Below are 115,343 nucleotides of genomic sequence, written 5' to 3'. Positions count from 1 at the left end.
GGTCACTCCGTGAAGCGGGAGGGGCAGTCGATCGCGCTGACCCCGCTGGAGTTCGACCTGCTGGTCGCGCTCGCCCGTAAGCCGTGGCAGGTCTTCACCCGTGAGGTGTTGCTCGAACAGGTGTGGGGTTATCGCCATGCCGCCGACACCCGGCTGGTGAACGTGCACGTCCAGCGGTTGCGTTCCAAGGTCGAGAAGGACCCGGAGCGGCCGGAGATCGTGGTGACCGTCCGTGGTGTCGGTTACAAGGCCGGACCGAGCTGACATGTCCCAGGGCAGCACTGCTCCGAAGCCCGGGGAGCCGGGAGTCCGTGCGGGGCGGGCTGCCGGCCCGGGGAACGGCTGGGCCCGGACGAGCCACTACCTGCGGAGCGGGCGGCTGTTCCGGGACCGGGCACCCGGCGGCCCCGTACCGCGCCTGCTGATGCGGTGGGTCCGGCGTCCACTGCTGCCCGCGATACGGCTGTGGCGGCGCAACCTCCAGCTGAGGGTCGTCGCGGGCACGTTGCTGATGTCCCTCGGCGTGGTGCTGCTCCTGGGCTTCGTCGTGATCGGCCAGGTCCGTAACGGCCTGCTCGACGCGAAGGGGAAGGCCGCCCAGACCCAGGCCGCCGGAGGGTTCGCGGCGGCCCAGGAGAAGGCGAACGCGCCCGTCGCCCCCGGTGGGCAGGACGGCGACGGCACGGACGGCATGACCGGTAACAACTCCTGGCGGACCGAGCTCGTCGACCAGCTCGCCAGCGGCGGCAAGAACGCCTTCAACGTGGTGGCGCTCAGCGCCGACTCGCCCGACCAGGGGGCGCCGAGCCGGGCGCCGCGCGGCTCGGGCAGCGTGGAGGCGAGCAGCGTCCCGCAGAGTCTGCGGGAGTCCGTGGGCAAGGGACCCGGGGCATTCCAGACGTACTCCCTGATCCGGTACGCGGACGGGCAGGAACAGCAGCCCGGACTGGTCGTGGGCAAGCGTCTGTACGACATCGACCACAACCCGTACGAGCTGTACTACCTCTTCCCGCTGGCGCAGGAGGAGAAGTCGCTGGCGCTGGTCAAGACGACGCTGGCGACCGCGGGACTGTTCGTGGTGGTGCTGCTGGGGGCCATCGCCTGGTTCGTGGTGCGGCAGGTCGTCACGCCCGTCCGGATGGCGGCGGGGATCGCCGAACGGCTCTCGGCCGGGCGGCTCCAGGAACGGATGAAGGTCACCGGTGAGGACGACATCGCCCGGCTCGGTGAGGCGTTCAACAAGATGGCGCAGAACCTTCAGCTGAAGATCCAGCAGTTGGAGGAACTCTCCCGGATGCAGCGCCGTTTCGTCTCGGACGTCTCGCACGAGCTGCGGACACCGCTGACGACCGTACGGATGGCCGCCGACGTCATCCACGAGGCGCGCGGCGACTTCGACCCCGTCACGGCCCGCTCCGCCGAGTTGCTGGGGGACCAGCTCGACCGGTTCGAGTCGCTGCTCGCCGATCTGCTGGAGATCAGCCGGTTCGACGCCGGCGCCGCAGCGCTGGAGGCGGAGCCGATAGATCTCCGGGAGGTCGTACGGCGGGTGATCGGCGGCGCCGACCCGCTCGCCGAACGCAAGGGCACCCGTATCCGGGTCGTCGGTGACGAACAGCCGGTGGTCGCCGAGGCCGACGCCCGCCGGGTCGAGCGGGTGCTGCGCAACCTCGTGGTCAACGCCGTCGAACACGGCGAGGGCCGGGACGTGGTGGTGCGGATGGGTGTGGCCGGTGGCGCCGTCGCGGTCGCCGTCCGCGACTACGGAGTGGGACTCAAGCCCGGCGAGGCGACACGGGTGTTCAACCGGTTCTGGCGGGCCGACCCGGCGCGGGCGAGGACGACCGGTGGCACCGGGCTCGGGCTGTCGATCGCCGTCGAGGACGCCCGTCTGCACGGCGGGTGGCTCCAGGCGTGGGGCGAGCCGGGCGGTGGGTCGCAGTTCCGGCTGACCCTGCCGCGGACGGCGGACGAGCCGCTGCGCGGTTCGCCGATACCCCTGGAGCCCGAGGACTCACGGCGGAACCGGGAGGACAGGGAACGGGGCGGGGACGGGCCCGCCCCGGGAAGTGAGCACCGGCTGGCATCGGTGCCGACGCAGCCCGGGGGCACGGAGCGGCCGCCGCTGCCGAGGTCCTCGCACGCCCCGGCGGTTCCCCGGACGGCCCCGGCCTCCGTGCATCCGGCGGCCCTGCCGGGCAGCGGGGCACGCGTGGTGGCGCGCCCCGCGGGGGAACGGCCGGGCGGCGACCCGCACAGACAGGACCCGCGACCGCGGGACTCGGACCGGGAGGGCACGACTCGTGGGCACTGACCGTCGTCGGAGCGGTCGCGGGGGGACGGTGCGGGCGACCGCGCTGCTCGCCTGCGGCGCCGTGCTGCTGATCGCGTGCGGATCGATGCCGACCACCGGCGACGTGAAGGCCGTCGACCCCTTGCAGCCCGGGGACTCACAGGTCCAGGTGTACGCGGTGCCGCCCCGGGACGGCGCCTCCCCCACCGAGGTGGTCTACGGCTTCCTGGAGTCGATGACGAGTGACGACCCCGGCTTCCGTACGACGCGGCAGTACCTGACGAAAGAGGCGGGCCGCGCCTGGAAACCGGGCGGCGGCACCACGGTGCTCGCCCAGGCGCCGAACTGGAACCAGCGGCCGCTCGACAGCGGCGACCGCGACGGCGCCGAGGTCAGCTACGTCCTGACCGGTGAGAAGGTGGCCACGGTCGACGCGCAGAGCGCGTACCAGCCGTTCAGGGCCACCGACTACAGCCAGACCCTCCACCTCGTGAAACAGGGCGGCCGGGACGGCAAGGAGTGGCGCATCGACCGGGTACCGGACGGTCTGGTGCTCGGACAGTCGGACTTCAAACGGCTCTACCGTTCCGTCAACAGGTACTACTTCGCGACCGGGCGCGGGAACGCGCGGCCGACGCTGGTCGCCGATCCCGTCTACGTCCGCAACCGGACGGACCCCGCCACCCGGATGGACACGCTGACCCAGACGATCCGCAGCCTGCTGGCGGGGCCGACGAACTGGCTGCGGCCGGTGGTGGACTCGCGGTTCCCGGCCGGGACGGCCCTCGCCGGCGATGTCCTCTCGCTGGTGCCCGACGACCGGAACGTCCTGAGGGTGCAGCTCAACGCGAAGGTGGACGACGTCGGGCAGCGGGCCTGCCGGATGATGGCCGCCCAGGTGCTCTACACCCTGCGCGATCTGACGTCCGCGCGGGTCGACCGGGTCGAGCTGCAACGGTCCGAGAAGTCCACGTTGTGCGGTCTGGGTTCGGACCAGGCCGAGGAGTTCGCCCCGGCCGGTTCGTCCGGCGGGCCCGACAGCCAGTACTTCATCGACGCCAAGGGCCATGTGCAGCGGATTCCGGGGAGCAGCCACGGCAGTGGTACGCCGGAGCCGGTGACCGGGCCTCTCGGGAACGGCCCGGTGCGGATGAAGAAGGTCGGGGTCGCCCGCGACGAGCAGCAGGCCGCGGCGGTGTCACAGGACCAGCGCTATCTGTACGTGGCGTCCACGGTCCTGGAGGAGGAGCTGGCCGCGCCCGCCGTGACCAGTACGGCGGGCAAGCCGGAGGACCGGCTGTCGGCGCCGAGCTGGGACGGTCTCGGGGACCTGTGGGTGGCCGACCGGGACCCGGCGAGGTCACGGCTGCTGAGGCTGGTCGGCGGAGCCGGGAAGCCACAGGAGGTCACCGTCCCCAGCCTGAACGGCGCCCGCATCGAGGCGCTGCGGATGTCGGCCGACGGCGTACGGATAGCACTGCTGCTCTCGAAGGACGGGAACCGCACGCTGAAGATCGGCCGGGTCGAGCGCCATGGGGACGGGGACGGGCAGAAGGTCTCCATCATGGATCTGCGGCAGGCCGCGCCGCAGCTGGCCGACGTGACCGCGATGTCGTGGTCGGGCCGCAGCCGCCTCGTGGTGGTCGGCAAGGAGGCGGGCGGTGTGCAGCAGGTGCGGTACGTGCAGGCGGACGGATCGACCTCTGCGTCGGGCATTCTGCCCGGGGTGAACCAGGTGAGGGCCGTAGCGGCGGCGGACGACGAACAGCTTCCTCTGATGGCGGACACCGAGGCCGACGGGATAGTGAAGCTGTCGCCGGGTGACAACTGGCAGACGGTGTTCAAGGAGGGCTCCGCGCTGGTCTACCCCGGCTGAGGGACCGGTGCGTGCCGCTTGATGAGTCGGCTCGTCCCTGCTGGGGGACCGGTCGGCCCAGCCTTTTGTGACCGGCCGGTCGGTTCCGCCCTGGGGGTCACGGTGGTGTGCGGGGCGGTGGCCGCTCGTCCACCGGGTGCTTGTCCACAGGGGTGGCGCGGCTGTGCCGGTACCGGCATGGTGGGCGCATGCGGGGGTGGTGGCGAGAGCTGGCCGGACTGGTCCTGCCGGTGGCCTGCGTGGGCTGTGGCAGACCGCGCGTCGAATGGTGCGACGCGTGCGGGTACGAGCTGTGCGGGGACCCTCCGCGCCGTGTGAGGCCGTCGCCGGAGCCGTCCGGGCTGCCGGTGGTGCACGCCGCCGCCCCCTACGAGAGCGCCGTGCGCGCGGCGCTGCTTGCGCACAAGGAGCGGGGCGGGCTGGGACTGGCCGGAGCGCTCGGCGCGGCTCTCGCGAGCGCGGTGCGGGTCGTTGCCGGGTCCAGCGGACCGGACGGGGCGAGGGCTCCCGGTGGCGGTACGGGGCCGGGGCCTCTGCTGCTGGTGCCCGTGCCGTCTGCCCGGCGGGCCGTGGCGGCGCGTGGACACGACCCGGGACGCCGGATCGCCCTGGCCGCGGCCCGGGAGCTGCGCCGCACGGGGACACCGGCCCGGGTGGTTCCGGTGCTGCGGCAGGGGCGTGCGGTGGCCGATCAGTCGGGACTGGGGGCCCGGCAGCGGCGGGCGAACCTCTCAGGTGCGCTGGAGGTGGTGGCCGGCGGCGACAGGCTGTTGGCGGGCGGCCGGGTGGTGCTGGTGGACGACCTCATGACGACCGGGGCCTCGCTGGCCGAGGCGGCCCGGGCGATCGGCGCACAGGGGGTGGTTGCGGGCGGGGACGCCGACGGCCAGAGCGGCGGCCCGAGGAAAATCACCGGCCCGGGAACGCGGTGGGCGGCCGTCGTCTCAGCCTCTCCGTCCGCCTTCGGAATAAACCCGGAACTCCTCGCGAGCGCGCGTCGTTACAGGTGATGAGTGGGCGAAAGGGCATGAACAGAGGTGCGTGCGAGCAGCGGGTGCCGATATCCGCCCCAGCAGGCTATGTTCGGTTGTGAGGAATGGTGAATGCCAGACCTCGGCGAAAGCACCACATGTAGCGCCACCATGTTTCGGACAGATCCCTCAGCAGCGGTCCGGAATGTGGAGAAGTCGGTGGGACTGAGTCGCCGCCGACGGGGGAGGAGGAGGTGAAAGCCACCGAGTCCGAGGCTCCGGCGATCACCGGAGCCTGGTGCGAAAGGGAGGCGTCCCGCCGTCGAAGCGGGGCGATCCGGGAACGGAGTTCTGCGTGGACATCGTCGTCAAGGGCCGCAAGACCGAGGTACCCGAGCGGTTCCGCAAGCACGTGGCCGAGAAGCTGAAGCTGGACAAGATCCAGAAGTTCGACGGCAAGGTGATGAGCCTGGACGTCGAGGTGTCCAAGGAGCCCAACCCCCGTCAGGCCGACCGCTCCGACCGGGTGGAGATCACACTCCGCTCGCGAGGTCCCGTCATCAGGGCGGAGGCGGCGGCGGACAATCCGTACGCCGCGCTCGACCTGGCCACCGGCAAGCTGGAGGCACGGCTGCGCAAGCAGCACGACAAGCGCAACAGCCGCCGTGGCGCAGGCCGGCTGTCCGCGGCCGAGGTCGGCGAGACCGTGCCGGACGCCGCGTCGTTCAACGCGGACGGGCAGCTCGTGTCCCAGGAGCCCGAGGAGTCCGTACCGACCACCAGGGTCGGTCCGCTGGAGGTCCAGGGCGAGGGACCGCTGGTGATGCGTGAGAAGACGCATGTCGCGGCGCCGATGTCGCTCGACCAGGCGCTCTACGAGATGGAGCTGGTCGGGCACGACTTCTACCTGTTCGTCGATTCCGAGACGAAGGAGCCCAGTGTCGTCTACCGGCGCCACGCCTACGACTACGGCGTCATTCATCTGAAGACCGACCCGATGGCCGCCGACGAGGCGGGTGGCGCGGGCGGCGCCCTCGGCGGCTGACGCCTTCCGGCCGGCACCATCCGGTGGTGGTGTGCCCCTGGAGCGCTTTCGCGCCCCCAGGGGCACCCGCGTACGCCCACACGATCACTCGCGCACGGCACAGGATCACCGCTCTGACGTCCAGGCATGAAATCATGACGACCAGGCCAACCGGTGCTCCGCGCACTGGGGTTGGCGGACAGCTGTGAACTTCAGGCCGTGGCCTTCAGGGGGAGGAACGATGGCGGACACCTTCGGGCCCGTGCGCGATGCGAATGACACCGACGACAGCGTCGGCGCCCGTACCGGCGTGGACGGGGGCGGTGGTTCGGGGAAAGAGCCGATCCGCGTCCTGGTCGTCGACGACCACGCGCTCTTCCGCCGGGGTCTGGAGATCGTCCTCGCCCAGGAGGAGGACATCCAGGTCATCGGGGAGGCGGGGGACGGGGCGGAGGCCGTGGACAAGGCGGCGGACCTGCTGCCGGACATCGTCCTGATGGACGTGCGGATGCCCAAGCGTGGTGGGATCGAAGCCTGTACCTCCATCAAGGAGGTGGCACCCAGTGCCAAGATCATCATGCTGACGATCAGCGACGAGGAAGCCGATCTCTACGACGCGATCAAGGCGGGGGCCACCGGATATCTCCTGAAGGAGATCTCCACCGACGAGGTGGCCACCGCGATCCGAGCGGTGGCCGACGGACAGTCCCAGATCAGCCCTTCCATGGCGTCCAAGCTCCTCACCGAGTTCAAGTCGATGATCCAGCGGACCGACGAGCGCCGGCTGGTGCCCGCGCCACGGCTCACCGAACGCGAGTTGGAAGTCCTCAAACTCGTCGCCACGGGAATGAACAACCGCGATATCGCGAAAGAGCTTTTCATTTCCGAGAACACCGTGAAGAACCACGTCCGGAACATTCTGGAGAAGCTGCAACTCCACTCCCGGATGGAGGCAGTGGTCTACGCCATGCGGGAAAAGATCCTGGAGATCCGCTGAAAGCCGGCGCACCGGACCGGTGATCCGAGGCCGCTACGGGCGGTCGACCGCCCGTAGGGGAAAGAATCCCGGGCGACGGTAGGGTGGTTCACGCGAGCGTGCGCGCTATTTCCGCGGTGAGCGGTTCGCGCAGCTCGGGCGCGTCCACCCGTTCCAGCCGGATGTCCGTACAGCCGACCCAGGACGCCGCCCGCACCAGTGCCTCGGCCATGGGCACCACGGCCTTCCGTCCGTCCAACGACACCTGCCTGGCGACCAGTGTGGTGCCCTCACGGGCCGGATCGACCCGCCCCCGCAGCCGCCCGCCCGCCAGCAGCGGCATCGCGAAGTAGCCGTGGAGCCGCTTGGGCTTCGGGACGTACGCCTCCAGACGGTGGGCGAACCCGAAGATCCGCTCGGTGCGCGCCCGCTCCCAGATCAGTGAGTCGAACGGCGACAGCAAGGTCGTGCGGTGCCGGCCCCGGGGCTCGGAGAGCAGCGCCTCCGGGTCCGCCCAGGCGGGCTTCGCCCAGCCCTCGACCGCCACCGGCACCAGCCCCGAGTCCGCCACCACCGCGTCGAACTGCTCGCCCTTCAGCCGGTGGTAGTCCGCGATGTCCGCACGTGTGCCCACACCCAGCGACCGGCCCGCGAGCGCCACCAGACGACGAAGGCACTCCGTGTCATCCAGGTCGTCATGCAGGATCGCGTCCGGGATCGCCCGCTCCGCCAGGTCGTAGATCCGCTTCCAGCCGCGCCGCTCGGTGCACACGACCTCCCCGTACATCAGGGCCCGCTCGACGGCGATCTTCGACTCCGACCAGTCCCACCACTCGCCGCCGTTCTTCGCGCCGCCCAGCTCCGTCGCCGTCAACGGACCCTCGGCGCGCAACTGGTCGATCACCGTGGAGTACGCCGCGTCCGACAGGTCGTGGGACCACTGCGGGCGGGTGCGGTAGGCGCGGCGGCGGAACGCGAAGTGCGGCCACTCCTCGACCGGCAGGACGCACGCCGCGTGGGACCAGTACTCGAACGTGCGCCCTCCCGACCAGTACGCCTCCTCCACCGCGCGCCGCCCCACGGCGCCGAGGCGGGCGTACGGAATGAGCTCGTGCGACCTGGCCAGGACCGAGATCGTGTCGAGCTGCACGGCGCCGAGCTGCCGCAGCACGCCGGGCACTCCGGCCCTGCGGTCCGGTGCGCCGAGGAAGCCCTGGGCGCGGAGCGCGATCCTGCGAGCCTGGTCGGCGGAGAGTTCGACGGTCGGGAGCGGCAAGGGCGGCGTCATGCCATGGACCCTAGGCGACGGCACTGACAACATCACCGCCTCGGTGGGCGTCGTCATCACCGCCCCGGTGGACGTCGTCGCGGGAGGGGACCGCGTCGCGCCGGCATCGGGTCGGGGCGGAGGGATACGCGAGCCCGGTGAGTGCGGTGAGCCCGTCGGGAACGGCCTCCCGCCCGTCCGGAAGGGCAAGGTACCGGTCCCGTTCGGGAGGGCACGGCACCGGTCCCGTCCGGAAGGGCAAGGTACCGGTCCCGTCCAGGAGGGCACGGCACCGGTCCCGTCCGGAAGGGCAAGGCACCGGTCCCGTCCAGGAGGGGCACACCACCGGGCCCGGCGGCTCAGGTGCCGGCCGGCAGATACGGGTGGGTGCCGGGCAGTCCGATGTCGGAGGGGAGCAGCGCGGCGTTCCAGGTGTCCCGTCGTACCCCCTTGTTGAGCAGCCCCGAGCGCTGCTCGCCCTCCATGCGGAAGCCCGCCCGCCGGGCCACCGCCCGTGAGCCGACGTTGCCGACCTCGGCGCGCCACTCCAGCCGGTCCCCGCCGAGCGCGGTGAACGTCCAGCGCGCCGACTCCACCACCGCCTCCGTGGTGTAGCCGTGGCCGCGGTGCTCCCGGACGGTCCAGTACCCCACCTCGTACGTTCCGGGGAGAATGCTCCGGTGGATGCCGAGCGCTCCGACGAGGGTGTCGGTGCCGCCCCGGACCACCGCGAAGTTGTACGCGGAATCGTTCCGCCAGCCGTCCGGGCTGATCGTTCCGGTGAAGAGTTCGGCGTCGCCGCGGCCGTACGGGGAGGGCACGGGCGTCCAGCGCCGGATGTCCGGGTCCTGGCAGGCCGCGTGCACCGCGTCCGTGTCGGTCGTGCCGAAGGGGCGCAGCAGCAGGCGTTCGGTGATGAGGGTGATCGGCTCCATGTACGGATTCTGCGGAGACCGCGGGTCCGAAGCGAGTACTTTTCGGGCTTCCCGGCACCTTCCGTGTGCTCCGGCCGTTGATCCGGCAGGGCGCGGCGGGACAACGCGGCGGCAGCCCTCCCGGCGCGGCGGGGTCCTCGCTTACGATGGCCGTTGCGGTGGGGCCCACCTGCCGTGCCCGCGCCAGAGTCCATAACACGACCCAGTGCCAGGCCCGACCGGCAAGGAGACCAGCCTCAGTGTCCGTCTTCAACAAGCTCATGCGTGCAGGCGAAGGCAAGATCCTGCGCAAACTGCACCGCATCGCGGACCAGGTCAGCTCCATCGAAGAGGACTTCGTCAACCTCTCCGACGCCGAGCTGCGGGCGCTCACCGACGAGTACAAGGAACGGTACGCGGACGGCGAGAGCCTGGACGACCTGCTCCCCGAGGCATTCGCGACCGTCCGGGAGGCCTCGAAGCGGGTCCTCGGACAGCGCCACTACGACGTACAGATGATGGGCGGCGCCGCGCTGCACCTCGGCTTCGTCGCCGAGATGAAGACCGGTGAGGGCAAGACCCTCGTCGGCACCCTGCCCGCGTATCTCAACGCGCTCTCCGGCAAGGGCGTGCACCTGATCACGGTCAACGACTACCTGGCCGAGCGTGACTCCGAGCTGACGGGCCGGGTGCACAGGTTCCTGGGTCTCCAGGTCGGCTGCATCATCGCCAACATGACGCCGGCCCAGCGCCGTGAGCAGTACGCCTGTGACATCACGTACGGCACGAACAACGAGTTCGGCTTCGACTACCTCCGCGACAACATGGCGTGGTCGCAGGAGGAGCTGGTCCAGCGCGGTCACAACTTCGCCATCGTCGACGAGGTGGACTCGATCCTCGTCGACGAGGCCCGTACGCCGCTGATCATCTCCGGCCCGGCCGACCAGGCCACCAAGTGGTACGGCGACTTCGCCAAGCTGGTCACCCGTCTCACCAAGGGCGAGGCGGGCAACCCGCTCAAGGGCATCGAGGAGACCGGCGACTACGAGGTCGACGAGAAGAAGCGGACCGTCGCCATCCACGAGCCCGGTGTCTCGAAGGTCGAGGACTGGCTCGGCATCGACAACCTCTACGAGTCGGTGAACACGCCTCTCGTCGGGTACCTCAACAACGCCATCAAGGCCAAGGAACTCTTCAAGAAGGACAAGGACTACGTCGTCATCGACGGCGAAGTCATGATCGTCGACGAGCACACCGGCCGTATCCTCGCCGGCCGCCGCTACAACGAGGGCATGCACCAGGCCATCGAGGCGAAGGAAGGGGTGGACATCAAGGACGAGAACCAGACACTCGCCACGATCACCCTGCAGAACTTCTTCCGCCTGTACGACAAGCTCTCGGGCATGACCGGTACGGCGATGACCGAGGCCGCCGAGTTCCACCAGATCTACAAGCTCGGTGTGGTGCCGATCCCGACGAACCGGCCGATGGTCCGCGCCGACCAGTCGGACCTGATCTACCGCACCGAGGTCGCGAAGTTCGCCGCGGTCGTCGACGACATCGCGGAGAAGCACGAGAAGGGGCAGCCGATCCTGGTCGGCACCACCTCGGTCGAGAAGTCCGAGTACCTCTCGCAGCAGCTCTCCAAGCGGGGCGTCCAGCACGAGGTCCTCAACGCCAAGCAGCACGACCGTGAGGCGACGATCGTCGCCCAGGCCGGGCGCAAGGGCGCGGTCACGGTCGCCACGAACATGGCCGGCCGAGGCACGGACATCAAGCTCGGCGGCAATCCGGACGACCTCGCCGAGGCGGAGCTGCGGCAGCGCGGTCTCGACCCGGTCGAGCACGTCGAGGAGTGGGCGGCGGCGCTGCCCGCCGCGCTGGAGAAGGCCGAGCAGGCCGTCAAGGCGGAGTTCGAAGAGGTCAAGGCGCTCGGCGGGCTGTACGTGCTGGGCACGGAGCGGCACGAGTCGCGCCGTATCGACAACCAGCTGCGCGGCCGTTCGGGCCGTCAGGGTGACCCGGGCGAGTCCCGTTTCTACCTGTCGCTGGGTGACGACCTGATGCGGCTGTTCAAGGCCCAGATGGTCGAGCGCGTGATGTCGATGGCGAACGTCCCCGACGACGTGCCGATCGAGAACAAGATGGTGACGCGTGCGATCGCGTCCGCGCAGTCGCAGGTCGAGCAGCAGAACTTCGAGACGCGCAAGAACGTCCTGAAGTACGACGAAGTGCTCAACCGGCAGCGTGAGGTCATCTACGGCGAGCGTCGGCGCGTCCTCCAGGGCGAGGACCTGCAGGACCAGATCCGCCACTTCATGGACGACACGATCGACGACTACATCCGCCAGGAGACCGCCGACGGCTTCGCCGAGGAGTGGGACCTGGACCGGCTGTGGGGTGCGTTCAAGCAGCTCTACCCGGTGAAGGTCACCGTCGAGGAGCTGGAGGAGGCGGCCGGCGACCGTGCCGGGATCACCGCCGAGTTCATCGAGGAGTCCATCAAGGAGGACATCCACGAGCAGTACCAGGAGCGCGAGAAGACGCTCGGCTCGGACATCATGCGTGAGCTGGAGCGGCGCGTGGTGCTGTCCGTCCTGGACCGCAAGTGGCGTGAGCACCTCTACGAGATGGACTACCTCCAGGAGGGCATCGGCCTCCGGGCGATGGCGCAGAAGGACCCGCTGGTCGAGTACCAGCGTGAGGGCTTCGACATGTTCAACGCCATGATGGAGGGCATCAAGGAGGAGTCCGTCGGCTACCTGTTCAACCTGGAGGTCCAGGTCGAGCAGCAGGTCGAGGAGGTGCCGGTGCAGGACGAGGCCGAGCGGACCTCGCTCACCAAGGAGGACGCGGTGCCCGCGGGCGCGCGTCCGGAGATCCGCGCCAAGGGTCTGGACGCCCCGCAGCGCCCCGACCGGCTGCACTTCTCCGCGCCGACGGTGGACGGCGAGGGCGGTGTCGTCGAGGGCGACTTCGCCAACGACGACGGCGAGTCCCGGTCGTCGTCGGACGGGATGACCCGCGCCGAGCGCCGCAAGGCGCAGAAGAACGGTGGCGGCGGTGGCCGCCGTCGCAAGAAGTAGTGCCGTACGGGGCAGGCCGCGCCGGTCACGACGACGGTAGTACGTGCGGAGCGGTCGCCCCCGACGGGTGAGCGCCCGTTCCGCGGCCGGCCCGGCGCGTGCGCGGGGCGCTGATGCCGAAGGCCGGGGCCGGACACCGAGGTGGTGTCCGGCCCCGGCCGTCGCGTTTCCCACGGTGGTCAGGAGCCGGTGGCCGACGGCACCCGTTCGCCGCCCAGCTCCACCGCGGCGCAGCGCCAGCGCAGATCGCGGCCCTGCTCCAGACGGAACGCCATGGCGCGGACCTGTTCCCCCGCCGCGATGCTCGCGAACGCCTCGACGACGCCCGGGGCGGGCTGGGCACCCCGGCATCTGCGCACCACCGGGCGCGCGCCCCTGGACGCCCGCAGCGGGGTGCCGGGGGCGAGGTCGGCCAGCTGGTCGTAGGCGGGCCCGATCGTGTGGCCGAGCATCCAGTGGACCGGGCGCTGGCCACTGAGGACCGCGACGAGGCGCTCCGCGAACCACTGGTGCGGCCGAACGGACCGCGGTGTGCGCAGCGGGGTCCGTTGCGGCGGCAGGGTGCCGGGCCTGCGCCCGTCGCGGCGCCCGCCGGGCCTGGTCCTGTCCACGCTCATCGTTCATCGCCCCCGTGCTCGGGACCCGGTCAGTACCGGGAAGTAACTTCTGTTGTGGATCTTCTACGGGGCCGTTCGTGCCCTCGCAAGCACCGCCACGACCGGGGCGCGGGCGTCGGACGGATCACCTATCCGGGTGGTGGGCCGGGCGCGGCGGGCGGTCCGCCGCGGTCCGCGGTGGTCGGCGGGCGGGGGTTCCCGGAAGCCGCCCGACACCCCGATGGGGGACGTCGCACGTATCCTGAGGGCGTTCTCCGACTACGAAAGCGGCCTGCCATGCGCGTGTACGTCCCCCTGCCCCTCTCCGGTCTCGCAGCGGCGCACCGGGCGGACGAGATCGGCCCCGGCCCGTTGACCGCGTACGCGGTGACGCCGGGACTGCGCGAGTGGTACGTCTCGGACGACATCGAGGAACTGGAGTACGCGGCGCTCAACCGGGCCGCGTCCGCCTCGCTGCGCCTGATCGCCGGGCACCCGGACGCGGCCCGTCGCCGGGTCGTGGTGGCGGTCGACGTGCCGGACGGGGCGGCGGTCGCGGACCCGGACCACGGTCTGGACGCCTCGTCGCTCGGCGAGGTGCGGATCGACTCGGCGGTGGCCCTGGCGAAGGCCGCCGCGGTGCACATCGACGCGGACGAGGCGGAGAAGGACGTGACGGCCGCCGCCGCGGCGCTCGGGGCGGCCGACCTCGGTGACGACGACGCCCAGTTCACGGTGGACGGCGCCGACGACCACGAGCTGCTGTGGTTCGGCGTTCAGGAGATCCCGAACCTGATCGGCTGACGAGCCGACAAGCTGACGAGCCGACAAGTTCGCGAACCCACGAACCGACGAGCGGACAAGCCCACGAGCCCACAAGCCCACGAGCCCACGAACTGATGGTTCGGACACGTCGGCCAATCCGATGATCCGGCGGTCCGGTGACCCGATGGTTCGGTGATCCGATGGCTCGGTGATCCGGCGGCCGGACGGGCCGGATGATTCGGGCGGGCGGGTGAGTCGCCGGAAAGCGACGGCCGGGGCGGAGCCGGGCTGCGCGCTGTCAGACCCCGAAGGTATTTTCGAGGGCATGGGGACATCGGGGAATCAGCGCGTACATCTGGTCTGGGACTGGAACGGCACACTGCTCGACGACATAGACGCGGTCATCGCCGCGACCAATGCCGCGTTCACCGAGATCGGCCTGTCGGCGATCACGTTGGAGCAGTACCGCGAGACGTACTGCGTGCCGATACCCCGCTTCTACGAGCGGCTGCTCGGCAGGCTGCCCACCGACGCCGAGTGGGAGCGGATGGACGGCGTCTTCCAGGACCGCTACGCCGAGCACCGTGTCGTCTGCGGCCTCACCGCGGGCGCCGAGGAACTGCTGGCGCGGTGGCGGCTCGCGGGCCGCAGCCAGTCCCTGCTGAGCATGCACGGGCACGAACAGCTGCTCCCGCTTGTCCGGGGGTACGGCATCGACCGGCACTTCATACGGGTCGAGGGGCGCACCGGCCCGTCGGGCGGCAGCAAGGCCGAGCACATGGTGCGCCACCTCGCCGCGCTGGACGGGGTGTCCCCGGAGCGCACGGTGGTCATCGGCGACGCGGTGGACGACGCGGTGGCCGCCGCGTACGTGGGGGCGCGGGCGGTGCTGTACACCGGGGGTTCGCACAGCCGGACGAGTCTGGAGACGGCCGGGGTGCCCGTCGTCGACAGCCTGGCCGAGGCGGCGGCGCTGGCCGAACGGATGACGGCCTGAGGGCTCCGCGGAGTCGTGGTCCGGCCCGTCCGGGAAGGAACGGCGACGCACCCGAGGACTCTCACGGTCCTCCCCGAGAACTCCCACGGTCCTGCCCGGGAGAGGGAACGGGATCGCGACGTTCTGCGGCTCCGCTCGCTGATCCACTGCGATCCACTCACCGCCGGGGGAAAGATCGTAGGCGATTTTCCGGCACGCGATGTCCGGAGTGTCAAACTTCGGGGTGTTCTTTTGTACACATCCGGCTCATGACGCTTCCCGGCCCCGGCGGGATAGCCTGGACCTCGTGATCAGCGCGATACGCCTCGGAGGCAGCGAAGCCTCCGAACCGAGCCCGGTGTGCCACAGTGCCCGGGCCCTCTCTGATCTTCGCGGACCGGTCCGACCGCCGAAAATGGCCCGTTCGGTCCCGGCCGTCTCTCATGGCGGCATAGCGTCGACCCCGACCGGACATTCCGTGTCGCGGCGGTACGCCGTCTTTTTCACCTACGTCTCGCAACGGCGCGTGACAGGAGCCAGAGGACATGCAGACCAAGCTGGACGAAGCCAAGGCCGAGCTGCTCGTACGGGCCGCCAAGGTAGCTGACAACGGTTCGGGCGGTGGTGTCGACGGGCCGGGGGGTGCCCCCCGGGTGCGTGTCGCCGGGGCCCAGGACGGCACCGGCGCCGACGCCGGCAAGGAGCCGCGGCACGAGCGTCCGGCCCAGGACATGCTGGTCACCTATCTCCAGCGTTACTATCTGCACACCGCCCCGGAGGATCTGAACGGCCGCGACCCGGTCGACGTCTTCGGCGCCGCGGCCTCCCACTACCGGCTCGCCGAGAACCGTCCGCAGGGCACCGCCAACGTCCGGGTGCACACCCCGACCGTCGAGGAGAACGGGTGGACGTGCAGCCACACGGTCATCGAGGTCGTCACCGACGACATGCCGTTCCTGGTCGACTCCGTCACCAATGAGCTGTCCCGGCAGGGGCGCGGCATCCACGTCGTGATCCATCCGCAGGTCGTGGTCCGACGCGATCTCACCGGCAAGCTGATCGAGGTCCTGACCGAGGGCAACGGCGTCCCGAAGCCCACGAAGAGCCGTAAGAACAGCAAGGGCGTCGCGGCCGAGCTGCCGCACGACGCGCTCGTCGAGTCCTGGATTCACGTCGAGATCGACCGCGAGACCGACCGCGCCGACCTCAAGCAGATCTCCACCGATCTGCTCCGCGTCCTGTCCGACGTACGGGAGACCGTCGAGGACTGGGACAAGATGCGCGACTCCGCGCTGCGCATCGCCGACGAGCTGCCCGGCGAGCCGACCGACGACCTCGCCGACGAAGAGGTGAACGAAGCCAGGGAGCTGCTGCGCTGGCTCGCCGCCGACCACTTCACCTTCCTCGGCTACCGCGAGTACGAGCTGCGGGACAGTGACGCGCTGGCCGCCGTCCCCGGCACCGGCCTCGGCATCCTCCGCTCCGACCCGCACCACACCGCGAACGAGGCGCACCCGGTCAGCCCGTCCTTCGACCGGCTGCCCGCCGACGCACGCGCCAAGGCCCGTGAGCACAAGCTGCTCGTGCTGACCAAGGCCAACAGCCGCGCCACCGTGCACCGCCCCAGCTACCTTGACTACGTCGGCGTGAAGAAGTTCGACGCCGAGGGCAACGTCATCGGGGAGCGCCGCTTCCTCGGACTGTTCTCCTCGTCCGCGTACACCGAGTCCGTCCGCCGGGTGCCCGTCGTGCGCCGCAAGGTCGCCGAGGTGCTGGAGGGCGCCGGCTTCACCCCGCACAGCCACGACGGCCGCGACCTGCTCCAGATCCTGGAGACGTACCCGCGCGACGAACTGTTCCAGACACCCGTCGACCAGCTCCGCTCCATCGTCACCTCGGTGCTCTACCTCCAGGAACGCCGCCGACTGCGGCTGTACCTGCGCCAGGACGAGTACGGGCGCTACTACTCCGCGCTCGTCTATCTGCCGCGTGACCGCTACACCACGGGTGTACGGGTCCGGCTGATCGACATCCTCAAGGAGGAACTGGGCGGCACCAGCGTCGACTTCACCGCCTGGAACACCGAGTCGATCCTCTCCCGGCTGCACTTCGTCGTCCGCGTCCCGCCGGGCAGCGCGCTCCAGCACCTCACCGACGCCGACGTCGACCGCATCGAGGGCAGGCTCGTCGAGGCCGCCCGCTCCTGGGCCGACGGGTTCGCCGAGGCGCTGAACGCCGAGTGCGGCGAGGAGCGCGCCGCCGAACTGCTGCGCCGCTACGCCCACGCCTTCCCCGAGGGGTACAAGGCCGACCACTCGCCGCGCGCGGCCGTCGCCGATCTCGTCCACCTCGAAAACCTCGAACGCCACGAGACGGACTTCTCGCTCAGCCTGTACGAGCCGGTCGGCGCCGCCCCCGGCGAGCGCAGGTTCAAGATCTACCGGACCGGCGAGCAGGTCTCCCTCTCCGCCGTCCTCCCCGTGCTCCAGCGGCTCGGCGTCGAGGTCGTCGACGAGCGCCCGTACGAGCTGCGTTGCGCGGACTGCACCCATGCGTGGATCTACGACTTCGGGCTGCGGATGCCGCAGACCTCGGGCAGCGGTGACTACCTCGCCGACGACGCCCGCGAACGCTTCCAGGAAGCGTTCGCCGCCGTGTGGACCGGCGAGGCCGAGAACGACGGCTTCAACTCCCTCGTGCTGCGCGCCGGTCTGAGCTGGCGGCAGGCGATGGTGCTGCGCGCCTACGCGAAGTACCTGCGCCAGGCGGGTGCCACCTTCAGCCAGGACTACATGGAGGACACCCTCCGCGACAACGTCCACACCACCCGGCTGCTGGTCTCCCTGTTCGAGGCGCGGATGTCACCCGGCCGGCAGCGCGCCGGCACGGAGCTGACGGACGGGCTGCTCGAAGAGCTGGACGGGGCCCTGGACCAGGTCGCCTCGCTCGACGAGGACCGCATCCTGCGGTCGTTCCTCACCGTCATCAAGGCGACCCTGCGGACGAACTTCTTCCAGCAGGCGGACAGCGGCAAGCCGCACGCGTACGTCTCCATGAAGTTCGACCCGCAGGCCATCCCCGATCTCCCCGCGCCCCGCCCGGCGTTCGAGATCTGGGTGTACTCGCCGCGCGTCGAGGGCGTCCACCTGCGGTTCGGCAAGGTCGCCCGAGGCGGTCTGCGCTGGTCGGACCGGCGTGAGGACTTCCGTACCGAGATCCTCGGCCTGGTCAAGGCGCAGATGGTCAAGAACACCGTCATCGTGCCGGTGGGCGCCAAGGGCGGCTTCGTCGCCAAGCAGCTCCCGGACCCGGCCGTCGACCGGGACGCCTGGATGGCCGAGGGCGTCGCCTCGTACAAGACGTTCATCTCGGCGCTCCTCGACATCACCGACAACATGGTGGCCGGCGAGGTCGTGCCGCCCGTCGACGTCGTCCGGCACGACGAGGACGACACCTATCTCGTCGTCGCCGCCGACAAGGGCACCGCGAAGTTCTCCGACATCGCCAACGACGTCGCCATCGCGTACGGCTTCTGGCTCGGCGACGCCTTCGCGTCCGGCGGCTCCGCCGGATACGACCACAAGGGCATGGGCATCACCGCCCGCGGCGCCTGGGAGTCCGTCAAGCGGCACTTCCGCGAGCTGGGTCACAACACCCAGACCGAGGACTTCACGGTCGTCGGCGTCGGTGACATGTCCGGTGACGTGTTCGGCAACGGGATGCTGCTGTCCGAGCACATCCGGCTGGTCGCCGCCTTCGACCACCGGCACATCTTCCTCGACCCGACACCGGACGCCGCCACCTCGTACGCCGAGCGGCGCCGCCTCTTCGACCTGCCGCGCAGTTCCTGGGCCGACTACAGCAAGGAGCTGCTGTCCGCGGGCGGTGGCATCCACCCGCGTACCGCCAAGTCGATCCCGGTCAACGCGCACGTCCGTGAGGCGCTGGGCATCGAGCCCGGCGTCACCAAGATGACGCCCGCGGACCTGATGCAGACCATCCTCAAGGCCCCCGTCGACCTGGTGTGGAACGGCGGCATCGGCACGTACATCAAGTCGTCCGCCGAATCGAACGCCGACGTCGGCGACAAGGGCAACGACGCGATCCGCGTCAACGGCGAGGACCTGCGGGCCAAGGTGGTCGGCGAGGGCGGCAACCTCGGCGCCACCCAGCTCGGCCGCATCGAGTTCGCCCGTACCGGCGGCCGGATCAACACCGACGCGATCGACAACAGCGCCGGCGTGGACACCTCCGACCACGAGGTGAACATCAAGATCCTGCTCAACGGCATGGTCAGGGACGGCGACATGACCGTCAAGCAGCGCAACAAGCTGCTCGCCGAGATGACCGACGAGATCGGCCGGCTGGTGCTGCGCAACAACTACGCGCAGAACACGGCGCTCGCCAACTCCAGCGCTCAGGCCCCGTCCCTGCTCCACGCCCAGCAGCGCTTCATGCGACGGCTGGTCCGGGACGGACACCTCAACCGCTCGCTGGAGTTCCTGCCCACCGACCGGCAGATCCGGGAACTGCTGAGCGCCGGCAAGGGCCTCAGCCAGCCCGAACTGGCGGTGCTGCTGGCCTACACCAAGATCACCGCGGCCGACGAGCTGATCAGGACGAGTCTTCCGGACGACCCGCACCTCCAGAAGCTGGTCCACGCCTACTTCCCGACGCAGCTCGGCGAGCGGTTCCCGGAGGCGATCGACGCTCACGCCCTGCGCCGCGAGATCATCACGACGGTGCTGGTCAACGACACCGTGAACACCGGTGGTTCGACCTTCCTGCACCGGCTGCGCGAGGAGACCGGGGCGTCGATCGAGGAGATCGTACGGGCGCAGGCCGCGGCCCGTGAGATCTTCGGTCTGGCCCAGGTGTGGGACTCCGTGGAGGCGCTGGACAACCAGGTCCCCGCGGACGTGCAGACCCGTATCCGGCTGCACTCACGGCGGTTGGTGGAGCGCGGCTCGCGCTGGCTGCTCGGCAACCGGCCGCAGCCGCTGGAGATCGCCAGGACCATCGAGTTCTTCAAGGACGGGGTGAACGAGGTCTGGGGCCAGCTGCCCAAGCTGCTCAGGGGCGGCGACCTCGACTGGTACCGGTCGATCCTGGACGAGTTCACCGACGCGGGGGTCCCGGAAGAGCTGGCGCTGCGCGTCGCCGGATTCTCCTCCGTCTTCCCGGCGCTGGACATCGTGGCGATCGCGGACCGGACGGACAAGGAACCGCTGGCCGTCGCCGAGATCTACTACGACCTCGCCGACCGGCTGGGGATCACCCAGCTGATGGACCGGATCATCGAGCTGCCGAGGTCCGACCGCTGGCAGTCGATGGCCCGTGCCTCCATCCGCGAGGACCTGTACGCCGCGCACGCGGCCCTCACGTCCGACGTGCTCGGCGCGGGCGACGAGAAGGCGTCGCCCGACGAGCGGTTCGAGGCGTGGGAGGAGAAGAACGCGGCGATCCTGGCGCGTTCGCGCTCCACCCTGGAGGAGATCCAGGGGTCGGACGCGTTCGACCTGGCCAACCTGTCGGTGGCGATGCGGACGATGCGGACGCTGCTGCGGACGCACGTCTGACCGGTACCTCCGGCACATGTGAGGGCGCCCCGGACCGTACGGTCCGGGGCGCCCTCACATGACGCGGTCCGCTACTTCTTCCCGGAGGCGGAGAACGCCTCGTACGCGGCGACGACCTCCTCGGCCGGGCCGTCCATCCGCATGGCGCCCGCCTCCAGCCAGATCGCCCGGTCGCAGGTCTCGGTGATCGCCGAGTTGCTGTGACTGACCAGGAACACCGTGCCCGCCTCCTCGCGCAGCTCGATGATCCGTTCCGTGCTGCGCCGGCGGAACTTGGCGTCGCCCGTGGACAGTGCCTCGTCGATCAGCAGGACGTCGTGCGACTTGGCGGCGGCGATGGAGAAGCGCAGCCTGGCGCCCATGCCGGAGGAGTACGTACGCATCGGGAGGGTGATGAAGTCACCCTTCTCGTTGATCCCGGAGAAGTCGACGATGTCCTGGTAGCGGGCGCGGATCTCCTCGCGCGTCATGCCCATCGCGAGGCCGCCGAGGATGACGTTGCGCTCGCCGGTCAGATCGCTCATCAGCGCGGCGTTCACCCCGAGCAGCGAGGGCTGGCCCTGCGTGTGGACATGGCCCCTGGTCGGGGGCAGCAGGCCCGCGATCGTCTTCAGCAGGGTCGACTTACCGGACCCGTTGGACCCGATCAGCCCGATGGCCTCGCCCTTGTACGCGGCGAAGCTGACGCCCTTGACGGCGTGCACCTCGCGCACTCCGGGGGTCTGCCGCCGCGACACGATCCGGCTCAGGGCCGTGGTGGCGCTGCCCTTTCCGGAGCCGGCGCCATGGACCTTGTACGTCACGTGGACGGCGTCGACGACGACGGTCGGCTCCCGGGTGTCCGTACCGCTGCCCGGGATGATGGTTGTGTCAGCCACGTCCGTACCGCTCCTCCGCCTGCCAGAAGTAAAGGAATCCGCCCACCCCGCACACCAGCGCCCAGCCCGCCGCGGCGGCCCAGACGTGCGGCGGGAGATGGTCGGCGCTGAAGCTGTCGATGAGCGCGTACCGCATCAGGTCGATGTAGAGGGCCGCCGGATTGTACTGGAGGGCCGCCAGCACCAAGTGCGGCACCCGGTCCCCCTTGAGGAGGGTGTCGAGGCTCCACATGACGCCCGAGGCGTACATCCAGGTCCGCAGGATGAACGGCATCAGCTGGGCGATGTCCGGGGTACGGGCGGTCAGCCGGGCGACGACCATCGAGACGCCGGTGTTGAACACCGCCTGGAGGGCCAGCGCGGGCACGGCCAGCAGCCAGGACAGCTGCGGGTACTGCCCGAAGACGGCCAGGATCACGGCGAGCGCGCCCAACGAGAACATCAGCTGCTGGAGCTGCTGGAGGGCGAGCGCGATCGGCAGTGAGGCGCGGGGGAAGTGCAGGGCCCTGACGAGACCGAGGTTGCCGCTGATCGCCCGGGTGCCCGCGGTGATCGAGCTGTTGGTGAAGGTCCAGATGAAGACGCCCGTGACGAGGAACGGCACGAAGTCCGCCACGCCCCGTTTCGTGTCCATCAGGATGCCGAAGATGAAGTAGTAGACCGCCGCGTTCAGCAGCGGGGTCATGATCTGCCAGATCTGACCGAGCTTCGCCTGGCTGTACTGCGCGGTGAGCTTGGCGGTGGCGAAGGCCGCGATGAAGTGCCGACGCCCCCACATCTGCCGGACGTACACCGGGACCGTCGGGCGGGCCCCGCTGATGGTCAGTTCGTGGCGGGCGGCCAGCGCGGCGAGTTCGCCCGGTTCGTACACGCGGAAGGGCTGGGCGGCCGCAGGGGGCGGCGGAGCTGCGGTCGGCGGGGGTGCTGTCTGGCTCACCACGATCGCTTTCGACGGAGGCGAAATCCCCGGGGGGGGACGAGGAAGGTTCTAAGGACGGGACGGGACCGTATCGTCGCAACGCCGAGGGTAGGACGCCACGACGCCGGAACGCAACCGTTTCGTCGTACCGGACTATCATTCGGGCCATGACGACCGACCCGGGAACCCGACGCCGTGCCCCCGCGGGAGCCGCCGTGCTCCGCGAGGACGTGACCGATGCGATCCGCAGCGCCGTCTTCGAGGAACTGGCCGCGGTGGGCTTCGCCCGGATGTCCATCGAGGGCATCGCCCGGCGTGCGGGGGTCGGCAAGACAGCCGTGTACCGCCGCTGGAAGTCCAAGCTGCACCTGGTGCTCGACCTGGTCTCGGCGGTGGCTTCCCAGGGACTGCCCGCCCCCGCGACCGGTTCGCTGTACGGGGATGTGCGGGCGGTCCTCGAACTAGCCTCGTACGCCCTGAGGCACCCCCTCGCCTCGCAGGTCATCCCCGATCTGCTGGTGGAGGCGGCCCGCAACCCGGAGATCTCCGACGCGATCAAGGCGGCGCTGCTCGACCAGCAGCAGGGGATAGCCGCGGTGGTGGTGCGGGAAGCGGTCGAGCGGGGCGAGCTGCCCGAGGGGAGCGACCCGGACCGCGCCCTGGACCTGATCGTCGGCCCGCTGTACTGGCGGCTCGCCGTGGTGCGCGGCGGCCTCCCCAAGGGATACCTGGACGACCTGGCCGAGTCGGCGGTCGCCGCCCTCAAGAAGTGACGTACGCGAGCGGTCAGCCCGGAGGGACGCCGGGGAGCCGGGCCAGCACCTCTCCGGTACGCGTGCTGTACGCCACCACCACCGCGTTCCTCGGCAGCCGTTCGTCACGGGTGAGCAGCAGCCAGCGCACCCCGTAACGCGCCGCGATCCGCTCCCGCCGCGCCTCGGTCGCCGACGGGTCGAGATAGGCCCGCACGGCCCGGACCCGGCGCTGCCGCTCGCTCTCCGCCAGCGCGGCGTCGGGCCAGGGCGGGGCGACGAGATACGGGCCGTACCCGGCGAGTGAACGCGTCGCCCGATAGCTGTCCGTCAACACCACATCGCCCGCAGGGATGTGCGCAGCGGCCCAGTCGTACGTCTCCCAGCGCATCGGCCGGTCCATCCCCAACGGGTCCAGCGCGCGCGGCACCACCGCCCCGCCCTGCGCGGTGACGAACCCCAGACCGGCCGCCACGGCGGCCAACGGCGCCAGCACCCGCCGGGGCACCGGCCACGGCCGGGGAGCCGCCAACTCGACGGCGAGCGCGAACTGGGCCGGTACGAGCGTGAGCCCCAGCAGCCGCCCGTACGTGTAGTGGCCGCTGAACCAGCCGTACGTCACCGCCGCCGCGTCCAGGACGAACATCAGCACCAGCGGATCGCGGCGGTCCGCGCGCCACCGCAGCCAGAGCGCGGGCAGCGCGGGCAGCACCAGCCAGTAGTGGGGGACCAGGTCCTCGTAGAGCACCCGGTGGATGCGGTCGACAGCGCTGTCGCCGACCAGCGCGAAGGCGTCGAAGTACGGCCAGGTCCCGGCCACCACGACGGCCACCGCACCGGTCAGCGCCCAGCGCGCCACCACCCGGCGGGTCCAGTCGCGCTGCCACCCGACGACCAGGGCGACCACCCCGACGACCGCGCCCACCGAGGAGATGGGGTGGATCAGCAGGACCAGCCCGAGGAGCACCCCGATCCCGGCGTGATCCACCCACCCGGTCGCGATCCCGCCGCCCGGGGAGGACAGGCGCGCCGCGTGCCCCGTCCAGGCCCAGACGTGGAAGGCGAGCCCGATCGCGAAGGTGCTGGGGTACGGCAGATTGCCGGTCATCGACATCAGCCCCAGCGACCCGCTCCACCACATCCGCTCGGTCCCCCACAGCAGCACCATGGCGGCCAGCGCGAGGACCGGCGCCCAGCGGCTCGGGCTCAGCAGCCGGGTGAAGCGCCCGATCCCGGTGAGCAGCACGATCAGGTTGACCGGGCCGGACAACAGGACGACGGACCGTCCGGCCAGCCCGGTGGCCCGTGCGACCAGCCCCTGGAACACCGCGTACGGCGAGTAGTACGGCGATCCGTCCCCCGGCAGATCGGCCATCGGGTGCGACGGATGCAACAGATCGGCGCTCAGCCGCTCCACCACGGCCGCGTGCTGCCCGAAGTCGCAGCACATCGGCACCCGCCAGGCCGCCGCCGACATCACAGCCCAGAACAGCCCGCCGAGCAGGAAGTAGGGACTGGGCAGCCAGAGCGCGGGCGGACGGTCGGTCGCCGGGGCGGACGTGACGGAGGAGTGCACATCCCATCGGTTCCGTACGACGCCACCCGCCACCCACCCGTCACCCGAAAGGCGGCGCCCCGACACCACCCCACCCACACCCCCACACACCCACCCCCTACCCGCCGCTCCCCGCCAGCAGCCGGTCGACGACCCGCCCGGCCGCGCCGCCGTCGTCCAGATCGCAGAAGTCCCGCCGGAAGCTCTCGTACACACCGGACGACGCCTCCTCCGCACCACCAACCGGCCCGCGGGCGCGGGACGGCCGGGTGGGGGCGTGCAGGCGGGTCCCCGCAGGAGCGGGCGCAGGACCCGGGTTCGCATCCGGTGCGGGGTGCCGCGCCCGCTCCGAGGAGACACGCCGGAGGGCCCCCGCCCCCACCCACCCGTGCGGCGCACCCCGCTCCGCCGGTGCGTCGCGGCCACACAACGCGGCGACGATCTCGTCCGTCCCGGGAAGCAGCGGCCCGGGGGCCCGGCTCTCGAAGTCGAGGCAGAAGCCGCGCACGGTGTCGCGGTAGTGCTCCAGGTCGTACGTGTGGAAGAGCATCGGCCGGCCGGTGTGCGCGAAGTCGAACACCAGGCCCGCGTAGTCCGTCACCAGCACATCGGCGATCAGCAGCAGCTCGGCCGCGGACGGATGGCCGGACACGTCGAGCACCCCGGACCCGACCGGTACGCCCCCGGCCACCCGGGGATGCCTGCGGACCAGCACGGTGTGGGTGCCACCGAGCGCCCGGCCCAGGGCGGCCAGGTCGAGAGCGGGGTCCCAGCGGTAGCGGGGGTCGGGACTGGGGGAGTGGCACAGCTGGTCGCGGTAGGTCGGCGCGTACAGCACGACCCGCCGGCCGTCCGGGACACCGACCTGCCGGCGTACCCGCTCGGCCGTCTTCTCCCGGTCCGGTGAGAACAGCAGGTCGTTGGCGGGCGACCCGGCCTCGACGACCTCCCCCCGGTAGGACAGCGCCCGGCGCAGCACCGGGGTGGCGAAGGTGCTGGGGGAGACCAGGAACGACCACTGGGCCGAGCGGTGCGCCAGGGACGCGAGGTGGTGGTGGTCGGCGTACAGCGTGTCCATGAGGTCGATGCCGAAGCGGCCCAGCGGGGTGCCGTGCCAGGTCTGGACGACGGTCTGCCCCGGCCGCCGTTCGAACCACTCGGGCAACTGGTCGGCGGTGACGATCCGGCGGACCCGCGCCAGCGCCTCGTACCAGGCGGCGCTGTGTTCGACGACGGGGGTCGCGGTGGGCGGTACGTGCCCCGGCGCGCACCGCTCGTCGACGACCCACAGGTGCTCCACGTCCGTGCCCCGGCGCACCAGCTCCGCGTGCACGGCGCGCGGGGAGTCGCCCCCGGTGTAGAGTACGGCGTCGCGCAACGGGCGTGCGCGCTGCGCCGGGTGGTGCGCGGAGCGCAGGGCGGCCTGACGGTACGCGCCCCGCTCGGCGACCGCGAGGGCAGGCCCGGCGTGCACGGTCAGCCGGTCGCCGTACCGCCGGTCGAGTGTGAACGGGCGTGTAAGGCCGGGGAGTTGCAGCGGCAGCCGGGCGGTGAGCGAGGTCCGCACCCGGACCGGGAGGCCGCCCTGGTACGCGTCCCAGCGGCCCGCGCGGAGTGTGTGGGCGAGCAGCGCGGGAGAAAGAACGGCGGTGAACCGACCGAGGGTGTCACCACCGCCCGCCTCCGCACCCGCACCCGCCACGGGCCCGACCCCCGCCACCGGCTCGGTCACCACCCCCGGCACCACTCCCGGTACCCGCACGGGCCCCGGCACCGGCACGGTCACCGCCTCCGCCCCCGCCCCAGCCCCGTGCCCGGGCCCCGCCCCCGCCCCTGTCGCCCCCACGGGCCCCGTCCCCGGCGCCCCCACGGGCCCCGCCCCAGCCCCGGGCCCCGCCCCTGTCGTCCCCACGGGCCCCGCCCCCGGCACGGTCACCACCACCGGCACGGTCACCGTCTCGCGCAGGGTGTCGTGCCGTAGCACCAGATCGTCCGCAGTCCCCGTGCCCTCGACGCGCAGCCCGCCGTCCGGCGTCCACTCCGCCCGGTCCACCGTCGCGGACCCGCTCAGATCGATCACCAACTCGCCCGCCGCGTCGGCGACCGCCGGGAGTCCCAGTCCCGGGGCGGCGGCGAGCGGCGGTTGCGTACCGTCGACCAGGACCAGACGGGCCCGCCACCGTCCCGTGTCCTCCGGTTCGACCTCCGCCGGCGTGAGGCGCTGGGACGGGGACACCGGTACGGTGGCGAGGTCCGCGAGCGGGACCCGTACCGTGAAGCGTTCGTCGGCGCCGCACTCCACGGGAAAGACCGGCCCCGCGCCGGCCGGACCGGTCGCAGCGTCCGCCGCGCCGGTCGCCGCGCCGGTCGCCGTACTGGTCGCCGTACTGGTCACCGGGCCGCTCGCCCCGCCCTCCGGGACGAACCGTACGGCCGTCGGCCGGGCACCGCCGTAGAGCCGTCCCGTCAGGGTGAGTTCGGCGCCGCCCTGGTGGGCGTCGACCACGGCGAGCGGGCGGGAGACGGTCAGTTCGAGCCGCCCGTCCCGGTAGCCGAGCACCGCGCGCAGCCCCTCGCCCAGGTCGTGGACGGACGGCTGGAGGGCCGCGGCCTCCGTCGAGCGCACCGCCACCCGCCGCACCACGCCGTGGCCCGCCACCACCAGACCCACCAGCCGGCTGCCGGGGCGCAGTTTCCGCGGGTCGACGACCAGTTCGAAGCCCGCGTGGTCGTAACAGTGCAGCTCCTGCCCGGAGTCCGCGGTGGCCACGGGTGCCGGGACGGTCCGCACCGGCACCATCCGCGGTCGTCCGCCCCCGGCCGCGCGCAGCATGGCCGCCTTCAGCGAGTGGTGTGGCGCGGTCGCGGGAAGGTTCCGGATGTACGCGTACCCGCGCAGCCGCAGTTTCCCGTCGTCGCCCCAGTGCGCCCCGGTCAGCCGTGCCACCGCGGGGAGGTCGCCGCGTGACAGCCGGACCGAGCAGTCGGGGATTCCCGGGTACGAGGCGCGGCGGCGTCCCGGCGGTCCGGTCACGGCGAACGTCCCGGCCCCGTTGGTCCGCCGGAAGGCCAGCGCGGTCAGCAGATCGTCGAGCCGTCGCTCCCGCACCAGCCGCCAGTCGAGCCGCAGTTGGGCCGGGAGCCCGGACGCCCGGTCGAGGACGGCCGGGTCGGCGGCGGTCATCCGGTCGATGAACGCGCCCGCGTCCGTCATGAACGCGGTCCGGTACGCGTCGCCGCCCAGCGGCAGCCCCTCCAGGAAGTATCCGAAGTCGTCGCGCAGGCACGACAGGTCGTAGCGCCGCCGCTGTCCGTCCTCCCGGTCCGCCAGGAACGCGCTGACCTGCTCGCACGCCGCGATCCTGTCCCGTACGCCCCGGACGTCGGTACGCCGCCGGGTGATCGACCCCTCCCGCACCCGCCAGTAGTAGACGTGCTCGCGCAGCACATCCACCGAACCGGCCAGGAAGTGCGCCGGGATCATCACCGGTGTGTCCTCGTACAGCTTCCCCTCGGGGAAGGCGAAGGCGTGCCGGTCCCAGAAGGCGCGGCGGAACACCTTGTTCCAGGCGACCCGGTCCGCGAGCAGCCGTGGGTCGCGGGTGATGTGGGTGCGCGCCTGTGAGGTGGTCAGCCAGCGGTACTGCCAGGCCTGGCGGCGGCCCTGCTCGTCCAGCCGCCAGACATTGCCGGTCGCGAGGTCCGAGCCGGTCGATTCCAGGCAGGCCAGCATCCGTTCGTACGCGTCGTGGACGACGAGGTCGTCGCTGTCGACGAACGCCAGGTAGGGGACGTCGGGCGTGGTGTGGCGCACGCCGGTGTTGCGGGCGGCGCTGAGCCCGGCGTTCGGCTGCCGGACGTAGCGGAAGCGGGTGTCACGGCGGGCGAAGTCCCGCGCGATGGCACCGCTGCCGTCCGTCGAACCGTCGTCGACGAGCACCACCTCGATGTCGTCGACGGATTGCGCGGCCACCGACCGCAGGCACTCCTCCAGGTGCTCCTCGACGTTGTAGACGGGCACGACGACGCTGAGGCGAGGCTTCATGGTCAGGACAACCCTGAGCGGGCCGCCGAGTCACCGCCGCTCGTCCGAACGGGTGAAGCGGCGGCTCGGCGCCGGGCGTCCCCGATTACGCTCGGCTGCCATGCTCCTCAGTGTCGTTGTGCCCGTCCACCGTGTTCAGGGATATCTGCGGGCGACCCTGGAATCCGTGGTCGGCCAGTCCTTCCGCGCGTGGGAACTGATCGTCGTGGACGACCGGTCGCCGGACGGCAGCGCGGCCATCGCGGCGGAGTTCGCGGCGCGCGATCCCCGGGTGCGGGTCCTCACCCTGCCGGAACACCGGGGGGCGGGCGAGGCCCGCAACGCGGGCGCGGCCGAGGCGCGCGGCGAGTGGCTGCTCTTCCTGGGGGGCGACGATCTGCTGCTGCCGGGCGCGTTGGAGGCAGTCGCGCGACGGCTCGCGGGGGGCGTGCACGCGGGGAGCGCGGCGGGTGCGGAGACCGGGAGCACGGGGACCGGGAGCACGGGGACCAGGAGCACGAGGCCCGGAGATGCGGCCGGGCGCGTGGCGGGCCAGGACGGGAACGCCGAACGCACCCCCGGGGAGGTCCTGGCCGATCCGGGCGCGGCCCGGATCGTCCCCAACGCCGACGCGGTCGTCACCGACGCCGCCCCAGCCGATCCCGGCGGGGCCCCAGTCCCCCCCGGCGCCGACCCGGCCACCCCCGACGCCGATGCGATCGAACCCGACACCAACCCGACCGACCCCGACACCGACCGTGTAGATGTGCTGCTCCTCGGGCACGACCGGCTCGACTGGTGGGGCGACGTCTCGCCCGGTGACCCCCTCCCCGCCGCCCGGCCCCGGGTCTTCCGGCGTGCCTTCTGGACCGCCCGGCGGCTGCGCTTCACCGACGGGCCGTACGCGGACGTCCTCCCCGTCCACCGGGCGACCCTCCTCGCCACCGACTCCGGCACCCTCGCCGCCCTCGACAGGATCTGTGTGCGTCACCGGATTCGCCGCTCCGGGACCTTCGCCACCACGCCGGGCCGCCACCACTTCGCGCTCCTCGACGCGTACGACCGGCTGCTCGCCGAGACCGGTGACGATCCCCGCGCACGCGCCGCGCGCACCGCGCACGCGCTGGCCGTCCTGGACGACCCCGGCCGCATCCGGCCGCAGGACCGGGCCGCCTTCTTCCGCGCCGCCGGACTGCCCGGACGGTACGCCGCACACCGCGCCCGGCAGGCCGCCCGCGCCCGCCGCCGGCGCACCCTGGCCACGCTGCGCCAGGGGAGGAAGACCCTGCGGCGCCAGGTCATGCGGGCCGCCTACCGCACCGATCTGCACAGGCCGCTCGACCCCACGCTCGCGGTGTACGGGGCCTACTGGAACCGTGGCGTCGCCTGCAACCCGGCCGCCATCCACGCCAAGGCCCGCGAACTCGCCCCGCACATCCGAGGTGTCTGGGTGGTCTCCTCCCGCCACCGCGACCGGATGCCCCCCGGTGTCCCGTACGTCATCGAGGGCTCCCGCGCCTACTGGCGGGCCATGGCGACCGCCACGTACCTCGTCAACAACTCCAGCTTCCCCGGCGGCTTCACCAAACGCCCCGGTCAGATCTACCTCCAGACCCATCACGGCACCCCGCTCAAGACGATGGGCCTCGACCAGCGGGCCTACCCGGCGCTCACCGGTTCGGTCAGCTTCGAGAGGATCGTCGCCCACACCGACCAGTGGGACTTCAGCCTCTCCGCCAACCCGCACACCACCGAGGTCTGGGACCGGGTCTACCCGGCCTCGTACGAGCATCTGAACCTCGGCTACCCGCGCAACGACGTCTTCTTCACCGACACCGCCGAACGGACCGCCGCCGCACGCGACCGGCTCTCCATCGAGCCCGGCCGGACCGCCCTGCTGTACGCGCCCACCCACCGCGACTACCGCAAGGGCTTCGTCCCGCACCTCGACCTGGAGCACCTGGCCCGCCAACTCGGCGCCAAATACGTGCTGTTGGTGCGGGCCCACTACTTCTACGGGCGGTCGGCACTCCTCGACGCCGGACGCGTCATCGACGTCACCGGCCACCCCTCCGTCGAAGAACTCTGCCTGGCCGCCGACGGGTTGATCACCGACTACTCCTCGCTGATGTTCGACTACGCCTGCCTGGACCGGCCGATCATCAGCTACGCCCCCGACTGGCCCGCCTACCGGGCCTCGCGCGGCACCTACTTCGATCTGCTCTCCGGCCGTCCGGGCGACACCCCGGGAGCCGTCGCCACCACGGAGGACGAGCTGCTGGAGCTGGTGCGCGGGGGGGAGTGGCGGTCGGAGCGGACGGCCGCGCTGCGCACCGCGTTCCGGGAGCGGTTCTGCCCGTACGACGACGGGCACGCGGCCGAGCGGGTGGTGCGGCGGCTCTTCCTGAGCTGAGGGGTGTCCGGTGGCTGCGCCACTCGGGTGATCCGGCGACGGGTCGCGTAGCCGGTGCGGGCGGCGAATCGTTGCTCCATCCGAGTGGCCCCGACGCGGTCGCCGGAATCGACTGGAGCGGTTGTGACCAGCCCCGATGTGACGCCCAGCCCCGATGTGACGCCCAGTCCGGATGCGACGCTCAGTCCGGAGACGGCATCCGGTCCCGGGACGACGCCCGTGCCCGACGATCCGTCCGTCCCCGATGTGACGGTCGTCGTCGCCGTGTACAACACCATGCCGTACCTCACCTCGTGTCTGACCTCGCTGGTCGAGCAGACCATCGGACTCGACCGGATGGAGGTCATCGCCGTCGACGACGGTTCGACCGACGGCAGCCGCAAGGAGATCGAGCGGTTCGCCGAGCTGTACCCGGGCCTCTTCACCGTCCTCGGCAGGCCCAACTCCGGTGGTCCGGCCGCTCCGAGCAACATGGCCCTGGACCGGGCCACCGGTCGGTACGTGTTCTTCGTCGGCGCCGACGACACGCTCGGGCCCGAGGCGCTGGACCGGCTCGTGTCGGCGGCCGACCGGCTCGGGTCGGACGTGGTCCTGGGAAGGATGGTCGGCGTGAACGGGCGCAAGGTGCCCCGCGCCGTCTTCGCCGAGAGCAAGGACACCATCACCTTCGAGAACTCCGCGCTGGCCTGGTCGCTCTCCAACACCAAGCTGTTCCGGCGGCAGTTGATCGAGCGCCATCAGTTGCGCTTCCTGGAGGACATGCCGGTCCTCAGCGACCAGCCGTTCACGCTCGAAGCCTGTCTGCGGGCCCGGCGGATCTCCGTACTCGCCGACTACGACTACTACTTCGCCGTGCGCCGCGAGGACGGCGGCAACGTCACATACACCCACAAGCGCAGACGCGCGATGCGGCTGCGTGCCACCAAGTCGATCATGGACATCACCGAGCGGCTGGCTCCTTCCGTCAAGGCCAGGGACGCCATCCACCGCAGACACACCACCTGGGAGCTGGCCCCGCTGCTCGACGCCGGGTTCCCCGAACTCCCCCGGGCCGAGCAGGAGTACCTGTGCCGGGGCATCGGTGAACTGGCCGCCCGGCACTGCAACGACACCAGCATGAACAAGCTGTCCGTCACCCGACGGCTCTGTCTGCGGCTCGCCGAGCGCGGCGAGCTGGACGCCCTCCTCGCCGTCCTGCGCTGCGACACCGAGCACGGCGGATCACCACCGCTGCTGCGGGACGGCAACCGGGTGTACGCCGAGTACCCGGGCTTCCGCGACCGCGAACTGGGGCTGCCCGACGCCTGGTTCGACGTCACGGCACGCATCGCGGCCGACTTCCGGGAGCAGCGGATCGAGGTCCGCCGGCTCACCGTGGACCGGGCACGCCTGCTGACGTTCGAGGTGCACAGCGCCCTGCCGATCCACGGCGGGGTGCGGGCGGTGGCCGTACCGGAGCGGGGGACGGCCGAGGAACGGTACGAGGCGGAGGCGGTCCCGCGCTCCGGTGGGGGCGCGCCGAACGCGGACACGGGTGCGGACGGTGAAGACACCGGCGCAGGCCCGACCGTCACCACGAGCGCGGGCGCGACGACGGGCACCGGAGGCGACACCGTGGTCCTGGTCTGCCGGATTCCGCTGCGGCGGCTGGTCACCGACGAGACGGGAGTGGCCAGGCGGTGGACCGTCCGGGTCGAGGCCGCCGTCGCCGGGGCGACCCGCCACCTCCCGGTGTCGCCCACCGCCGACTGCCCGGCCCCGCTGCGGATCTGGCACCGGGGCCGCCCGTACCGGGTGATGCCGGTGGTGGACGCCCGGGGCCGGGTCCGGATCACCGTCACCCGCATCAGGGCCGGCCGGGTGCTCACCGCTCCTGTCCGGCGGCTGCGCGTCCTGCGGACCCTGCCAGGAGTTCCGGCCCGCCTTCGAACACCGGACCGACCCGGGTCGAAAAGCACTCCGTAGGACCGACTGTCACCCGTATGGGGCAGCGGCAGGTGACCCGCGGGCCCGCACACGGTTGAGCCGACGGACACCCAGGCCCTCAAGAACGGACGTGCTCAACCATGCCGCCACGGCTCAGCGTCGTCGTCCCCGTCCACAACGTGGAGCTCTATCTGACGGACTGCCTCACGTCCCTCGCCGAGCAGACCATGGCCGACCTGGAGGTGGTGATGGTCGACGACGGGTCCACGGACGACAGCGCCGGGCTGGCGGCGCGGTTCGCCGAGCGCGACGGCCGGTTCCGGCTCGTACGGCAGCCGAACGGCGGACTCGGGCACGCCCGTAACACCGGGGTCGCCAACCGCGATCCGGGCTCGCGCTACCTCGCGTTCGTCGACAGCGACGACGTGGTGCCGCCGCACGCCTACGAGTCGCTGGTCGGCGCGCTCGAAGAGACCGGATCGGACATCGCGTCCGGCAACGTGCTCAGGCTCCGGGCCGGTGGCCGGCTCCAGCAGTCACCCAACTTCCGGCAGGCGATGGCGACCACCCGGCTGCGCACCCACATCTCCCGGGACTGGGACCTGGCCGCCGACCGGATCGCCTGCAACAAGGTCTTCCGCACCTCCTTCTGGGACGAGCACTCCTTCGCGTTCCCCGTCGGCTGCCTCTACGAGGACATCCCGCTGGTGCTGCCCGCGCACTTCCTGGCCCGTACCGTCGACGTGCTCAAGGACCCCGTCTACCACTGGCGGGACCGGGCCGGGTCCATCACCACCCGGCGCGCCGTCGTCCGCGGCATCCGCGACCGGGCGTCCCACGTCCTGGGCGTCGCCACGTTCCTGGAGGAGCACCGGGGCGCCACCGACAAGGGCCGCTACGAGGCACACGTACTCGCCCACGACCTCCGGTACTTCATGGACGCGCTGCCGGACGGCGACGACGAGTACCGCCGGGCGTTCCTGACGTACGCCAACGAGTTCACCGACCAGGTCGACCCCGCCGTGCTCGACGGACTGCCGCTCAGGCTGCGGGTGATGTGGCACCTGACGCGTGAGCGGCGGATGGACGAACTGCTCGCGCTGCTCGCCCACGACCGCAGCGAACCCGGCGCGTTCACCGTCCGGGGCGTACCCCGCCGCGCCTCCTACCCGGCACTCGCCGGGCCCGTGCCGCGCTCCGTGCTGCGGGTCACCGACCAGGACCTGCCGCTCACCGCCCGGCTGCGCGAGGCGTACTGGCGGGACGGCAGACTGCACCTCAAGGGGTACGCCTACATCCGCAACCTCCCCTCCGCGGGCCGGCGCGGCGCGCTGCGGGCCGGCTGGCTGCGGGCCGGGCGCGGGAACGTCGTACCGCTGCGGCTGCGCCGCGTCGAGGAGCCCGAGGCCACCGCCCGCTCCCGGCAGAGCCTGCACGACTACGACCTGACCGGCTTCGAGACGTCCGTCGACCCCGGCAGGCTCGCCCCCGGCACCGACCGGCTCACCTGGCGTCCGGAGATCGGCTTCGCGGGCCCCGGACTGCTCCGCCGCTCCGCCGTCTCCACCGTCGAGGCCCCCGCCGCACCGCCCGTGCACCGGCCCGACGGCGACCACCGGATCGTGCCCGCCTTCGAGGGCGGCACGCTGGTGGTGCACGCCGAGCGGATCGACGCCCGGTTCGAGACGCACCGGGCGGGCGACGACCGCACCGTCCTGCTCGACGGCATGATCCGCGAACGCCTCGGCGAGGGCCCGCTGCGGCTGTGCCTCACCCACCAGCACACCGGCGCCGCGCTCGACTGCCCGGTGACCGTGCGGCCCCCCGTGACGGCGGGCTGGCGGCGCTTCACCGCCGAGGTGCCCCTCGACGCGTTCGCCGGCACCCGCTCCGTGCCCGCCCGCGCCACCGACCCGTACAGCCTCCACCTGGTCGCGGCGGACGGGCGGCGGATCACCCTCGACGCCCCCGGACCGGTCCCGCCCGGCCGCTACCCGGTCGGCCAGGAGGGCCGCGAACTCGGACTCGGCGTCAGCTCCCGGGGCAATCTCCTGATCAGCGACCGGATCACACAGCCCGTCGTCGAACGCGCCGAGTGGACGGCGGACGGCCGACTGCTCCTGGAGGGCGACCACCCGCACGACCCCGACCGCCCCGTCGAGCTGATCGCCCAGCACAGCGGCCACCGCGAGGAGGCCGTGTTCCCGGTCACCCCGGTGGGACCGCCCGAGGAGGGACGGTTCCGGGCCGTCGTGGCACCGGACGCCGTCGAGGGCCCCGGCGGCCCGCTGCCGCTCGGCGAGGGCCACTGGTACCTCTTCCTCCGCGAGCGCGGTACGACCGACGACGGCCGGGACGCCGCCCTGCGCCTCCCGGCCGCCGCCCACCGCACCGTGCCCGCCGCCCGCACCCTCGCCGGACGCGTGTACACCGTCGAACGCCGCTTCCACGACCAACTGCTGATCAACAGCGGCTCCGTCCTCACCGCCCGCGAGCGCGGCGCCCGCGGCGAACGCGCGCTGCGCGAGGCGTACCTGGTCCAGCGCGTCGCGGCCCTGCGCGACGCCGTCCTGTACAGCAGCTTCGACGGCCGCCAGTACTCCGACTCACCGCGCGCGGTCCACGAGGAACTCGCCGCCCGCACGGTCGACCTCGAACACCTCTGGGTCGTCCACGACCAGCAGGCCCGCGTCCCGGCGGGCGCCACCTCCGTTGTCCATGGGAGCGCGGCCTGGCACGAGGCACTGGCCCGCTGCCGCCACATCGTCACCAACACCCAGCTGCCCGACTGGTTCGTCAGGCGCGAGGGCCAGACCGTCGTCCAGACCTGGCACGGCACCCCCCTCAAACGCATCGGTCTCGACCTCGCGGGCACCCCGCAGGCCAACGCCGCGTACATCGCCACCATCGAGCGGCGTGCCCGCCAGTGGTCGGTGCTGGTCTCCCCGAACACCTTCTCCACCCCCGTGCTGCGCCGCGCGTTCGGCTATCAGGGCGAGGTCATGGAGTGCGGCTATCCGCGCAACGACCTCTTCCACGGCCCGGACCCGGTGAAGGCCGCCGCGACGGTACGGGAACGACTGGGGCTGCCGGACGGCAAACGGATCGTCCTGTACGCCCCGACCTGGCGCGAGGACCGCACCGGGGGCGGCGGCGGATACGCCCTCGACCTGCGGCTCGACCTGGCCGCCGCGGAACGCGAACTCGCCGCCGACACCGTGTTGCTGGTACGCCGTCACTACCTCGTCACCGACCGGCTCCCGGACACCGGCAGCGGCTTCGTCCGGGACGTCTCGCGCTACCCGGACGTCGGCGAACTCATGCTGGTCAGCGACGTGCTGGTCACCGACTACTCCTCGCTGATGTTCGACTTCGCGCAGACCGGGCGGCCGATGCTCTTCCACACGTACGACCTGGAGCACTACCGCGACACCCTGCGCGGCTTCTGCTTCGACTTCGAGAGCCGGGCCCCCGGACCGCTGATCCGGGACTCCGCCGGTCTCGTCGCCGCGCTCCGCGACCCCGAACGCGCCACCCGCGACCACGCGGAGGCGTACGCGGCGTTCCGCCGGGACTTCTGCGACCTCGACGACGGGCACGCGGCGGCCAGGGTCGCGGACCGGCTGCTGCGCCCCGCCACCACGCCCGGGGGGAGCGGACCGTGCGCGAGCTGAGCATCGAAGGCGCCTGGGTGTCCGAGCCCCGGCTGTTCCACGACAGCCGGGGCAGTTTCCACGAGTGGTTCACGGAGGACGGCTTCGGGGCCGCCGCCGGGCATCCCCTGACCCTCGCGCAGGCCAACTGCTCGGTCTCCGCCCGGGGGACGCTGCGCGGCGTCCACTTCGCCGATGTGCCGCCCGGCCAGGCGAAGTACGTGAAGTGCGTGCGCGGGGCCGTGCTGGACGTGGTCGTCGACCTCAGGACCGGGTCGCCCACCTACCGGCGCTGGGAGGCCGTCCGGCTCGACGACACCGACCACCGGTCCGTGCACCTCTCCGAAGGGCTGGGCCACGCCTTCATGGCGCTCACCGACGAGGCGACGGTGGTCTACCTCTGCTCCACCGGGTACGCCCCGGCCAGCGAGCACGGCATCCACCCGCTCGACCCGGAGCTGGGCATCGCCTGGCCGCCCGGCCGGACGCCCGTACTGTCCGAGAAGGACGCGCGGGCCCCCACCCTCGCCGAGGCCGAACGCGCGGGGCTGCTGCCGTCGTACGAGGCGTGCGCGGCCTGGCGCGCGGGGCTGCGGAGGCGGTCGGCGCCGCCCGGCGCCCGGCCCGGCCTCCAGACAGGTCCCCGGTCCGGCTCCCGGTCCGAGTCCGAACCCGACTCCCAGTCCCAGTCCGAGTCCGAGGCCGGCTCCCGGCCCGGTCCTCGGCTCGACCCCCGCCCCGGCCGTCCGGTCGGACACCGTGAGCCGCTGCCCGCGCCACGCTGAGGGCGTGGCCGGGCGGTGCGCCGACCTCCCGGCCACCTCCGCCCGGCCGCGCGCCCATGTCCGTTTGCCTGCCTATGTCCGTCCGGCCACCTCCGCCCGGCCGCGCCTGCCCATGTCCGTCCGGCTACGTCTGCCCGGCCACGTCCGCCTGCCCACGTCTGTCCGGCCACGTCCGCCCGGCCGCGCGCGCTCGCCCACGTCCGTCCGGCCACGCCCACGTCCGTCCGGCCACGCCCACGCCCGCCCGCGCCAGTCCCGCCCGCTCAGCTCCCCGTTTTCGCCTCCACCTCCGCCCCCGCCCTCGCTCCCGCTCCCGCTGTCACCCGGGGGCCCGCCGCCGCGCGCAGGGCCGGAAGCGCCTGCGCGAGCGCGGCCCGCCAGTCCCGGATCGGATCGAGGCCCGCCGCGCGCCAACGGGCGTGGCCCAGGACGCTGTACGCGGGTCTCGGCGCGGGTCTGGGCGCCGTCGTCGTCCCCGCCGAGGCCCGTGCGAGCGCCGCCCCCGTGGTCGCCCGCACCCGCGCCGGGTCCGCGCCGAGCAGCCGGAACGTCTCCCGCGCCAGATCGCACCAGCTGCCCTCGCCACCGCTGGTGCCGTGGTAGATCCCGGGCGGTGCCAGACCGGCCACGGCCGCGCAGCCGAGCTGCGCCAGCCGGTGCGCGAGGTCGGCGCTCCAGGTCGGCTGGCCGCGCTGGTCGTCGACCACGTCCAGGGTGTCGCGGGTGGCCTCCAGACGGATCATCGTGCGGACGAAGTTCGCCCCGCCCTCCCCGTACAGCCAGGCCGTGCGCACGACGTACCCGGTGGTCGGCAGCAGATCGAGCACCGCCCGCTCGCCCGCGAGTTTGGTCCTGCCGTACGCGGTCCTCGGGGCCGGGACCGCGGTCTCCGGGTAGGGGGTGGTCGCGTCGCCGCCGAAGACGTAGTCCGTCGACACGTGCAGCAGGACCACGCCCCGCGCCGCGCAGGCCGCCGCGAGGTTGCGTACCCCGTCGCCGTTGATCCGCAGGGCGTCGGGTTCCCGGCTCTCCGCGTCGTCCACGGCGGTCCAGGCCGCGCAGTTGACGACGACGGCGGGCCGGTGCGCGGCGAGGGCGGACCCGACCGCGGCCGGGTCCGTGAGGTCCAGGGCCCGCCGGTCCAGCGCGACGGGCGCACGCCCCTCGCGGGCCAGCCGGGCGGTCATGGCCCGGCCGAGCATCCCGCCCGCCCCGGTGACCAGCCAGCGGCTCACAGCGCGGCCCGCGCGGTCAGCGGCCGCCACCACGAGCGGTGCTCGCGGTACCAGTCGACGGTCTCGGCGAGGCCGGTCGCGAAGTCCTTGCCTGGGCGGTATCCCAGCTCGTCGCGGATCTTGGCGCAGTCCACCGAGTAGCGGCGGTCGTGGCCCTTGCGGTCCTCGACCCGGTCGACCCGGTCCCAGTCGGCGCCGCAGGCGGTCAGCAGCAGTGAGGTCAGTTCCCGGTTGGTGAGTTCGGTGCCGCCGCCGATGTTGTAGACCTCGCCGGGGCGCCCCGCGGTGCGGACCCGTTCGATGCCCTGGACGTGGTCGTCGATGTGCAGCCAGTCGCGGACGTTGAGCCCGTCCCCGTACAGCGGCACCCGTCCGCCGTCCAGCAGCCGGGTGATGAACAGCGGGACGATCTTCTCGGGGAACTGGTGGTGGCCGTAGTTGTTGGAGCAGCGGGTGACCCGGACGTCCAGTCCGTGCGTGCGGTGGTGGGCGAGCGCCAGCAGGTCGGCGGACGCCTTGGTCGCCGCGTAGGGGGAGTTGGGCGAGACGGGGGCGGTCTCGGGCCAGGAACCCTCGTCGACCGATCCGTACACCTCGTCCGTGGAGACGTGGACGAACGTGCCGAGCCGGTGCCTCAGCGCCGCGTCCAGCAGCACCTGGGTGCCGAGCACATTGGTGTCCACGAAGGCGCCGGCGCCCTGGATCGAGCGGTCGACGTGCGACTCGGCGGCGAAGTGCACCACCTGGTCGTGCTCGGAGACGGCCTTGCCGACGAGCGCCGGATCGCGGATGTCGCCGTGCACGAAGGCGAACCGGGGGTGGGAGCGGACCGGGTCGAGGTTGGCCGGGTTGCCCGCGTAGCTGAGCCGGTCGAGGACGGTGACCGCCACCCCGGCGACGGCCGCCGGGCCCTCGGCGCCCAGCAGGGTACGGACGTAGTGCGAGCCGATGAACCCGGCGCCGCCGGTCACCAGGATGCGAAGAGGGGGCGTCATGCGGAGATCTGCACCTTGCTGTGGTCGCCGAGCACGAGGCGGTGCGCGGCGGGGATGGGCGGGGCGGGGGTGATTTCGACGTGGCGGCCGATCAGTGACGCCTCGATCCGGCCCACGCCACGCACCGACGAGCCGCACAGGACGATGGAGTACTCGATCTCGCTGTCGGTGATCCGGCAGTTCTCGGCGATCGAGGTGGACGGGCCGATGTACGAGCGCTCCACGACGGTTCCGGCGCCGATGACGACCGGGCCCACGATCCGGGAGGCGCGGACCGTGGCGTCCGCGGCGATGCTGACCCGGCCGATGATCTCGGTGGCCGCGTCGACATCGCCCTCGCGGACCGGTTCGAGGAGTTCCAGGACGGACCGGTTCACCTCCAGCATGTCGGAGACGTTCCCGGTGTCCTTCCAGTAGCCGGAGACCACCGTCGAGCGGACCGTGCGGCGCTCGTCGATGAGCCACTGGAGGGCGTGCGTGATCTCCAGTTCGCCCCGGTCGGACGGTTTGACGGCCCGCACCGCCTCGTGGACGGCCGGGGTGAACAGGTACACCCCGACCAGCGCCAGATCGCTGCGGGGCCGCTCGGGTTTCTCCTCCAGCCCCACGACCTGCCCCTCGGCGTCCAGCTCGGCGACCCCGAAGGCGCGCGGATCGGGCACCCGGGTCAGCAGGATCTGCGCGTCCGGTCTGCTCGTACGGAAGGCCCGGACCAGGTCGGTGATGCCGCCGACCACGAAGTTGTCCCCCAGGTACATCACGAAGTCCTCGTCCCCGAGGAAGTCGCGGGCGATCAGCACCGCGTGGGCGAGGCCCAGCGGCGCGTGCTGCGGGATGTAGGTGACGCCCAGTCCGAAGCGGGAGCCGTCACCGACCGACGACATGATCTCGTCCGCGGTGTCGCCGACGATGATGCCGACCTCGGTGATGCCGGCCCGCGCGATCGACTCCAGTCCGTAGAAGAGCACCGGCTTGTTGGCGACCGGTACGAGCTGTTTGGCGGAGGTGTGGGTGATCGGCCGCAGCCGGGTGCCGGCGCCGCCGGCGAGTACGAGAGCTTTCACTGGGTTCCGACCCGTCGAGGACTGAGTGAAGGACGGGTGGTTAACGAGAGTTGACGTCCCTCGATTACGGGTGGCGTGGGCCGCACGGGTGATTCGGTGAATTACGGGTTTACGGATATCCCGGTGTCGTGAACCCCCATACGAATTAAGTGTGTTCATCGGTACGCAACACGGGCCCCGTGGGTTGCTACGTTCTGTTTTCATGGGTATTCGAATGCGGTGGGACGCGTTGACCGTACGGCGGGCGAGAGCCGCCGTCCTGGTCGCCGCTGCCATCGGTATGGTCACCAGAATGATGATCGCCGTGAACACCCCGGGTCCGGCGGACGTCAGATACTTCCAGGGATTCGCCAAGGCCCTCACGGTCTACGGTCCGATCCGCATCTATGAACAACCACTGCCGGGTCTGCCGCTCTACAATCATCCGCCGCTGGCCGGCTGGCTGCTTCTCGGACTGCATGAACTGTCCGGAGCCGGAATTCCGTTCGCCACCCTGATGCGCGTCCCGGCATCACTCGCCGACTTCCTCTGCGCGCTGCTCGTGTTCGAGGCCGTCCGGCGGCGCGGCTCGATCCGCACGGCGGCCGTCTGCGGGGCCGGCGTGGCGCTGAGCCCGCTGCTGACCGCCACCTCCGGCTATCACGGGAACACCGACTCGGTCGCCATCGCCCTCGTGCTCGCCGCCGCGTTCCTGCTCGCCGACCGGAAGTCGCCGCTGGCCGCCGGGGTGGCCGCCGCGCTCGGGATCAGCGTGAAGTTCGTCCCGGTGGTGGCCGTCCCCGCGCTGTTCGTCGTCGCGCTGCGCGGCGGGCGCTCCACACTCACCCGCTTCACCTGCGGATTCGCCGGGGTGATCGCGCTCCTGTGGGGGCCGGTGCTGGCGACGGTGCCCGAGCAGCTGAAGGAGAACGTCCTGGAGTACGGGGGCGGCGGCCACCGCCTCTGGGGACTGGTGCGGTTCGCCGACCAGCTGGGGCTGCCCGACTCGTTCGTGGTGTTCCTCCGTGGCGACGGACACTTCCTGCCCGTACTGATCTGCGTGGCGGCGGGCGTCTGGCTGGCGTGGCTGAGGCCCGCGCGGCTCACCGCGGCCGTCTCCGTCACGCTCGGTCTGCTGCTGCTGCTCTCCACCGCGTCCGCGCTCCAGTACCTGACCTGGGCCGCCGCAGCGATGTTCGTCCTCGGACCGTGGGAGGGCGTCGCCTGCAACGCCGTGCTCGGTCTGCTGGCCTCCCTCGCCTACCACGGGCGTTCGGCGGTCCGCTGGAGCGAACCCCTGCTGTACCTGGGCGAGTTCGGCTGGCTCGTGCTCGCGGTCTCCCTCGCCACCGGGGTCCGGTCCCTGCTCGGCGCCCGGCCGGACACGGACGGGGGTACGGGACCGGCCACGGGCGCGGGCACGGATGCGGTCACGGGAACGGCCACGGACGCGGCTACGACTACGGCCACGGACGCGGCTACGACTACGGCCACGGACGCGGCTACGACTACGGCCACGGACGCGGCCAAGGGCGCGGCTACGGCCACGGGCTCGGGAACGGCCACCGTCACCCCGCCCCGCACCGCGGAACCCGCCCCGGCGGCGGACCGCACCGGCCCCGCCGCTACCGCCGCCCCCGCCGATGCCGACGTTCCCACCACTCCCGCAGGCCCCGCCCCGGCCCCCGACCGGCCGGGACCCGCCGACCGTGCCGAACCGTCCGTCAACTGATCACGCGCTCGCCCGCCCCCTCGGCGGCCCCGGCCGCCCCTCGTGGGCCCCGCACCCGAGCCCGACTGGAGAGAAGTCCCGTGAAGGAAAACCCGAGCCCCGGAATCGGCATCCTGGTGGTCGCGTACAACGCCGAGACGACGCTGGAGAAGACCCTCGACCGCATTCCGGAGGATTTCCGGCCGCGCGTCACCGACATCCTCATCCTGGACGACGCGAGCCACGACGCGACGTTCACCGCGGGCTGCCGCTGGTCGCAGGGGGAGGGAATGCCCCGTACCGTCGTGATGCGCCACACCAAGAACCTCGGATACGGCGGAAACCAGAAAGCCGGATACGCGCTGGCCGCCGAACGCGGGCTCGACATCGTCGTACTCCTGCACGGCGACGGACAGTACGCCCCCGAACTCCTGCCCGACATGGTCGCGCCCATCGAACGCGGCGAATGCGAAGCGGTGTTCGGCTCTCGGATGATGACGTCCGGAACGGCGCTCAAGGGCGGAATGCCGCTCTACAAATGGCTCGGCAACCGGGTCCTCACCCGTTTCGAGAACGGGCTGCTCGGCTCGCGGCTGACCGAATTCCACTCCGGGTACCGCGCCTACAGCGTCGAGGCGCTGAAGAAGCTCCCGATCGACCGGAACACCGACGCGTTCGACTTCGACACCCAGATCATCGTCCAGCTGCTGGACGCGGGGATGCGGATCAAGGAGATCCCCGTACCCACCTACTACGGCGACGAGATCTGCTACGTCAACGGAATGAAGTACGCCAAGGACGTGCTCAAGGACGTCATCGAATACCGCCTCGCCGTCAAGGGCTTCGGGACCTGCCCCTGGATTCCCAAGCCCGTCGAGTACGCCTTCAAGGAGGGCGACGGCTCCTCCCACGCCGTCATCCTGGAGAAGATGCGCGCCCTGCCGCCCGGCCGGGTCCTTGACCTCGGCTGCTCCGGCGGCCTGTTCGCCCGGCGGCTGGAGGCGCTGGGTCACGAGGTGACCGGCGTCGACCACGTCGAGGTCCCCGGCGTCCGCGCGAACTGCACCCGCTTCCACCTCGCCGACCTGGAGAAGGGCCTGCCCGAGGAGATCGGCACCGGCTACGACTACGTGGTCGCCGGGGACGTCATCGAGCACCTGTCCCGCCCCGGGCGGGTGCTCACCGACATCGCCGCCGTCCTGCGCCCCGGCGGCCGGGTGCTGCTGTCCGTGCCGAACTTCAGCCACTGGTACGCCCGGCTGCGCGTCGCGCTCGGCGCCTTCGACTACGACCGGCGCGGCATCCTCGACGAAACGCATCTGCGCTTCTTCACCCGGGCCAGCCTGCGCCGCACGGTCCGGAGCGCCGGTTACGACATCCTCGACCTGACCTCGACCGGGGCGCCCTTCTGGGCCGTGCTCGGCGGACGCGGACCCGTCACCGCGGTCCTCGGCGGGCTCTCGAAGCTGCTCACCCGGCTGCGCCCGACCCTGTTCGGCTATCAGCACGTCGCCCTGCTCACCCCGCACGCGGCGGAAACGATCATCGCTGGAGAGCACGTCGATGTACAGGACATCCTCGACCACCGGTACGTCCCCGCGGACTCCGTCGTCCCGGGCGCCCGAGCCGCCGCCCCGGCCGACGCCCGCGCCTGAGCCCCCGTCGGCCCCCGCCCCCGAACTCCCCACGGCGCCCCGGCCGGGGCCGCCGCTCCCTTCACCGCCCGAGCCGGGACCGTCCGCCAGGAGGAATCCGTTGACCCTCGCCAGCCTGTCGCTGCTGCTGTTCGCCGTGTTCGCGTCGGCGGGCGGTCAGATCATGCTCAAGCACGGGATGCGGGGCGCGGCGGCGGCCGTCGACCGGGACGGCGGGTCCGTCGCGATGCGGGCCGCCACCAGTCCCTGGGTCGTCGCCGGGCTGCTCGTCTTCGCGGTGTCCGCGCTCGCCTGGATGTCCACCCTGGCCCGGGTGCCGCTGAGCATCGCCTATCCGTTCAACGCCCTCGGCTATCTGCTGATCGTGCTCGCCGGATCGACCGTGCTGCACGAGCGGACCTCGATGTGGACCTGGGGCGGATCGGTGCTCGTGGTGGTCGGCCTCGCCGCGGTGATGGCCGGTCAGCGGCGCTGAGACGGCCGCCGCGCCGGCCTCCCCCCGCGGGAGACCGGCGCGGCGCCCCGCGGGTCCGGGTCAGGCGTCGGCCGTACGGGACGCCTCGCCGCGTCCCTGCTCCGGCAGCCGCACCCGGCCCCGCTCCCAGGACATCGCCACGGACAGCGGCTCCGGCTCGCCCAGCAGGACCCGGCGCACCACCCGTTCGGCGGCCCGCCCGTCGTCGTACGGGCAGAACCTCGCCCGGAACGCGGACCGCAGCGCCGTGTTCTCCGGGCTCCGCCAGCTGCCGTCCAGGAAGATCCGGGCCAGCTCCTCCGTGCTCGTGGAGACCGCGCCCGGGGTGTCGCCCGGCTTCCCCGAGAGCAGGTCGAAACAGACGCCCCGGACCGTGCGGTACGTCTCCCAGTCCGGCGCGTGCACCACGATCGGCCGGTCCAGATTGGCGTAGTCGAACATCACCGACGAGTAGTCCGTCACCAGGGCGTCGGCCGCGAGGCACAGCTCCTCGACCCTCGGGTGGGCGCTGACGTCGATCAGGGACGGATGGGCGGGCGGTTCGGCGTCCCCGTAGAAGTAGTGCGCCCTGACCAGCACGACGGTGTCCGGGCCGACCAGCTCGCAGAACCGGACCAGGTCGAGCCTGCCGCGGTACGACGCCTCGTAGTCCCGGTGCGTCGGCGCGTACAGCACGGCGCGCTGCTCCGGCCGGATGCCGAGCCCCTCCCGGATCGTCCGGATGTCCTCGCTGGTGGCCGTGGTGTAGACGTCGTTGCGCGGGTAGCCCGATTCGAGGGCGCGGGCGGTGCCGGGATAGGCGCGCGCCCAGACCTCCGTGGAGTGCGGGTTGGCGCTGACGCTCCAGTCCCACCGGTCGACGCGGCGCAGCAGCCGGCCGAAGTCGAGCCCCTTCGCGGCGACCGGGTACTCCTGCTGGTCCAGGCCCATGATCTTCAGCGGGGTGCCGTGGTGGGTCATCACATGGATCTGGCCGGGGCGTTTGACCAGGTGGTCGGGGAAGTTGACGTTGTTGACGAAGTACGTGGCGCGGGCGAGCAGCGACCAGTAGCGCCGGGTCCCCGGCACGACGTGGTCGACGCCCTCGGGGACCGAGCCCACCGCGTCCTTCGACACCACCCACACACCGTGGATGTGCGGGGCCAGTTCGCGGGCTTTGCGGAAGACGGCCTCCGGGTTGCAGCTGACGCCCCGGTTCCAGTACGCGGAGTAGACGGCGAGCCGTGGGTTCAGCGGCAGTCGGCGCTGCCACCGGTAGTAGCGGCCGGGCAGGGAGCGCCGGGCGCGGGCCCGCAGCGCGCCGGGCACGGCCCGAAGTGCCGTGCGCACGGCGAGCGTCCGGGTCAGTGCGGAGAGTGCGGCGGACCGGCCGCCGCCCAGCAGCCGTAGCCGCAGCCCCTTCACGCCGGGCGGGAAGCGGTGGCCCTCGGGCCGGTGCGCGCGGTGGAACTCCGCCACGGAGCGTACGTACCGTCGGCGCCGACGCCGTACCGACCGGTGGGCGGTGAGGAGTTCGCGCTCCGCCCGCCCGAAGAGCAGGGCGTGCGTGGCCGGGTCCTGGCGGACGGACGACAGCAGTTCGCCGTACGCGGTGACGAGGGCGGCCGGGGCGTCCTCGGGGGCGGGGGTCCCGTCGAGGGAGGGCAGCGGGCGCCGGCCCCGGTGCTCGACGCAGGCGGTGGGCAGCACGGCCACCGAACCGGCCACGGCCAGGGTCCGGAGCGCGTACATCCGCTCGCCGTGCGGTCCCGCCGCGAAGTGGGGTGTACGGGCCTTGTGGAAGGTGCGGCGGACGGTCCGGTTCCAGGAGACCTGGGCGACGTCGAGGAGCCGGGGGTGGGCGGCGAGCGTGAGCGGCGTGGTGGACGGTCCGTCCGTGGCCGCCAGTTCGCGCAGCACCTCCAGCGATCCGGCGGGCCGTGACCTGCCCCGGAACGGCTTCCTGCGGTGGCCGAACAGCAGCACGTCCGGGTCACCGGCCTCGGTCAGCCGGTCGGCGATGGTCTCCAGCGCCCCGGGCAGCAGCACGAAGTGCCCTTCGAGGAACAGCAGGTGGTCCCCGGTCGCCGCCCACGCCCCGGCGTCCCGCCGTCCGTGGTCCCCGGCGCCGGAGGGCAGCCGCATCGCCCGCACCCGGCCGTCACGTTCGGCGAACTCGTCGAAGAGCAGCCCGGAGCCGTCCGGTGCCCCGTCGTCGACCCCGATCACCTCGATGTCCGTGAACGACTGGGAGAGCACCGACTCCAGACAGGCCCGCAGCTCCCCCCGGGCGCGGTGGACGGGGACGACGACACTCAGCCGGGGCATGGCAGCTCTCTCTCGGACAGGCTTCTGAGGGGACGGGGGAGGGGACACAGGTGACACGGGACGGAGGGAGGAAGAGGAGGGGAAGGGCGGTCAGGTCCGGTCGGCGGGCTGGAGACGTCGGCGTGCCGGGTCGGTGGCCGGTGCGGTCCCGGGCCCGGGGGGTACGGGAGTGGGAGGTACGGGGGTGGGCACCGGTCCGTGCTCCGGGCCGGTGGCGTCGGACGTGGTCATCGCCGTGACCATGTCCGTGCCGGCCGCCGCGGGCGCGGGTGTGGGCGGCCGTACCGTCGTGTCGTCCAGGAACACCCGCCGCACCACGCGTTCGGCCGCGTCCCCGTCGTCGTACGGGCAGAACCGCGTCCGGAACGCCGCCCGCAGCCGGGCCGACCTGGCCCCGCGCCAGAGGCCGGTGACGAACAGGTCGATCAGCTCTTCCTCGCTGTGCGCGATCGGGCCCGGCGGGCAGGAGCGCAGGTCGAAGTAGGTGCCCCGGGCCGCCTCGTACGCCTCGCGGTCGGTGCTGTGGACGACGATCGGGCGGTCCAGATTGGCGTAGTCGAACATCAGCGACGAGTAGTCCGTGATGAGGGCGTCGGAGGCGAGGGCGAGCGATTCGACCGATGGATGGCCGCTGACGTCGATGACCCGTGGATGCGGGACGTGGATCAGCGGGGCCTCGTACGAGTAGTGCGCACGGGCCAGGATCACGAAGTCGGGGCCCAGCTCGCGCAGCAGCCGTTCCGGGTCGAGCAGGGGTCGCTGGGTGCGGTGGTAGTCGCGGTGGGTGGGCGCGTACAGCAGGGCGGTGCTGCCCTCGGGGATGCCGATCGTCTCCCGCAGCCGCGCCACATCGGCGTCGGTGGCCCGTCGCAGGACGTCGTTGCGCGGGTAGCCGTAGTCGAGCGTGGTGTAGCCGGAGGGGTACGCCCTCTCCCACACCAGGGTGGAGTGCCGGTTGGCGGAGAGGGAGAAGTCCCACTTGTCGACGTTGGCGAGGAGCACGTCGAAGTCCATCGCGCGGGCCGCCGCGGGCCGGTCCAGGAGGTCCAGGCCCATGGTCTTCAGCGGGGTCCCGTGATGGGTCTGGAGCAGCACCTGGCCGGGCCGCTTCACCAGCCGGCGGTCGAAGTTGACGTTGTTGACGAGGTACTTGGCACGGGCGAGCGCCGTCCAGTAGCCGAACGTCCCCGGGGTCAGCCGCCGGGTCCCGCACGGCACGGTGTGCGCGTGCTCGGGCCGGCAGATCCAGGCGGTGCGCAGTCCGGGCACCAGCTCCCGGGCCTTCGTCTCGATCGCGGCCGGGTTGCAGGCGTACCCGCGGTGCCAGTACGCCGCGAACACCGCGAGGTCGGCGCGGACCGGCAGCCGCAGCTGCGTCCGGTAGTGCGCCTGGAGCACGGCGCCGCGCAGCGCCCGGAGCGCCGCCGTCCGGACGCGGCGCAGCCGCCCGCGCAGGGTCCGGGCCGTCCACAGCGCCCGGTACACGCGGTGGGCGCCGATCCGGAACAGCCCGTGGCGCAGCCGGGCGCGGCGCGGGACGGTCACGCCCGTGGCGCGGTAGCGGCGGCAGTGGGCGCGGGCCCGGCGGAAGAACGCGGCGCGGCTGCCGCGCGGCAGCCGGTCGGGCGCGGTGAAGACGGTGGAGAAGTGGTCGAGCATCCGGCGGAAGATCACCGGCCGCCAGACGGCGAGCCGGGGGTGGGCGTCGATGAACGCGAAGACCCGGTCGTACTGGTCGAAGACGTCGAAGTGCCGGTGGCTGGTGGTGGAGAGGATGTTCCCCCGCCGCCGCTGCCGGTAGTCGACGCAGACCCGGTCGAGCACGGCGATCGAACGGGCCGCCATCAGCGTCGGATAGGTCCAGGGCGTGTCCTCGTAGTAGCCCGGCGGGAAGCTGAAGCCGTGCTCCTCGACGAAGTCGCGGCGGTACGCCTTGTTCCAGACCACCATCAGGACCTTCAGCAGCCCGGGGCGGTCGGCGAGGGTGAAGGCGGCGGGTCCGGTCTCGGTGAGCCGGTCCGCGAACATGTTGCGGACGCGCTCGCCGGACCAGTACGTACGGGCGTAGTCGTAGACCAGTACGTCGGGGTCCCCGGCCGCGTCGATCCGGTCGGCGACGGCCCGCAGCGCGCCGGGGGTGAGGGTGTCGTCGCTGTCCAGGAAGAGCAGGTAGTCCCCGGTGGCCTCGGCGATACCGGCGTTGCGGGCCCGGCCGAGGCCGACGTTCTCCGGCAGGTGGAGGGCGCGTACGCGGGGGTCGCGGGCGGCGTACTCGTCGATGACGGCGCCGCAGGCGTCGGGTGAGCAGTCGTCGACCGCGATGAGCTCGAAGTCGTCGAAGGACTGGGTGAGCACGGAGTCCAGGCTGTCGTGCAGATACGCCTGGACCCGGTACGCGGGCACGATGACACTGAACCGGGGCACAACACATCCATGGGTCGGTCGCTGGCGCGGGCAGATGGCCCGCCAACGGCCGATGGAGTGACCTGGTTACGCCGGACGTGGCATATGGGGGAAGCGGGGGGACGCGGACGGCCCCCGGACGGGTGCCGGGGGCCGCTTCGGACCGACGCCGGGCGTCATTTCACCGCGCCCGCCATCACCCCCGAGACGAACTGCCGCTGGAACGCGAAGAACACCGCGAGCGGGATCACCATCGACACGAAGGCGCCGGGTGCCAGGACGTCGATGTTGTTGCCGAACTGCCGCACCTGTTGTTGCAGCGCCACGGTGATCGGCGGTGAGCCGGAGTCCGCGAAGATCAGCGCGACGAGCATGTCGTTCCACACCCAGAGGAACTGGAAGATGCCGAGCGACGCGATCGCCGGACCGCCCAGCGGCAGTACGACCCGGGTGAACAGCCGGATCTCACCGGCGCCGTCCAGCCTGGCCGCCTCAAGGAGTTCGCGCGGGATCTCCGCGAAGAAGTTCCGCAGCAGGAAGATGGCGAACGGCAGCCCGAACGCCGTGTGGAACATGATCACGCCGAAGGTCGTCTCGAAGACGCCGATCGCGCCGAACAGCTTCGAGACCGGGATCAGCGCCACCTGCACCGGCACCACCAGCAGCCCCACGACCACCAGGAACAGCCAGTCGCGTCCCGGGAACTCCATCCAGGCGAAGACGTATCCGGCGAACGAGCCGATCACCACGACCAGGAGCGTCGCCGGGACGGTGATCAGCACCGTGCTGAGGAGGGAGTGCGTGATGGTCGGGTTGTCCAGCAGCCGGGAGTAGTTGTCGAAGGTCAGCTCGGTCGGGGCCGTGAAGACCTTCCACCATCCGGTCGCCGCGATGTCGGAGGGGCCGCGCAGCGACGACAGCAGCAGGCCGATCGTCGGCATCAGCCAGAACAGGGCCACCAGGACCAGGAGGACCCGCATCACCCCGCCCCCGGCGCGGGCCGCGAGCCGGGCACCGAGCGACCGCCCGGACTTCGCCCCGTCGGTGAGGGTCATCGGCGCCCCTCCTTCCGTATCCGCCGGACGTTGAACAGCATCACCGGTATCACCAGGAGCAGCAGGAGCACCGCGATGGCGCTGCCGATCCCGAGGTCCGCGTCGGTGCCGAACGAGGACCGGTACAACTGGAGCGCCAGCACGTTCGCGTCGTCCTGGGACGAGCCGGGCGCGATGATGAAGACCAGGTCGAAGACCTTCAGTACGTTGATCATCAGCGTGACCAGCACCACCGCGAGGACCGGTGCGAGCAGCGGGACCGTGATCCGGCGGAAGACCTGCCACTCGTTGGCGCCGTCCACCCGGGCCGCTTCGAGGAGTTCGCGCGGCAGCCCGGCCAGTCCCGCGGCGATCAGGACCATGGCGAAACCCGCCCACATCCAGACGTAGCTGCCGATGATCGCGGGGGTCACCAGGGAGGGGCCGAGCCAGTCGACGCCGTTGTACGCCTCCTCGAAGTTGGCGGCCGGAAGGCGGAGCCGGGCGCCGTCCGCCGACGCGGGCAGGGTGAACGTGCCGTCCGCCCCCGCCGTCGCCGACGCGACCACCCTGCCGTCCTTGACGGCCTCGACCTTGATGCCCTTGAGGCCGAGTTCCCGGGCGTCGACGACGTTCGGCCTGCCGCCGCCGCCCTTGGTGAAGTCCAGCCAGGCGGTGCCGGTGATCTTTCCGGGCTCGGCGGCGGGGGTCTTCGCGGGCCGCGCGTCGCCCGGCATCTTCGCGGGCGCCACACCGACCAGCGGCAGCAGGACCGGGTGCCCGGTCCGTACCGGGGCCTTGGTGACGAACGACCCGCCGCCGCCCGCCGTCAGCGGGTGCACGGGCAGCGGGTGCGCCTTCGGGAAGCCGGACGACTCGGCGAACGTGTCGTGCACGCCCACCCAGACCGCGTTGGCGACCCCGCGCTCCGGCGCCTGGTCGTACACCAGCCGGAAGATGATGCCCGCGGCGAGCATGGAGATCGCCATCGGCATGAAGACGATCAGCTTGAACGCCGTGCCCCACCGGATGCGTTCGGTCAGTACCGCGAAGATCAGCCCGAGCACGGTGGAGACGGTCGGCGCCAGCACGATCCAGATCGCGTTGTTCTTGACCGCCGTACGGATGGTGGCGTCCGTGAACAGCGCCCTGTAGTTGTCGAGGCCGACGAAGCCCGTGCCCGCCTGGTCGAGGAACGACCGGTAGACGGAGTACACGATCGGATAGACCACGAGCGCGCCGAGCAGCACCAGGGTCGGCAGCAGGAAGACCGCCGCGACGAGCCGCCGGGTGCCGGTCACGCTCTTGCGTGTGCGCTCAGGGGGACGCCTGTCGGCGGGAGGCGCGGCGCCGGCGCCTCCCGCTGTCGTGGTGGACACGGCGTCAGCTCTTGTACACCTTGGCCGCGTCGGACTCCAGTCGCTGCTGGGTCCCCGCGATGTCCTTCGGGTTCTTCAGGAAGTCCTGGAGGGTCTTCCACTCGCCCTTGCCCGGGGTGCCGCCGAACGACTGCGGGGCCTGGTCGGACATGTCGAACCTGACGTCGTCACCGGCCGCGACCAGGGCCTGGGCCATGGTGCGCTGCACGTCGTTCGGATACGCCGACGCGTCCAGGGACTTGTTCGGCGAGATGAACCCGCCCGCCCGGGCCCAGATCTTCGCCGCGTCGGCCGACGCCAGCCAGGTCAGCAGCGCCTGGGCGCCCTTGGTGTCCTTCAGGGCCACCGCGGCGTCGCCACCGGTGACCACGGGGGAGTCCGCGCCCACCGCGGGGAACGGGAACACCTTGGCGTCCGTTCCGATCCTGGCCTCGGTCTGCGCGATGTTGACGCCGACGAAGTCGCCCTCGAAGACCATCGCGCCCTTCGGCTGGTCGCCCCCGGTGAACGTCTGGGTGACCGACGCCGGGAACTCCGTCTGGAGCGCCCCGTCCGCGCCGCCCGTGATCAGGGCCGGCTTGCCGAACAGCTGGGCGAGCGTGGTCAGCGCGTCCTTGACGGACGGATCGGTCCACTTGATCCTGTGCTGCGCCAGCTGGTCGTACTTCTCCGGACCCGCCTGCGACAGATAGACGTTCTCGAACCAGTCGGTCAGGGTCCAGCCGTCCGCGCCGCCGACCGAGACCGGTGTGACACCGGAGGCCGAGATCGTCTCCGCCGTCGACAGGAAGTCCTTCCAGGTCTTCGGCTCGCTCGCCCCGGCGTTCTCGAACGCCTTGGCGTTGTACCAGATCAGCGACTTGTTGGCGGCCTTGAAGTAGACGCCGTACTGGGTGCCGTCCACCGCGCCGAGGTCCTGCCAGACCTTCGAGTAGTTCTTCGTCAGCTCGGCCTTGGCCGCCGCGCCCACCGGCTTGGCCCACTTCTTCGCCACGGCCTGCTGGACGGCGCCGACCTGCGGGATCATCGCCACGTCCGGCGGCTGACCGCCCGCGATCTTCGTACCGAGGAAGTTGACGATCGGGTCCTGCGCGGGGACGAAGGTGACCGTCGCGCCCGTGCGCTTCTCGAACTCCTTCAGCACCTTGCCGAAGTTCTCCTGCTCGGGACCGGTCCAGACCGCGGCGACCGATATCCTCTCGCCCTTCAGTTGGGGTAACGCGACGCCCGTCGGGCTCTTCCCGCCACCGCTCCCGCCCGTCGTGTCCTTGCCGCTGTCGCCGCCGTCGTCACCACAGCCGGTGAGGGCCAGTGCTCCGATGGCGGTGAACACCATGGCGGCCCTGCGAATCCGTAGCGTTGTGCGCATTCCTGCCCCGTCTCTCCTGTGCGCGTGCGTACGAGGAGGCGCCGTGGGTCGAGCAGCGGCGTCCCTCGGGTGTCACGTCCTCCGTGCGCACAGTCCTACGCCCGGCACACCGGGGCCGCAATACCGTGGCCGGTGCGGACCCGGTGATCGTGATGGCCTCGTGACGTGGCGTCAGGGCGTATGTCCCGCCCCGACGTGACGTGGTGAGGGGCGGCCGTCGTGCGGCGTGGAGCGGGGAGGGAGCACGTGCCTGACGTGGTGTCAGGACGGGGCGGGTGCGAGCGGGGGCACCGGCTCGGCGTTCACCGAACGGGCGGCCCGCTCCAGCGCGCTGGCCAGCAGCGCGAGATCGGTCGGCCCGTTGCCCAGCTCACGGACCGGGCGCCGGGCGGGTGGATCGCCCATCCGCTCCCACTCCAGCGGCACGACGGTCGGACGCAGGGTCGCCGTACGCGGGATGCGGCCCGTGACCCGGCCGCCCTGGAACGGCGTGACGCGCCCGTCCGGATGACCCAGCCTGCCGCGGCCCGGGGCCGGTTCGTCCGGCGACGGGGGCACGACCGGGGCGTCGAGCACGACCCGCAGCCGGGCCCCGCGGGCCAGCTCCGTGTCCTCCGTGCGCTCCGGGCGTGCGGAGGTCGCGACCAGGTGCACACCGAGGCGTCCGCCGTCCCTGGCGACGGCCTCCAGCGCCCGTACGACCGAACCGGCGGCCGGGCGGCCGGGGCTGCCGAGCGCCGGGGCGACCAGGGCGTCGAAGTCGTCGACGAGCACGACGAGCCGGGGCAGCGGTGACGGGCCGGGCGGCACGGGGCGCGCGGCCGTGGTCCGCAGCCGCAGGGTGCCGCTGGCCGGACTGTCCAGGTCGCCGCGCTGCTCGGCGGCGCTCGGGGCCCGCTGGCCGATGACCCGCTGCGCGGCCGTGTGGCGGGCGTGCCACTCGGTGAAGTCCAGCGGACCGAGCAGTTCGGCCCGGCGCTTCAGCTCCCCGCCCAGCTCCTGCGCGAACCGCCGCATCCGGACCGGGTCGGACGCCACCAGATGCGTGAACGCGTGCGGGAGCTCCGTACAGGGATGCAGACCCTCGCCGCGCTCCCCGCCCGCCCCGTCGACCAGGACCATGCCGAGCAGGTCGGGCCGGGCGGCGGCGGCCAGGGAGGCGGCGACGGCGCGCAGCAGCTCCGTACGGCCGCTGCCCGCCGGGCCCTCGATGAGCAGATGCGGTCCCTCGACGGACAGGTCCACGCTGAGCGCGCCGCGCGGTCCGGCGCCGAGCACCACCACGGGACGCCCGGCGAACGGAGCACCACCGCCTCCGGTCCGGCCCTCGGCGCCCCGCGCCGCCACCCGGGGGGCGTCCGAGCCCCGCGGCCCGCTGACCCGGCTCACGGCCCGCGCGGAGGCGGGGATGTGCAGGGGGGCGCCGCCGGACGACTCCGGGTACGGACCACCGGCCGCAGCGCCCCGGGTCCCGCCCTGAACGGTGCGCGAACCGGGACGGCCACCGGGTGTGCCCTCGGGCCCCCGCGTCCCGTACCGGCCGCCGGCGGACCGCCCGCTGTCGCGGTCCTCGGTGTACGGGGAGCCGACCGGCGCGTCGCCATCGGCGCCGCCCGTGCGCTGGACGCCGATGCGCGGCGCCGTGCGGCCCGGGTCCCGCGTGCCCGGGCCGTGCGGTGCTCCGCCGCCCGCCGTCGTGCGGACCGTCGCCCCCGGCTGTTCCTCCGCCGTGGAGGCCCAGCGAGCCATGAGCGAGGCGGGGGTGGCGCGGGCGAGGCCCAGCTCGTCGAGCAACCGGGCGGACGGCGGCAGCGCCGCGGCCGCCGGGCGTCCCGGCAGAGCCGCCGAGCCCTCGGCCCGCAGGGGCGCCAGCGCCCGGCCGAACCGCTCGGCCCAGGCGGCGGACACCGCGTCCACCGCGGCGACCGTGCCGTGCCCCGCGACCTGACCGCCCGCCGTGCGCAGCAGACGCAGCGCGGTGGCGACATCGCCGCTCAGCATGGCCACCGCCCCGCACTCGCGGAACGCCGTCGACGTCTGGCAGGCCGCTTCGTACGTCGCCATGACCGGCGAGGTGGGGGAGGCGGCCGGGGTCTCGGCCAGACAGATGAGATGAATGCCCGCCGCGGCCCCGGCCCCCGCCAGCCGCGCCGTCGTCTCGCGCAGCGCCGACGTACCGGGGTCGCCGTCGACGACCACCACCGTGTGCGGTCCTTCGTAGCTCCGGGCGGCCTCGGCGACCGCCTCCCGGTCGGCGTTCGCCCAGCCGGGGCCGAGCGGACCGCCGTCCAGCCGGCGCACCAGCTCCGTCGTGCGGGCCGTGGCCTGTTCGCGGTCGTAGGCGGTCAGCAGCCGGCAGTCCTGCCCGTGCATGGGCCGCAGATGGGGGAGCCAGCCGAGCCAGGACCACTCCTGTCCGCGCTCCTCCGCGCTGCGGGCCCGGTCGCCGCTGATCAGCACGATCTCCAGATCGACCGGCGAGTGCAGGGCGGCGAGCTGCGCCAGGGTCGCCCGCGCGAGTCCGGACAGCCGGGCGCGGGGCCCGGCGAGCCCCAGCGAACCGGCCTCCCGCAGCCCCACGGTCACCGGCACGGCGGGCAGATCGGCCCGGTCCGTGGTGCCCAGGCGGACCACCAGCGCCTCCGGGTGCGCGGCGTCGCGCTCCCAGAGCCGCGGGCCGGGCCCGAGCGCGGTGAGCAGCACGGTCGCGGGATCGGGCCAGGTGCCCGCGGGCGCGGAGGCCCGGGAAGCCGGAGTGGACGAGTGGGGCGGCTGGGACGAATGCGGCGAGGGATACGCGGAGGAAGTGGAGGAAGCGGGAGCGGACGGAGAGGGCTGAGCAGTCGGAGAGGAGGGAGAAGTGGGGAAGGGAGAGGGAGGGGAGGAAGGGGAAGGGGAACGGGACGCGGCGGCGAAGGGCGCCGCCGGGCCGTCGCCCGTCATCCGGCCCTCCGAGCCCGTTCCGTACGACATGTCATGGTTCGTCCCCGGACCAGCCCCGGAGACCGTCCCCTGGACCGTCCCGTGAGCCGCTTCCCCCTTCGCGCCCGTCAGCCGACGCGCCCAGGCCCCTATGCCACCGCGCCGGGGTGCCGCCGCGTCCGGATCGGCGGACCGTGGGCCGCGCGGCGAGGTGGCGTACCGCCCCGCGTCGCCCCGGCGTCCGCCCATGTCACCGTGGTCGCCGCCCGCGCCGCCGGGGTCCGTACCGTCGCCGTTCCCGGGCCGGTGCCCGTGACCACCGCCGGTCCCCTCCCCGTGTCCGGTGCCCGCACCGGCATCGGTCCCGGCGCCGGTCCCGTACCGGTCGCCGACGCCGTGGGCGTTCCCCGTGCCCGTACGCGTGTCCGCCCCCGGACCGGCCCCGGCCCCGTGTTCCTCGTACGCGGCGTGGGCCAGGTTCGTCCGGCCCGAGCCGTGCGTGTCGTGCTCGGCGGACCCGGACCCGGACCCGGTGAGGTCGCCGTGAGCGGTGGCCGCTCCCCGGTGCGCGTACCGTCCGTCCCCGGCCGGGCCCTCCCCGCCCGTCGGCGCGCGGTCCTGCCGGGGCACCCGGAGGTGGCCCTCGCCGTCCGGGGTCGTCGGCAGCGTCGGCGCCCGGGTGCCCGTGGTGAGCCTCAGCGTCGACTCGCCGAGCCGCAGCAGTGCTCCCGGCGTCAGGCGGACCGGGCGGTCGCCGACGTCCGCGCCGTCCAGCGAGGTGCCGTTCGTGGAGCCCAGGTCCGCGACCGAGACCCGGCCGTCCTCGCCGACCGTCACCGCGCAGTGCAGCCGGGACACGTCCGGGTCGTCGAGCGGGACGTCCGCGTCCGCGGAACGGCCGATTCTGATCTGTCCGCCGTGCAGCAGATGGACCCCGCCCGCGTCCGGCCCGGCGACCACGTGGAGCTGCGCCGGAACGGCGTCGTCCAGGGCCTCCTCCTCGCCCGGGACCTGGAGCGAGAGCACCGCTCCGTCGACCAGTGGCGGCTCGCCCAGGGCGGACCGCTGGGCGTCGAGCCGGTCGCGCCCCGCGAACAGCACCACCGCGCCGCTGCCGAGCGAGCCGTCGGGCCCGGAGACGGCGGCCGCGAGCTGTGAGGCGACGGCGGCGAGCGAGGTCCCCGCCGGAGCCGTGACGAGCACGTCACAGGCGCGCGGGGTCTGGCCGCTGCGCGGCGCGAGGACGGTCAGCCGGATCTGCATCGCCGTCAGCGGTCCCTTCTGCGCGGGGTGTCCGGCAGGGGAAACGCCCTGTGATTCCCCCCACCCGGCACGGACGCGTCGTCCGGTACAGGTTCGTCACGCAACAACGAGGCTCCCGCCCCGCAGTTCCGTGCTGAGGGCATCCTCGCACCTGCCACTGACAACACGCCCGGCGACCACCACAACATGATCTTGAGCGGCCGCCCGTGGGCGCAAAAGCGCTGCTCGACCGGGTACCCCCGGGTGCCGGCGGCTCCCCGTCCGCGCCCCAGGAACAGGTGTTCGGCAACCATCCGCCCGGTATACGCGTCTTCCCCCGGACACCGCACCGCATCGCGTCAACATGACCGGAAGACGCCCCACGGACGCCTCCTCGGAGAACGTGGACGCGGCGTCGCCACCTCTCCCGCGAGGGGCATCACGATCGCTCCCGCGACGAGGGGACCGGTGAGTGGGGTCGCGGGGCTTCGGGAGCCCGCTCCCCGTCGTGGGGGAGGTCGTTAGAGTGGGCCGGAACATCCGGGCGGGCCCCGGGGGACCGTAAGTACCATGATCAGCAGGGAGCGCATGACGTGCGGCCGGTAGGCAGCAAGTACCTGCTCGAGGAACCGCTCGGACGCGGCGCCACGGGCACCGTCTGGCGGGCCCGCCAGCGGGAGACCGCGGGCGCCGAGGCGGCCGTCGCGGGTCAGCCCGGTGAGACCGTCGCGATCAAGGTCCTCAAGGAGGAGCTGGCCAACGACGCGGATGTCGTGATGCGGTTCCTGCGCGAGCGTTCCGTACTGCTCCGGCTCACCCATCCCAACATCGTGCGCACCCGTGACCTCGTCGTCGAGGGCGACCTGCTGGCCCTCGTCATGGACCTGATCGACGGCCCGGACCTGCACCGGTACCTCCGCGAGAACGGTCCGCTCACCCCGGTCGCCGCCTCGCTCCTCACCGCGCAGATCGCGGACGCGCTCGCCGCCAGCCACGCCGACGGCGTCGTCCACCGCGACCTGAAGCCCGCCAACGTCCTGCTCGACGAGCGCGGGGGCGAGATGCACCCGATGCTCACCGACTTCGGCATCGCGCGCCTCGCGGACTCGCCGGGCCTGACCCGTACCCACGAGTTCGTCGGTACGCCCGCCTACGTGGCGCCCGAGTCCGCCGAGGGCCGTCCGCAGACCTCCGCCGTCGACATCTACGGCGCGGGCATCCTGCTGTACGAACTGCTCACCGGCCGTCCGCCGTTCGCGGGCGGCACCGCGCTCGAAGTCCTCCAGCGGCACCTCAACGAGGAGCCCCGCAGGCCCACGACCGTCCCCGCCCCGCTGTGGACGGTCATCGAACACTGCCTCAGCAAGGACCCGGACCGGCGGCCGAGCGCCGAGAACCTGGCCCGCGCGCTGCGCACGGTCGCCCCCGGCATCGGCGTCCACTCCACCCCGGCCCAGGTCGAGGCCGCCGACGGGGTGGCCGCCCTGCTCGCACCCGACCCGGCCCCGGCCGCCGTCCCGGAGACCCCGGGCGCCGCCGACCCCACGCAGGTGCTGCCGAGCAACGCGGGCACGGCGGGTGCGTACGACCCGAGCGCCCCGACCAGCGTCATGGGACAGACCTCCGGTCAGGGCCCCGGTCAGGGTCCCGGCCACGCCGACCCGACCGCTGTGCTGCCACCCGTGCCGGGCCGCCCCGACGAGCCCCCGCAGCCCGAGGGGCCGCACCCCTGGCAGTCGCAGCTCCAGGCGGCACGTGACCGCAACGAGCAGACGCAGGTCCAGTACCTCGACCCGAGCGAGGACCCGCTGCGCCGCCGCCCCCAGCGCCGGCAGCAGGACCCGGAGCAGTACCCCCGCCAGCAGCAGTACCCGTCGCGGCAGCAGTACCCGCAGCAGCCGCCGCAGCAGCCGGGATATGCTGAGCAGCAACACCAACAGCAGCAGTACCAGGCCCAGTTGCGCCGCCAACAACAGCAACAGCAGCAGGCCCAGGCGCAGCAGCAGGCGCAGTACCAGCGTCAGCAGTACGCACCCCAGCAGCAGCCCCCGCAACAGCCCCAGGCGCCCGCACCCGCGCCGGCCCGTCGTGAGCCCCGCCCGCCGAGGCAGCGCAGCGCCAACCCGATGCGGATTCCCGGCCTCGGCTGCCTCAAGGGCTGCCTGGTCACGCTGATCGTGCTGGTCGTCGCCGGCTGGCTGATCTGGGAACTCACCCCGCTGCACGAATGGGTGGGGCAGGGCAAGGGGTACTGGCAGACGATCAGGGACACGGTCTCCTCGGTCTCCGGCTGGATCTCGGACCTGGGCGGTTCCGGCAACTGAGCGTCACCCGCCGGACCACCCGTACCGGCAACGCTGTAGTTTTATCGACTTCCGCGGGTTCTCGTTCCGCGCGGAAGTCGAAGGTTGGCGTCAACCAGGGCACGCAACACCCCGATCGCCGCGTAGCTTTGTCGACCGGGGGTCCACCGCCAGCCGCTGAGGGAGCAGTCTTGGCACGGAATATCGGCAGCCGGTACACCGCCCACCAGATCCTGGGGCGCGGCAGCGCCGGAACGGTGTGGCTCGGAGAGGGACCCGAGGGGCCCGTCGCGGTCAAACTCCTCCGCGAGGACCTGGCGTCCGACGAGGAACTGGTGGGCCGCTTCGTCCAGGAGCGCACCGCGCTGCTCGGACTCGACCACCCGCACATCGTCGCGGTCCGCGACCTCGTGGTGGACGGCAACGACCTCGCCCTCGTCATGGACCTCGTACGCGGCACCGATCTGCGCACCCGCCTCGACCGCGAGCGCCGGCTGGCCCCCGAGGCCGCCGTCGCGATCATCGCGGACGTCGCGGACGGGCTCGCCGCCGCGCACGCCGCCGGGATAGTCCACCGTGACGTCAAGCCGGAGAACATCCTGCTCGACATGGAGGGCCCGCTCGGCCCCGGCGGCGCGCACCCGGCGCTGCTCACCGACTTCGGCGTCGCCAAGCTGATCGACAACCCGCGCCGCACCAAGGCCACCAGGATCATCGGCACGCCGGACTATCTGGCCCCCGAGATAGTCGAGGGCCTGCCGCCCCGCGCCGCCGTCGACATGTACGCCCTCGCGACGGTCCTGTACGAGCTGCTGGCCGGCTTCACGCCCTTCGGCGGCGGCCACCCCGGGGCGGTCCTGCGCCGCCATGTCACCGAGACCGTGGTGCCGCTCCCCGGCATCCCCGACGAGCTGTGGCAGCTCCTCGTCCAGTGCCTGGCCAAGGCCCCCGCCTCCCGGCTGCGCGCCTCCGAGCTGGCCACCCGGCTGCGGGAACTGCTCCCGCTCCTCGCGGGCATGCCCCCGCTGGACGTCGACGAGCCGGACACCCCCACGAGCCCGCGCTTCCCGGAGCACGACGAGCAGCAGTACATCCCGGCCCCCGAGGAGCCCCGCCGCCGAGGCGCGGTACCGCTGGTCCCGGGTTCCACCCCGGACTCCAACCGGGAGACCCACACGAGCATGCGCGTCCCGGCCCCCGACGAGCTGTCCGGCGGCCCCCGGGGCACCGCCCGCGCCCCGCGCTCCCCGGGCCGCCCCCGCCCCGGCTCGGCCCGCAACAACGCCGCCGCGATCCGTAAGCGCCGCCTCACCCTCGGTGCCGCGGCGCTGCTCCTGTGCGCGGCCCTGGGCGTCGGCGGCTGGCTGGCGCTCGGCGACGACGACACCGGCGCACCCCGGCCGGACCCGGGGCGGTCGGCCCCGGCCACGCCCTGACCCGACGGCCCGGGGCAGGTCCGCGCCGACAGCCGTTACGCTGGACCTGTGGCAGTCGTCGATGTATCCGAAGAGCTGAAGTCCCTCTCCTCGACCATGGGGTCGATCGAGGCCGTCCTCGACCTGGACGGGCTGAGGGCCGATATCGCCGCGCTTGAGGAGCAGGCGGCAGCGCCCTCCCTCTGGGACGATCCAGAGGCGGCACAGAAGATCACCAGCAAGCTGTCGCACCTCCAGGCCGAGGTCCGCAAGGCGGAGGGGCTGCGCGGCCGGATCGACGATCTTGAGGTCCTGTTCGAGCTGGCCCAGGACGAGGGCGACGCCGACGCGCTCGCCGAGGCCGAGTCGGAGCTGGAGTCCGTCAAGAAGGCGCTGGACGAGATGGAGGTCCGTACGCTCCTCTCCGGCGAGTACGACTCCCGTGAGGCGCTCGTCAACATCCGGGCCGAGGCGGGCGGCGTGGACGCCGCGGACTTCGCCGAGAAGCTGCAGCGCATGTATCTCCGCTGGGCCGAGCGGCACGGCTACAGGACCGAGGTCTACGAGACGTCGTACGCCGAGGAGGCCGGCATCAAGTCGACCACCTTCGCCGTCCAGATCCCGTACGCCTACGGCACGCTCTCCGTCGAGCAGGGCACCCACCGGCTGGTCCGGATCTCGCCCTTCGACAACCAGGGCCGCCGCCAGACGTCGTTCGCGGGTGTGGAGGTGCTGCCGGTCGTCGAGCAGACCGACCACATCGAGATCGACGAGTCGGAGCTGCGCGTCGACGTGTACCGCTCCTCGGGGCCCGGCGGGCAGGGTGTCAACACCACGGACTCCGCGGTGCGGCTGACCCACCTCCCGACCGGCATCGTCGTCTCCTGTCAGAACGAGCGCTCGCAGATCCAGAACAAGGCGACCGCGATGAACGTCCTCCAGGCGAAGCTCCTTGAGCGGCGCCGCCAGGAGGAGCAGGAGAAGATGAACGCCCTCAAGGGCGACGGCGGCAACTCCTGGGGCAACCAGATGCGTTCGTACGTCGTGCACCCGTACCAGATGGTCAAGGACCTGCGTACGGAGTTCGAGGTCGGCAACCCGGAGGCGGTCTTCAACGGGGAGATCGACGGTTTCCTGGAGGCCGGCATCCGCTGGCGCAAGCAGCAGGAGAAGTAGTCCGTCCGCCGACCGCGCCCGCTGACCCGACGTCAGACAGGCGCTGAACGCGTTTCGCGTATACGTCAGTTGAACCCGGGTGAGGTGAACTCACCCGGGTTCGACGCGTTTCGAGGGGCATCGGGCGGGGCGTGCGTCACATTCCCGAATCCGAATGCCCGTCAAGCGGCCTCAAATCGGTGCGTACGGCACGGAACGGCCTTGACGGAATCCTTAACCCTGGACAGTCTGCTTGCGCAGCATGTGTATGTCCGGGACAGGTGCGGACGGGGGCGGGCGAGACGGCCACGCGTTCACGTGGCCCCGCCGAACGCGACCCCGCAGAGCCATGGCCCCGCATCCGGCTGCTCCATCGACGAGATCGGCTACTGGGGGTAGCAGCAGATGACGAAGAAGACGCGCGTACGCGTCGCGCGGATCGCCGCGGGCGCGGTGATCGCCGCAGGCGCCTCGCTGACCGCCGCGGGCGCCGCGCAGGCGTTCAGCGGTGACGAGGCGACGGTCGCCTCCGCCGTCCAGCCGCTGGCTGGGGACGACGAGACCGACGAGCCCTGTGCTCCGACCGACCCGCGTTGCGAGGAGCCTCCGACCGAGGAGCCCCCGACCGAGGAGCCGCCCACTCAGGAGCCTCCGACCCAGGAACCGCCGACCCAGGAGCCTCCGACCCAGGAGCCGCCCACTCAGGAGCCTCCGACCCAGGAACCGCCCACTCAGGAGCCGCCCACCCAGCAGCCCCCGACGGAGAAGCCGCCGACCCAGCAGCCTCCGACGAGCAAGCCGCCGACCGACGGTCCGCCCGCGACCCCGGCGCCCACGACGGGCTCCGGCACCGGTGGCAGCACCACCGGCGGTGACGACGTGAACGGTGGCAGCGACTGCACCGTCACCGGCGACGGTGCCACGTGCGCCGACCACACCGACACCGACAGCGTCGGCAACCAGCCCGTGCCCCAGACCAGGGGCAAGGACGAGCTGGCCGCGACGGGTGCGGGTGAGACCACGTTCCTGGTGATCGGCGCCGCGACGATGATCGCCGGGGGCATCGGCTTCCGCTTCCTGCCGCGTCTGGTGAGCGGCAACGGCGGCGCGACCGCCTGACGGGCCCGTACGCGTACACCTGGTCCCGTACACACCGGGCCTGGGCACGTACGCACGCATCCGGGCCCGGACGTATCGCCTGGGGCTCGTACCTGAACGCCCGGAGGGCCCGGGAACACGCCGTACGGCGTGTTCCCGGGCCCTCCGGCATGTCCCGCCCCGTGCGGGGACGGCCTCACATCCGTGTGCGGGCGGTCACCCGGCCTGGTGGGCCAGCAGCGCCAGCGCGGCCAGCAGGATCACCAGCAGGCCCAGCAGCATCGCCGGGCTCAGGCCGGAGAAGGGGCCCTGCTCCTGTTCCAGCCGCTGCCGGCTGGCCCGGCAGACCCGGCAGCGGCCCTCGTTCACGGGCGCCGCGCAGTTCGCGCACACCAGTCGGTCGTAGGTCATGCGCCTTCCTCCTTCCGCGCGGCGGGGCCGCACGGCGTTCTCTCCGCCTGCTGTCCGCTCAACGCTCAGGGAAACGCGACTGTTCCCCCCACCACTGTGCCAGCTCCCACGCCGTTCGGCGCGGGCCGCCGGGGAAGCCCCCGCGTTCGGCGTCGCATCGGACCCTGTTCCGGCACAAAACGCCCAACCCGGCCGCCGATGCCTGCGCGCGTATCGCCGGTTCGCGTAAGGTCACGCACACCTACTCCCGGCCGACCGTGGTGCATCCGTGATCCGATTCGACAACGTCTCCAAGACCTACCCGAAGCAGAGCCGTCCAGCTCTCAGGGATGTCTCCCTCGACATCGAGAAGGGTGAGTTCGTCTTCCTGGTGGGCTCGTCCGGCTCCGGCAAGTCCACCTTCATGCGACTGATCCTCCGCGAGGAGCGCGCCAGCCAGGGCATGGTGCACGTGCTCGGCAAGGACCTCGCGCGCCTGTCCAACTGGAAGGTGCCGCACATGCGCCGCCAGCTGGGCACGGTCTTCCAGGACTTCCGGCTCCTCCCCAACAAGACCGTCGCGCAGAACGTGGCCTTCGCGCAGGAGGTCATCGGCAAACCGCGCGGTGAGATCCGCAAGGCCGTACCGCAGGTCCTCGATCTCGTCGGTCTCGGCGGCAAGGAGGACCGGATGCCGGGCGAGCTGTCCGGTGGTGAGCAGCAGCGCGTGGCGATCGCGCGGGCGTTCGTGAACCGTCCCATGCTGCTGATCGCGGACGAGCCGACCGGCAACCTCGACCCGCAGACCTCGGTGGGCATCATGAAGCTGCTGGACCGGATCAACAGGACCGGGACCACCGTCATCATGGCGACCCACGACCAGAACATCGTCGACCAGATGCGCAAGCGCGTCATCGAGCTCGAGCAAGGCCGTCTCGTACGTGACCAGGCCCGCGGCGTCTACGGCTACCAGCACTGAGCATCGAGCACTGAAAGGACGCCATGCGCGCCCAGTTCGTCCTGTCGGAGATCGGCGTCGGCCTCCGTCGGAATCTCACGATGACCTTCGCCGTCGTCGTCTCCGTCGCCCTCTCGCTCGCCCTGTTCGGCGGCGCGCTGCTGCTGCGCGAGCAGGTCAGCACGATGAAGGACTACTGGTACGACAAGGTCAACGTCTCGATCTTCCTGTGCAGCAAGACGGACGCGGCGACCGTGGCCAAGTGCGCCAAGGGGGCCGTCACTCCGCAGCAGAAGAAGGAGATCGAGGCCGACCTCAACAAGATGGACGCCGTCCAGAAGGTGACCTACGAGTCGGCGGACGAGGCGTACAAGCACTACCAGGAGGACTTCGGCGACTCCCCGATGGCCGGGGACATCACGCCGGACCAGCTCCAGGAGTCGTTCCGGGTCAAGCTCGACGACCCCAAGAAGTACAAGGTCGTCGCGACCGCGTTCGCCGGCCGTGACGGGGTGCAGTCCGTCCAGGACCAGAGAGGCATCCTCGACAACCTCTTCGGGCTGATGAACGGCATGAACGTCGCCGCGCTCTTCCTGATGGGGCTGATGCTCGTCATCGCGCTGATGCTGATCGTGAACACCGTTCGCGTATCGGCGTTCAGCCGCCGCAGGGAGACGGGCATCATGCGGCTCGTGGGCGCCTCCGGCTTCTACATCCAGATGCCGTTCATCATGGAGGCGGCCTTCGCCGGGATGATCGGCGGTGTGCTGGCCTGCGGAATGCTGCTGGCGGGCCGGTACTTCCTGATCGACGCGGGTCTCCAGCTCGATCAGAAGCTGACCTTGATCGACTTCATCGGCTGGGACGCGGTCCTCACCAAACTGCCGCTGGTACTGGCGATCGGGCTGCTGATGCCCGCCGTGGCCGCGCTGTTCGCGCTCCGCAAGTACCTCAAGGTGTGACGAGCGCCCCCTCGCGCGCACGGCCGACGAGCCCTGCGCCGAGGGGGCGTTGTCCTGGGGCTGTCCCGTGATCCCTGGTGGGCGTGCGACGACAGCTACGGCACCTCGCGGCGTTGTCGGACCGTCCCCGTACATCCAGTACGCGGACGCTCCTCCGCCTGGCGATGCACCGCATCCGACGCCGCACGCTGATCCACCACGGATCGCGGGACAGCCCTTAGACTCGTCGCCATGTCAGGCCCCTTGGTTCGCTCCGGGTCCCGCGGTCTGTGCCGCGGGGCGGCCCTGACCTTGGTCTTCGCGAGTGTTCTCGTCACCGCCGCCGCCACCGGTTCGCTGCCGGGCGGCGAGGCCGATCCCTCGGCGAGGGGCGTCACGCACGGCTCCGGCGGTCCGGCGGGTCCGGACGGGCCGGAGCTGAGGAGCCGGTCCGTCTCCTCCACCGTCGACCGTGACGACGTGGCGGACGCCGCCGCCGAGGCGGTCGCCGACGGCAAGTCCGGTACGGAGGCGGCCGAGGAGGTCGTCAGCCGCAGCGGGGACCGCTGGGGCGCGGTGTACGACCAGCGGGAGTACGAGGAGTTCGAGCAGGCCCTGGACGGCTCGTACACGGGCGTCGGCCTGTCCGCGAGACGCGCGGCGGACGGCCGGGTCGCGGTGGCGGGCGTGCGTACGGGCGGACCGGCCGACGCGGCCGGGGTCCGCGGGGGCGATCTGATCCGTACCGTCGACGGACGCCCGGTCGACGGGCGTCCCGTGTCCGAGGTCGTGGCCCTGCTGCGCGGCGACGACCGCGACGCGGTTCCCGGGAGCGCCGTCGTCCTCGGGCTCCAGCGGGGCGACCGCCGCTGGTCCGTGACACCGCGCAGGACGCGGCTCAGCACCGAGCCGGTGACGGTACGGCGGTTGGCCGAGCGGAAGGCCGCCACTGTGTCCGGGGCCGGTACTCCGGCGGTGCTGATCAAGGTCGGCTCGTTCACCAGGGGCGCGGGGGCCAAGGTGCGGGACGCGGTCCGGGAGGCGCCGTCCGGTGACGGCATCCTGCTGGATCTGCGCGGCAACGCGGGCGGTCTGGTCGGCGAGGCCGTCACCGCCGCCTCCGCCTTCCTGGACGGCGGGCTGGTCGCCACCTATGACGTACGGGGTGAGCAGCGCGCCCTGTACGCCGATCCCGGCGGTGACACGGACCGTCCGGTGGTCGTGCTCGTCGACGGCGGCACGATGAGCGCGGCTGAGCTGCTGACGGGCGCCCTCCAGGACCGGGGGCGGGCCGTCACCGTCGGTTCGCGGACCTTCGGCAAGGGTTCGGTGCAGATGCCGAGCAAGCTGCCGGGCGGTTCGGTCGCCGAGCTGACCGTCGGCCACTACCGCACCCCGGGCGGTCGCAGCGTCGACGAGAAGGGCATCACGCCCGACGTCACGGTCACCGAGGGGGCCCAGCAGCGGGCCGAAACGGTATTGAGTGGCCTCGGGGGTGGGTCGTAGTGCGAAAATGATCGCACTATGACCAAGGAAAAGGACACCGGGCGCAAGCTCATCGCGCAGAACAAGAAGGCGCGGCACGACTACCACATCCTCGACACCTACGAGTGCGGCCTGGTGCTGATGGGCACCGAGGTCAAGTCGCTCCGAATGGGCCGGGCCTCGCTGGTCGACGGCTTCGTGCAGATCGACGGTCACGAGGCGTGGCTGCACAACATCCACGTCCCGGAGTACGTCCAGGGCACGTGGACCAACCACTCCGCCAAGCGCAAGCGCAAACTGCTGCTGCACCGGGCCGAGATCGACAAGCTGGAATCGAAGTCGCAGGAGTCGGGGCACACCATCGTCCCGCTCGCGCTGTACTTCAGGGACGGCCGGGTCAAGATCGAGATCGCGCTGGCGAAGGGCAAGAAGGAGTACGACAAGCGGCAGACGCTGCGGGAACAGCAGGACCGGCGCGAGACGGAACGCGCGATCTCGTCGGTACGGCGGCGTCAGCGCGGCTGATCCACCGCCCGGCCGGCGGGGCCGTGGGGGCCCGGCGGGGGCCCACCGGAATAAGCTGGCCCCGATGGCCGTTGTTCACGTACGATGGCACTGCACCTCACAGCGGGTGCGGCAGTTGAAAAAACAACATGGGGATGATCGGTTTCGACAGCGGATGTCGAAGCAGGGGAAGCGAGCCGAGGAAGCGGCAATGATCTCGTTAACCATATGTCGCAACCAATAATCGCCGATTCCAAGCGCGATTCCTTCACCCTCGCTGCCTAAGTAGCGACCTGTGAAGTGTCAGCCCGGGGACTGTTCCCGACCCGGATCCTGGCATCATCTAGGGAACTAAACTTCTGAACCCGGTCACGGGGTCCAGGAGGAAATCAAACAGTGACTGAGCCCGTCGGAGACTTGTTCGCGTGATCTCCGGGGCCGAGAAAATCGCAGCGGACTGCGCTCGGAGAAGCCCTGGTTCTGCACCGTTGGACGCGGGTTCGATTCCCGCCATCTCCACAATTCCCATGTGGGGGAAGACCCTCTGAACTGCGAGTCATCGCAGGGCAGGGGGTCTTTCTCGTTTTCCGGCGCGCGCTCCCGTCCTGGCGACGACTCGTGGCGACGGGGCTCCGGGCGAGGGCCGTGGTGACGGTCCCCGCCCGGAGTGACCGGGTCGGGCTGGAGTGATCGGGACGAGGATCAGGCGGTGAAGTCGCCGTGCTTCACGCCGTGCGTGAAGGCGGCCCAACCGTCGGGGGTGAAGAAGAGACGGGCGCCGCCGCCCTGGTCCTTGCTGTCGCGGACCGCCCTGCCGCCGTTGGAGAGCGGGGCTACTTCGACGCAGTTGTCCTGCTGTCCGCTGGCGGTGGACTTGACGAACGGGCCGACGATGACAGGGGTGGTCATGATTGCTTCCTCTGGTCTTGGTCGCGGCGCATCGCCGTCATGATGTCGGTGATGCGCGTCAGGGAATCCGCAGGGCTCAACGCGCTCGCCCGGAGGTTGTCGAACGCGTCGGAGAACGCGTCGAGCTGTCCGGGCTGGTCCATGAACAGCGTCCCGGTCAGATTGGCCACACAGGCGATGCTGGGATCAGCCGGGAAGTCGAAGAGCACGAACGGGCTTTGGACGCCGGCGTGCGCGCCCGCCTCGAACGGCAGGACCTGCAGGGTGAGGTTGCTGCGCTCGGTCAGCCGGGTCAGATGGTGCAGTTGGTCGAGCATGACCGTGTGCCCGCCGACGACCTGGCGCAGCGCGCCCTCCGTCACGATGGCCCAGAGCTTCGGCGGGTGTTCGCCCTCCAGGATGGACTGGCGCTCCATCCGCACCTTGATCAGCGAGTCCACATGGCCGGGCGGCAGCACCGCGGGCCCGGCCGTGATGATGTGCCGGGTGTAGTCGGGCGTCTGCATCAGACCGGGCACGATCATGCCCTCGAAGGTGCGGATGCCCGCCGCCGTGCCCTCCAGTGCGATGAAGTCCCGGTACTCGCGCGGCAACGCGTCCTCGTAGGCGATCCACCAGCCCCGGGTCCTGGCGTCCTTCGCGGCTTCGAGGAACGCGGCGACCTGCTTCTCGTCGGTGACGCCGTACAGGGCCAGGAGCGCCTTGAGATCGGTACGCGAGACACGTACCTCCCCCTTTTCCATGCGGCTCATCTTGGACTGGGAGAAACCGAGTTCGTCCCCCACCGCCTCGGCCGTCAGGTTGGCCCTGCGGCGCAGTTGTCGCAGGTCCGACCCCAGGCGTCGGCTCCTGATCGTCTGGCCCATCACGCTCCTCGATTGATGTCGGTTGTCAGTTTGCCCGCTGGTCCGCCACGAGCGCCAGCAAGTAGACATGCATATATGCGTAGAGGGTACTTGCAAGAAGGGTATAGGCGCCGCTACTGTGTCCCCGTCGGTCACGGATCGTCACTCGACGGTGGCGAAGCGTGGCAAATCCGGTGACGCGGGACCCTCCGTTCGCCCCCGTCACACGCCGAGAGGTGAACTCTGGTGCCCAACGATGAGCAGACGTTCCAATTTCCCTCCGCCGAAGAATCCGTGCGGGAAACCCGGAAACGCGTACGCGGAACCGTACGTAACTGGGGTTTCTCGGACGAGTTTTCGGATACGGCCGAACTGTTGGCCAGTGAACTCGCGACCAACGCCGTCATCCACGCCGTGGGCGGAGCCTCGTACCGCGTGATCTGCGCGCTGTCGGACGCGGCGCTCACCGTGACGGTCGTCGATCACGGCGGCGGTGTCCCTGTCGTGCGTCACGGCTCCGGAACCGCGACGCACGGCCGGGGGCTGTTCCTCGTGGAGTCCCTGGCGGACGACTGGGGTGTGCGGACCGTGCCCCCGCGGGGCAAGGCGACGTACTTCGTCCTGTCCGTGCCACGGGGGACGGCCGGCGGCCGACACGACCTGAGGGAGCCTCATGGGGGACACGCCGGGCATCACGCCGGGGTTACGCGTGCCGCTCGCTCCGGGGGAGTCCGGCAGTCATGTCCTGATCTTCGGCGAGCGGGCTGACCGCCGCGAGGCCCTTACCACCGCTCAGCTCATGACGCTGGTGGTGGAGGCGGCCCATGAACTGGGCCTGGTGATCTCGGCGCGCCCCCGCCGCCGGCCGTGAGGCCCGGCCGCCCGCACCTCGCCGGGTGGACTGCCGCCGCGCGCGGACCCGTCGGCCTGCCCCCGGTCGCGTGCATCCCGCCGCGCGCGGACGCCCGTCGTCCCGCCCCCGTCGCGTGAACCTCGCCGCGCGCGAACCCCGTCGTCCGGCCCCCGCCGCACGAACCACTGGTCCGTCATCAACGAAAGGCCGCACCCATGTCCGACTCGGCGAACGGCCAGGCACTCCGCGAGGGTGACCTGGCGGCGCGCGATCTGGCCGACGCGCTCAAGCTCGCGGGCGTCACCCTGCCCTCGTTGCGCGGCGACTTCCCCACGGTCACCGACAGGCCGTTCGTACAGCTCGGCGGCGCGTCGGCGGAACTCGTACGGGAGCTGGCGGCATGGATTCGGGCACGCGCCTGAGGGGGTGAAAGGGGGCAAACGCGGGCGAGGTGCCGGTGGGGGCGGGTGTGGATCTGGCTGGTTCCGTAGAGCCGTGCGGGCCGGTGCGCGGACCGCCCGCGCCCGGGGCGGGCGGGCTCCGTATCCGAAAGCGGACCGACTTCGTCCGACTGTTGTTCGAAGACTGTGGGTCCGCTGCCCGCGTCGCCCGCGCCGCTCGCCCTGGATGTGGAGAAAGCGCGTCGCGGGCATGGCCAAAAACACACCCTTCACACGCGCCTTGGTGAGATTTCCGGCCATACCGGGCAGTGTGTCGAGGCGTTGCCGCGGCCTTTGCCGCCGTCCCGCTGGTGACGGGCCCGCGCGGCGGCCTGGGCAAGGGTCGCGCCGCCCCGGCCGCGAACGTGTTCCGAGCCGGGAGGCGGCTTCTTGCCTCCGGGGAAAACTGGCCGAAACGACTCCCCGGTGGCCGACTGCCGGAAATCGATGCAGCACTGATGCCTAACATCGGCTGTCTCCCGGCCACCGCGTCGTCCGGGTGCGCTACATTCGTGGTTCGGGTGCACTGTGGTAGGGGGCGCCTGGACAGGGTGGGGGCCCGGTCCAGCGACACGAGGCCGGACAGTTGTGCGTGCCCGATCCGTTGAGTGGGGGATGTGCGAACACCTGTGGAAAATCGGCGTGAAAGTGCCCGTTCCGGGCATACCCAGGAGCCGAGCGAGATGACGCTCCAACTGGACGTGGGGCGTCAGCTCTCCCAACTGCCGAAGGAACCGGAAGCGTCCGAGGGCTCCGACGGGCCGGTGTTCGTGGACGAGAGCGGGCGCCGCAGCAAGACGTTCCGGCGGCTCGGCTGGGTCCTCACCATCATCTGTGCCTGCTACGCGGTGACGCTGGTGGTCTCCGTGCTCGGTGGCAACTCCAGCGCGCCCTGGCTGCCGATCTCAGGTCAGCCGGAGAAGAAGACAGCGCCGGTGGAGGTCGAGCCGGACCCGAGTCTCTCCTCCGACCCGGCGTCGCCCGGCGTCACACCCAGTGCGACCCTCTCGACCTCGTCGGTCGGCCCCAGCACGCATCCCTCGGGCAGCAGCTCGGCCGCCCACGTGCCGAAGAAGCCGGGCGGCAGCGGTGCGTCGTCCTCCGTCGTCGTACCACCCAAGGGCGGGACGGGCGGCGGCACGAAGCCCACGCCCGGGGCCTCGGACACCGTCTCGTCGCCGGGCGTCTCGACACCGCCCGTCGAACCGCCGACCGGCGAGACGTCGTCGGCGCCCGGTGAGACCGTCACTCCTCCAGAAGGCAGCCCGTAAATGACACCCCCCGCCCCGCGGGGCAAGAGCAACCGTAAGAAGCCGAGGCAGCGCCGTAGGCTCCCCATGCGTTACCTGCTCCCCGCCCTGCTCCTTGTCGCCCTGCTCGCGATGCTGATGCTGCGCGGGTACGTGCACAGCGAGATCCTCGCCGACTACCGCGTCCAGCCTCCGGCGGCCACCGACACGGTCCCCCAGAAGATCATGGAGGGCGGCCCCGTCATCGACGCGCGGGCCAAGGACGATCCCAAGTCGCTGCGGATACCCGACCACAAGATCGTCCTCACCTTCGACGACGGGCCGGACCCCGAGTGGACGCCGAAGGTCCTCGACGAGCTGAAGGAGCACGACGCGCACGGCGTCTTCTTCGTCACCGGCACCATGGCCTCGCGCTACCCCGACCTGGTCAAGCGGATGGTCGACGAGGGGCACGAGGTCGGGCTGCACACCTTCAACCACCCGGACCTCTCGTACCAGTCCACCGACCGCATCGACTGGGAACTCTCCCAGAACCAGCTGGTGCTGGCGGGCGCGGCCGGTATCCGTACCTCCCTGTTCCGCCCGCCGTACTCCTCGTTCGCCGACGCCATGGACGACAAGTCCTGGCCGGTCACGCAGTACGTCGGCAGCCGCGGCTACCTCACCGTCGTCAACAACACCGACAGTGAGGACTGGAAGCGCCCCGGGGTCCACTCCATCATCAAGCGGGCCACGCCCAAGGGCGGCAAGGGCGCCATCATCCTGATGCACGACTCGGGTGGTGACCGGTCCCAGACCGTGGCCGCGCTCGGGAAGTTCCTGCCGCGGATGCAGGAGCGGGGCTACACCTTCGACAACCTGACGACGGCTCTCGGCGCACCGAGCGCCCACACCCCGGTCACCGGCTTCGCGCTGGTGAAGGGCAAGGCGTTCGTCTACGCCGTCGACGTCTCGGAGCACATCACCGGCGTCATGGTCGCCGGTCTCGCCGTCATCGGCGTGCTGGTCTTCTCCCGCTTCGGGCTGATGCTGCTGCTGTCCTTCCTGCACGCCAGGAAGGTGCGGAAACGAAACTTCCGCTGGGGCGAGCCGTTCACCCGACCGGTCTCGGTGCTGGTGCCCGCGTACAACGAACGCAAGTGCATCGAGGCCACCGTCCGCTCGCTGATGTCCAGCGACCACCCCATCGAAGTGATCGTCATCGACGACGGTTCGACGGACGGCACGGCGGACCTCGTGGAGGCGCTGCGACTGCCGAACGTACGCGTGGTGCGGCAGCGCAACGGCGGGAAGCCCGCGGCCCTCAACAACGGCATCGCGCACGCCCGGTACGACGTCGTGGTGATGATGGACGGCGACACCGTCTTCGAACCGTCCACCGTCCGCGAGCTGGTGCAGCCCTTCGGTGACCCGAGGGTCGGGGCCGTCGCGGGCAACGCCAAGGTCGGCAACCGCGACTCGCTCATCGGCGCCTGGCAGCACATCGAGTACGTGATGGGCTTCAACCTCGACCGCCGGATGTACGACATCCTCGGCTGCATGCCCACGATCCCGGGCGCCGTCGGCGCGTTCCGCCGGCAGGCGCTGGACCGGGTCGGCGGCATGAGCGAGGACACCCTCGCCGAGGACACCGACGTCACCATGGCCCTGCACCGCGACGGCTGGCGCGTGGTCTACGCGGAGAACGCCCGCGCCTGGACCGAGGCGCCGGAGTCCGTGCAGCAGCTGTGGTCGCAGCGCTACCGGTGGTCGTACGGCACCATGCAGGCGATCTGGAAGCACCGCAGATCACTCATCGAGCGCGGCCCCTCCGGCCGGTTCGGGCGGGTCGGACTGCCCTTCGTCTCCCTGTTCATGGTCGTGGCACCGCTGCTCGCGCCCCTCATCGACGTCTTCCTGCTGTACGGGCTGGTCTTCGGCCCCACCCAGAAGACGGTCGTCGCCTGGCTCGGCGTCCTCGTGGTGCAGGGCATCTGCGCGGCGTACGCCTTCCGGCTCGACAAGGAACGCATGACCCATCTCATCTCGCTGCCCCTCCAGCAGATCCTCTACCGGCAGCTCATGTACGTGGTGCTGCTCAACTCCTGGATCACCGCGCTCACCGGCGGCCGGCTGCGCTGGCAGAAGCTGCGCCGCACGGGAGCGCTGGACGCCTCCGGCTCGGTACCGAACCAGTTGAGGGCCGGCAGCAACGACCGGAGGCCCGTCGCGTGACGTATCCCGACCAGCCGCCCGGCACGCCGTGGCAGCCCCGTGACCCGGACGGGACGGAGCCGTTCCGCACGCCGGAGCCGTACGCCGACGGGGGGGCGTTCCCCGAGGGGGACGCGTTCTCCGGGAGGGGGGCGTTCCCTGAGAGGGGCGCGCTCTCCGAGAGGGGGGCGTTCTCCGGTGAGGACCCGGGCGGGGATTCGTACCCGTATCAGGGCCAGGGCCAGGGCCGGCCATCGGGGCGGGACGCCTTCGACCCGTTCGCGCGCCAGGACCGCGGCCCGTCCGCAGGTCAGGGGCAGGGCGCCTTCGATCCCTTCGCGGACCGGGACCGGAGCACGGCGCCGCAGCGTCCGTTCCCCGGGCAGGGGCCGTTCCCGGGCCAGGACACCGTCCAGGGGCAGTACCCCACCGCTGGGCAGCGCCCCTTCCCGGGACAGTCCGGGGCCGCGTACCCCGGGCGCGCCCAGGAGCAGCCGTTCGCCTCGTACCCGGGGCAGGACCAGGCAGGGTTCGAGGCGTCGTATCCCGGACAGTTCGAGGCCGACGGCGGGGACCCCTTCCCCGCCGGGGCAGGTGGGACGGCGACCGCCACCACCACGATGACCGCCACCGCGACGGAGCCCGCTCCCGAGCCGCCCGAGGCCCCGGCCCCGCCCAAGAAGGGCGGCCGTGACCGCTATCTCGACCTGCTGCGCGCCGTCGCACTGGTCCGTGTCGTCGTCTTCCACCTGTTCGGCTGGGCCTGGCTGACGGTCCTCTTCCCGTCCATGGGCGTGATGTTCGCGCTGGCCGGTTCGCTGATGGCCCGCTCGCTGGCCCGTCCGGCGTGGGGCGTCATCCGTGGCCGTATGCGGCGACTGCTGCCCCCCATGTGGGCGTTCTCGCTGTGCGTGGTGCCGGTCATGTTCGCGCTGAGCTGGAAACCGGTCCGGGGGGAGGGGATCTGGTGGTTCATCAAGCTGGGCTGCTACATCTTCCCGGTCGGCTCGCCCCCGTACCCCTGGGAGAACGGTTCCGAGGGCGGCTTCCTGGAGCAGAGCTGGGCCGACCAGGCCGCCGGCCCGCTCTGGTACATCCGGGCCTATCTGTGGTTCGTCCTCGCTTCGCCCCTGCTGCTGAAGGCGTTCCGCAAGCTGCCCTGGGCGACGCTGCTCGCCCCGGTCGCGCTGACCGCCGTGATCGGCACAGGCGTCGTCACGATCCCCGGTGCGACGGGTGAGGCCGTCGGCGACTTCGCGGTGTTCGGCGCCTGCTGGATTCTGGGCTTCGCGCACAACGACGGGCTGCTGAAGAAGATCCCGCGCTACATCTCGGTCTCCTCCGCCGCGATCATGATGGCGTTCGGTCTGTGGTGGGCGTCCGGCCACCTCACCGAAGAGGGCTGGAACCTCGACGAGATCCCGCTCGCCCAGGCCACCTGGTCACTCGGCTTCTGCGTGATCCTGCTCCAGTACGCGCCGTCCTGGCAGAAGCTGCCCGGCAGGCTCGCGGCCTGGGACAGCCTGGTCACGCTGGCCAACAACCGGGCCGTGACGATCTACCTCTGGCACAACCTGCTGTTCATGGGGACGAGCCTGATCATCGACCAGCTGTGGAGCGTGCCCTGGGTCGGGGACCACCTCGGTACGTACATCGACGCGTCGGGCAATGTGCTCATGCTGATCCTGATCTGGCCGCTGATAGGAATGGCGATCCTCCTGTTCGGATGGGTCGAGGACGTCGCGGCCAAGCGCAGGCCCCGGCTGTGGCCGAACGGCACTTCCGGGAAGGCCGCCGTCGCGACGGCCAAGGTCTGATCCACTCCACTCCCTGTCGTGGGGAGGTCGCAGGAGCAGCAGCGGGACTTGGAGCCGGGAAGCACCATGCGCGAAGAAGACGAACGACACGCACCCTCGTCGGAGGCCGAAGCGGGGACCGGGGCCGGATCGGGGGACGGGCCCCTGACCGGTTTCACGGTCGGGATCACCGCCGCCCGCCGGGCCGAGGAACTCGCCACGCTGCTGCGGCGGCGGGGCGCCACCGTCCTGCACGCTCCGGCGCTGCGGATCGTGCCGCTCGCGGACGACGGCGAACTCCTGGACGCCACGAAGCGGTTGGTCGAGAAGGCGCCCGATGTGGTGGTGGCGACCACCGCGGTCGGCTTCCGGGGCTGGCTGGAGGCCGCCGAGGGCTGGGGGCTCGGCGACGGTTTGCTGGCCCGGCTGCGTGGCGCCGAGTTGCTGACACGCGGCCCCAAGGTCAAGGGCGCCGTCCGGGCCGCCGGGCTCACCGAGCGGTGGTCGCCCGCCTCCGAGTCGATGGCCGAAGTCCTCGACCGGCTCCTCGCCGAGGGCGTCGAGGGCCGCAGGATCGCGCTCCAACTGCACGGCGAACCCCTGCCCGGCCTCATCGACGCGTTGCGCGGGGCGGGCGCCGAGGTCGTGGGCGTACCGGTCTACCGCTGGATGCCACCGGAGGACATCGCCCCCCTGGACCGGCTGATCGACGTCACCGTCGCGCGCGGTCTGGACGCCCTCACCTTCACTAGTGCCCCGGCCGCCGCGTCGCTCCTGAACCGCGCCGAGGAGCGCGGGCTGCTGCCGAGGGTGCTGGAGGCGTTGCGCGGGGACGTCCTGTCGGCGTGCGTCGGGCCGGTCACCGCGGTGCCGTTGCGGGACCACGGCGTCGAGACCGTACAGCCGGAGCGGTTCCGGCTCGGTCCGCTGGTCCAGGTGCTGTGCCGGGAACTCCCGGCCAGGGCCGGGGCGGTACGGGGTCCGGGGCCCGCGCCCGAGGACTCCTGAGCCGGGCCGACGCACCGGGGCCACCGGGCCCCGCGGTCGCTGCCGGGCGTTCCGGACCGCCCGGGGCCCGCGTTACCGTGCGGGGATGACCGACGAATCACACCCCCTCGCCCCGGGCGTACGGCTGCGGCCCGCGGCGCCCGGTGACGCCCGGTCCATGGCCGGGGCCCTGACCCGCAGCCGCGCCCATATGCGTCCCTGGGAACCGGTACGACCGGAGGCTTACTACACCGAGCAGGGGCAGCGGGACCGCCTGGCCGGCCTGCTGGCGGAACGCGCCGCCGGACGTGGCATGCCCTGGGTGCTGGCCGACGACGAGGACCTGGTCGTCGGCGGTTTCACCCTGTCCAACATCACGTTCGGCGCCTTCCACAGCGCCACGCTCGGCTACTGGGTCGACGTCGACCACGCGGGCCGGGGGCTGGCGACGGCCGCCGTACGGCGGATCTGCGAGACGGCCAGGGACGGGCTGGGCCTGCACCGGCTGGAGGCGGGCACGGTCCTCACCAACACGGCGTCACAGCGGGTCCTCGCCAAGACCGGCTTCGAGGAGATCGGTACGGCCCGGAGCTATCTGCACATCGCGGGGGAGTGGGCCGACCACCGGCTGTTCCAGCGCATCCTGCACGACGCGCCGTTGACGGGATGAACACGCCCGACGGCAGGTGGCCCTGACGGCCGGTGACCCCGACGGCCGGTGGCCCCGACGGCCGGTGACCCCGACGGCCGGTGTCCGGCTGATCCGCGTCCATCGGCCGGTGATCGGTGATCGGTGATCGGTGACCGGTGACCGGCTGATCCGCGTCCGTCGGCCGTTGACCGGCCGACACGGACCCGTCGGCCGGGGCGGCCGGTCAGCCGCCGGAGGCCGGGGCGCATCTCCGGTGCCGATGGCCTTTCTGCGGCCAGGACGGTACGGCCGGGAGGACTTCCACGAGGGCGTACCCGCTCTTCTCCGCCACCCGGCAGGACGCCGCGTTGTCCACCTGGTGCAGCAGATCGAGCCGTACGAGACCGTCGTCGGCGAAGACCGTGAACGCCCAGTCGGTGAGCGCGCCGAGCGCGCGGGGGGCGATTCCACGGCCCCGCGCGCCCGCGACCGTCCAGTAGCCGACCTCCGCCCGGCCGGAGCCGGGGTCCGGGTACTTCAGCGTGACGTTCCCGACGGGTTCGCCACCGCGTCCGTCGTCGGCCCCCTCCACGACGGCGAAGCTGTGACGGATGCCCGACTCGCGCCCTTCGTCCTGGAGTTCGAGCCATCGCCGCGCCTCCGGCTCGCCCGTCACCGGGGCCCGCGCCCCGGCCCGTACCGCCGGATCGCGGTACGCGGCGACGATCGCGGGTATGTCTCCGTCATGCCAGGGGCGCAGAAGCAGCCGCCCCACGGAGAGAGTGGTCCCTCGGTGATCGATGCGCATTGCGACACCGTACGGGAGCGCACGGCCGCGGGGTACGCGGTGGCGGGGCTTCCGGCCGGGACCGGTGACGGGCACCCAGGGTGTGGAGACTCCGTACCCGCGATCCAAGGCGGTGGCAGGCGCATGACAGCGGGCCTCAGCTCGTACGACTGGCGATTCGACGCGGGGCGGCCCTGCCTCGACCTGGTGGCGACGGGGGTCGACACCTCCGGCGCGTGCGAACGGCTCGACGGGCCCGACCGGCTCGCCCACTGGCTGGTCGCCAACCAACTGCTCCCGGTGGACCGCGCGTCGGACCTGGTGGACGACCACTGGGTGGTGCGGTTCCAGGAGTTGCGGATGTGCGTCGACCGGCTGATGTCGGCGGAGCTGGCCGGACACGGCGCGGACGGCGCACTGGACCGGATCAACGTCCTGGCCGCGGGGGCGCCGCCCGTGTGGCGGGCGGAGCGCGGCAAGGGCGGGGTGCTGGTGCGCACCCTCAGCGCCGAGCCCGACTGCCGGTCACTGCTGGCCGCCGTCGCGCGGGACGCCGTGGAACTGCTCACGGACCCGGTGGCGCGGGGCGGGCTGCGCCGCTGCGAGGGCGACAACTGCCGACGGCTGTATCTGGACACCTCGCGCGGGCGACGGCGGCGCTGGTGCTCCAGCGAGGTGTGCGGCAACCGGGAGCGGGTGGCGAGGCACCGAAGACGGGTCGCGGCGCTGTCCGGTGCGGTCCCGGGGGCGGTGGGCACGGGCGCGTAGGTCGTGGGGGCGGGGGTCGTGGGGGTGGGGGTGGGGGTCGGCTTGGGCGTGCGGGCCCCTGGCGCGGTGGGCGCGGGCGGGCGGGGCCCCGGGAGGGCGGCCGGCTCGGGCGCGTGGCCGACGCGTAATCGCAATCTTCTCCGCAGGTGCGCTGCGGGCCCTTTGTCGCGTACGGTTGACGGCTGCCCAACGCACGTCAGAAGGGGGCCTCGGTGGCCGCGCAGGATGCCGCTGTCGATTCGTTGCGGGACCGGGAAATCGGTGTCGAGCAGGTGCACCTGGACCAGGTGTACCGCCGCCTTGAGGAGAAGATCCACGAGGCTGAGTTTCTTATGCACGATGCCGTCAAGCGCGGCCAGGTGGGGACCCCGGGAGCACTCGCCGAGCGGGACGCCCAGGTCTTCCGGGCCGGTATTCACCTCAATCGGCTGAACAGCGAGTTCGAGGACTTCCTCTTCGGGAGGATCGACCTGCTGCTCGGCAAGGACGGTGAACGCGGCCCGGACGGCGCGTTCACCTCGGTCGCCCCGGCGGACGACGCCGTGCGCGACGACGCCACCGCGGACATCGCGGAGACGCTGCACATCGGCCGCATCGGGGTCCTCGACTCCGACTACGCGCCGCTCGTCATCGACTGGCGGGCCCCGGCCGCCGCGCCGTTCTACCGGTCGACGCCGAAGGACCCGGGCCGGGTGGTACGCCGCCGGGTCATCCGCTCCAAGGGCCGCAAGGTCCTCGGGGTGGAGGACGACCTGATGCGTCCCGAGCTGACGGCGTACCTGAACGGTGACCGGCTGGCGGTCGTCGGCGACGGCGCCCTGATGGCGGCGCTCGGCCAGGCCCGCAGCCACACCATGCGGGACATCGTCTCGTCCATCCAGGCCGAGCAGGACATGGTGATCAGGGCGCCCGCCGCCTCCGTCACCGAGGTCGCCGGGGGCCCCGGCACCGGCAAGACCGCGGTGGCGCTGCACCGGGCCGCGTATCTGCTCTACCAGGACCGGCGGCGGTACGCGGGCGGCATCCTCGTCGTCTCGCCCACCCCGCTCCTCGTCGCGTACACCGAGGGAGTGCTGCCCTCGCTCGGCGAGGAGGGGCAGGTCGCGATCCGCGCGGTCGGCTCGCTGGCCGACGAGGCGGCGCCCGAAGGCGCCACCACGTACGACGAACCGGCCGTCGCCCGGATCAAGGGCTCCTCCCGGATGCTCCAGGTGCTCCGCAAGGCGTCCAGGGGCGCCCTGGAGCGGTCCGGGGCGGACCGGACGGCCCCGGCCCACGACGGTCAGCTCGCGTTCGGCGACGAGGAGCCCGCGGCCCGACGGCCCACCGGCGCCCTCACCCGGCTCCGGGTGGTCGCCTTCGGGACCAGGGTCGAGCTGAACGCCGACGAGCTGGACCGCATCCGGCAGTCCGTCCTCGGCGGGACCGCCCCCGTCAACCTGTTGCGCCCGCGCGCCCGCAGACTGCTTCTGGACGCCCTGTGGAACAAGTCGTCCGGCCGGGGCCGCTACACCGACCCGGAACTGGCCGCCGAGCTGCGTTCCTCCTTCGACGAGGACGTCTCGACGGAGAACGACTTCCTCGACTTCCTGGCCGCGTGGTGGCCGGAACTCACCCCCCGCTCGGTGCTCGCCGCGATGTCCGACGAGAGGCGGCTGGCGCGCTGGTCGCGCCGGGTCCTCAACCAGGGTGAGGTGCGCCGGCTGGCCCGTTCGCTGAAGCGGCTCGGCCCCGACGGGCGGGGGCCGCTCTCCGTGCACGACGTGGCGCTCCTCGACGAGCTGCACACCCTGCTCGGCACCCCGAGCCGCCCGAAGAAGAAGCGCGAGTACGACCCGCTGGACCAGCTCACCGGGCTGGAGGAGCTGATGCCGCAGCGCGAGGAGACCCAGCGGGAGCGGGCCGAACGGCTGGCGGCGGAACGCACCGAGTACGCGCACGTCATCGTCGACGAGGCGCAGGACCTGACGCCCATGCAGTGGCGCATGGTGGGCCGCCGGGGGCGCCACGCCACCTGGACGGTCGTCGGGGACGCCGCGCAGTCCTCCTGGTCCGATCCGGACGAGGCGGCCGAGGCCCGTGACGAGGCGCTGGGCAACCGGCCGCGCCGCCGCTTCACGCTCACCGTCAACTACCGCAACCCGGCGGAGATCGCCGAGCTGGCCGCGAAGGTGCTGGCGCTGGCGATGCCCGGCATGGAGTCCCCGGCGGCGGTCCGCTCCACCGGCGTACGGCCGCGCTTCGAGACCGTACGGGACGGCGATCTGGCCGCGACCGTCCGCGAGGAGGCCCGCAGGCTGCTCGCCGAGGTCGACGGCACGGTCGGGGTGGTCGTCGCGATGAACCGGCGCGGTCAGGCCCGCAAGTGGCTCGCCGAGCTGGGCGACCGGGTGGTGGCGCTGGGCAGTCTGGAGGCGAAGGGCCTGGAGTACGACGCGACGGTCGTCGTCTCGCCCGCCGAGATCGCGGACGAGTCGCCGGCCGGGCTGCGGGTGCTCTATGTGGCGCTCACCCGGGCGACGCAGCAGCTCACGGTGGTGTCGGGGGAGCGCGATCTGCCGGACGAGGACGGAATTCCGGATCTGCTCAGAGACTGATCTCAGGTCAACCCGTCGTGGAGGAATCACTTCCCCGGGTGGTTTGTTAGCCTGGTGTTGGCACCGGCTCGATCCAAGCCCCCGGGCCCAACCTTAGTCGCTTCGAGCGACCACTTGCCGCGAGGCGAGCATGGCGGGCCGGTGTCACCCAAGCACTGAAGACACAGCAGTGAACGAAGCAGTGAGAACAGACCCGCGTCACCCTCTGGTGACGCGGGTCTGTCCGTGTTGGGGGGCCTTTTCGGGGTCCTCGCCGGCGCGGGCCCCAGGGCCGCTGTCGCGTCGGCGGGCGGCCTCCCGCATGAGGTGAAACAGCTTCCCGTATCGTGGAAAAGAGATTCCGAAGTGCGGCATTAATTACCGGCTACCGGCCAGTAGGTGCGAATATCGGAACGCGTGGCCGCGGCGTGGGCCCGACCGCGTTAGCAATGAAGCTAAGGAAAGCGAAGGACACGGCCATGGCAACGGCGCCCAGCGTCTCGTATTCGATGACGGTCAGGCTGGAGGTACCCGCGAGCGGCACGGCGGTTTCCCAGCTCACCACGGCCGTGGAGTCCTCCGGCGGTTCGGTCACCGGCCTCGACGTGACCGCTTCCGGCCACGAGAAGCTGCGGATCGACGTCACCATCGCGGCCAGCTCCACCGCGCACGCGGACGAGATCGTCGAAGGTCTGCGCGACATCGAGGGCGTGGTGCTCGGAAAGGTCTCCGACCGTACGTTCCTGATGCACCTCGGCGGCAAGATCGAGATGCAGTCGAAGCACCCCATCCGCAACCGTGACGACCTCTCGATGATCTACACCCCCGGCGTGGCCCGGGTCTGCATGGCGATCGCCGAGAACCCCGAGGACGCCCGCCGGCTCACCATCAAGCGCAACTCCGTCGCAGTCGTGACGGACGGTTCCGCCGTGCTCGGCCTCGGCAACATCGGCCCGATGGCCGCCCTGCCCGTGATGGAGGGCAAGGCGGCCCTCTTCAAGCGGTTCGCGGGCATCGACGCCTGGCCGCTCTGCCTCGACACCCAGGACACCGACGAGATCGTCTCGATCGTCAAGGCCATCGCTCCCGGCTTCGCGGGCATCAACCTGGAGGACATCTCCGCACCCCGCTGCTTCGAGATCGAGGCGCGGCTGCGCGAGGCCCTGGACATCCCCGTCTTCCACGACGACCAGCACGGCACCGCGATCGTCGTCGTGGCCGCGCTGACCAACGCGCTGCGCGTGGTGGGCAAGGACATCGGGGACGTGCGGGTCGTCATGTCGGGCGCCGGGGCGGCCGGTACGGCCATCATGCGGCTGCTCATCGCGGCGGGCGTCCGGCACGCCGTCGTCGCCGACATCCACGGTGTGGTGCACGCCGAGCGCGAGGACCTGGTCTCCGCCGACCCCGACTCGCCGCTGTGCTGGATCGCGAACCACACCAACCCCAAGGGCATCACCGGCACCCTCAAGGAGGCTGTCGTCGACGCCGACGTGTTCATCGGCGTCTCCGCGCCCAACGTCCTGGACGGCGACGACGTCGCCGCCATGGCGGACGGCGCGATCGTGTTCGCGCTCGCGAACCCGGACCCCGAGGTGGACCCGGCGGTCGCCCGCCAGACCGCGGCGGTCGTCGCCACCGGGCGTTCCGACTTCCCGAACCAGATCAACAACGTGCTGGTCTTCCCCGGCGTCTTCCGGGGGCTGCTGGACGCCCAGTCCCGCGCCGTCAACACGGAGATGATGCTCGCCGCCGCGGGCGCCCTCGCCGATGTCGTCGGCGAGGACGAACTGAACCGGAACTACATCATCCCCTCGGTCTTCAACGACAAGGTCGCGGGCGCGGTCGCGGGCGCCGTCCGGGCCGCCGCCAAGGCCGAGGGAGTGGCTGTGACGGGGCCCACCTCGGCCTGACCTACGGCGCGTCGTGGGTCGCGGGGTCCCAAACGCCCCTTTAGGGTGGGCGGGCAGCGAGCCCGACAGACCCCGCACCCGCTGCGGACCGCCTCGGGGAGTCGACGTAACGTCACTACGACGAGGCAGTGGTGATCTTCGGGTTATCCCGGAGGACGCCGGATTGGCGTTCCCGCCACAGGTGGGGGCAGGATGCTTCCCCAAGGACTACGTCCAGGGGAGACCCCATGGGGCGCGAGGTCTGCGAAGGTCAGACCCGGGTCCGGGGACTGTCCGAGGGCCCTGGCAGCATCGGCTTTGATCTCACGCCTCACAGGCAAGAAGAACACGGGAGTAACAACATGAACCGCAGTGAGCTGGTGGCCGCCCTGGCCGACCGTGCCGAGGTGACTCGCAAGGACGCCGACGCCGTGCTGGCCGCCCTCGCCGAGACCGTCGGTGAGATCGTCGCCAAGGGCGACGAGAAGGTCACCATCCCCGGCTTCCTGACCTTCGAGCGCACCCACCGTGCCGCTCGCACCGCACGTAACCCGCAGACCGGCGACCCCATCAACATCCCGGCCGGCTACAGCGTGAAGGTCTCCGCGGGCTCGAAGCTCAAGGAAGCCGCCAAGGGCAAGTAGGTCCTTCGGTGCCGGTCACGGCACCGGGCACAGTGAAGGGCGGCCACCCTGACCAGGGTGGCCGCCCTTCGTCATGCGTGGTCCAGGACGGGGGACCGGGTGTCAGACCAGCGAGCCGCCGGGCAGCTCGACCTTCGCGCCCAGCTTCTCCAGCTTGGACATGAAGTTCTCGTAACCCCGGTTGATCAGGTCGATGCCGTGCACCCGTGAGGTGCCCTGGGCGGCCAGGGCCGCGATCAGGTACGAGAACCCGCCCCGGAGGTCCGGGATGACCAGATCCGCGGCCTGGAGCTTGGTCGGCCCGGACACGACCGCCGAGTGCAGGAAGTTCCGCTGGCCGAACCGGCAGTCGGACCCGCCGAGGCATTCGCGGTAGAGCTGGATGTGGGCGCCCATCTGGTTGAGCGCCGAGGTGAAGCCGAGCCGCGACTCGTACACCGTCTCGTGCACGATCGACAGACCCGCGGCCTGCGTCAGCGCCACCACCAGCGGCTGCTGCCAGTCCGTCTGGAAACCGGGGTGCACGTCCGTCTCCAGCGCGATGGCGTTCAGCGGACCGCCCGGATGCCAGAAGCGGATGCCCTCGTCGTCGATCTCGAAGGCCCCGCCGACCCGGCGGAACGTGTTCAGGAAGGTCATCATCGAGCGCTGCTGGGCCCCGCGGACGTAGATGTTGCCCTCGGTCGCCAGCGCGGCGGACGCCCAGGAGGCCGCCTCCAGGCGGTCCGGGAGCGCCCGGTGCGTATAGCCGTCGAGCCGGTCGACGCCGGTGATCCGGATCGTCCGGTCGGTGTCCACGGAGATGATCGCGCCCATTTTCTGCAGGACGCAGATCAGGTCCTCGATCTCCGGCTCCACGGCCGCGTTGGACAGCTCGGTGACGCCCTCGGCCAGGACGGCCGTCAGCAGCACCTGCTCGGTGGAGCCCACCGACGGGTACGGCAGTCGGATCTTCGTACCACGCAGCCGCTGCGGGGCCTCCAGGTACTGCCCGTCCGCCCGCTTCTCGATCGTCGCGCCGAACTGGCGCAGCACGTCGAAGTGGAAGTCGATCGGCCGTCCGCCGATGTCGCAGCCGCCCAGGCCCGGGATGAAGGCGTGGCCCAGCCGGTGCAGCAGCGGGCCGCAGAAGAGGATCGGGATGCGCGACGAGCCCGCGTGGGCGTCGATGTCGGCGACGTTCGCGCTCTCGACGTGGGTGGGGTCGAGGACCAGCTCGCCCGGTTCGTCCCCCGGGCGGACGGTCACGCCGTGCAGTTGCAGCAGGCCGCGGACGACCCGCACATCGCGGATGTCGGGCACATTGCGCAGCCGGCTGGGACCGCTGCCGAGCAGCGCGGCGACCATCGCCTTCGGGACCAGGTTCTTGGCGCCTCGGACGCGGATCTCGCCCTCCAGCGGGGTGCCGCCGTGGACAAGCAGGACATCGTTGCCGGTCATGTATCTCGCGTTCCGGAGTGGTCGGACAGGGGGCCAGCCAAAAGGGTAATGGGCCCATGGTCTCCCGCCGTCGGCCGAAGGGCGGTGTCCGAACGTCAGAAAACAGCCACAACACGCTCCGCTCCAGCAGCCTCGCACAGGGTCACCGTCCGGCGGGCGCCCGGCCGTGCGCTCCCGCGTGCGTCGATGCGCCCCGAGGCGCTTCTGAGCTGCGCCCGTCGGCGCCCCGCGCCCGGCGGGGCGTCCCGGGCCCCGCGGGCCGTGAAGATGCGGGATCATTTCTGCCATGACCGAGGTGTCCTCGCTCACAGGGCGACTGCTCGTGGCCACACCCGCACTCACCGATCCCAATTTCGCGCGCGCGGTGGTACTCCTCCTCGACCATGACGAGGAGGGTTCCCTCGGCGTGGTCCTGAACCGGCCGACCCCGATCGGGGTCGGTGACATCCTCGGATCGTGGGCCGGGCTCATCGGCGAACCCGGGGTCGTCTTCCAGGGCGGCCCGGTCTCGCTCGACGCGGCGCTCGGGGTGGCGGTGATCCCCGGCGGCGAGGGGCCGCGCCCCGGGCCCCCGTCGGGGCCGGGAGGAGCGGAACGCGCCGGCCCGGTCGGCTGGCGGCGGGTGCACGGGGCGATCGGCCTGGTGGACCTGGAGACCCCTCCCGAGCTGCTGGCCGCCGCGCTCGGCTCGCTGCGGATCTTCGCCGGGTACGCGGGCTGGGGGCCGGGACAGCTGGAGAACGAACTGACCGAGGGCGCCTGGTACGTGGTGGAGTCGGAGCCCGGCGACGTCTCGTCGCCCGACCCCGAGGGACTGTGGCGGGCGGTCCTGCGGCGTCAGCGCAGCGAGCTGGCGATGTTCGCGACGTACGCCGACGACCCTTCGCTGAACTGATGCTCCGGAGCCCTCCCGGTGTTCAGTACCCTTGGTGGTCATGAGCACTCTTGAGCCCGAGCGCGGGACAGGTACGGGAACCCTCGTAGAGCCGATCCCGCAGGTGTCGAACGGCGACGGCGACCACGAGCGCTACGCCCATTACGTCCAGAAGGACAAGATCATGGCGAGTGCCCTGGAGGGCACTCCCGTGGTGGCGCTGTGCGGAAAGGTCTGGGTCCCGGGCCGGGACCCGAAGAAGTACCCGGTGTGTCCCATGTGCAAGGAGATCTACGAGTCCATGGGCGCCGGCGGCGACAAGGGCAAGGACGGCAAGGGCGGCGGCAAGGACAAGAAGTAGCGGCCGCCGGTCGGCCCGCGGCCGGGTCGGCCGGTCGTTCCACGGTCCCCGGGACGCGCACCTCGTGTGTGCGGCCCGGGGACCGTTCGCGTTTCCGCCGCGCCGCGTTCCGCGGGTGACGCCGCGCCTCCCTGGGTGACCGAGTGCCGATTTTTCCGGTGGACCACGCACCCGCGCCGCGCTTCCGCGGCAGTCGGCGCACCCCTCGCCGATCGGCCTCCGTACCGCCCTCATCAGGCCCTTCACCGGCTTCTCGCGTTGCACGGGGTGCTTCCCCTGGTCACAGAGTGGTTGAGACCACTTGTCGGACTCCGCGCGCGGACCTACTCTCCTGCCAGTTGTGCAGAACGAAACGACCGTTGCGTATGTTGCAACACCAACCGGTAGGGGTTCCGGATGAAGTTTTCTGCCCGTATTGCCGCCCCGGCCGCGGCGCTGGTGCTGGCGGGCCTCACCGCCACCGCTTGCGCGCCGCAGACCTCCGACACCAGCGCCAAGGGGGACGACAAGTCCGGCACCCTGCGCGTCTGGCTCTTCCAGGAGGTCAGCAACAAGCCGAAGGAGCAGGTCGTCGACGCGGCCGTCGCCGACTTCAAGAAGACCCACAAGGACGCCAAGGTCGAGGTCGAGTACATCCCGGTCGACACCCGCGCCCAGCGGATCAAGGCCGCCTTCAACGACCCGAAGAGCGCGCCGGACCTCATCGAGTACGGCAACACCGACACGGCCGGTTACGTGAAGGACGGCGGGCTCGCCGATGTGACCGACGAGTTCGGCGCCTGGGACGAGGCGAAGGACACCGACCCGACCGCCAAGCAGTCCGTGACGGTCGGCGGCAAGGTGTACGGCGCGCCGCTCTTCGTGGGCGTACGGGCGCTGTACTACCGCACCGACGTCTTCAAGGAACTCGGCATCACGGTCCCCAAGTCCCAGGCCGAGCTGATCTCCACCGCCAAGAAGGTCCACAAGGCGAAGCCGGACCTGTACGGCCTCGCGGTCGGCGGCGCCTACACCTACGGCGCGATGCCGTTCATCTGGTCGAACGGCGGCGAACTCGCCGACGAGAGCGGCGGTACGTACAAGGCGGCCATCAACAGCGAGAAGGCCCGCGCCGGGATCGAGGCGTACACCTCGCTGTTCGGCGACGACAACTGCCCGGCCGCCAAGTGCGCGTCCATGGGCGGAAACGCGACGGTCACCGCGTTCGCGAGCGGGAAGGCCGCCATGGCGATCGGCGGCGACTTCAACCACGCGGCCGTCGAGGCGGGCACGGTGAAGGGCAAGTACGAGGTCGTGCCGCTGCCCGGCGTGGCCGAGGGATCGATCGCCCCGGCGTTCGCGGGTGGCAACAACCTGGGCGTGCTCAAGAGCAGTTCGCACCGCACGCTGGCGGTGGACCTGATGAAGTCGCTGACCGGCAAGCAGTCGCAGGCGAAGATGTTCGACGCGATGGGCTTCCTGCCGACGTTCACCGACGTGCGGGCCGACGTCGCGAAGAAGAAGCCGTACGTCGAGCCCTTCGTCAAGACGCTGGGCGCGGGCACCAAGTTCGTCCCGGCGTCCCCGGGCTGGGGCCAGATCGACTCCTCGCTGGTGCTGCCGACGATGTTCCAGGAGGTCGTCAGCGGCCGTAAGGACGTCGCGAAGGCATCGGACGACGCGGCGAAGAAGATGGACGCGGCGTTCGCTGCCGCGGGCTGATCATGACCGCGAACCAACCAGTGCCGGAGCCCGTGACCGTGGGTGCGGCGGGAGCCGCGGGCGTGACGGGTGTCCCGTCCGCCCGCGGTACCGGCCCGGCCGGGGCGCCGGAACCCTCGACGCCGCCCGGGAAGCCCCGCCGGCAGTCCGTCTCGCCCGCGCGGCGGGCCGGCTGGACCCCCTGGCTCTATCTGCTGCCCGCGCTCCTCCTGCTCGCCGGGCTGCTCGTCTACCCGATCTACCAGCTCGGCCTGATCTCCTTCCTGGAGTACACCCAGGCCCAGGTGAGCGGCGGCGAGCCGACCACCTTCGTGGGATTCGGGAACTACTCCGAGCTCTTCCAGGACAGTCAGTTCTGGCAGGTGCTCATCGCCACCGTCGTCTTCGCCACGGCCTGTGTGCTCTCCACCCTCCTGGTGGGCTGCGCCCTCGCCGTCCTGCTGACCCGGATCAGGGCGCTGCCCCGGCTGGTCCTCATGATGGCCGCGCTCGGCGCCTGGGCCACCCCGGCGATCACCGGCTCCACCGTCTGGGTGTTCCTCTTCGACCCGGACTTCGGCCCCGTCAACAAGGTGCTCGGTCTCGGCGACTTCTCCTGGACGTACGGGCGCTACAGCGCGTTCGTGCTGGTCCTGCTCGAAGTCCTGTGGTGCTCGTTCCCGTTCGTGATGGTCACCGTCTACGCGGGCATCCGGGCCATCCCCACCGAGGTCCTGGAGGCCGCCTCGCTCGACGGCGCCTCGCAGTGGCGGATCTGGCGGTCGATCATGGCGCCGATGCTGCGCCCGATCCTCGTCGTCGTCACCATCCAGTCCATCATCTGGGACTTCAAGGTCTTCACCCAGATCTACGTGATGACCAACGGCGGCGGCATCGCCGGACAGAACCTGGTGCTCAACGTGTACGCGTACCAGAAGGCGTTCGCGTCCTCGCAGTACAGCCTCGGCTCGGCGATCGGCGTCGTGATGCTGATCATCCTGCTGGCCGTCACGCTGGTCTACCTGCGCCTGATGCGGCGCCAGGGGGAGGAACTGTGAACCTGCTCCGTATCCGCAGGCCCGGACGGCTGGCCGCCGAGGCCGCGGCGCTCGTCATCGCCGTCCTGGTCGCCTTCCCGCTCTACTGGATGGTGCTCTCGGCGGTCAAGCCGGCCGGTGAGATCCAGTCCACGAACCCCAGGCCGTGGACCCTGAACCCGTCGCTCGACTCGTTCCACCGGGTCTTCGCGCAGCAGGACTTCGGCCGCTACTTCCTCAACAGCCTGTTCGTCGCGGGCACGGTCGTCGTCGTCTCCGCGCTGATCGCCTTCCTCGCGACGACGGCCGTCACCCGGTTCCGCTTCAAGTTCCGCACCACGCTGCTGATCATGTTCCTGGTCGCGCAGATGGTGCCCGTGGAGGCCCTGACCATCCCGCTGTTCTTCCTGATGCGGGACTTCGGGCAGCTGAACACCCTCGGCTCGCTGATCCTGCCGCACCTCGCCTTCTCGCTGCCCTTCGCGATCTGGATGCTGCGCGGCTTCGTCAAGGCGGTCCCGGAGGCCCTGGAGGAGGCGGCCTACATCGACGGGGCGAGCCGGACCCGCTTCCTGTGGCAGATCCTCTTCCCCCTGGTCTTCCCCGGTCTCGTGGCGACCAGCGTCTTCTCGTTCATCTCCACCTGGAACGACTTCCTCTTCGCCAAGTCGTTCATCATCAGCGACACCTCGCAGTCGACGCTCCCCATGGCGCTGCTGGTGTTCTTCAAGCCCGATGAGAACGACTGGGGAGGAATCATGGCAGCCTCGACAGTGATGACCATCCCCGTCCTGGTCTTCTTCGTACTCGTACAGCGACGCCTGGTCTCCGGACTCGGCGGCGCGGTTAAGGACTGACTGACGTGCACCATCTGATTCCGGCGCCCCTGAGCGTCGACACGCCTGCCGACGCGGGCAGCTTCGCACTGGATCAGAACACCGTCATCGACGCGGCCCCCGGCACCGAGGGGGTCGCCCGGCTGCTGCGCGCCACCGTCGGCGCCGCCACCGGACTGCCGCTGGACCCCGGCAGCGGTGACGGCCGGGGAGCGATCCGCCTCCGCCTCGACCCGGCCGCGGCCGACGAACTCGGCCCCGAGGGCTACCGGCTGGACGTCGACGCCGACGGCGCCACCCTCGTCGGCGTCACCGCCGCGGGCGTCTTCCGCGGCACCCAGACCGTGCGTCAGCTCCTCGGCCCCGAGGCGTACCGGCGCGCGCCGGTCGACCAGGACCGGACCTGGTCGATCCCGGGCGGCTCCGTGAGCGACCGGCCCCGCTTCGCCTGGCGCGGTCTGATGATCGACGTGGCCCGGCACTTCCTCCCGAAGGAGGACGTGCTGCGCTACCTCGACCTGCTCGCCGCGCACAAGCTGAACGTCTTCCACTTCCACCTCACCGACGACCAGGGCTGGCGCATCGAGATCAAGCGCCACCCCCGGCTCACCGAGGTCGGCGCCTGGCGGTCGCGCACCAAGTACGGCCACCGCGCCTCGGAGCTGTGGGACGAGACCCCGTACGGCGGCTTCTACACCCAGGACGACATCCGCGAGATCGTCGCGTACGCCGCCGAACGGCATATCAGCGTCGTCCCCGAGATCGACATCCCGGGCCACTCGCAGGCCGCCATCGCCGCGTACCCCGAACTGGGCAACACCGACGTCATCGACACCACCGCTCTCTCCGTCTGGGACACCTGGGGCATCAACGCGAACGTACTCGCCCCCACCGACAACACCCTGCGGTTCTTCGAAGGCGTCCTCGAAGAGGTGCTGGAACTCTTCCCCGCCGCCACCTCGCCGTTCATCCACATCGGCGGCGACGAGTGCCGCAAGGAGCAGTGGAAGGACTCCCCGACCGCCCAGGCCCGCATAGACGAACACGGCCTGGCCAACGAGGACGAACTCCAGTCCTGGTTCATCCGGCACTTCAACACCTGGCTCGCCGAGCGCGGCCGACGGCTCATCGGCTGGGACGAGATCCTGGAGGGCGGCCTGCCCGCCGGGGCGGCCGTGTCCTCCTGGCGCGGCTACGGGGGCGGGATCGCCGCCGCCGAGGCCGGCCACGACGTGGTGATGTGCCCGGAACAGCAGGTCTACCTGGACCACCGTCAGCACGACGGCCCGGACGAGCCGATGCCCATCGGATTCGTGCGCACCCTGGAGGACGTCTACCGCTTCGAGCCGGTTCCGCCGAACCTGTCGCCCGACGCCGTTCACCACATCATGGGAACCCAGGCCAACGTCTGGTCCGAGGTCATGCAGAACCGCGCCCGCATGGACTACCAGGTGTTCCCGCGGCTCGCGGCCTTCGCCGAGGTCGCCTGGTCCGCCCTGCCGGCCTCGGCCGACCGGGACTTCGCCGGTTTCGAACGCCGGATGACCGAGCACTACGCCCGGCTCGACGCGCTCGGCGTCGAGTACCGGCGACCGAGCGGCCCGCTGCCCTGGCAGAAGCGCCCCGGTGTCGCCGGACGCCCGCTCGAAGGTCCGCCCCCGAACGTGTGATCCCGGCGGCGGTACGGGTACGGGTACCGACACGGGCACGAGTACCGGCACGGGTACGGGCCATCGCGATCCCCCGGGGAGCGCGGTGGCCCGTACCCGTGCGCTTCGTCCGGGCCCGGACCGCCGCCCCCGGGCGAGCGTACGAACTGAACAGTCACACCGGGACGGTCACGGCCGGAAACCCTCAGGAGTGGCAATTCACGCGTGCCACCGAAAAGCCGTGAAATTGGAGCATTTCGCAGGTCAGGGACGGATACGCCCTTCGCGGACCCTCGCGCCGTTCCGCTCCGAAGATGTGCCAGAGTTGCCACGTCCGGGTTGTGAGCACGTACCGTACGGCGGAACAGGCGGACAGCCGGGAGACCGGGAAGGGGCAGCTGGGTTGACCACGCACGCACCGCAGGCGACGCAGTCCGTGACGCTGCCGGCCTCGCTCGACGAGGCCGTGGCGGCGCTCGGTGCCATGCCTGCAGCCGTGCCCGTCGCAGGCGGTACGGACCTGATGTCGGCCGTGAACAAGGGGCTGCTGCGCCCCTCGGGTCTGGTCGGCCTGGGCCGGATCAGCGAGCTTCGCGGCTGGCACTACCAGGACGGCCACGCGCTGCTCGGCGCGGGCCTCACGCACGCGCGCATGGGGCGGCCCGACTTCGCCGCCCTCATCCCCGCGCTCGCCGCGTCCGCGCGCGCCGCGGGACCACCGCAGATCCGTAACGCCGGGACGCTCGGCGGCAACATCGCGACCGCGGCCCCGACCGGTGACGCCCTGCCGGTGCTGGCCGCGCTGGAGGCCGAACTGGTCATCGCGGGCCCGTCCGGCGCCCGCCGCGAGATCCCCGTCTCGCACCTGCTGGCGGGCCGCGAGATGCTGGAGCCCGGGGAACTGATCGGCTTCGTACGCGTACCGCTGCTGCACGCCCCGCAGGTCTTCCTGAAGGCGACCGGCCGCACCGGCCCCGGCCGCGCCACCGCCTCCGTCGCGATCGTCCTCGACCCGGCGAGGCGCGGGGTGCGCTGCGCGGTCGGCGCCATCGCGCCGATGCCGCTGCGCCCCCTGGACGCCGAGCGCTGGATCGCCTCGCTGATCGACTGGGACGGGGCGCGGGGTCTGGCGCCCGACGCGCTGGCCGCCTTCGGCGAGTACGTCGCCGCGGCCTGCATCCCCGACCCGGCGCCGCCCGCCGACGGGGGAGAGGCGCCGCCGCTCTCGCCGGCCGTACTGCACTTGCGGCGGACCGTCGCCGCGCTCGCCCGACGCGCACTGGGGAGGGCACTGTCGTGAGCACCGAGGAGAACCCCGAGCAGCAGCGGCACGGGGGCTGGCAGCCGATCCCGCAGGGCGGCGACTACGACGCCGAGGCGACCGCCTTCGTCCATCTGTCCCCCGAGGACCTGGCGAACGACCCGCTGGCCGCGCCCGGCCAGGGGTACGTACCGCCGATGATCCTGCCGCTGACCCCGGCCGCGGGCCTCGACCCGGCGGCGATGGGCAGCTGGGTCGTGCAGACCCGGAACCAGCAGGAGCAGCACGCGTCCGGCACCCACGCAGACCCGGGCACGGGTGTGGGCGCGGACCGGTCGGCGTCGCCCGACGCGGTGCACTGGCCGGACCCGAACGAACAGCACGAACCGTACGGGCAGTACGAACAGCACGAGCAGTCCCACGGTCACCGGCCCGAGTACCCGTACCCGTACGGGGAGCGGACGGGGTACGAGGACCCGTCGCGGTACGAGGACACGGCGGCCGCGACCGGGCACTGGAACTTCTCCCAGGCCACGTCCGAGGCTCCGGCCGGTGGTACGGGCCAGTGGGCGGTCCCGGCCGCCGACGGTGAACTGCCCGAGGACTCGGGCGAGTTCGCGACGTCGTCGGTGGCCGCCCCGTGGTACGGGGACGCGTCCAGGCCGGCGACGCTGCCGGGCGGGGCGCCCGCCCCCTGGGCCACGCTCCCCGAACCGGAGGCCGAGGCGCCGCACGAGCCGAGGCCGGAGGAGCCTCAGCACGACGGGTCCGAGCACCTGGCGGAGCCGGAGCGGCCCGACGCCGCGCAGGCGCCCGAACCGGACGCCCTGCCGCACCCCGCCGACGAGGGCACGGCCGTTTCCGCCCGTCAGGAGGCGGAGCCGGGGGCCGAGGCGGAGCCACCGGTCGCCGCCGGGGCCACGGAGACGGCCGGACCGACGGCCGACGCGACGGCCGACGCGGGGAACAGCGACGCGGGGGAGACCGCCGAGGCCGAGGTCACCGAGGTCACCGAGGACGGCCCCGACGCCGTCGGGGCCACCGCCGACGCGCCCGCCCCGGAGACCACGGACGGCCTGGACACCGCGAGCACCCCGGGCACGACGGACGTTCCGGACGCCCCGGCCCTCGCCGACACCACGGACACCACGGTCGCCGTCCACCCCGGCGCCCCCAGCGAGCACCCCGCCGCCTCCTACCTCCTCCACGTGAACGGCGTCGACCGTCCCGTCACCGACGCCTGGATCGGCGAGTCGCTGCTCTACGTGCTGCGTGAGCGCCTGGGCCTCGCGGGTGCCAAGGACGGCTGCTCGCAGGGCGAATGCGGGGCGTGCAACGTCCAGGTCGACGGGCGCCTCGTCGCCTCCTGTCTGGTGCCCGCCGCCACCACGGCCGGGAGCGAGGTCCGTACCGTCGAAGGACTCGCCGTCGACGGGGAACCCTCCGACGTGCAGCGCGCCCTCGCCAACTGCGGCGCCGTCCAGTGCGGTTTCTGCATCCCCGGCATGGCCATGACCGTCCACGACCTGCTGGAGGGCAACCACGCGCCCTCCGAGCTGGAGACCCGGCAGGCCCTCTGCGGCAACCTCTGCCGCTGCTCCGGCTACCGGGGCGTCCTCGACGCCGTCGGCGAGGTCATCGCGGCCCGCGAGGCGAGCGCGGAGGCCGCCGCGGACGCGGCCCGTGTCCCGCAGCAGGCCACCGCCCCCGGCGCCGGGGGCGAACAGCACCACCAGCACCAGCCCCAGCACGAGCCCCACCCGCACGACGGAGGCATGGCGTGACCAGCGACGCGGCCACCGCTGCCGGCCCGACCGGCACCGCCCGTACCACCAACCCGGCGAACGGCGAGGGCCCCGAGCCCGGCCCGCCCGAGTTCGGCATCGGTGCCTCGCTCCCGCCCACCGGTCTCCGCGCCAAGACCGAGGGCACCTTCCCGTACGCCGCCGACCTCTGGGCCGAGGGACTGCTCTGGGCGGCCGTGCTGCGCTCCCCGCACGCACACGCCCGCATCCTGTCCGTCGACACCTCCGCGGCGGCGGAGATGCCGGGCGTACGCGCGGTCGTGACGCACCAGGACGTCCCCGGCGAGGGCGCGTACGGCCGCCGGGTCGTCGACCGTCCCGTCTTCGCCTCCGACCTGGTCCGCCACCACGGTGAGCCGATCGCCGCCGTCGCCGCCGACCACCCCGACACGGCCCGGCTCGCCGCCGCCGCCATCACCGTCGAGTACGAGGTGCTGGAACCGGTCACCGACCCGGAGAAGGCGTTCGCCGCCGAACCCCTCCACCCCGACGGCAACCTCATCCGGCACATCCCGCTGCGCTACGGCGACCCCGACGTCACGGGCGAGGTCGTCGTCGACGGCCTCTACCGCATCGGCCGCCAGGACCCGGCCCCGATCGGCGCCGAGGCCGGGCTCGCCGTGCCCCGGCCGGACGGCGGCGTCGAGCTGTACACCGCCTCCACCGACCCGCACACCGACCGCGACCTCGCCGCCGCCTGCTTCGGACTCGAACCCGACCGGGTGAAGATCGTCGTCACCGGCGTCCCCGGCGCGACCGGCGACCGCGAGGACCCCGGCTTCCAGCTTCCCCTGGGCCTGCTCGCGCTGCGCACCGGGTGCCCGGTCAAGCTGGCCGCCACCCGCGAGGAGTCCTTCCTCGGCCACGCCCACCGCCATCCGACGCTGCTGCGCTACCGCCACCACGCGGACGCGGAGGGCCGGCTGGTCAAGGTGGAGGCCCAGATCCTGCTCGACGCGGGGGCGTACGCCGACTCCTCGTCCGAGTCGCTGGCCGCCGCCGTCGCGTTCGCCTGCGGCCCGTACGTCGTCCCGCACGCCTTCATCGAGGGCTGGGCGGTCCGTACGAACAACCCGCCGTCCGGGCACGTCCGGGGCGAGGGCGCCATGCAGGTCTGCGCCGCCTACGAGGGCCAGATGGACAAGCTGGCCGCCAGACTCGGCCTGGACCCGGCCGAACTGCGGCTGCGCAACGCGCTCGCCACGGGCGACATCCTGCCCACCGGACAGACGGTCACCTGTCCGGCCCCGGTGGCCGAACTCCTCGAATCCGTAAGGGACTTCAGGCTTCCCGTGCTGCCCAAGGACACCTCGGAGGACGACTGGCTGCTGCCGGGCGGACCGGAGGGGGCGGGCGAGCCGGGAGCCATCCGGCGCGGGGTCGGCTACGCCCTGGGCATGGTCCATGTACTGGGCGCCGAGGGCACCGACGAGGTCTCCACCGCCACCGTCCGGGTGAACGACGGGGTCGCCACGGTCATCTGCGCCGCCGTCGAGACCGGGCAGGGCTTCTCCACCCTGGCCCGTCAGGTCGTCCAGGAGGTCCTGGGGGTCGAGGAGGTGCACGTCGCCTCCGTCGACACCGACCAGCCGCCCGCGGGTCCGGCCACGCACGGCCGGCACACCTGGGTGTCGGCGGGTGCCGTCGAACGGGCCGCGAAGATGGTCAGGACCCAGCTTCTCCAGCCGCTGGCCCACAAGTTCGGCATGTCCACGGAACTGCTCCAGATCGCCGACGGCAAGATCACCTCGTACGACGGGGTGCTGTCCACGACGGTCATGGAGGCGATGGACGGCAAGGAGCTCTGGGCCACCGCCCAGTGCCGCCCGCATCCCACCGAACCTCTCGACGAGTCGGGCCAGGGTGACGCGTTCGTCGGTCTCGCCTTCTGCGCCGTACGGGCCGTGGTCGACGTGGACATCGAACTGGGCTCGGTCCGGGTGGTCGAGATGGCGGTCGCCCAGGACGTCGGCCGCGTGCTGAACCCGGCCCAGCTCGCCACCCGTATCGAGGCGGGCGTCACCCAGGGCATCGGCGCCGCGCTCACCGAGAACCTGCGCACCGCGCGTGGCGTGATCCGGCATCCCGACCTCACCGGGTACGCGCTGCCGACCGCCCTGGACGCCCCGGACATCCGGATCGTGAGGCTGATCGAGGAACGGGACGTGGTCGCGCCCTTCGGCGCCAAGGCGGCCTCGGCGGTACCGGTGGTGACGTCCCCCGCCGCGGTCGCCTCGGCGGTCCGCGCGGCGACCGGGCGGCCGGTCAGCCGGCTGCCGATCCGCCCCCAGGCGGCGGTCGCGGCACCCAGGGCCGACCGGTAGCGGCCGGGCCCGGCGTCCTGGGGCCGCGACCGCGCCCGGCCGGCGGGACGCGGCCGGCCGCCGTACCCGTACCGCTCCGTCAGGCGGCCGACCGGCTGTCAACGCCCCCTGATCTACGATGGCGTGGCAGTCGCAGAGGGCAGGAGGACTCGCTCCGGCGTGGCCGAAGGACGCTCCCGAGCCGTGGTGGGCCACTCTGCCGCACCTATCCGCAGCCGTGGGACACGGGGGAGACGTATGGACCTGGAAGCGCTGAGATACGGGACGTTCACCCAGCTCGGTACGGCCGTCACCGACTGGTCGGCCATGGTCACCAAGCTGGAGGAGCTGAAGGGCGACGCCCGTGACAACCTCGCCGCCAAGGCCGACAAGGCGAACTGGGCGGGCGTGAACGCCACCGTCACCCGGGAGTTCATCACCAAGACCGTCAAGGAGTTCTCGGACGCCGCGACGGAGGCCACCAGCATCCGGAACATCCTCCAGGACACCCGGGACGAACTGATCGCCCAGCAGACCAAGTTGCTGGCCGCCATCGACCGCGGGCTGAAGAAGAACCTCACCGTGACCAGCACGGGCGGCGGCGGTTTCACCGTCACCATGAACATCCACCCGGACCGGGCCGCCAAGGGCCACGAGGTGCCCGAGCACAGCGAGTCGGACGTCACGGCGCTGCGCGACGAGGTCCAGGTCATCCTGGACAGCGCCACCGAGAGCGACAACAGCGCGGCGGAGGCGCTGCGCGGGCTCGTCGACCAGACCCCGTACGGCTTCTCCGACGCCTCCTACGCGGACCGTGACTCGGCGGCGGCGGCGCTCAAGGCGGCCGGGGACATGGCCGAACTCGCCAGGAAGAAGGGGGACGACATGACCCCCGAGGAGTTCGACATGTTCAACCGGACGCTGTCGACGTACAAGAACGACCCTTTGTTCCAGGAGAAGTTCGCGACCACGCTCGGTCCGCGCGGCACGCTGGACTTCTGGGCCGACCTCACCGACGTGTCCGACGGAGGCGATCTGGTGCGGTCCCGCCGGGACCAGTTGGCGGAGTTCCAGAAGAACTTCAGCCTGACACTGGCCGGAGCCACCCAGTCCGACAGCCCGGCGATGCGCGCCTGGGAGGACGACATGGTGAAGCTCGGCGGCGAACAGATCAAGACCCGGGGCACGAGCGTCTACGGCTTCCAGTTGATGAGCAACTTCATGCGGGTCGGCGACTACGACGACAGGTTCCTGAACGACTACGGGAACGCGCTGGTCGCCACCGAGAAGAAGATGAAGCTCCCCTCGCACTACTGGCAGAACGCCCTCGGTGGCCCCGGCATCCCCAAACTCAACTTCATGGGCGAGGAGTTCGGCCGGGACCCGATGACCGGGTTCATGACGGCCCTGTCCAACAGCCCGGACGCGGCGACCGACTTCTTCAACACGAAGGAGCCGCAGGACAACGCGCAGTACGTGCTCGGCCGGCGGGACACCTTCGACGACACCCCGCTCGACCACGGCGACTCCAACCACGCGTACGAGGCGACCGGCAAGGCGCTCGTCGCGGCGGCCACCGGGGTCAATCCGAACGACCCGGACGCCCGGCCGGTGGAACACACCCCCGAACACCGGCAGGTGCTGGAGCGTTCGCTGAAGTACATCTCCGAGTCGGGGGACGACTTCCCGTCCGAGATGCGCGACGACATGGCCATCGTGCTCGGCAACCACGCCGACGAGGTCCACCACACGGCGAGTTCCCTCGCCGACGACAAGGGCGACCCGAAGCTGCTGGACCGCCACCAGCTGCTGGAGGTCACCAAGCAGGTGTCCCGCGACCAGAACGCGTACGGGATGCTCAACGAGGCCCTGAACCAGGAGATGGTCCGCGACATCTACGAGGACCACCCCAAGGACCCGAAGGAGACCCTGTTGCGCGCGGGACACACCACCGGATTCCTGGAGGAGGCCAGGTACCAGGCCCTGGACACCGACAAGAAGGACCCGTCCTGGGACGCGAAGTGGCTCTACCACGGCTTCGGCGGGGCGGCGAACTTCATTCCGGTGGCCGGGGACGCCGTGCAGCGCGGGATCGACGCGCTGGCGTACCAGTGGCAGTTGGACGAGCAGGCCCGCATCGACGGCGAGAACCACCGGCAGAACGGCGAGGTGTTCACGGCGCGGGAGAACCAGCTCCAGGGGCTCGCCGACCAGTGGGCGCGGGTCAACCCGGACAGCGCGAACAACCGGTACACCCTGACCAGCGAGATCAACGGCGCCGCGTTCGACGGGAACGCCCGTGCGCGCGGTCTGTCGGGCGACCAGTGAGGGCCCGGGGCAGGGCCGTGGCGGCCGCGGTGCTGACCGCCGCGCTGACGGTCACGGCGGCCGGCTGCGGGGACTCGCGGGACTACGCCGTTCCGGACGAGCTGTGCGGGGTCGCGGTCGACGCGGACACCCTCGCCCCCTTCCTGCCGGACGGCTCGAAGCTCGGCCGGCGGACGTACGACCAGGGACCTGAGAGCCCGCGCTGCGAGGTGACCGTGGACAAGAAGCGGGTGCTGTACATCAGCGGCGACGTGGTCACCCCCGACGTCGACCCGTTCGAGGTCAAGCGCCGGTCGCTGGAGAGCATGGGCCACCCGGCGCAGGCGGGGCCGCCGCTGGGCGCCGCCGCCCGGATCGCCGACGACGGTGCGCTGGCGGTGAAGGCGTGCACCTACAAGGGGCAGGCCCGGAAGTTCGTGGTCCTGGTCGACCTGGTGCCGGACGAACCGGTCCCGGGGGACGTCGAGAAGCGCCGCGCGGCACTCGACGCGTTCCTGCGGTCCTATCTGCCGCACGCCCTCGACCACCAGGGGTGCGCCTGAGCGAGGGCGGGCGCACGGCCGGGGCCTGCCGGCCGGGGCGGCGCCCGCCCGTCCGCGCACGACGAAGTGGCCGCCCCCGCACCATGGGGGCGGCCACTCTCGTCCGCACAGAATCCGTACGTGATCCGTACGTGGAGGCCGTGACCGGAATCGAACCGGCGTAACCCGCTTTGCAGGCGAGTCCCTCAACCACTCGGGCACACGGCCGTGCCGTTCTCTTCTCTCGGTGTCGCTCGGTTCTCCTACGTTGCTCCGTCGTGCTGTGTTCCCGACCGTACGGGCGGTTGTCCCCAGGGCGGAAGGGGTGTCCGAGGGCCGCAACGCGACTGCCACACCGCGTTCACATCGAGGGGGCGTCGGCCTACGACCAAGGGAGGAGTGAGGGCCCGTCCCAGGACAGGGTTCATACCGGTTCATGCCCCTTACTCTTGGCTCATGAGTGCCCTGGAACCCCCCGACGCCGCCGCGGCCGCCGATGTCGATCTGCCCCTCGCGGATCTCGCGGATCTCGCCGATCTCGTCGACATCAAGGACAGCGGGAACCCGGCCGGTCCGCCCCGGACCGGCGAGGGCGGCGTGCTCGGCAGGACCCACCGGGCGCTGAGCATCGGCATCGTCTCCGTGGTGTTCCTGATCGCCTTCGAGGCGACCGCGGTCGGCACCGCGATGCCGGTCGCCGCCCGGGAGCTGCACGGCATCCCGCTGTACGCGTTCGCGTTCTCCGCCTACTTCACCACCAGCCTGTTCGCCATGGTGCTGTCGGGGCAGTGGGCCGACCGGCGTGGCCCGCTGGTGCCGGTGGCGGTCGGCATCGGGGCGTTCGGGGCCGGGCTGCTGCTCTCCGGGACGGCGACCGGCATGTGGATATTCATCGCGGGCCGGGCCGTCCAGGGGCTCGGCGGCGGGCTGGTGATCGTGGCGTTGTACGTGGTGATCAGCCGCGCCTACCCGGAACACCTGCGCCCGTCGATCATGGCCGCGTTCGCCGCGAGCTGGGTGATCCCGTCCGTCGTCGGACCGCTCGCCTCCGGTTCCGTCACGCAGCACATCGGCTGGCGCTGGGTCTTCATCGGCATCCCGCTGCTGGTCGTCTTCCCCCTGGCCATCGCCCTCCCCGCGATCCGGCGCATTGCGTCGGGACCGGCGGACCCGGACGCGCCGGTGCGGCCGTACGACCGCCGGCGCATCCGGCTCGCCCTGGCGATCTCGGTCGGCGCCGGGCTGCTCCAGTACGCCGGGCAGGAGCTGAACTGGCTCGCGCTGGTCCCGGCCGCCGTCGGGGTCGCGCTGCTCGTCCCCGCCGTGCGCGGGCTGCTGCCCCCGGGCACCGGCCGGGCGGCGCGTGGGCTGCCCGCCGTGGTGCTGCTGCGCGGGGTCGCGGCCGGGTCGTTCATCGCGGCGGAGTCCTTCGTACCGCTGATGCTGGTGACCCAGCGCGGACTGTCCCCGACGATGGCCGGACTGTCGCTGGCCGCGGGCGGTGCGACCTGGGCGCTCGGCTCGTACGCGCAGTCCAGGCCGCGCGCCGAGCCGCACCGGGAGCGGCTGATGGTGATCGGGATGGTGATGGTGGCCGCCGCGATCGCCACGGCACCGACCGTGCTGATCGACGCGGTGCCGGTGTGGATCGTCGCGGTCGCCTGGGGCGTCGGATGCCTCGGCATGGGCGTGGTCATGGCGTCGACGAGCGTGCTGCTGCTCAAGCTGTCCGCCCCCTCGGAGGCGGGCGCCAACTCGGCCGCGCTCCAGATCTCCGACGGCCTCTCGAACGTCCTGCTGCTCGCGGCGGGCGGCGCGGCGTTCGCGGCGCTCGGGGGTGGCGCGGTGGGGGCGGTGCACACGGCGGGCGCCTCGGGCGCCTCCGGCTCCCACCCGGGGGCGTTCGCGGCGGTGTTCCTGCCGATGGCGGGGGTGGCGCTGGTGGGCGCGTGGGTGGCCACCCGGGTGCGGGCCAAGGGGTAGCGCGGGCGGTACCACTCCGGCGGTACCACTCTGGCCCCACTCGGTGGTGCCGTTCCGGTATGGCCATGAACCTGCGTCTTCGTGACGACCAGACCGAAGCACTCAAGCAGCGCGCCGAGCAGGAGGGCACGAGCATGCACGCCCTCCTCCTCCAGGCCGTCGACGACTACCTGGCCAGGACGGCCCAGCAGGCCATCGTCCGCAAGACCGCCAAGGAGCAGGCCGCCAAGTGGGGCGAGCTCATGGAGCGCCTGAAGTGACCTGCGTCCATCTGTCCTCCGAGGACATCCTCGTCATCGCCGAGCACGCCTGCCCGGACACGCAGATCGTCGTACGGGACATCGGCCTCCTCGAATCGGCGGCACACCGGCCGGCGGCGGCGATGCTCGGCGAGGAGGCGTATCCGGACCTGCTGGACAAGGCCGCCGCGCTGCTCCAGTCGCTGGCGATCAACCATCCGTTCTTCGACGGCAACAGGCGAACCGCCTGGCTGTCCTGCGTGACGTTCCTCGCGATGAACGGCGCCGATCCGCGCCCGGACATCGACGCCGCCGAGCGTCTGGTCATCGAGGTGGCCACCGGGGCGGCCGACGAGGTGAAGCTCATCGCGTGGGGGCTGCGCGAACTCCTCGCCGACGCGATGTGAGAGCGGTCGCACTTCCCTCGGGAGCCGCGCCGATCCGGGCGGCCCGGCTCCGGGCCCCCGGTAGGGTGGCCCGGTTGTCGTATCCCGTACGGACAGCGCACCACGCACCCGAGAGCCCCGAACCGGAGACCGTGACTACTACCGCCTCCCACCACCTCTCACCCGCCTTCCCCGGCCGGGCCCCCTGGGGCACCGCCGGAAAGCTGCGAGCCTGGCAGCAGGGCGCCATGGAGAGGTACGTCCAGGAGCAGCCGCGCGACTTCCTCGCGGTCGCGACGCCAGGCGCCGGAAAGACCACCTTCGCGCTGACCCTCGCCTCATGGCTGCTGCACCACCACGTCGTGCAGCAGGTGACCGTCGTCGCGCCGACCGAGCATCTGAAGAAGCAGTGGGCCGCAGCGGCGGCCCGGATAGGGATCAAGCTCGACCCCGACTACAGTGCGGGCCCCGTCAGCAAGGAGTACCACGGTGTCGCCGTGACGTACGCCGGTGTCGGGGTCCGGCCGATGCTGCACCGCAACCGCTGCGAGCAGCGCAAGACCCTCGTCATCCTCGACGAGATCCACCACGCCGGGGACTCCAAGTCCTGGGGCGAGGCGTGCCTGGAGGCGTTCGAACCGGCCACCCGCCGGCTCGCCCTCACCGGTACGCCGTTCCGCTCCGACACCAACCCCATCCCCTTCGTGACGTACGAGGAGGGCAACGACGGGATTCGGCGGTCCGCCGCCGACTACACCTACGGCTACGGCAACGCCCTCGGCGACGGCGTGGTCCGCCCGGTCATCTTCCTCTCGTACAGCGGCAACATGCGCTGGCGGACCAAGGCGGGCGACGAGATCGCCGCCCGGCTCGGGGAGCCGATGACCAAGGACGCCGTCTCGCAGGCGTGGCGGACCGCGCTCGACGCCAAGGGCGACTGGATGCCGAACGTGCTGCGCGCCGCCGACCGGCGGCTGTCCGAGGTCCGCAAGGGCATCCCGGACGCGGGCGGACTCGTCATCGCCAGCGACCAGGAGTCGGCCCGCGCGTACGCCAAGCTGATCCGCGAGATCACCGGCACCAAGGCGACCCTCGTCCTCTCCGACGAGGCGTCCTCCTCCCAGCGGATCGACGACTTCAGCGAGAGCCAGGACCGCTGGATGGTCGCGGTCCGGATGGTCTCCGAGGGGGTCGACGTGCCGCGCCTGGCGGTCGGTGTGTACGCCACCACGATCTCGACCCCGCTCTTCTTCGCGCAGGCGGTGGGCCGTTTCGTGCGGTCCAGGCGGCGCGGCGAGACGGCGTCGGTGTTCCTGCCGACCATTCCGTCGCTGCTCGACTTCGCCAACGAGATGGAGGTCGAGCGCGACCACGTCCTCGACAAGCCGAAGAAGGACGGCGAGGAGGACCCGTACGCCGAGTCCGAGAAGGAGCTGGCCGAGGCCGAGCGCGAACAGGACGAGGACACCGGCGAGCAGGACCAGCTGCCGTTCGAGGCGCTGGAGTCCGACGCGGTGTTCGACCGGGTGCTGTACGACGGGGCCGAGTTCGGGATGCAGGCCCATCCGGGCAGCGAGGAGGAGCAGGACTACCTCGGCATCCCCGGGCTCCTCGAACCCGACCAGGTGCAGCTGCTGCTCCAGAAGCGGCAGGCCCGGCAGATCGCGCACAGCCGGAGGAAGCCGGACGAGGAGGCGGATCTCGTCGAACTCCCCGCCGAGCGTCGGCCGGTGGTCTCGCACAAGGAGCTGCTGGGGCTGCGCAAACAGCTCAACACGATGGTGGGGGCGTACGTCCACCAGAGCGGCAAACCGCACGGCGTGATCCACACCGAGCTGCGGCGGGTGTGCGGCGGTCCGCCCAGCGCGGAGGCGACGGCGGGGCAGATCCGGGAGCGGATCAAGAAGGTCCAGGAGTGGGCCACCCGCATGACGTGACCCGGGGCCCGGCACGGCCGGGCTCCGGGGCTCCGGGGGAGGGCCGGTGGTTGGGGACGGACCACCGGCCCTCCCCTTTCGGCGGCGCGGGGCCCAGGCCAGGGCCGGGGGTGAGGCCGTTGCGCGTTCACCCCCGTACCTCGGTCACGGCCCCCGGGTCCGCCCGTGCCAGAAATTTATGTGCCGGGTCGTTCACGGTGGGTTAACGTCGGTTCACACTCGTACACGGAGCGTCGCGGAGACGTCGTCCGACCTGGACGCGCGTAGATGTCCACGATTTGATCGACGCCGCGCTGACCGGCGCTTTTGTGGGAGCTTCGGCAGAGGGGAACGGGAAACGCCCGGATTCTGGACGAGGTCTTCCGCTGAGCGGACCAGCTCGCTAATGTCCCCGAAACGTGAACGCTCCGTGGCAATGCCGCCGCGGGGCGCAGCCGGTGCCATGGCCAGCCGGCGGCCCTCTCTCCGTGCGTCGCCGCTGGGACCGGCGTTCGCGGTACCCCGTGAGAGAGCCCCGCCACTCACCAAAGAGGAGAGGGCGACGTGACCGCGGAGACCTCCCAGACGCTCGACCGGGGACTGCGTGTCCTCAAACTGCTCGCCGACACCGATCACGGCCTGACCGTCACCGAGTTGTCCAACAAACTCGGCGTCAATCGCACCGTGGTCTACCGTCTGCTCGCCACCCTGGAACAACACGCCCTGATCCGGCGCGACTTGGGCGGACGCGCCCGGGTCGGCCTGGGTGTGCTGCGACTGGGCCGCCAGGTGCATCCGCTCGTCCGGGAGGCCGCGCTGCCCGCGCTGCGCTCGCTGGCGGAGGACATCGGCGCCACGGCGCACCTCACCCTGGTCGACGGCGCCGACGCGCTCGCCGTCGCGGTGGTCGAACCGACCTGGACCGACTACCACGTGGCGTACCGGGCCGGGTTCCGCCATCCGCTCGACCGGGGCGCGGCGGGCCGGGCGATCCTGGCCGCCCGCCGGCAGAACGCGAACGGGAGCGCGAACGGGCCCGGCTACACCCTCACCCACGGCGAACTGGAGGCGGGTGCGAGCGGCGCCGCCGCCGCGCTGACGGGGGTTACCGGGGTGGAGGGCAGCGTCGGCGTGGTGATGCTCGCGGACTCCGTACCGGAACGGGTCGGGCCCCGTGTGGTGGACGCGGCCCGGGAGGTGGCGGACGCGCTGAGGTGAGGTGATACGCGGGGGAGGACCGGGGCCGGCCGCCGGGTGTGCCGGGTCAGGGGCACGGACCCGTATCCGTCCCCGTCGGCCCGCGGCCCTCGCCGCGCCCCCGCCGTCCCGGGTGCCACGGGGCCGATAGATTGGCCGGGTGTTCACTCGTCACTCGCGCCCCCGCGCTCTCGCCCTCTGCGCCCTGCCCGTGCTCGCGCTCTTCGGCGTGGCCGCCTTCGCGCCGCTGCCGTTCACCGTCGCGCAGCCGGGCACCACGGCGAACGTGCTCGGCGACGACCACGGACAGGCCGTGATCAGCATCGAGGGGGCCCCGACCCGGCGTACCCAGGGGCAGTTGCGGATGACCACCATCCTGGCCACCGGGCCGTCCGCGGACGTCGGCATCGTCGACGTGGTCGACGGGTGGTTCAGGGGCGACCGGGCGGTGATGCCCCGCGACTCCGTCTACCCCTCCGGCGGTTCCGACACGGAGATCGAGAAGCACAACCTCGACGACATGCGGAAGTCGCAGAACGTCGCCGTGGACGCGGCCATGAAGTACCTCGGCAAGGACCCCTCGTCGGTGCGGGTCACGCTGCACCTCGCCGATGTGGGTGGTCCCAGCGCCGGGCTGTTCTTCGCGCTGGGCATCATCGACAAGCTCGACGGCGACGGGGCCGGTGGTGACCTCACCGGGGGCCGTACGGTCGCGGGTACGGGCACGATCAGCGCGGACGGCAGCGTGGGAGCCGTCGGCGGGGTGTCGCTGAAGACCCAGGCCGCCCGGCGCGACGGCGCCACGGTCTTCCTGGTGCCCGAGGACGAGTGCGCGGCGGCCCGTGCCGAGCGCCCCAAGGGCCTCCGGCTGGTCCCGGTCACGACCCTGAAGGACGCGGTGTCCTCGCTCCGGGCGCTGGACCAGGGCGGCAAGGTCCCGAGCTGCTGACCCCGGGGCCGGGTCCGGGGTCGAGGCTGGGGCTGAGGTCGAGGCTGGGGCTGGGTCCGACGGCGTCCGCCGGCGTTCCCGCACACCGAGGGCCGAGTGCCGGGCACCGATCGCCAGGCACCAAGCCCCGAAAACCAAGCCCCGAACACCAAGCACCGAACACCGGCGATCAAGAAGGGCTATCCCTTCTTGATGAACCCCTCCTTCACCAGCCAGTCCTTCGCCACCTCGTGCGGGTCCTCGCCGTCCACGTCCACCTTCGCGTTCAGCACCTGCGCGACCTCCGTCGTCAGTTTCCTGGTGACCGGGTCCAGCAGCCCCGCGATCCGCGGATACTTCTCGAAGGTCTTCGTGTGCACCACGGGCGCCGCGTTGTAGTTGGGGAAGAAGTGCTTGTTGTCCTCCAGCACGTCGAGGTTCATCGCCTTGATGCGGCCGTCCGTGGTGAACACCTCACCCAGCAGGCATGAGTTGGACTTCGACACCTGGGTGTAGACGATCCCGGCGTCCATCTTCTTGACCTGCGAGGCGGGCAGCCGCATCCCGTACGCCCGGACCATGCCGGGCAGTCCGTCGTCGCGGGAGGCGAACTCGTTCTCCACGCAGACCGTCACCGCCGAGGGGTCCCTCCGCGACAGCTCGGCGACGTCCGAGAGCGTCCTGAGCCTGTACTTCGCGTTGTTCTTCCTGCTGATGGCCAGTGCGTAGGTGTTGTCGAGCGTGGACTGCGGCAGCCACGTCACCCCGTGCTTCCGGTCCTCGTCCCGGACCGCCTCCCACTGCTTCAGCGGGTTCGTGATCGGCTTCTGGTGGCCGAGGTACGTGATCCACGCGGTGCCCGTGTACTCGTACATCGCGTCCGCGTCGCCCTTGACGATCGCCTCGCGCGCGCTGATCGAGCCGGGCAGGTTCGTCCGGTCCAGGACCTCCGCCCCGGCCGCCTTGAAGACCAGGCCGATCATCTGGCCCAGGATGATGTTCTCGCTGAAGTTCTTCGAAGTGACCGTCAGCGAGGCGCCCTTGAGCGGTTCACCCGCGCCGACGGAGCCCGGCGACACGTCGTCCACCATCGGTGACCCGCTCTTCAGCCCGCACCCCGCGACCGCCACCGCCAGCAGCGCCAGCGCCCCCGCCAACGCCCCGCGCGCCCGGTGTCGTCCTCGTCCTCGTACGCGGCCCCGTCCCCGTACGCGTACCCGTGCCCCCGCACCGCCGTCCCGCGTCCGCCTCCCCCGTACCGCCGTCACCGCTCCTCCAGTCCGCGCGGTGTCAGCGACACCTCGACCAGTGACGCCAGCCAGTCCACCAGCAGCGCCAGCACCACCGTCAGCACGGACCCCAGCACCAGCACCGGCATCCGCTGGGTCTGGATGCCCGAGGTGATCAGGTCGCCGAGCCCGCCACCGCCCCCGAACGTCGCCAGGGTCGCCGTGCCGACATTGAGCACCAGCGCCGTCCGCACACCCGCCAGGATCAGCGGGACCGCCAGCGGCAGTTCGACCTTCGTGAGCGTCCCCATCCCCGACATGCCGATGCCGCGCGACGCCTCGACCAGCGTCGGATCGATCGCCCGGAGGCCCGCCACCGTGTTCGAGAGCACCGGCAGCACCGCGTAGATCACGATCCCGACGATCGCCGTGGACGGGCCGATGCCGAGCCAGATCACCAGCAGCGCCAGCAGACCGATCGCCGGGGCCGCCTGGCCGACGTTGGCGACGGCCGTGACCACCGGGGCGATCCTGACCAGCCCGCGCCGGGTGAGCGCGATCCCCAACGGGATCGCGATGACCAGCACCCAGAAGGTCGAGATCGCGGTGAGCTTGACGTGCTGCCACAGCCGCAGCCGCACATTGCCGTTGTCCAGCGAGTTCTTCGCGATCGAGTCGAGGTGGATGCCGGTGATCCACACATAGGTGAGGGCCAGCACGACCGCGAGCACCAGTGGCACCACCACCAGCTTGCGCCAGGTGATCCGGCGCGGCGGGCCGGCCGGTTCGGACGGTGGTTCGGCCTCCCGGTCGCGGAACGGCAGCCCCTTGACGTCGTGCTCACCGGGCTCCCGTACGCGTGCGGGGGACGGCCGGTCGTGGGAGGGGGGCCGGTCGCGCTCGGGGGAGTTCCGCTCGGAGTTCATGCGCCGTCCGCACCGCCCCCCGGTTCCGACTCGCCCTGCTCGGCGCGCAGTTCGTCCAGTTCGTGCTGGTGCTCGAAGGCGGCGAGCCGGTCGGCCTCCAGCAGTTCCTGGACGGAGTTCATCAGGGTGTGCATATCGACGACCCCGGTGAACTCGCCGCGTCTGCCGGTCACCGCGACCCGCCCGCCGCTGTCGATCAGCACCGCCTCCAGCGCGTCGTGCAGCGTCGCGTCCCGGGTGACCGTGTCGTGCACCAGCTGCCCGGCGCGCGCCAGCGAGCCTCGGGCCCGCAACAGATCACCGCGCCGCAGCCATTTGTACGGGCGGTTCCTGCGGTCCAGCATCAGCAGTTCGTTGTACGGGCCGCTGCGGAGCTTGTCGAAGATCGACTGGAGCGGGTCGTCGACCGTCACCGTCGGGAACTCGGCGATCCCCACGTCCCGCACCCGGGTCAGGTTCAGCCGCTTGAGGGCCGCCCCCGCGCCGACGAACCCGGAGACGAAGTCGTCCGCCGGGTTGGTGAGGATCGCCTCCGGGGTGTCGAACTGGGCGATGCGCGACCGCTCCCGCAGCACCGCGATCCGGTCGCCCAGCTTGATCGCCTCGTCGAAGTCGTGGGTGACGAAGACGATCGTCTTGTGCAGTTCGTGCTGGAGCCGGATCAGCTCGTCCTGGAGGTGGTCGCGGGTGATCGGGTCGACCGCGCCGAACGGCTCGTCCATCACCAGCACCGGGGGGTCGGCGGACAGCGCCCGCGCCACCCCGACGCGCTGCTGCTGGCCGCCGGAGAGCTGGCGCGGATACCTTCCGTGGAACTCCCGGGGGTCCAGCCCGACCAGGTCCAGCATCTCCTCGACCCGGTCCTTCACCCTCGACTTCGACCAGCCGACCATCCTCGGTACGAGCGCGATGTTCTCCGCGACCGTCATGTGCGGGAACAGCCCGGACGACTGGATGGCGTAACCGATCTTGCGGCGCAGCTTCACCGGGTCGATGTCCGTGACGTCCTCGTCGCCGATCCTGATCCGGCCGGAGGTCGGTTCGATCAGCCGGTTGATCATCTTGAGCAGGGTGGTCTTGCCGCCCCCGGAGGGGCCGACGAAGATGACCGTCTCGCCGGCCCTGATGTCCATCGAGACGTTCTCGACGGCCGGAGTCGGGCTGCCGGGGTAGACCTTGGTCAGGTTCTCCAGCTGGATGGGGGCCCCGGAGGTGGCGTCGGCCGGGGCGTCCTCGGCGGCCGGGCCCGCAGCTGTCTCAGACACGGATTCCCCTCGGGATGGTCAGCCGTCCGAGCACGATGTAGACCGCGTCGAACAGCAGGGCGAGGACGACGATGCCGAGCGTGCCCGCCAGCACCTGGTTGATCGCGTTGGCGCTGCCCAGGGAGGCGATGCCACGGAAGATCTCGTTGCCGAGGCCGGGACCCGACGCGTACGCGGCGATGGCGGCGATGCCCATCAGCATCTGCGTCGACACCCGGATGCCGGTGAGGATCGGCGGCCAGGCGAGCGGCAGCTCCACCCGGCACAGCCGGGCGGTGCGTGACATCCCGATGCCCTTCGCGGCGTCGACCAGCGCGGGGTCGACGCCGCGCAGGCCGACGACGGAGTTACGGACGATGGGCAGCAGCCCGTAGAGCGTCAGGGTGATCACGGTGGGCGCGACACCGAGCCCGACCAGCGGGATCAGGAGTCCGATCGCGGCGAGCGAGGGAACGGTGAGGACCGCCGCCGTGGAGGTGATGGCCAGGGAGCCGGCCCAGCCGCTGCGGTACGTGAACACGCCGATCGCGACCCCCAGCACGGTCGCGATCACCATGCACTGGAAGACGGCGCTGACGTGCTGGAGCGCGTCGGTGAGCAGCTGTTGGTGCCGGTTGGCCAGATAGTCCCAGAAGCTCACTCGCCGTCCCCTCGCGTGCCATGGACAAGCCGTCGGTCGAACGACCGGACCGGTGTCGGCCGGTCCGGTCGGGTGTCGGCCGGTCCGGTCCGCCGTCCGGCCGGTCCGGGTGTCCGCCCGGACGGGTGGTCCGGACGGACAGGTCAGGTGTCCGGCGATCCGGTCGGGCGCGGCCCGGATCGCCGGAACGGACCGCGCCCGACCGGATCAGTCGGTGTCCTCGGCGGCCTGTTCCACGAGCGGGATGACGCGCAGCGGAACAGGGTTCTCCATGACGATCGCCGTGGAGGCCCGGACAATGCCATCAAAACCGACAACCAGGTCGATCACCCGTTGAAGATCGGCGTTGGACCGGGCCACCAGCCGGCACAGCATGTCGCCGTGACCGGTGGTGGTGTGCAGCTCCAGCACCTCGGGTACGCCGTCCAAGTGCTCGCGCACATCGGCCCCTTGGCCTTGTTTGATCTCCAGCGTCGCGAACGCGGTGACGGGGTAGCCGAGCGCGGCGGGATCGACGGCGGGGCCGAATCCGCGGATGACTCCATTCGACTGAAGACGGTCGAGCCGTGCCTGCACGGTCCCGCGTGCCACGCCCAGGCGGCGCGATGCCTCCAGGACGCCGATCCTGGGTTCACGCGCCAGAAGCACGATGAGCCGGCCGTCCAGATGATCGATCGCCATGGGTCTCCTCCTGATGGTCATCCTGTACAGATCGCCTCATGAGTCTGGTGAAGCGCTGTACATGTTGTCCAGTGAATACGCAAACTATTGCGCACCTTGCGATACGGAGAGAGCCTGCGGATATGACTGAGACTGTGGATCACACCCCCGACACCGCACGGCAGGCCGACCCCTTCCCGGTCAAGGGAATGGACGCCGTCGTCTTCGCGGTGGGCAACGCCAAGCAGGCCGCGCACTACTACTCGACCGCCTTCGGCATGAAGCTGGTCGCCTACTCGGGCCCGGAGAACGGCAGCCGGGAGACGGCGAGTTACGTCCTGACGAACGGTTCCGCCCGCTTCGTCCTCACGTCCGTCATCAAGGCCGCCACCGACCACGGCCGCTTCCTCGCCGACCATGTCGCCGAGCACGGCGACGGCGTCGTCGACCTCGCCATCGAGGTGCCGGACGCGCGTGCCGCGTACGCCTACGCCGTCGAGCACGGTGCGACCGGCATCGCCGAGCCGTACGAGGTCGAGGACGAGAACGGCACGGTCGTGCTGGCCGCGATCGCCACGTACGGCAAGACCCGTCACACCCTGGTCGACCGCTCCCGCTACGACGGCCCCTACCTGCCGGGTTACACCGCCGCCGCCCCGCTCGTCGAGGGGCCGTCCAGGCGGACCTTCCAGGCGGTCGACCACTGTGTCGGCAACGTCGAGCTGGGCCGGATGAACGAGTGGGTCGCCTTCTACAACAAGGTCATGGGCTTCACGAACATGAAGGAGTTCGTGGGCGACGACATCGCCACCGAGTACTCCGCCCTGATGTCGAAGGTCGTGGCCGACGGCACCCTCAAGGTGAAGTTCCCGATCAACGAGCCCGCCGTCGCGAAGAAGAAGTCGCAGATCGACGAGTACCTGGAGTTCTACGGCAGCGCGGGCGTCCAGCACATCGCGCTCGCCACGAACGACATCGTCGCCTCGGTCCGGACGATGCGCGCGGCCGGTGTGCAGTTCCTGGACACCCCCGACTCGTACTACGACACCCTCGGCGAGTGGGCCGGCGAGACCCGGGTCCCGGTGGAGATCCTGCGCGAGGAGAAGATCCTCGTCGACCGCGACGAGGACGGCTATCTGCTCCAGATCTTCACCAAGCCGGTCCAGGACCGCCCGACGGTCTTCTTCGAGATGATCGAGCGGCACGGCTCGATGGGCTTCGGCAAGGGCAACTTCAAGGCCCTGTTCGAGGCGATCGAGCGGGAGCAGGAGCGGCGCGGCAACCTCTGACGGATGCGGCGGGCGGGCGCGGGTACGAGCGCGGGTGGCGGCGCGGGACCACCGCCGTCCGGTACGGCGACCACGGCGTCCGCCGCCGGTCGGCACGGGGCCGGGGCCGGCCATGGCTCCGAGCGCCGCCCCGCACCGCGTCGGGCGCGGCTCGCGGGACTCCTGGGGCTGCCGAGGCATGACATCCCTACCGATGACTCTGCGTCCGTCATAAGAACACACCGCACTGGGTGAAGGCTGCCGCTGACGGGTTCACACCCCTGGCCCCGGATGCCAGTCTTGGACCGTGGACGATCTCCTCGAACGACTGTGCGCGGGCCTGCCTGCCGATGCCCTGATCACCGACCCGGACATCACCGCCTCCTACGCGCACGACATGGCGAGCTTCTGCGAGGCGGGCGCCCCCGCCGTCGTGGTCCTGCCCCGCACGGTCGAGGAGGTCCAGCACGTCATGCGCACCGCGACCGCGCTGCGCGTCCCGGTCGTCCCCCAGGGCGCCCGCACCGGACTCTCGGGCGCGGCCAACGCCTCCGACGGCTGCGTCGTGCTGTCCCTGGTCAGGATGGACCGCATCCTGGAGATCAGCCCCGTCGACCGGATCGCCGTCGTCGAACCGGGCGTCGTCAACGCCGCGCTCTCCCGCGCGGCGAACGAGCACGGCCTCTGCTACCCGCCGGACCCCTCCAGCTGGGAGACGTGCACCATCGGCGGCAACATCGGCACCGCGTCCGGCGGCCTGTGCTGCGTGAAGTACGGAGTGACCGCCGAATACGTACTCGGACTGGACGTCGTCCTCGCCGACGGCCGGCTCCTCACCACCGGCCGCCGCACCGCGAAGGGCGTCGCCGGATACGACCTCACCCGGCTGTTCGTCGGCTCCGAGGGCAGCCTCGGCGTCATCGTCCGGGCCGTACTCGCCCTGAGGCCCCGACCGCCGCGCCAACTGGCGCTCGCCGCGGAGTTCCCCTCCGTGGCCGCCGCGTGCGACGCGGTCTGCCGGATCATGGAGCGCGGACACACTCCGTCACTCCTCGAACTGATGGACCGTACGAGCGTCCGGGCCGTCAACGCGACGATGTCCATGGGCCTGCCCGATTCCACCGAGGCACTGCTGCTCGCCGCCTTCGACACCCCCGACCCGGCGGCCGACCTGGCCGCCGTCGGCGCGCTCTGCACCGAGGCCGGGGCCACCGAAGTGGTCCCGGCCGAGGACACCGCCGAGTCCGAGCTGCTGCTCCGGGCCCGGCGGACGGCCCTCACCGCCCTGGAGACCATCAAGCCCGCCACCATGGTCGACGACGTCTGCGTGCCCCGCTCGAAGCTCGGCGCGATGCTCGAAGGGACGGCGGCCGTCGCCCGGAGGTACGACCTCACGATCGGCGTCTGCGCCCACGCCGGCGACGGCAACACCCACCCCGTCGTCTGCTTCGACCCCGCCGACGCCGACGAGACACGGCGGGCCCGGGACTCCTTCGACGAGATCATGGCGCTCGGCCTGGAGCTGGGCGGCACCATCACCGGCGAACACGGCGTCGGCGTACTGAAGAAGGACTGGCTCGCACGCGAACTCGGCGAGGTGGGCGTCGAGTTGCACCGGAGCATCAAGCGGGCCTTCGACCCGCTCGGGCTGCTCAACCCGGGCAAGGTCGTCTGACCCGTCTTCCGTCCCCCACCGGGCGGAGCCCGTCGGGGGACGCGCCGCAGCGCCTGCCGACGGATGCGTGCGGCGCGTGCGCGTGCGGCGCTGAGGAGGAGGACGGATGGCGTCACGCGTCGCCGTCCTCGGACTCCTCCGAGGGCCACGGGTCGCTCAGCCACGGATCGTCCGCCGGGAGCGGGGCGAGGAGTTGGGCGAGACCGTCGTCGATGCCGAGCAGTTCGCCCTCGGTGCCGGGCGGCACCACCCGCAGCGTCCGCTCCACCCACGCGGCCACCGCCGCCGACGGGGCCTCCAGCAGCGCCTCCCCCTCGGGGGAGGTCAGCGCGAAACAGAGGACGCCACGCTGTCCGACCTTGGTCGGCCAGACCCTCACGTCCCCGTGCCCGCACGGCCGGAACACGCCCTCCACCAGCAGTTCACGGGCGAAGGTCCACTCCACCGGACACTCCGAACCGATGTGGAAGGTGGCGTGCACGGCGTACGGATCGGCCGTGCGGTACGTCAGCCGGGCGGGGACCGGGATGCTGAGTTCCGGCGACAGCACGAGTCTCAGTTCGAGTTCACGTTCCACGACGGTGTGCATGAGTGCGCGTCCTTCCGTTGTCCGTGAGCCGGTCCCACGACCGGCCGCACAGAGGGAGAGAGCCCACGCCCTCACCTATTACGCGACTTACGGAAGAAATTTCTCGGCGGCCGAAAGACGGCCCGAAGGGGCGGACGGGCCCGGGGGTGGCCGGCCGTCTGATAGATGTGGACCCTTGAATTGAGGCCTCGAAGAGATACGGGACCACGGTGATGAGCGCCCCAACCCCGGCACCCGGTGACGAAAGCCCCCGCGAGGGGTACTACCCCGACCCGTCCATCCCCGGATACGTCCGCTACTGGAACGGCGCCGCGTGGGTGCCCGGCACGAGCCGGCCCGCCCCGCCCCAGCCTGACCCGCCGTCCACGACCGGGCCGGGCCCCTCCGCGCCCCGACCGCCCGGCCGGGCGGCGGAGATCGGCGACGAGGCACGCCGTGAACAGCGTCAGGGGCCGCCTCGGGAACCGCGCCGACCGCTCCACGATTCCCGTCCGGCACCGGGCCAGGCTCCGGGCCCGGTGGACGAGAC

General features: G+C 71.7%; 82 protein-coding genes, 1 tRNA gene, 1 other RNA gene and 2 pseudogenes (2 of these 86 only partly in view). 58 read left to right on the top strand and 28 right to left on the bottom strand.

The genetic code is table 11. The annotated features are described in order from the left end of the window. The 6 genes from mtrA to PZB75_RS10340 all read left to right on the top strand — a co-directional run. On the top strand, positions 1-264 hold the final stretch of the coding sequence (mtrA, locus tag PZB75_RS10365; protein ID WP_275535013.1) for a two-component system response regulator MtrA. 426 nt of this gene lie to the left of the window's left edge; 264 of the gene's 690 nt are visible here — the last part of the coding sequence; its start codon lies off the left edge, out of view; it ends in the stop codon at positions 262-264. Position 265: 1 nt separating this feature from the next. Further along, positions 266-2,314 carry an MtrAB system histidine kinase MtrB gene (gene mtrB / locus PZB75_RS10360; RefSeq protein WP_275535012.1) on the top strand — a complete coding sequence of 683 codons (2,049 nt, stop codon included), beginning with the start codon at positions 266-268 and terminating at the stop codon, positions 2,312-2,314. Continuing rightward, complete coding sequence (locus tag PZB75_RS10355) at positions 2,304-4,169, top strand: LpqB family beta-propeller domain-containing protein (protein ID WP_275535011.1); 1,866 nt, start codon at positions 2,304-2,306, stop codon at positions 4,167-4,169. Before mtrB ends, PZB75_RS10355 begins: the two co-directional genes overlap by 11 nt. 188 nt (positions 4,170-4,357) lie before the next feature. Continuing rightward, entirely contained in the window at positions 4,358-5,179 is an 822-nt protein-coding gene (locus PZB75_RS10350; protein ID WP_275535010.1) for a ComF family protein, read from the top strand. 316 nt (positions 5,180-5,495) lie between these two features. Further along, on the top strand, positions 5,496-6,185 hold the full coding sequence (gene raiA, locus PZB75_RS10345) for a ribosome-associated translation inhibitor RaiA (RefSeq protein ID WP_275535009.1): 690 nt from the start codon (positions 5,496-5,498) through the stop codon (positions 6,183-6,185). Positions 6,186-6,405: 220 nt separating this feature from the next. Then, a complete protein-coding gene (locus tag PZB75_RS10340; RefSeq protein WP_275535008.1) occupies positions 6,406-7,161 on the top strand; it encodes a response regulator transcription factor in 756 nt (251 codons plus the stop codon). Positions 7,162-7,249: 88 nt separating this feature from the next. Here the strand turns inward: PZB75_RS10340 and PZB75_RS10335 are convergent, their stop codons facing one another. Next, positions 7,250-8,428, bottom strand: a complete 1,179-nt coding sequence (locus tag PZB75_RS10335; protein ID WP_275535007.1) for a crosslink repair DNA glycosylase YcaQ family protein — start codon at positions 8,426-8,428, stop codon at positions 7,250-7,252. Between the two features lie 338 nt (positions 8,429-8,766). Further along, a complete protein-coding gene (locus tag PZB75_RS10330; RefSeq protein ID WP_275535006.1) occupies positions 8,767-9,342 on the bottom strand; it encodes a GNAT family N-acetyltransferase in 576 nt (191 codons plus the stop codon). Positions 9,343-9,581: 239 nt separating this feature from the next. Between PZB75_RS10330 and secA the strand changes: the two genes are divergently transcribed. Beyond that, positions 9,582-12,407, top strand: a complete 2,826-nt coding sequence (gene secA, locus PZB75_RS10325; RefSeq protein WP_275535005.1) for a preprotein translocase subunit SecA — start codon at positions 9,582-9,584, stop codon at positions 12,405-12,407. A 179-nt stretch (positions 12,408-12,586) separates the two neighbouring features. Here secA and PZB75_RS10320 read toward each other — a convergent pair whose 3' ends face one another. Then, positions 12,587-13,024 (bottom strand): Rv3235 family protein, encoded by a 438-nt coding sequence (locus PZB75_RS10320; RefSeq protein WP_275535004.1) that lies wholly within the window; start codon positions 13,022-13,024, stop codon positions 12,587-12,589. 276 nt (positions 13,025-13,300) lie between these two features. Here PZB75_RS10320 and PZB75_RS10315 point away from each other — a divergent pair, with 276 nt between their 5' ends. The 3 genes from PZB75_RS10315 (at position 13,301) to PZB75_RS10305 (ending at position 20,323) form a co-directional block, all read left to right on the top strand. Then, positions 13,301-13,807 (top strand): hypothetical protein, encoded by a 507-nt coding sequence (locus tag PZB75_RS10315; RefSeq protein WP_275535003.1) that lies wholly within the window; start codon positions 13,301-13,303, stop codon positions 13,805-13,807. A gap of 286 nt (positions 13,808-14,093) precedes the next feature. After that, on the top strand, positions 14,094-14,765 hold the full coding sequence (locus PZB75_RS10310) for an HAD family hydrolase (RefSeq protein ID WP_275535002.1): 672 nt from the start codon (positions 14,094-14,096) through the stop codon (positions 14,763-14,765). Positions 14,766-15,289: 524 nt separating this feature from the next. Continuing rightward, a complete protein-coding gene (locus tag PZB75_RS10305; RefSeq protein ID WP_275535001.1) occupies positions 15,290-20,323 on the top strand; it encodes an NAD-glutamate dehydrogenase in 5,034 nt (1,677 codons plus the stop codon). Between the two features lie 71 nt (positions 20,324-20,394). Here PZB75_RS10305 and PZB75_RS10300 read toward each other — a convergent pair whose 3' ends face one another. Then, positions 20,395-21,201 (bottom strand): ABC transporter ATP-binding protein, encoded by an 807-nt coding sequence (locus tag PZB75_RS10300; protein WP_275535000.1) that lies wholly within the window; start codon positions 21,199-21,201, stop codon positions 20,395-20,397. Next, a complete protein-coding gene (locus PZB75_RS10295) occupies positions 21,194-22,141 on the bottom strand; it encodes an ABC transporter permease (protein ID WP_275534999.1) in 948 nt (315 codons plus the stop codon). Before PZB75_RS10295 ends, PZB75_RS10300 begins: the two co-directional genes overlap by 8 nt. Before the next feature lie 146 nt (positions 22,142-22,287). Here PZB75_RS10295 and PZB75_RS10290 point away from each other — a divergent pair, with 146 nt between their 5' ends. After that, complete coding sequence (locus PZB75_RS10290; protein WP_275534998.1) at positions 22,288-22,893, top strand: TetR/AcrR family transcriptional regulator; 606 nt, start codon at positions 22,288-22,290, stop codon at positions 22,891-22,893. A 13-nt stretch (positions 22,894-22,906) separates the two neighbouring features. Here PZB75_RS10290 and PZB75_RS10285 read toward each other — a convergent pair whose 3' ends face one another. Together PZB75_RS10285 and PZB75_RS10280 are read right to left on the bottom strand one after the other, a co-directional pair. Continuing rightward, positions 22,907-24,349: a hypothetical protein gene (locus PZB75_RS10285; protein WP_275538656.1), complete on the bottom strand. Its 1,443-nt coding sequence runs from the start codon at positions 24,347-24,349 to the stop codon at positions 22,907-22,909. 196 nt (positions 24,350-24,545) lie between these two features. Next, complete coding sequence (locus PZB75_RS10280; RefSeq protein ID WP_275534997.1) at positions 24,546-28,472, bottom strand: CDP-glycerol glycerophosphotransferase family protein; 3,927 nt, start codon at positions 28,470-28,472, stop codon at positions 24,546-24,548. 100 nt (positions 28,473-28,572) lie between these two features. Between PZB75_RS10280 and PZB75_RS10275 the strand changes: the two genes are divergently transcribed. The 4 genes and pseudogenes from PZB75_RS10275 to rfbC all read left to right on the top strand — a co-directional run. Next, complete coding sequence (locus tag PZB75_RS10275) at positions 28,573-30,864, top strand: bifunctional glycosyltransferase family 2 protein/CDP-glycerol:glycerophosphate glycerophosphotransferase (RefSeq protein WP_275534996.1); 2,292 nt, start codon at positions 28,573-28,575, stop codon at positions 30,862-30,864. A gap of 123 nt (positions 30,865-30,987) precedes the next feature. After that, on the top strand, positions 30,988-32,829 hold the full coding sequence (locus PZB75_RS10270; RefSeq protein WP_275534995.1) for a glycosyltransferase: 1,842 nt from the start codon (positions 30,988-30,990) through the stop codon (positions 32,827-32,829). 101 nt (positions 32,830-32,930) lie between these two features. Next, on the top strand, positions 32,931-36,464 hold the full coding sequence (locus tag PZB75_RS10265) for a bifunctional glycosyltransferase/CDP-glycerol:glycerophosphate glycerophosphotransferase (protein WP_275534994.1): 3,534 nt from the start codon (positions 32,931-32,933) through the stop codon (positions 36,462-36,464). Beyond that, positions 36,452-37,036, top strand: a pseudogene (gene rfbC, locus PZB75_RS10260) (dTDP-4-dehydrorhamnose 3,5-epimerase); the annotation flags it as partial. The gene PZB75_RS10265 and the pseudogene rfbC, both read left to right, overlap by 13 nt. Positions 37,037-37,491: 455 nt before the next feature. Here the strand turns inward: rfbC and rfbD are convergent. From rfbD to PZB75_RS10245, 3 genes are read right to left on the bottom strand one after another with little or no spacing between them, the layout of a single operon-like run. After that, entirely contained in the window at positions 37,492-38,463 is a 972-nt protein-coding gene (rfbD, locus tag PZB75_RS10255) for a dTDP-4-dehydrorhamnose reductase (protein ID WP_275534993.1), read from the bottom strand. Beyond that, complete coding sequence (gene rfbB / locus PZB75_RS10250) at positions 38,460-39,458, bottom strand: dTDP-glucose 4,6-dehydratase (RefSeq protein ID WP_275534992.1); 999 nt, start codon at positions 39,456-39,458, stop codon at positions 38,460-38,462. Before rfbB ends, rfbD begins: the two co-directional genes overlap by 4 nt. Next, positions 39,455-40,522 (bottom strand): glucose-1-phosphate thymidylyltransferase, encoded by a 1,068-nt coding sequence (locus PZB75_RS10245; protein WP_275534991.1) that lies wholly within the window; start codon positions 40,520-40,522, stop codon positions 39,455-39,457. Before PZB75_RS10245 ends, rfbB begins: the two co-directional genes overlap by 4 nt. Before the next feature lie 202 nt (positions 40,523-40,724). Between PZB75_RS10245 and PZB75_RS10240 the strand changes: the two genes are divergently transcribed. From PZB75_RS10240 to PZB75_RS10230, 3 genes are all read left to right on the top strand, one after another. Further along, positions 40,725-42,233, top strand: coding sequence for a glycosyltransferase family 39 protein (locus PZB75_RS10240; RefSeq protein WP_275534990.1), 1,509 nt, complete (start codon positions 40,725-40,727; stop codon positions 42,231-42,233). Between the two features lie 80 nt (positions 42,234-42,313). Then, positions 42,314-43,867: a bifunctional glycosyltransferase/class I SAM-dependent methyltransferase gene (locus PZB75_RS10235; RefSeq protein ID WP_275534989.1), complete on the top strand. Its 1,554-nt coding sequence runs from the start codon at positions 42,314-42,316 to the stop codon at positions 43,865-43,867. Between the two features lie 100 nt (positions 43,868-43,967). Next, positions 43,968-44,342, top strand: coding sequence for a hypothetical protein (locus PZB75_RS10230; protein ID WP_275534988.1), 375 nt, complete (start codon positions 43,968-43,970; stop codon positions 44,340-44,342). Between the two features lie 60 nt (positions 44,343-44,402). Here the strand turns inward: PZB75_RS10230 and PZB75_RS10225 are convergent, their stop codons facing one another. From PZB75_RS10225 to PZB75_RS10200, 6 genes are all read right to left on the bottom strand, one after another. Beyond that, positions 44,403-46,649: a bifunctional glycosyltransferase family 2 protein/CDP-glycerol:glycerophosphate glycerophosphotransferase gene (locus tag PZB75_RS10225; protein ID WP_275534987.1), complete on the bottom strand. Its 2,247-nt coding sequence runs from the start codon at positions 46,647-46,649 to the stop codon at positions 44,403-44,405. A gap of 90 nt (positions 46,650-46,739) precedes the next feature. Further along, positions 46,740-49,073 (bottom strand): bifunctional glycosyltransferase family 2 protein/CDP-glycerol:glycerophosphate glycerophosphotransferase, encoded by a 2,334-nt coding sequence (locus PZB75_RS10220; protein WP_275534986.1) that lies wholly within the window; start codon positions 49,071-49,073, stop codon positions 46,740-46,742. A gap of 155 nt (positions 49,074-49,228) precedes the next feature. Further along, complete coding sequence (locus tag PZB75_RS10215) at positions 49,229-50,107, bottom strand: carbohydrate ABC transporter permease (protein WP_275534985.1); 879 nt, start codon at positions 50,105-50,107, stop codon at positions 49,229-49,231. Continuing rightward, positions 50,104-51,465, bottom strand: a complete 1,362-nt coding sequence (locus PZB75_RS10210) for a sugar ABC transporter permease (protein WP_275534984.1) — start codon at positions 51,463-51,465, stop codon at positions 50,104-50,106. Before PZB75_RS10210 ends, PZB75_RS10215 begins: the two co-directional genes overlap by 4 nt. A 4-nt stretch (positions 51,466-51,469) precedes the next feature. Continuing rightward, on the bottom strand, positions 51,470-52,834 hold the full coding sequence (locus PZB75_RS10205; RefSeq protein ID WP_275534983.1) for an extracellular solute-binding protein: 1,365 nt from the start codon (positions 52,832-52,834) through the stop codon (positions 51,470-51,472). A gap of 261 nt (positions 52,835-53,095) precedes the next feature. Further along, positions 53,096-57,019 carry an FHA domain-containing protein gene (locus tag PZB75_RS10200; protein ID WP_275534982.1) on the bottom strand — a complete coding sequence of 1,308 codons (3,924 nt, stop codon included), beginning with the start codon at positions 57,017-57,019 and terminating at the stop codon, positions 53,096-53,098. A gap of 572 nt (positions 57,020-57,591) precedes the next feature. Between PZB75_RS10200 and PZB75_RS10195 the strand changes: the two genes are divergently transcribed. The 4 genes from PZB75_RS10195 (at position 57,592) to PZB75_RS10180 (ending at position 62,990) form a co-directional block, all read left to right on the top strand. After that, a complete protein-coding gene (locus PZB75_RS10195; RefSeq protein ID WP_275534981.1) occupies positions 57,592-59,322 on the top strand; it encodes a serine/threonine-protein kinase in 1,731 nt (576 codons plus the stop codon). Between the two features lie 170 nt (positions 59,323-59,492). Beyond that, on the top strand, positions 59,493-60,737 hold the full coding sequence (locus PZB75_RS10190; protein WP_275534980.1) for a serine/threonine-protein kinase: 1,245 nt from the start codon (positions 59,493-59,495) through the stop codon (positions 60,735-60,737). A 48-nt stretch (positions 60,738-60,785) separates the two neighbouring features. Further along, positions 60,786-61,892 carry a peptide chain release factor 2 gene (prfB, locus tag PZB75_RS10185; RefSeq protein WP_275534979.1) on the top strand — a complete coding sequence of 369 codons (1,107 nt, stop codon included), beginning with the start codon at positions 60,786-60,788 and terminating at the stop codon, positions 61,890-61,892. 384 nt (positions 61,893-62,276) lie between these two features. Continuing rightward, positions 62,277-62,990, top strand: a complete 714-nt coding sequence (locus PZB75_RS10180) for a hypothetical protein (protein WP_275534978.1) — start codon at positions 62,277-62,279, stop codon at positions 62,988-62,990. A 195-nt stretch (positions 62,991-63,185) separates the two neighbouring features. Here PZB75_RS10180 and PZB75_RS10175 read toward each other — a convergent pair whose 3' ends face one another. Next, positions 63,186-63,380 carry a hypothetical protein gene (locus PZB75_RS10175; protein ID WP_275534977.1) on the bottom strand — a complete coding sequence of 65 codons (195 nt, stop codon included), beginning with the start codon at positions 63,378-63,380 and terminating at the stop codon, positions 63,186-63,188. Positions 63,381-63,648: 268 nt separating this feature from the next. Between PZB75_RS10175 and ftsE the strand changes: the two genes are divergently transcribed. From ftsE to ssrA, 5 genes are all read left to right on the top strand, one after another. After that, positions 63,649-64,338, top strand: coding sequence for a cell division ATP-binding protein FtsE (ftsE, locus tag PZB75_RS10170; RefSeq protein ID WP_275534976.1), 690 nt, complete (start codon positions 63,649-63,651; stop codon positions 64,336-64,338). A 23-nt stretch (positions 64,339-64,361) separates the two neighbouring features. Further along, positions 64,362-65,279, top strand: a complete 918-nt coding sequence (gene ftsX, locus PZB75_RS10165; RefSeq protein ID WP_275534975.1) for a permease-like cell division protein FtsX — start codon at positions 64,362-64,364, stop codon at positions 65,277-65,279. A 231-nt stretch (positions 65,280-65,510) separates the two neighbouring features. Then, positions 65,511-66,764, top strand: coding sequence for a S41 family peptidase (locus tag PZB75_RS10160; RefSeq protein ID WP_275534974.1), 1,254 nt, complete (start codon positions 65,511-65,513; stop codon positions 66,762-66,764). 18 nt (positions 66,765-66,782) lie between these two features. After that, positions 66,783-67,268, top strand: a complete 486-nt coding sequence (gene smpB / locus PZB75_RS10155; protein WP_275534973.1) for an SsrA-binding protein SmpB — start codon at positions 66,783-66,785, stop codon at positions 67,266-67,268. 130 nt (positions 67,269-67,398) lie between these two features. Then, positions 67,399-67,769, top strand: a transfer-messenger RNA (tmRNA) gene (gene ssrA, locus PZB75_RS10150). Positions 67,770-67,949: 180 nt separating this feature from the next. On the opposite strand, the gene PZB75_RS10145 is transcribed toward ssrA, so the two are convergent. Beyond that, positions 67,950-68,156 (bottom strand): DUF397 domain-containing protein, encoded by a 207-nt coding sequence (locus tag PZB75_RS10145; protein WP_275534972.1) that lies wholly within the window; start codon positions 68,154-68,156, stop codon positions 67,950-67,952. After that, positions 68,153-69,022, bottom strand: a complete 870-nt coding sequence (locus PZB75_RS10140; RefSeq protein WP_275534971.1) for a helix-turn-helix transcriptional regulator — start codon at positions 69,020-69,022, stop codon at positions 68,153-68,155. The genes PZB75_RS10145 and PZB75_RS10140 overlap by 4 nt, the downstream gene beginning before the upstream one ends. 652 nt (positions 69,023-69,674) lie before the next feature. Between PZB75_RS10140 and PZB75_RS10135 the strand changes: the two genes are divergently transcribed. From PZB75_RS10135 to PZB75_RS10105, 7 genes and pseudogenes are all read left to right on the top strand, one after another. Further along, positions 69,675-69,872, top strand: a complete 198-nt coding sequence (locus PZB75_RS10135; RefSeq protein WP_275534970.1) for a hypothetical protein — start codon at positions 69,675-69,677, stop codon at positions 69,870-69,872. Positions 69,873-70,069: 197 nt separating this feature from the next. Further along, positions 70,070-70,276, top strand: a complete 207-nt coding sequence (locus tag PZB75_RS10130; protein ID WP_275534969.1) for a hypothetical protein — start codon at positions 70,070-70,072, stop codon at positions 70,274-70,276. Positions 70,277-70,977: 701 nt separating this feature from the next. Beyond that, positions 70,978-71,565, top strand: coding sequence for a hypothetical protein (locus tag PZB75_RS10125; protein WP_275534968.1), 588 nt, complete (start codon positions 70,978-70,980; stop codon positions 71,563-71,565). Further along, on the top strand, positions 71,566-73,758 hold the full coding sequence (locus PZB75_RS10120; RefSeq protein WP_275534967.1) for a glycosyltransferase: 2,193 nt from the start codon (positions 71,566-71,568) through the stop codon (positions 73,756-73,758). 599 nt (positions 73,759-74,357) lie between these two features. After that, a complete protein-coding gene (locus PZB75_RS10115; protein WP_275538655.1) occupies positions 74,358-75,554 on the top strand; it encodes an acyltransferase in 1,197 nt (398 codons plus the stop codon). Between the two features lie 66 nt (positions 75,555-75,620). Further along, positions 75,621-76,499, top strand: a pseudogene (locus PZB75_RS10110) (uroporphyrinogen-III synthase); the annotation flags it as partial. 127 nt (positions 76,500-76,626) lie between these two features. Then, positions 76,627-77,190, top strand: a complete 564-nt coding sequence (locus tag PZB75_RS10105; RefSeq protein WP_275534966.1) for a GNAT family protein — start codon at positions 76,627-76,629, stop codon at positions 77,188-77,190. Positions 77,191-77,395: 205 nt separating this feature from the next. Here the strand turns inward: PZB75_RS10105 and PZB75_RS10100 are convergent, their stop codons facing one another. Then, a complete protein-coding gene (locus PZB75_RS10100; protein ID WP_275534965.1) occupies positions 77,396-77,959 on the bottom strand; it encodes a GNAT family N-acetyltransferase in 564 nt (187 codons plus the stop codon). Positions 77,960-78,082: 123 nt separating this feature from the next. Between PZB75_RS10100 and PZB75_RS10095 the strand changes: the two genes are divergently transcribed. From PZB75_RS10095 to PZB75_RS10080, 4 genes are all read left to right on the top strand, one after another. Further along, positions 78,083-78,706, top strand: coding sequence for a CGNR zinc finger domain-containing protein (locus tag PZB75_RS10095; RefSeq protein WP_275534964.1), 624 nt, complete (start codon positions 78,083-78,085; stop codon positions 78,704-78,706). Positions 78,707-78,918: 212 nt separating this feature from the next. After that, complete coding sequence (locus PZB75_RS10090; protein WP_275534963.1) at positions 78,919-81,303, top strand: UvrD-helicase domain-containing protein; 2,385 nt, start codon at positions 78,919-78,921, stop codon at positions 81,301-81,303. A 458-nt stretch (positions 81,304-81,761) separates the two neighbouring features. Further along, positions 81,762-83,195, top strand: a complete 1,434-nt coding sequence (locus PZB75_RS10085) for an NAD-dependent malic enzyme (RefSeq protein ID WP_275534962.1) — start codon at positions 81,762-81,764, stop codon at positions 83,193-83,195. 341 nt (positions 83,196-83,536) lie between these two features. Next, positions 83,537-83,818, top strand: a complete 282-nt coding sequence (locus PZB75_RS10080; protein WP_003968811.1) for an HU family DNA-binding protein — start codon at positions 83,537-83,539, stop codon at positions 83,816-83,818. Between the two features lie 102 nt (positions 83,819-83,920). On the opposite strand, the gene murA is transcribed toward PZB75_RS10080, so the two are convergent. Further along, the gene (gene murA, locus PZB75_RS10075) at positions 83,921-85,258 is read right to left on the bottom strand and encodes a UDP-N-acetylglucosamine 1-carboxyvinyltransferase (RefSeq protein WP_275534961.1); all 1,338 of its coding nucleotides are present in this window, start codon (positions 85,256-85,258) and stop codon (positions 83,921-83,923) included. 286 nt (positions 85,259-85,544) lie between these two features. Between murA and PZB75_RS10070 the strand changes: the two genes are divergently transcribed. The 11 genes from PZB75_RS10070 (at position 85,545) to PZB75_RS10020 (ending at position 99,934) form a co-directional block, all read left to right on the top strand. Then, positions 85,545-86,153, top strand: coding sequence for a YqgE/AlgH family protein (locus tag PZB75_RS10070; protein ID WP_275534960.1), 609 nt, complete (start codon positions 85,545-85,547; stop codon positions 86,151-86,153). A gap of 40 nt (positions 86,154-86,193) precedes the next feature. Then, a complete protein-coding gene (locus PZB75_RS10065; protein ID WP_275534959.1) occupies positions 86,194-86,493 on the top strand; it encodes a DUF3039 domain-containing protein in 300 nt (99 codons plus the stop codon). Between the two features lie 396 nt (positions 86,494-86,889). Continuing rightward, positions 86,890-88,194, top strand: a complete 1,305-nt coding sequence (locus PZB75_RS10060) for an extracellular solute-binding protein (RefSeq protein ID WP_275534958.1) — start codon at positions 86,890-86,892, stop codon at positions 88,192-88,194. 62 nt (positions 88,195-88,256) lie between these two features. Further along, complete coding sequence (locus tag PZB75_RS10055) at positions 88,257-89,231, top strand: sugar ABC transporter permease (RefSeq protein WP_275534957.1); 975 nt, start codon at positions 88,257-88,259, stop codon at positions 89,229-89,231. After that, positions 89,228-90,067 carry a carbohydrate ABC transporter permease gene (locus PZB75_RS10050; protein WP_275534956.1) on the top strand — a complete coding sequence of 280 codons (840 nt, stop codon included), beginning with the start codon at positions 89,228-89,230 and terminating at the stop codon, positions 90,065-90,067. Before PZB75_RS10055 ends, PZB75_RS10050 begins: the two co-directional genes overlap by 4 nt. 5 nt (positions 90,068-90,072) lie before the next feature. Beyond that, on the top strand, positions 90,073-91,716 hold the full coding sequence (locus tag PZB75_RS10045) for a beta-N-acetylhexosaminidase (protein ID WP_275534955.1): 1,644 nt from the start codon (positions 90,073-90,075) through the stop codon (positions 91,714-91,716). A 382-nt stretch (positions 91,717-92,098) separates the two neighbouring features. After that, positions 92,099-92,995 carry an FAD binding domain-containing protein gene (locus PZB75_RS10040; RefSeq protein WP_275534954.1) on the top strand — a complete coding sequence of 299 codons (897 nt, stop codon included), beginning with the start codon at positions 92,099-92,101 and terminating at the stop codon, positions 92,993-92,995. After that, complete coding sequence (locus PZB75_RS10035) at positions 92,992-94,740, top strand: 2Fe-2S iron-sulfur cluster-binding protein (RefSeq protein WP_275534953.1); 1,749 nt, start codon at positions 92,992-92,994, stop codon at positions 94,738-94,740. The genes PZB75_RS10040 and PZB75_RS10035 overlap by 4 nt, the downstream gene beginning before the upstream one ends. Then, positions 94,737-97,085 (top strand): xanthine dehydrogenase family protein molybdopterin-binding subunit, encoded by a 2,349-nt coding sequence (locus PZB75_RS10030; RefSeq protein ID WP_275534952.1) that lies wholly within the window; start codon positions 94,737-94,739, stop codon positions 97,083-97,085. Before PZB75_RS10035 ends, PZB75_RS10030 begins: the two co-directional genes overlap by 4 nt. Positions 97,086-97,322: 237 nt before the next feature. Next, positions 97,323-99,392, top strand: coding sequence for a DUF6571 family protein (locus PZB75_RS10025; RefSeq protein ID WP_275534951.1), 2,070 nt, complete (start codon positions 97,323-97,325; stop codon positions 99,390-99,392). Positions 99,393-99,409: 17 nt separating this feature from the next. Beyond that, the gene (locus PZB75_RS10020) at positions 99,410-99,934 is read left to right on the top strand and encodes a hypothetical protein (protein ID WP_275534950.1); all 525 of its coding nucleotides are present in this window, start codon (positions 99,410-99,412) and stop codon (positions 99,932-99,934) included. 132 nt (positions 99,935-100,066) lie between these two features. Here the strand turns inward: PZB75_RS10020 and PZB75_RS10015 are convergent. Beyond that, positions 100,067-100,141, bottom strand: a tRNA-Cys gene (locus tag PZB75_RS10015). 228 nt (positions 100,142-100,369) lie between these two features. Here PZB75_RS10015 and PZB75_RS10010 point away from each other — a divergent pair. The 6 genes from PZB75_RS10010 (at position 100,370) to PZB75_RS09985 (ending at position 106,583) form a co-directional block, all read left to right on the top strand. Continuing rightward, positions 100,370-101,896, top strand: coding sequence for an MFS transporter (locus PZB75_RS10010; RefSeq protein ID WP_275534949.1), 1,527 nt, complete (start codon positions 100,370-100,372; stop codon positions 101,894-101,896). A gap of 59 nt (positions 101,897-101,955) precedes the next feature. Next, entirely contained in the window at positions 101,956-102,156 is a 201-nt protein-coding gene (locus PZB75_RS10005; RefSeq protein ID WP_275534948.1) for a ribbon-helix-helix protein, CopG family, read from the top strand. Continuing rightward, complete coding sequence (locus PZB75_RS10000; RefSeq protein ID WP_275534947.1) at positions 102,153-102,542, top strand: type II toxin-antitoxin system death-on-curing family toxin; 390 nt, start codon at positions 102,153-102,155, stop codon at positions 102,540-102,542. The genes PZB75_RS10005 and PZB75_RS10000 overlap by 4 nt, the downstream gene beginning before the upstream one ends. Positions 102,543-102,673: 131 nt before the next feature. After that, positions 102,674-104,458, top strand: a complete 1,785-nt coding sequence (locus PZB75_RS09995) for a DEAD/DEAH box helicase (protein WP_275534946.1) — start codon at positions 102,674-102,676, stop codon at positions 104,456-104,458. Positions 104,459-105,001: 543 nt separating this feature from the next. After that, complete coding sequence (locus PZB75_RS09990) at positions 105,002-105,655, top strand: helix-turn-helix domain-containing protein (protein WP_275534945.1); 654 nt, start codon at positions 105,002-105,004, stop codon at positions 105,653-105,655. 139 nt (positions 105,656-105,794) lie between these two features. Beyond that, positions 105,795-106,583 carry a S16 family serine protease gene (locus PZB75_RS09985; RefSeq protein WP_275534944.1) on the top strand — a complete coding sequence of 263 codons (789 nt, stop codon included), beginning with the start codon at positions 105,795-105,797 and terminating at the stop codon, positions 106,581-106,583. Positions 106,584-106,762: 179 nt separating this feature from the next. On the opposite strand, the gene PZB75_RS09980 is transcribed toward PZB75_RS09985, so the two are convergent. The 5 genes from PZB75_RS09980 to PZB75_RS09960 all read right to left on the bottom strand — a co-directional run bounded on the left by PZB75_RS09980 (position 106,763) and on the right by PZB75_RS09960 (position 111,303). Continuing rightward, positions 106,763-107,719, bottom strand: a complete 957-nt coding sequence (locus PZB75_RS09980) for a glycine betaine ABC transporter substrate-binding protein (RefSeq protein WP_275534943.1) — start codon at positions 107,717-107,719, stop codon at positions 106,763-106,765. 107 nt (positions 107,720-107,826) lie between these two features. Further along, on the bottom strand, positions 107,827-108,717 hold the full coding sequence (locus tag PZB75_RS09975) for an ABC transporter permease (RefSeq protein ID WP_275534942.1): 891 nt from the start codon (positions 108,715-108,717) through the stop codon (positions 107,827-107,829). Then, complete coding sequence (locus PZB75_RS09970) at positions 108,714-109,982, bottom strand: betaine/proline/choline family ABC transporter ATP-binding protein (protein ID WP_275534941.1); 1,269 nt, start codon at positions 109,980-109,982, stop codon at positions 108,714-108,716. The genes PZB75_RS09975 and PZB75_RS09970 overlap by 4 nt, the downstream gene beginning before the upstream one ends. Then, positions 109,975-110,622 carry an ABC transporter permease gene (locus PZB75_RS09965; RefSeq protein WP_275534940.1) on the bottom strand — a complete coding sequence of 216 codons (648 nt, stop codon included), beginning with the start codon at positions 110,620-110,622 and terminating at the stop codon, positions 109,975-109,977. Before PZB75_RS09965 ends, PZB75_RS09970 begins: the two co-directional genes overlap by 8 nt. A 207-nt stretch (positions 110,623-110,829) precedes the next feature. Further along, on the bottom strand, positions 110,830-111,303 hold the full coding sequence (locus PZB75_RS09960) for an Lrp/AsnC family transcriptional regulator (protein WP_275534939.1): 474 nt from the start codon (positions 111,301-111,303) through the stop codon (positions 110,830-110,832). Positions 111,304-111,425: 122 nt separating this feature from the next. Between PZB75_RS09960 and hppD the strand changes: the two genes are divergently transcribed. Then, positions 111,426-112,571 (top strand): 4-hydroxyphenylpyruvate dioxygenase, encoded by a 1,146-nt coding sequence (hppD, locus tag PZB75_RS09955; protein WP_275534938.1) that lies wholly within the window; start codon positions 111,426-111,428, stop codon positions 112,569-112,571. Between the two features lie 286 nt (positions 112,572-112,857). Further along, complete coding sequence (locus PZB75_RS09950; RefSeq protein ID WP_275534937.1) at positions 112,858-114,225, top strand: FAD-linked oxidase C-terminal domain-containing protein; 1,368 nt, start codon at positions 112,858-112,860, stop codon at positions 114,223-114,225. Between the two features lie 112 nt (positions 114,226-114,337). On the opposite strand, the gene PZB75_RS09945 is transcribed toward PZB75_RS09950, so the two are convergent. Beyond that, the gene (locus tag PZB75_RS09945) at positions 114,338-114,814 is read right to left on the bottom strand and encodes an SsgA family sporulation/cell division regulator (protein ID WP_275534936.1); all 477 of its coding nucleotides are present in this window, start codon (positions 114,812-114,814) and stop codon (positions 114,338-114,340) included. A gap of 212 nt (positions 114,815-115,026) precedes the next feature. Here PZB75_RS09945 and PZB75_RS09940 point away from each other — a divergent pair, with 212 nt between their 5' ends. Then, a protein-coding gene (locus PZB75_RS09940) for an RDD family protein (RefSeq protein ID WP_275534935.1) crosses the window boundary here: on the top strand, positions 115,027-115,343 show its start. It continues 1,750 nt past the right edge of the window; the window shows 317 of its 2,067 coding nt (coding positions 1-317); its start codon is at positions 115,027-115,029; the stop codon falls past the right edge of the window.

Source organism: Streptomyces sp. AM 4-1-1, assembly GCF_029167625.1.
In the GTDB taxonomy this organism is placed as follows: Bacteria; Actinomycetota; Actinomycetes; order Streptomycetales; family Streptomycetaceae; genus Streptomyces.
Note: the sequence above shows the minus strand (reverse complement) of the source record. Positions and strands in the feature narration are given on the sequence as shown.

Excerpts from the sequence above, each read along its gene's own strand:
- mtrB (WP_275535012.1), top strand. The coding sequence starts at position 266 with ATGTCCCAGGGCAGCACTGCTCCGAAGCCCGGGGAGCCGGGAGTCCGT.
- PZB75_RS10350 (WP_275535010.1), top strand. The coding sequence starts at position 4,358 with ATGCGGGGGTGGTGGCGAGAGCTGGCCGGACTGGTCCTGCCGGTGGCC.
- PZB75_RS10340 (WP_275535008.1), top strand. The coding sequence starts at position 6,406 with ATGGCGGACACCTTCGGGCCCGTGCGCGATGCGAATGACACCGACGAC.
- PZB75_RS10335 (WP_275535007.1), bottom strand. The coding sequence starts at position 8,428 with ATGACGCCGCCCTTGCCGCTCCCGACCGTCGAACTCTCCGCCGACCAG.
- PZB75_RS10330 (WP_275535006.1), bottom strand. The coding sequence starts at position 9,342 with ATGGAGCCGATCACCCTCATCACCGAACGCCTGCTGCTGCGCCCCTTC.
- PZB75_RS10320 (WP_275535004.1), bottom strand. The coding sequence starts at position 13,024 with ATGAGCGTGGACAGGACCAGGCCCGGCGGGCGCCGCGACGGGCGCAGG.
- PZB75_RS10315 (WP_275535003.1), top strand. The coding sequence starts at position 13,301 with ATGCGCGTGTACGTCCCCCTGCCCCTCTCCGGTCTCGCAGCGGCGCAC.
- PZB75_RS10310 (WP_275535002.1), top strand. The coding sequence starts at position 14,094 with ATGGGGACATCGGGGAATCAGCGCGTACATCTGGTCTGGGACTGGAAC.
- PZB75_RS10305 (WP_275535001.1), top strand. The coding sequence starts at position 15,290 with ATGCAGACCAAGCTGGACGAAGCCAAGGCCGAGCTGCTCGTACGGGCC.
- PZB75_RS10290 (WP_275534998.1), top strand. The coding sequence starts at position 22,288 with ATGACGACCGACCCGGGAACCCGACGCCGTGCCCCCGCGGGAGCCGCC.
- PZB75_RS10285 (WP_275538656.1), bottom strand. The coding sequence starts at position 24,349 with ATGTCGGCGGCGGCCTGGCGGGTGCCGATGTGCTGCGACTTCGGGCAG.
- PZB75_RS10280 (WP_275534997.1), bottom strand. The coding sequence starts at position 28,472 with ATGAAGCCTCGCCTCAGCGTCGTCGTGCCCGTCTACAACGTCGAGGAG.
- PZB75_RS10275 (WP_275534996.1), top strand. The coding sequence starts at position 28,573 with ATGCTCCTCAGTGTCGTTGTGCCCGTCCACCGTGTTCAGGGATATCTG.
- PZB75_RS10265 (WP_275534994.1), top strand. The coding sequence starts at position 32,931 with ATGCCGCCACGGCTCAGCGTCGTCGTCCCCGTCCACAACGTGGAGCTC.
- rfbB (WP_275534992.1), bottom strand. The coding sequence starts at position 39,458 with ATGACGCCCCCTCTTCGCATCCTGGTGACCGGCGGCGCCGGGTTCATC.
- PZB75_RS10240 (WP_275534990.1), top strand. The coding sequence starts at position 40,725 with ATGGGTATTCGAATGCGGTGGGACGCGTTGACCGTACGGCGGGCGAGA.
- PZB75_RS10225 (WP_275534987.1), bottom strand. The coding sequence starts at position 46,649 with ATGCCCCGGCTGAGTGTCGTCGTCCCCGTCCACCGCGCCCGGGGGGAG.
- PZB75_RS10215 (WP_275534985.1), bottom strand. The coding sequence starts at position 50,107 with ATGACCCTCACCGACGGGGCGAAGTCCGGGCGGTCGCTCGGTGCCCGG.
- PZB75_RS10205 (WP_275534983.1), bottom strand. The coding sequence starts at position 52,834 with ATGCGCACAACGCTACGGATTCGCAGGGCCGCCATGGTGTTCACCGCC.
- PZB75_RS10200 (WP_275534982.1), bottom strand. The coding sequence starts at position 57,019 with ATGCAGATCCGGCTGACCGTCCTCGCGCCGCGCAGCGGCCAGACCCCG.
- PZB75_RS10180 (WP_275534978.1), top strand. The coding sequence starts at position 62,277 with ATGACGAAGAAGACGCGCGTACGCGTCGCGCGGATCGCCGCGGGCGCG.
- PZB75_RS10175 (WP_275534977.1), bottom strand. The coding sequence starts at position 63,380 with ATGACCTACGACCGACTGGTGTGCGCGAACTGCGCGGCGCCCGTGAAC.
- ftsX (WP_275534975.1), top strand. The coding sequence starts at position 64,362 with ATGCGCGCCCAGTTCGTCCTGTCGGAGATCGGCGTCGGCCTCCGTCGG.
- PZB75_RS10160 (WP_275534974.1), top strand. The coding sequence starts at position 65,511 with ATGTCAGGCCCCTTGGTTCGCTCCGGGTCCCGCGGTCTGTGCCGCGGG.
- smpB (WP_275534973.1), top strand. The coding sequence starts at position 66,783 with ATGACCAAGGAAAAGGACACCGGGCGCAAGCTCATCGCGCAGAACAAG.
- PZB75_RS10145 (WP_275534972.1), bottom strand. The coding sequence starts at position 68,156 with ATGACCACCCCTGTCATCGTCGGCCCGTTCGTCAAGTCCACCGCCAGC.
- PZB75_RS10140 (WP_275534971.1), bottom strand. The coding sequence starts at position 69,022 with ATGGGCCAGACGATCAGGAGCCGACGCCTGGGGTCGGACCTGCGACAA.
- PZB75_RS10135 (WP_275534970.1), top strand. The coding sequence starts at position 69,675 with ATGGGGGACACGCCGGGCATCACGCCGGGGTTACGCGTGCCGCTCGCT.
- PZB75_RS10130 (WP_275534969.1), top strand. The coding sequence starts at position 70,070 with ATGTCCGACTCGGCGAACGGCCAGGCACTCCGCGAGGGTGACCTGGCG.
- PZB75_RS10125 (WP_275534968.1), top strand. The coding sequence starts at position 70,978 with ATGACGCTCCAACTGGACGTGGGGCGTCAGCTCTCCCAACTGCCGAAG.
- PZB75_RS10120 (WP_275534967.1), top strand. The coding sequence starts at position 71,566 with ATGACACCCCCCGCCCCGCGGGGCAAGAGCAACCGTAAGAAGCCGAGG.
- PZB75_RS10115 (WP_275538655.1), top strand. The coding sequence starts at position 74,358 with ATGACCGCCACCGCGACGGAGCCCGCTCCCGAGCCGCCCGAGGCCCCG.
- PZB75_RS10105 (WP_275534966.1), top strand. The coding sequence starts at position 76,627 with ATGACCGACGAATCACACCCCCTCGCCCCGGGCGTACGGCTGCGGCCC.
- PZB75_RS10100 (WP_275534965.1), bottom strand. The coding sequence starts at position 77,959 with ATGCGCATCGATCACCGAGGGACCACTCTCTCCGTGGGGCGGCTGCTT.
- PZB75_RS10095 (WP_275534964.1), top strand. The coding sequence starts at position 78,083 with ATGACAGCGGGCCTCAGCTCGTACGACTGGCGATTCGACGCGGGGCGG.
- PZB75_RS10085 (WP_275534962.1), top strand. The coding sequence starts at position 81,762 with ATGGCAACGGCGCCCAGCGTCTCGTATTCGATGACGGTCAGGCTGGAG.
- PZB75_RS10080 (WP_003968811.1), top strand. The coding sequence starts at position 83,537 with ATGAACCGCAGTGAGCTGGTGGCCGCCCTGGCCGACCGTGCCGAGGTG.
- murA (WP_275534961.1), bottom strand. The coding sequence starts at position 85,258 with ATGACCGGCAACGATGTCCTGCTTGTCCACGGCGGCACCCCGCTGGAG.
- PZB75_RS10070 (WP_275534960.1), top strand. The coding sequence starts at position 85,545 with ATGACCGAGGTGTCCTCGCTCACAGGGCGACTGCTCGTGGCCACACCC.
- PZB75_RS10065 (WP_275534959.1), top strand. The coding sequence starts at position 86,194 with ATGAGCACTCTTGAGCCCGAGCGCGGGACAGGTACGGGAACCCTCGTA.
- PZB75_RS10060 (WP_275534958.1), top strand. The coding sequence starts at position 86,890 with ATGAAGTTTTCTGCCCGTATTGCCGCCCCGGCCGCGGCGCTGGTGCTG.
- PZB75_RS10025 (WP_275534951.1), top strand. The coding sequence starts at position 97,323 with ATGGACCTGGAAGCGCTGAGATACGGGACGTTCACCCAGCTCGGTACG.
- PZB75_RS10010 (WP_275534949.1), top strand. The coding sequence starts at position 100,370 with ATGAGTGCCCTGGAACCCCCCGACGCCGCCGCGGCCGCCGATGTCGAT.
- PZB75_RS10005 (WP_275534948.1), top strand. The coding sequence starts at position 101,956 with ATGGCCATGAACCTGCGTCTTCGTGACGACCAGACCGAAGCACTCAAG.
- PZB75_RS09975 (WP_275534942.1), bottom strand. The coding sequence starts at position 108,717 with ATGAACTCCGAGCGGAACTCCCCCGAGCGCGACCGGCCCCCCTCCCAC.
- PZB75_RS09960 (WP_275534939.1), bottom strand. The coding sequence starts at position 111,303 with ATGGCGATCGATCATCTGGACGGCCGGCTCATCGTGCTTCTGGCGCGT.
- hppD (WP_275534938.1), top strand. The coding sequence starts at position 111,426 with ATGACTGAGACTGTGGATCACACCCCCGACACCGCACGGCAGGCCGAC.
- PZB75_RS09945 (WP_275534936.1), bottom strand. The coding sequence starts at position 114,814 with ATGCACACCGTCGTGGAACGTGAACTCGAACTGAGACTCGTGCTGTCG.